The 114,469-nt window shown below is 45.5% G+C and carries 124 protein-coding genes, 2 tRNA genes and 2 pseudogenes (2 of these 128 cut by a window edge); 100 read left to right on the plus strand and 28 right to left on the minus strand.

Features of this window, described 5'->3' with window-relative positions; all coding sequences use genetic code 11:
• On the minus strand, positions 1-2,196 hold the 5' portion of the coding sequence (locus tag NLX78_RS14425; RefSeq protein ID WP_254350761.1) for a ribonucleoside-diphosphate reductase subunit alpha. Its footprint begins 138 nt before the window's first position; 2,196 of the gene's 2,334 nt are visible here — the first part of the coding sequence; it begins with the start codon at positions 2,194-2,196; its stop codon lies off the left edge, out of view.
• A 525-nt stretch (positions 2,197-2,721) separates the two neighbouring features.
• On the opposite strand from NLX78_RS14425, the gene NLX78_RS14430 reads away from it, so the two are divergent.
• Together NLX78_RS14430 and NLX78_RS14435 are read left to right on the plus strand one after the other, a co-directional pair.
• The gene (locus NLX78_RS14430) at positions 2,722-3,069 is read left to right on the plus strand and encodes an MTH1187 family thiamine-binding protein (protein WP_254350762.1); all 348 of its coding nucleotides are present in this window, start codon (positions 2,722-2,724) and stop codon (positions 3,067-3,069) included.
• A 73-nt stretch (positions 3,070-3,142) separates the two neighbouring features.
• Positions 3,143-3,214, plus strand: a tRNA-Thr gene (locus tag NLX78_RS14435).
• 93 nt (positions 3,215-3,307) lie between these two features.
• On the opposite strand, the gene NLX78_RS14440 is transcribed toward NLX78_RS14435, so the two are convergent.
• The 3 genes from NLX78_RS14440 to NLX78_RS14450 form a co-directional block, all read right to left on the minus strand.
• Positions 3,308-4,480 carry a site-specific integrase gene (locus NLX78_RS14440; RefSeq protein WP_254350763.1) on the minus strand — a complete coding sequence of 391 codons (1,173 nt, stop codon included), beginning with the start codon at positions 4,478-4,480 and terminating at the stop codon, positions 3,308-3,310.
• A gap of 136 nt (positions 4,481-4,616) precedes the next feature.
• Positions 4,617-5,126 carry a hypothetical protein gene (locus NLX78_RS14445; protein WP_254350764.1) on the minus strand — a complete coding sequence of 170 codons (510 nt, stop codon included), beginning with the start codon at positions 5,124-5,126 and terminating at the stop codon, positions 4,617-4,619.
• 334 nt (positions 5,127-5,460) lie between these two features.
• Complete coding sequence (locus NLX78_RS14450) at positions 5,461-6,072, minus strand: helix-turn-helix domain-containing protein (protein WP_254350765.1); 612 nt, start codon at positions 6,070-6,072, stop codon at positions 5,461-5,463.
• A 178-nt stretch (positions 6,073-6,250) separates the two neighbouring features.
• Between NLX78_RS14450 and NLX78_RS14455 the strand changes: the two genes are divergently transcribed.
• The 32 genes from NLX78_RS14455 (at position 6,251) to NLX78_RS14605 (ending at position 29,632) form a co-directional block, all read left to right on the plus strand.
• Positions 6,251-6,538, plus strand: a complete 288-nt coding sequence (locus NLX78_RS14455; RefSeq protein WP_110455552.1) for a helix-turn-helix domain-containing protein — start codon at positions 6,251-6,253, stop codon at positions 6,536-6,538.
• A 196-nt stretch (positions 6,539-6,734) separates the two neighbouring features.
• On the plus strand, positions 6,735-6,929 hold the full coding sequence (locus tag NLX78_RS14460) for a hypothetical protein (RefSeq protein WP_064796763.1): 195 nt from the start codon (positions 6,735-6,737) through the stop codon (positions 6,927-6,929).
• Between the two features lie 135 nt (positions 6,930-7,064).
• Complete coding sequence (locus NLX78_RS14465) at positions 7,065-7,580, plus strand: helix-turn-helix domain-containing protein (protein ID WP_254350766.1); 516 nt, start codon at positions 7,065-7,067, stop codon at positions 7,578-7,580.
• A 10-nt stretch (positions 7,581-7,590) separates the two neighbouring features.
• A complete protein-coding gene (locus tag NLX78_RS14470; protein WP_254350767.1) occupies positions 7,591-7,872 on the plus strand; it encodes a hypothetical protein in 282 nt (93 codons plus the stop codon).
• A complete protein-coding gene (locus tag NLX78_RS14475) occupies positions 7,869-8,117 on the plus strand; it encodes a hypothetical protein (RefSeq protein ID WP_254350768.1) in 249 nt (82 codons plus the stop codon). Before NLX78_RS14470 ends, NLX78_RS14475 begins: the two co-directional genes overlap by 4 nt.
• Before the next feature lie 231 nt (positions 8,118-8,348).
• Complete coding sequence (locus NLX78_RS14480) at positions 8,349-8,600, plus strand: hypothetical protein (protein WP_014599866.1); 252 nt, start codon at positions 8,349-8,351, stop codon at positions 8,598-8,600.
• Complete coding sequence (locus NLX78_RS14485; protein ID WP_075153631.1) at positions 8,597-8,842, plus strand: hypothetical protein; 246 nt, start codon at positions 8,597-8,599, stop codon at positions 8,840-8,842. Before NLX78_RS14480 ends, NLX78_RS14485 begins: the two co-directional genes overlap by 4 nt.
• A gap of 101 nt (positions 8,843-8,943) precedes the next feature.
• The gene (locus NLX78_RS14490) at positions 8,944-9,891 is read left to right on the plus strand and encodes a YqaJ viral recombinase family nuclease (RefSeq protein ID WP_254350769.1); all 948 of its coding nucleotides are present in this window, start codon (positions 8,944-8,946) and stop codon (positions 9,889-9,891) included.
• Positions 9,892-9,901: 10 nt separating this feature from the next.
• A complete protein-coding gene (recT, locus tag NLX78_RS14495; protein WP_075153632.1) occupies positions 9,902-10,798 on the plus strand; it encodes a recombination protein RecT in 897 nt (298 codons plus the stop codon).
• Positions 10,795-10,998, plus strand: coding sequence for a hypothetical protein (locus NLX78_RS14500; RefSeq protein ID WP_080658635.1), 204 nt, complete (start codon positions 10,795-10,797; stop codon positions 10,996-10,998). Before recT ends, NLX78_RS14500 begins: the two co-directional genes overlap by 4 nt.
• A gap of 71 nt (positions 10,999-11,069) precedes the next feature.
• Positions 11,070-12,083, plus strand: a complete 1,014-nt coding sequence (locus NLX78_RS14505) for a replication protein (RefSeq protein WP_254350770.1) — start codon at positions 11,070-11,072, stop codon at positions 12,081-12,083.
• Entirely contained in the window at positions 12,049-13,335 is a 1,287-nt protein-coding gene (locus tag NLX78_RS14510) for a replicative DNA helicase (RefSeq protein WP_254350771.1), read from the plus strand. Before NLX78_RS14505 ends, NLX78_RS14510 begins: the two co-directional genes overlap by 35 nt.
• A gap of 13 nt (positions 13,336-13,348) precedes the next feature.
• Positions 13,349-13,516: a DUF6906 family protein gene (locus NLX78_RS14515; protein ID WP_254350772.1), complete on the plus strand. Its 168-nt coding sequence runs from the start codon at positions 13,349-13,351 to the stop codon at positions 13,514-13,516.
• Between the two features lie 41 nt (positions 13,517-13,557).
• Entirely contained in the window at positions 13,558-13,725 is a 168-nt protein-coding gene (locus NLX78_RS14520; RefSeq protein ID WP_254350773.1) for a hypothetical protein, read from the plus strand.
• A gap of 148 nt (positions 13,726-13,873) precedes the next feature.
• On the plus strand, positions 13,874-14,398 hold the full coding sequence (locus NLX78_RS14525) for a crossover junction endodeoxyribonuclease RuvC (protein ID WP_254350858.1): 525 nt from the start codon (positions 13,874-13,876) through the stop codon (positions 14,396-14,398).
• A 2-nt stretch (positions 14,399-14,400) separates the two neighbouring features.
• The gene (locus NLX78_RS14530; protein ID WP_254350774.1) at positions 14,401-15,378 is read left to right on the plus strand and encodes a hypothetical protein; all 978 of its coding nucleotides are present in this window, start codon (positions 14,401-14,403) and stop codon (positions 15,376-15,378) included.
• Positions 15,379-15,406: 28 nt separating this feature from the next.
• Entirely contained in the window at positions 15,407-16,420 is a 1,014-nt protein-coding gene (locus NLX78_RS14535; protein ID WP_254350775.1) for a sigma-70 family RNA polymerase sigma factor, read from the plus strand.
• A gap of 699 nt (positions 16,421-17,119) precedes the next feature.
• A complete protein-coding gene (locus NLX78_RS14540) occupies positions 17,120-17,332 on the plus strand; it encodes a hypothetical protein (RefSeq protein ID WP_254350776.1) in 213 nt (70 codons plus the stop codon).
• A 153-nt stretch (positions 17,333-17,485) separates the two neighbouring features.
• A complete protein-coding gene (locus NLX78_RS14545) occupies positions 17,486-17,785 on the plus strand; it encodes a hypothetical protein (RefSeq protein ID WP_254350777.1) in 300 nt (99 codons plus the stop codon).
• Complete coding sequence (locus tag NLX78_RS26555; protein ID WP_302057386.1) at positions 17,782-17,907, plus strand: hypothetical protein; 126 nt, start codon at positions 17,782-17,784, stop codon at positions 17,905-17,907. The genes NLX78_RS14545 and NLX78_RS26555 overlap by 4 nt, the downstream gene beginning before the upstream one ends.
• A gap of 85 nt (positions 17,908-17,992) precedes the next feature.
• Positions 17,993-18,469 (plus strand): ArpU family phage packaging/lysis transcriptional regulator, encoded by a 477-nt coding sequence (locus NLX78_RS14550; protein WP_254350778.1) that lies wholly within the window; start codon positions 17,993-17,995, stop codon positions 18,467-18,469.
• Between the two features lie 75 nt (positions 18,470-18,544).
• Positions 18,545-19,957: a HEPN domain-containing protein gene (locus tag NLX78_RS14555; protein WP_254350779.1), complete on the plus strand. Its 1,413-nt coding sequence runs from the start codon at positions 18,545-18,547 to the stop codon at positions 19,955-19,957.
• A 203-nt stretch (positions 19,958-20,160) separates the two neighbouring features.
• Positions 20,161-20,421, plus strand: coding sequence for a hypothetical protein (locus NLX78_RS14560; protein ID WP_254350780.1), 261 nt, complete (start codon positions 20,161-20,163; stop codon positions 20,419-20,421).
• 473 nt (positions 20,422-20,894) lie between these two features.
• Entirely contained in the window at positions 20,895-21,308 is a 414-nt protein-coding gene (locus tag NLX78_RS14565; RefSeq protein ID WP_250267708.1) for a nuclear transport factor 2 family protein, read from the plus strand.
• Positions 21,309-21,980: 672 nt separating this feature from the next.
• A complete protein-coding gene (locus NLX78_RS14570; RefSeq protein ID WP_254350781.1) occupies positions 21,981-22,307 on the plus strand; it encodes a YjcQ family protein in 327 nt (108 codons plus the stop codon).
• A 384-nt stretch (positions 22,308-22,691) separates the two neighbouring features.
• Positions 22,692-22,925 (plus strand): hypothetical protein, encoded by a 234-nt coding sequence (locus tag NLX78_RS14575; RefSeq protein WP_254350782.1) that lies wholly within the window; start codon positions 22,692-22,694, stop codon positions 22,923-22,925.
• A 149-nt stretch (positions 22,926-23,074) separates the two neighbouring features.
• Positions 23,075-23,599: a hypothetical protein gene (locus NLX78_RS14580; RefSeq protein WP_254350783.1), complete on the plus strand. Its 525-nt coding sequence runs from the start codon at positions 23,075-23,077 to the stop codon at positions 23,597-23,599.
• Between the two features lie 161 nt (positions 23,600-23,760).
• Positions 23,761-24,603 (plus strand): hypothetical protein, encoded by an 843-nt coding sequence (locus tag NLX78_RS14585; RefSeq protein ID WP_013372021.1) that lies wholly within the window; start codon positions 23,761-23,763, stop codon positions 24,601-24,603.
• 127 nt (positions 24,604-24,730) lie between these two features.
• On the plus strand, positions 24,731-25,633 hold the full coding sequence (locus NLX78_RS14590; protein WP_254350784.1) for a phage terminase small subunit-related protein: 903 nt from the start codon (positions 24,731-24,733) through the stop codon (positions 25,631-25,633).
• Positions 25,627-27,312: a terminase large subunit gene (locus NLX78_RS14595; RefSeq protein ID WP_254350785.1), complete on the plus strand. Its 1,686-nt coding sequence runs from the start codon at positions 25,627-25,629 to the stop codon at positions 27,310-27,312. Before NLX78_RS14590 ends, NLX78_RS14595 begins: the two co-directional genes overlap by 7 nt.
• Positions 27,313-28,809: a phage portal protein gene (locus tag NLX78_RS14600; protein WP_254350786.1), complete on the plus strand. Its 1,497-nt coding sequence runs from the start codon at positions 27,313-27,315 to the stop codon at positions 28,807-28,809.
• The gene (locus NLX78_RS14605; RefSeq protein WP_254350787.1) at positions 28,802-29,632 is read left to right on the plus strand and encodes a phage minor head protein; all 831 of its coding nucleotides are present in this window, start codon (positions 28,802-28,804) and stop codon (positions 29,630-29,632) included. The genes NLX78_RS14600 and NLX78_RS14605 overlap by 8 nt, the downstream gene beginning before the upstream one ends.
• Here NLX78_RS14605 and NLX78_RS14610 read toward each other — a convergent pair.
• Positions 29,629-30,081, minus strand: a complete 453-nt coding sequence (locus NLX78_RS14610; RefSeq protein WP_254350788.1) for a CBO0543 family protein — start codon at positions 30,079-30,081, stop codon at positions 29,629-29,631. The two genes, NLX78_RS14605 and NLX78_RS14610, sit on opposite strands and share 4 nt — an antisense overlap.
• Positions 30,082-30,173: 92 nt before the next feature.
• On the opposite strand from NLX78_RS14610, the gene NLX78_RS14615 reads away from it, so the two are divergent.
• The 27 genes and pseudogenes from NLX78_RS14615 to NLX78_RS14745 all read left to right on the plus strand — a co-directional run bounded on the left by NLX78_RS14615 (position 30,174) and on the right by NLX78_RS14745 (position 50,461).
• Positions 30,174-31,400, plus strand: coding sequence for an XkdF-like putative serine protease domain-containing protein (locus NLX78_RS14615; RefSeq protein WP_254350789.1), 1,227 nt, complete (start codon positions 30,174-30,176; stop codon positions 31,398-31,400).
• Positions 31,401-31,418: 18 nt separating this feature from the next.
• Positions 31,419-32,351, plus strand: a complete 933-nt coding sequence (locus NLX78_RS14620; RefSeq protein WP_110455521.1) for a phage major capsid protein, P2 family — start codon at positions 31,419-31,421, stop codon at positions 32,349-32,351.
• The gene (locus NLX78_RS14625; protein WP_254350068.1) at positions 32,351-32,713 is read left to right on the plus strand and encodes a Rho termination factor N-terminal domain-containing protein; all 363 of its coding nucleotides are present in this window, start codon (positions 32,351-32,353) and stop codon (positions 32,711-32,713) included. The genes NLX78_RS14620 and NLX78_RS14625 overlap by 1 nt, the downstream gene beginning before the upstream one ends.
• On the plus strand, positions 32,682-33,068 hold the full coding sequence (locus NLX78_RS14630; RefSeq protein WP_254350790.1) for a DUF3199 family protein: 387 nt from the start codon (positions 32,682-32,684) through the stop codon (positions 33,066-33,068). Before NLX78_RS14625 ends, NLX78_RS14630 begins: the two co-directional genes overlap by 32 nt.
• Complete coding sequence (locus tag NLX78_RS14635) at positions 33,065-33,391, plus strand: hypothetical protein (RefSeq protein ID WP_254350791.1); 327 nt, start codon at positions 33,065-33,067, stop codon at positions 33,389-33,391. The genes NLX78_RS14630 and NLX78_RS14635 overlap by 4 nt, the downstream gene beginning before the upstream one ends.
• Positions 33,378-33,872, plus strand: coding sequence for an HK97 gp10 family phage protein (locus NLX78_RS14640; protein ID WP_058830639.1), 495 nt, complete (start codon positions 33,378-33,380; stop codon positions 33,870-33,872). The genes NLX78_RS14635 and NLX78_RS14640 overlap by 14 nt, the downstream gene beginning before the upstream one ends.
• Entirely contained in the window at positions 33,872-34,366 is a 495-nt protein-coding gene (locus NLX78_RS14645) for a hypothetical protein (protein WP_254350792.1), read from the plus strand. The genes NLX78_RS14640 and NLX78_RS14645 overlap by 1 nt, the downstream gene beginning before the upstream one ends.
• Positions 34,363-34,623: a hypothetical protein gene (locus NLX78_RS14650; protein WP_075153657.1), complete on the plus strand. Its 261-nt coding sequence runs from the start codon at positions 34,363-34,365 to the stop codon at positions 34,621-34,623. The genes NLX78_RS14645 and NLX78_RS14650 overlap by 4 nt, the downstream gene beginning before the upstream one ends.
• Positions 34,604-35,956, plus strand: coding sequence for a phage tail sheath subtilisin-like domain-containing protein (locus NLX78_RS14655; RefSeq protein ID WP_254350793.1), 1,353 nt, complete (start codon positions 34,604-34,606; stop codon positions 35,954-35,956). The genes NLX78_RS14650 and NLX78_RS14655 overlap by 20 nt, the downstream gene beginning before the upstream one ends.
• A 3-nt stretch (positions 35,957-35,959) precedes the next feature.
• Positions 35,960-36,406 carry a phage tail tube protein gene (locus NLX78_RS14660; protein WP_013372007.1) on the plus strand — a complete coding sequence of 149 codons (447 nt, stop codon included), beginning with the start codon at positions 35,960-35,962 and terminating at the stop codon, positions 36,404-36,406.
• An 88-nt stretch (positions 36,407-36,494) separates the two neighbouring features.
• Entirely contained in the window at positions 36,495-36,896 is a 402-nt protein-coding gene (locus NLX78_RS14665) for a hypothetical protein (protein WP_254350794.1), read from the plus strand.
• Positions 36,897-37,129: 233 nt separating this feature from the next.
• Positions 37,130-40,594 carry a tail tape measure protein gene (locus NLX78_RS14670; protein WP_254350795.1) on the plus strand — a complete coding sequence of 1,155 codons (3,465 nt, stop codon included), beginning with the start codon at positions 37,130-37,132 and terminating at the stop codon, positions 40,592-40,594.
• A 3-nt stretch (positions 40,595-40,597) separates the two neighbouring features.
• Positions 40,598-41,245, plus strand: coding sequence for a hypothetical protein (locus tag NLX78_RS14675; RefSeq protein WP_075153661.1), 648 nt, complete (start codon positions 40,598-40,600; stop codon positions 41,243-41,245).
• Positions 41,246-41,251: 6 nt separating this feature from the next.
• Positions 41,252-42,229 carry a hypothetical protein gene (locus tag NLX78_RS14680; RefSeq protein ID WP_254350796.1) on the plus strand — a complete coding sequence of 326 codons (978 nt, stop codon included), beginning with the start codon at positions 41,252-41,254 and terminating at the stop codon, positions 42,227-42,229.
• A 1-nt stretch (position 42,230) separates the two neighbouring features.
• Positions 42,231-42,656: a hypothetical protein gene (locus NLX78_RS14685; RefSeq protein ID WP_254350797.1), complete on the plus strand. Its 426-nt coding sequence runs from the start codon at positions 42,231-42,233 to the stop codon at positions 42,654-42,656.
• Entirely contained in the window at positions 42,649-43,092 is a 444-nt protein-coding gene (locus tag NLX78_RS14690; RefSeq protein WP_075153664.1) for a DUF2634 domain-containing protein, read from the plus strand. The genes NLX78_RS14685 and NLX78_RS14690 overlap by 8 nt, the downstream gene beginning before the upstream one ends.
• On the plus strand, positions 43,089-43,913 hold the full coding sequence (locus NLX78_RS14695; protein WP_254350798.1) for a baseplate J/gp47 family protein: 825 nt from the start codon (positions 43,089-43,091) through the stop codon (positions 43,911-43,913). Before NLX78_RS14690 ends, NLX78_RS14695 begins: the two co-directional genes overlap by 4 nt.
• Complete coding sequence (locus NLX78_RS14700) at positions 43,910-44,662, plus strand: putative phage tail protein (protein WP_254350799.1); 753 nt, start codon at positions 43,910-43,912, stop codon at positions 44,660-44,662. The genes NLX78_RS14695 and NLX78_RS14700 overlap by 4 nt, the downstream gene beginning before the upstream one ends.
• Before the next feature lie 9 nt (positions 44,663-44,671).
• Positions 44,672-45,061 carry a phage tail-collar fiber domain-containing protein gene (locus tag NLX78_RS14705; RefSeq protein ID WP_241113325.1) on the plus strand — a complete coding sequence of 130 codons (390 nt, stop codon included), beginning with the start codon at positions 44,672-44,674 and terminating at the stop codon, positions 45,059-45,061.
• A 15-nt stretch (positions 45,062-45,076) separates the two neighbouring features.
• A complete protein-coding gene (locus tag NLX78_RS14710) occupies positions 45,077-46,165 on the plus strand; it encodes a hypothetical protein (protein WP_254350800.1) in 1,089 nt (362 codons plus the stop codon).
• The gene (locus NLX78_RS14715) at positions 46,162-46,512 is read left to right on the plus strand and encodes a hypothetical protein (RefSeq protein WP_254350801.1); all 351 of its coding nucleotides are present in this window, start codon (positions 46,162-46,164) and stop codon (positions 46,510-46,512) included. Before NLX78_RS14710 ends, NLX78_RS14715 begins: the two co-directional genes overlap by 4 nt.
• Before the next feature lie 58 nt (positions 46,513-46,570).
• Positions 46,571-46,750 carry a CD1375 family protein gene (locus NLX78_RS14720; RefSeq protein ID WP_241113322.1) on the plus strand — a complete coding sequence of 60 codons (180 nt, stop codon included), beginning with the start codon at positions 46,571-46,573 and terminating at the stop codon, positions 46,748-46,750.
• A gap of 108 nt (positions 46,751-46,858) precedes the next feature.
• Positions 46,859-47,326 carry a phage holin family protein gene (locus NLX78_RS14725; RefSeq protein ID WP_254350802.1) on the plus strand — a complete coding sequence of 156 codons (468 nt, stop codon included), beginning with the start codon at positions 46,859-46,861 and terminating at the stop codon, positions 47,324-47,326.
• A complete protein-coding gene (locus tag NLX78_RS14730; protein WP_254350803.1) occupies positions 47,292-48,068 on the plus strand; it encodes a M15 family metallopeptidase in 777 nt (258 codons plus the stop codon). Before NLX78_RS14725 ends, NLX78_RS14730 begins: the two co-directional genes overlap by 35 nt.
• On the plus strand, positions 48,065-48,283 hold the full coding sequence (locus NLX78_RS14735) for a hypothetical protein (RefSeq protein WP_254350804.1): 219 nt from the start codon (positions 48,065-48,067) through the stop codon (positions 48,281-48,283). The genes NLX78_RS14730 and NLX78_RS14735 overlap by 4 nt, the downstream gene beginning before the upstream one ends.
• Positions 48,284-48,486: 203 nt before the next feature.
• Positions 48,487-49,899: a tetratricopeptide repeat protein gene (locus tag NLX78_RS14740; protein WP_254350805.1), complete on the plus strand. Its 1,413-nt coding sequence runs from the start codon at positions 48,487-48,489 to the stop codon at positions 49,897-49,899.
• A 331-nt stretch (positions 49,900-50,230) separates the two neighbouring features.
• A pseudogene (locus tag NLX78_RS14745) lies at positions 50,231-50,461 on the plus strand (hypothetical protein).
• Between the two features lie 94 nt (positions 50,462-50,555).
• Here the strand turns inward: NLX78_RS14745 and folE are convergent.
• From folE to NLX78_RS14760, 3 genes are all read right to left on the minus strand, one after another.
• Complete coding sequence (gene folE / locus NLX78_RS14750) at positions 50,556-51,191, minus strand: GTP cyclohydrolase I FolE (protein WP_254350806.1); 636 nt, start codon at positions 51,189-51,191, stop codon at positions 50,556-50,558.
• Positions 51,192-51,343: 152 nt separating this feature from the next.
• Positions 51,344-52,792 carry a 6-phospho-beta-glucosidase gene (locus NLX78_RS14755; protein WP_254350807.1) on the minus strand — a complete coding sequence of 483 codons (1,449 nt, stop codon included), beginning with the start codon at positions 52,790-52,792 and terminating at the stop codon, positions 51,344-51,346.
• A 21-nt stretch (positions 52,793-52,813) separates the two neighbouring features.
• Positions 52,814-54,748, minus strand: a complete 1,935-nt coding sequence (locus tag NLX78_RS14760; RefSeq protein ID WP_254350808.1) for a beta-glucoside-specific PTS transporter subunit IIABC — start codon at positions 54,746-54,748, stop codon at positions 52,814-52,816.
• Between the two features lie 669 nt (positions 54,749-55,417).
• Between NLX78_RS14760 and NLX78_RS14765 the strand changes: the two genes are divergently transcribed.
• The 3 genes from NLX78_RS14765 to NLX78_RS14775 all read left to right on the plus strand — a co-directional run bounded on the left by NLX78_RS14765 (position 55,418) and on the right by NLX78_RS14775 (position 57,540).
• Complete coding sequence (locus NLX78_RS14765; RefSeq protein WP_061830035.1) at positions 55,418-56,326, plus strand: EamA family transporter; 909 nt, start codon at positions 55,418-55,420, stop codon at positions 56,324-56,326.
• 87 nt (positions 56,327-56,413) lie between these two features.
• A complete protein-coding gene (locus tag NLX78_RS14770) occupies positions 56,414-56,896 on the plus strand; it encodes a nucleoside deaminase (RefSeq protein WP_254350809.1) in 483 nt (160 codons plus the stop codon).
• A gap of 557 nt (positions 56,897-57,453) precedes the next feature.
• Positions 57,454-57,540, plus strand: a tRNA-Thr gene (locus NLX78_RS14775).
• Positions 57,541-58,076: 536 nt separating this feature from the next.
• Here the strand turns inward: NLX78_RS14775 and NLX78_RS14780 are convergent.
• From NLX78_RS14780 to NLX78_RS14795, 4 genes are all read right to left on the minus strand, one after another.
• On the minus strand, positions 58,077-59,171 hold the full coding sequence (locus NLX78_RS14780; RefSeq protein WP_254350810.1) for a GerAB/ArcD/ProY family transporter: 1,095 nt from the start codon (positions 59,169-59,171) through the stop codon (positions 58,077-58,079).
• 28 nt (positions 59,172-59,199) lie between these two features.
• Complete coding sequence (locus NLX78_RS14785; RefSeq protein WP_254350811.1) at positions 59,200-60,426, minus strand: Ger(x)C family spore germination protein; 1,227 nt, start codon at positions 60,424-60,426, stop codon at positions 59,200-59,202.
• Positions 60,427-60,438: 12 nt separating this feature from the next.
• Positions 60,439-62,055 carry a spore germination protein gene (locus NLX78_RS14790; protein WP_254350812.1) on the minus strand — a complete coding sequence of 539 codons (1,617 nt, stop codon included), beginning with the start codon at positions 62,053-62,055 and terminating at the stop codon, positions 60,439-60,441.
• 389 nt (positions 62,056-62,444) lie between these two features.
• A complete protein-coding gene (locus NLX78_RS14795) occupies positions 62,445-62,939 on the minus strand; it encodes a MerR family transcriptional regulator (protein WP_061830029.1) in 495 nt (164 codons plus the stop codon).
• Between the two features lie 173 nt (positions 62,940-63,112).
• On the opposite strand from NLX78_RS14795, the gene NLX78_RS14800 reads away from it, so the two are divergent.
• Both NLX78_RS14800 and NLX78_RS26560 read left to right on the plus strand, forming a co-directional pair.
• A complete protein-coding gene (locus tag NLX78_RS14800) occupies positions 63,113-63,964 on the plus strand; it encodes an aldo/keto reductase (RefSeq protein WP_254350813.1) in 852 nt (283 codons plus the stop codon).
• Positions 63,965-64,207: 243 nt separating this feature from the next.
• A complete protein-coding gene (locus NLX78_RS26560; RefSeq protein WP_302057388.1) occupies positions 64,208-64,330 on the plus strand; it encodes a hypothetical protein in 123 nt (40 codons plus the stop codon).
• Between the two features lie 90 nt (positions 64,331-64,420).
• Here NLX78_RS26560 and NLX78_RS14805 read toward each other — a convergent pair whose 3' ends face one another.
• Positions 64,421-65,413, minus strand: coding sequence for a YiiG family protein (locus tag NLX78_RS14805; protein ID WP_254350814.1), 993 nt, complete (start codon positions 65,411-65,413; stop codon positions 64,421-64,423).
• A 434-nt stretch (positions 65,414-65,847) separates the two neighbouring features.
• Here NLX78_RS14805 and NLX78_RS14810 point away from each other — a divergent pair.
• Positions 65,848-66,017, plus strand: a pseudogene (locus NLX78_RS14810) (transcriptional regulator); the annotation flags it as partial.
• A gap of 182 nt (positions 66,018-66,199) precedes the next feature.
• Here NLX78_RS14810 and NLX78_RS14815 read toward each other — a convergent pair.
• Entirely contained in the window at positions 66,200-66,718 is a 519-nt protein-coding gene (locus NLX78_RS14815; RefSeq protein WP_069290956.1) for a DUF3231 family protein, read from the minus strand.
• Positions 66,719-66,873: 155 nt separating this feature from the next.
• On the opposite strand from NLX78_RS14815, the gene NLX78_RS14820 reads away from it, so the two are divergent.
• On the plus strand, positions 66,874-67,122 hold the full coding sequence (locus NLX78_RS14820) for a WGxxGxxG family protein (protein ID WP_254350815.1): 249 nt from the start codon (positions 66,874-66,876) through the stop codon (positions 67,120-67,122).
• A 244-nt stretch (positions 67,123-67,366) separates the two neighbouring features.
• Here NLX78_RS14820 and NLX78_RS14825 read toward each other — a convergent pair whose 3' ends face one another.
• Positions 67,367-68,008, minus strand: a complete 642-nt coding sequence (locus NLX78_RS14825; RefSeq protein ID WP_254350816.1) for a hypothetical protein — start codon at positions 68,006-68,008, stop codon at positions 67,367-67,369.
• Positions 68,009-68,286: 278 nt separating this feature from the next.
• Entirely contained in the window at positions 68,287-69,303 is a 1,017-nt protein-coding gene (locus NLX78_RS14830; protein ID WP_254350817.1) for an SPRY domain-containing protein, read from the minus strand.
• A 327-nt stretch (positions 69,304-69,630) separates the two neighbouring features.
• Between NLX78_RS14830 and NLX78_RS14835 the strand changes: the two genes are divergently transcribed.
• Both NLX78_RS14835 and NLX78_RS14840 read left to right on the plus strand, forming a co-directional pair.
• Positions 69,631-69,831, plus strand: a complete 201-nt coding sequence (locus NLX78_RS14835; RefSeq protein ID WP_302057389.1) for a hypothetical protein — start codon at positions 69,631-69,633, stop codon at positions 69,829-69,831.
• Between the two features lie 195 nt (positions 69,832-70,026).
• Positions 70,027-70,842 (plus strand): DUF2935 domain-containing protein, encoded by an 816-nt coding sequence (locus NLX78_RS14840; RefSeq protein ID WP_103046830.1) that lies wholly within the window; start codon positions 70,027-70,029, stop codon positions 70,840-70,842.
• Positions 70,843-71,095: 253 nt separating this feature from the next.
• On the opposite strand, the gene NLX78_RS14845 is transcribed toward NLX78_RS14840, so the two are convergent.
• Positions 71,096-71,461, minus strand: a complete 366-nt coding sequence (locus tag NLX78_RS14845) for a cupin domain-containing protein (protein ID WP_165178846.1) — start codon at positions 71,459-71,461, stop codon at positions 71,096-71,098.
• A 17-nt stretch (positions 71,462-71,478) separates the two neighbouring features.
• Positions 71,479-72,021, minus strand: a complete 543-nt coding sequence (locus NLX78_RS14850; RefSeq protein ID WP_254350819.1) for a GNAT family N-acetyltransferase — start codon at positions 72,019-72,021, stop codon at positions 71,479-71,481.
• A gap of 176 nt (positions 72,022-72,197) precedes the next feature.
• Between NLX78_RS14850 and NLX78_RS14855 the strand changes: the two genes are divergently transcribed.
• Together NLX78_RS14855 and NLX78_RS14860 are read left to right on the plus strand one after the other, a co-directional pair.
• The gene (locus NLX78_RS14855) at positions 72,198-73,052 is read left to right on the plus strand and encodes an aminoglycoside 6-adenylyltransferase (protein ID WP_254350820.1); all 855 of its coding nucleotides are present in this window, start codon (positions 72,198-72,200) and stop codon (positions 73,050-73,052) included.
• On the plus strand, positions 73,036-73,629 hold the full coding sequence (locus NLX78_RS14860) for a dienelactone hydrolase family protein (protein WP_061830015.1): 594 nt from the start codon (positions 73,036-73,038) through the stop codon (positions 73,627-73,629). The genes NLX78_RS14855 and NLX78_RS14860 overlap by 17 nt, the downstream gene beginning before the upstream one ends.
• A 154-nt stretch (positions 73,630-73,783) precedes the next feature.
• On the opposite strand, the gene NLX78_RS14865 is transcribed toward NLX78_RS14860, so the two are convergent.
• On the minus strand, positions 73,784-74,473 hold the full coding sequence (locus NLX78_RS14865; RefSeq protein ID WP_254350821.1) for an ArsR/SmtB family transcription factor: 690 nt from the start codon (positions 74,471-74,473) through the stop codon (positions 73,784-73,786).
• A 116-nt stretch (positions 74,474-74,589) separates the two neighbouring features.
• Between NLX78_RS14865 and NLX78_RS14870 the strand changes: the two genes are divergently transcribed.
• The 3 genes from NLX78_RS14870 (at position 74,590) to NLX78_RS14880 (ending at position 78,510) form a co-directional block, all read left to right on the plus strand.
• Entirely contained in the window at positions 74,590-75,210 is a 621-nt protein-coding gene (locus NLX78_RS14870) for a flavin reductase family protein (RefSeq protein ID WP_483311680.1), read from the plus strand.
• Between the two features lie 151 nt (positions 75,211-75,361).
• Positions 75,362-76,654, plus strand: coding sequence for a homocysteine synthase (locus NLX78_RS14875; RefSeq protein ID WP_023986774.1), 1,293 nt, complete (start codon positions 75,362-75,364; stop codon positions 76,652-76,654).
• A 191-nt stretch (positions 76,655-76,845) separates the two neighbouring features.
• The gene (locus tag NLX78_RS14880) at positions 76,846-78,510 is read left to right on the plus strand and encodes a CoA-disulfide reductase (RefSeq protein WP_254350822.1); all 1,665 of its coding nucleotides are present in this window, start codon (positions 76,846-76,848) and stop codon (positions 78,508-78,510) included.
• Here NLX78_RS14880 and NLX78_RS14885 read toward each other — a convergent pair.
• A complete protein-coding gene (locus tag NLX78_RS14885) occupies positions 78,495-78,863 on the minus strand; it encodes a VOC family protein (RefSeq protein WP_029516003.1) in 369 nt (122 codons plus the stop codon). The genes NLX78_RS14880 and NLX78_RS14885 overlap by 16 nt on opposite strands.
• 141 nt (positions 78,864-79,004) lie before the next feature.
• Between NLX78_RS14885 and NLX78_RS14890 the strand changes: the two genes are divergently transcribed.
• The 7 genes from NLX78_RS14890 (at position 79,005) to NLX78_RS14915 (ending at position 85,470) form a co-directional block, all read left to right on the plus strand.
• Positions 79,005-79,334 carry a hypothetical protein gene (locus tag NLX78_RS14890; RefSeq protein WP_061830011.1) on the plus strand — a complete coding sequence of 110 codons (330 nt, stop codon included), beginning with the start codon at positions 79,005-79,007 and terminating at the stop codon, positions 79,332-79,334.
• 332 nt (positions 79,335-79,666) lie between these two features.
• Positions 79,667-79,789, plus strand: a complete 123-nt coding sequence (locus NLX78_RS26565; protein WP_257785344.1) for a hypothetical protein — start codon at positions 79,667-79,669, stop codon at positions 79,787-79,789.
• A gap of 99 nt (positions 79,790-79,888) precedes the next feature.
• The gene (locus NLX78_RS14895; protein ID WP_254350823.1) at positions 79,889-80,197 is read left to right on the plus strand and encodes a LexA family transcriptional regulator; all 309 of its coding nucleotides are present in this window, start codon (positions 79,889-79,891) and stop codon (positions 80,195-80,197) included.
• A 785-nt stretch (positions 80,198-80,982) separates the two neighbouring features.
• Positions 80,983-82,485 carry an HD-GYP domain-containing protein gene (locus NLX78_RS14900; RefSeq protein ID WP_254350824.1) on the plus strand — a complete coding sequence of 501 codons (1,503 nt, stop codon included), beginning with the start codon at positions 80,983-80,985 and terminating at the stop codon, positions 82,483-82,485.
• 173 nt (positions 82,486-82,658) lie between these two features.
• Entirely contained in the window at positions 82,659-84,104 is a 1,446-nt protein-coding gene (locus NLX78_RS14905; protein ID WP_254350825.1) for an ATP-binding protein, read from the plus strand.
• Between the two features lie 46 nt (positions 84,105-84,150).
• On the plus strand, positions 84,151-84,870 hold the full coding sequence (locus tag NLX78_RS14910; RefSeq protein WP_254350826.1) for an NAD(P)H-binding protein: 720 nt from the start codon (positions 84,151-84,153) through the stop codon (positions 84,868-84,870).
• Between the two features lie 219 nt (positions 84,871-85,089).
• Positions 85,090-85,470 (plus strand): RidA family protein, encoded by a 381-nt coding sequence (locus NLX78_RS14915; RefSeq protein WP_069290971.1) that lies wholly within the window; start codon positions 85,090-85,092, stop codon positions 85,468-85,470.
• A 327-nt stretch (positions 85,471-85,797) separates the two neighbouring features.
• Here the strand turns inward: NLX78_RS14915 and NLX78_RS14920 are convergent, their stop codons facing one another.
• Positions 85,798-86,553 (minus strand): tryptophan-rich sensory protein, encoded by a 756-nt coding sequence (locus NLX78_RS14920; protein ID WP_254350827.1) that lies wholly within the window; start codon positions 86,551-86,553, stop codon positions 85,798-85,800.
• Between the two features lie 242 nt (positions 86,554-86,795).
• Here NLX78_RS14920 and NLX78_RS14925 point away from each other — a divergent pair, with 242 nt between their 5' ends.
• From NLX78_RS14925 to NLX78_RS14935, 3 genes are all read left to right on the plus strand, one after another.
• Positions 86,796-87,746, plus strand: a complete 951-nt coding sequence (locus tag NLX78_RS14925; protein WP_061830004.1) for a bile acid:sodium symporter family protein — start codon at positions 86,796-86,798, stop codon at positions 87,744-87,746.
• Positions 87,747-87,996: 250 nt separating this feature from the next.
• Complete coding sequence (locus tag NLX78_RS14930) at positions 87,997-89,121, plus strand: NADH-dependent flavin oxidoreductase (protein ID WP_235307101.1); 1,125 nt, start codon at positions 87,997-87,999, stop codon at positions 89,119-89,121.
• A gap of 126 nt (positions 89,122-89,247) precedes the next feature.
• Positions 89,248-89,835 (plus strand): GNAT family N-acetyltransferase, encoded by a 588-nt coding sequence (locus NLX78_RS14935; RefSeq protein ID WP_254350860.1) that lies wholly within the window; start codon positions 89,248-89,250, stop codon positions 89,833-89,835.
• Here NLX78_RS14935 and NLX78_RS14940 read toward each other — a convergent pair.
• Together NLX78_RS14940 and NLX78_RS14945 are read right to left on the minus strand one after the other, a co-directional pair.
• Positions 89,801-91,435, minus strand: coding sequence for a response regulator transcription factor (locus NLX78_RS14940; protein WP_254350828.1), 1,635 nt, complete (start codon positions 91,433-91,435; stop codon positions 89,801-89,803). The genes NLX78_RS14935 and NLX78_RS14940 overlap by 35 nt on opposite strands.
• A gap of 7 nt (positions 91,436-91,442) precedes the next feature.
• Entirely contained in the window at positions 91,443-93,257 is a 1,815-nt protein-coding gene (locus NLX78_RS14945; protein WP_235307103.1) for a sensor histidine kinase, read from the minus strand.
• A gap of 208 nt (positions 93,258-93,465) precedes the next feature.
• Between NLX78_RS14945 and NLX78_RS14950 the strand changes: the two genes are divergently transcribed.
• The 3 genes from NLX78_RS14950 (at position 93,466) to NLX78_RS14960 (ending at position 96,567) form a co-directional block, all read left to right on the plus strand.
• Positions 93,466-94,347 (plus strand): carbohydrate ABC transporter permease, encoded by an 882-nt coding sequence (locus NLX78_RS14950; protein ID WP_025721893.1) that lies wholly within the window; start codon positions 93,466-93,468, stop codon positions 94,345-94,347.
• Entirely contained in the window at positions 94,348-95,184 is an 837-nt protein-coding gene (locus NLX78_RS14955) for a carbohydrate ABC transporter permease (protein ID WP_061829999.1), read from the plus strand.
• An 87-nt stretch (positions 95,185-95,271) separates the two neighbouring features.
• Complete coding sequence (locus tag NLX78_RS14960) at positions 95,272-96,567, plus strand: ABC transporter substrate-binding protein (protein ID WP_023986792.1); 1,296 nt, start codon at positions 95,272-95,274, stop codon at positions 96,565-96,567.
• A gap of 82 nt (positions 96,568-96,649) precedes the next feature.
• Here NLX78_RS14960 and NLX78_RS14965 read toward each other — a convergent pair whose 3' ends face one another.
• Complete coding sequence (locus tag NLX78_RS14965) at positions 96,650-97,189, minus strand: dihydrofolate reductase family protein (protein WP_134904854.1); 540 nt, start codon at positions 97,187-97,189, stop codon at positions 96,650-96,652.
• Between the two features lie 108 nt (positions 97,190-97,297).
• Here NLX78_RS14965 and NLX78_RS14970 point away from each other — a divergent pair, with 108 nt between their 5' ends.
• From NLX78_RS14970 to NLX78_RS15010, 9 genes are all read left to right on the plus strand, one after another.
• Positions 97,298-98,230, plus strand: a complete 933-nt coding sequence (locus tag NLX78_RS14970; protein WP_254350829.1) for a helix-turn-helix transcriptional regulator — start codon at positions 97,298-97,300, stop codon at positions 98,228-98,230.
• Positions 98,231-98,412: 182 nt separating this feature from the next.
• Positions 98,413-101,538, plus strand: coding sequence for a DEAD/DEAH box helicase (locus NLX78_RS14975; protein ID WP_254350830.1), 3,126 nt, complete (start codon positions 98,413-98,415; stop codon positions 101,536-101,538).
• Between the two features lie 20 nt (positions 101,539-101,558).
• Positions 101,559-102,284, plus strand: coding sequence for a phosphoribosylglycinamide synthetase (locus NLX78_RS14980; protein WP_254326945.1), 726 nt, complete (start codon positions 101,559-101,561; stop codon positions 102,282-102,284).
• Between the two features lie 151 nt (positions 102,285-102,435).
• On the plus strand, positions 102,436-103,341 hold the full coding sequence (locus NLX78_RS14985; RefSeq protein WP_061829994.1) for a M15 family metallopeptidase: 906 nt from the start codon (positions 102,436-102,438) through the stop codon (positions 103,339-103,341).
• Between the two features lie 130 nt (positions 103,342-103,471).
• Positions 103,472-103,984 carry a hypothetical protein gene (locus tag NLX78_RS14990; protein WP_254350831.1) on the plus strand — a complete coding sequence of 171 codons (513 nt, stop codon included), beginning with the start codon at positions 103,472-103,474 and terminating at the stop codon, positions 103,982-103,984.
• Complete coding sequence (locus tag NLX78_RS14995; RefSeq protein ID WP_023986799.1) at positions 103,984-104,322, plus strand: hypothetical protein; 339 nt, start codon at positions 103,984-103,986, stop codon at positions 104,320-104,322. Before NLX78_RS14990 ends, NLX78_RS14995 begins: the two co-directional genes overlap by 1 nt.
• A 1-nt stretch (position 104,323) precedes the next feature.
• A complete protein-coding gene (locus NLX78_RS15000; RefSeq protein WP_254350832.1) occupies positions 104,324-105,757 on the plus strand; it encodes a glutathionylspermidine synthase family protein in 1,434 nt (477 codons plus the stop codon).
• Positions 105,758-105,852: 95 nt separating this feature from the next.
• Complete coding sequence (locus NLX78_RS15005; RefSeq protein WP_165178869.1) at positions 105,853-106,266, plus strand: DUF350 domain-containing protein; 414 nt, start codon at positions 105,853-105,855, stop codon at positions 106,264-106,266.
• A 227-nt stretch (positions 106,267-106,493) separates the two neighbouring features.
• A complete protein-coding gene (locus NLX78_RS15010) occupies positions 106,494-107,570 on the plus strand; it encodes a Gfo/Idh/MocA family protein (protein ID WP_254326949.1) in 1,077 nt (358 codons plus the stop codon).
• 164 nt (positions 107,571-107,734) lie between these two features.
• On the opposite strand, the gene NLX78_RS15015 is transcribed toward NLX78_RS15010, so the two are convergent.
• Entirely contained in the window at positions 107,735-108,235 is a 501-nt protein-coding gene (locus NLX78_RS15015) for an NAD(+) diphosphatase (protein WP_254350833.1), read from the minus strand.
• A 132-nt stretch (positions 108,236-108,367) separates the two neighbouring features.
• Positions 108,368-109,846: an MFS transporter gene (locus NLX78_RS15020; protein ID WP_254350861.1), complete on the minus strand. Its 1,479-nt coding sequence runs from the start codon at positions 109,844-109,846 to the stop codon at positions 108,368-108,370.
• 164 nt (positions 109,847-110,010) lie between these two features.
• Between NLX78_RS15020 and NLX78_RS15025 the strand changes: the two genes are divergently transcribed.
• On the plus strand, positions 110,011-110,433 hold the full coding sequence (locus NLX78_RS15025; protein WP_061829988.1) for a MarR family winged helix-turn-helix transcriptional regulator: 423 nt from the start codon (positions 110,011-110,013) through the stop codon (positions 110,431-110,433).
• A 93-nt stretch (positions 110,434-110,526) separates the two neighbouring features.
• Here the strand turns inward: NLX78_RS15025 and NLX78_RS15030 are convergent, their stop codons facing one another.
• Positions 110,527-111,105: a TetR/AcrR family transcriptional regulator gene (locus NLX78_RS15030; RefSeq protein WP_250259537.1), complete on the minus strand. Its 579-nt coding sequence runs from the start codon at positions 111,103-111,105 to the stop codon at positions 110,527-110,529.
• Between the two features lie 188 nt (positions 111,106-111,293).
• Here NLX78_RS15030 and NLX78_RS15035 point away from each other — a divergent pair, with 188 nt between their 5' ends.
• A complete protein-coding gene (locus NLX78_RS15035; protein WP_250267334.1) occupies positions 111,294-112,517 on the plus strand; it encodes an MFS transporter in 1,224 nt (407 codons plus the stop codon).
• 17 nt (positions 112,518-112,534) lie between these two features.
• Here the strand turns inward: NLX78_RS15035 and NLX78_RS15040 are convergent, their stop codons facing one another.
• Positions 112,535-112,675, minus strand: coding sequence for a DUF3995 domain-containing protein (locus NLX78_RS15040; RefSeq protein WP_419538107.1), 141 nt, complete (start codon positions 112,673-112,675; stop codon positions 112,535-112,537).
• A gap of 505 nt (positions 112,676-113,180) precedes the next feature.
• Between NLX78_RS15040 and thrS the strand changes: the two genes are divergently transcribed.
• Positions 113,181-114,469, plus strand: partial view of a threonine--tRNA ligase gene (thrS, locus tag NLX78_RS15045; protein ID WP_254350834.1) — the 5' portion only. Its footprint extends 625 nt past the window's final position; 1,289 of the gene's 1,914 nt are visible here — the first part of the coding sequence; it begins with the start codon at positions 113,181-113,183; its stop codon lies off the right edge, out of view.

Here is a 114,469-nt window from a genome sequence, read left to right on the forward strand (position 1 = left end):
GTTAAAGCTTTGGCCCTGGTCAATATGACGCTGACGTGCAGAAGCCATGTTGATCGAAGCGTGTTGATCCAGCAAGAAAGCCGTCTTGTAGTACCAGATGGTTTTTTCGTTCAAGTCCGGTGCAGGGTTAGCAATCTTGTAAGTTGTTTTCTCTTCATAGGAAAGCAGCTCATACAATGGATCAATGCTGGCGGTAGAGCCTGCAATAATAGACGTGGAACCGTTAGGCGCGATGGCGAACAGCCATGCGTTGCGGACACCGTTTTGTTGGACTTCTTCTGCAAGCTCACTCCACTCGGAGGTAGTGACAAATTTGCCTTCGCGTGTACCGTCTGTATAGCCACGGGAAGTGAAATAGTGCCCGGTAGACCAGTCAGAGCCCTCGAATTTGGCATAACGGCCTTTTTCTTTCGCTAGCTCCATGCTGGATTTGACGGCCAGGTAGTTAATTTTTTCATACAAATGATCGTTATAGGTTACCGCTTCATCGGATTCCCAACGGATACCTTCCAGTGCGAGTAGATGATGCAGTCCGAATGTACCCAGACCGACAGCGCGATATTGGCTGTTCGTATATTGTGCTTGCAGTACTTCAATGTTGTTGATATCAATAACATTATCCAGCATACGTACCTGAATCGGTACGAGGCGATCCAGCACACCTGCCGGAACCGCACGAGCCAGATGAATGGAGTTCAGGTTGCACACCACAAAGTCGCCAGGAATTTTGGAAATAACGATGCGTGTTTGTCCGTCCTTGGTGACCAATTCTTCTTTTTCTACTACAGTTGCAGATTGGTTTTGCATAATTTCCGTACACAGGTTGGAGGAATATACCATACCATGGGCGCGGTTCGGGTTCGCCCGGTTTACCGTATCACGGTAGAACATGTACGGTGTACCTGTTTCCAGTTGTGACTTCATCAGGCGCTTCATAATGTCGATGGCAGGCACTGTAATACGAGAGAGAATGGGATGCTGTGACGCCTCCTCATACTTCTCGCGGAAGGTACCTGAACCGAAGGTTTCATCATAGAAATCTTCCAGGCCCAGTGGACGACCGTTGTCATCTTTCCAGCCCATCACCTTCTTCACTTCATGCGGACAGAACAGATTCCATTCACCCCGTGCTTCGACCCGCTCCATGAACAGATCAGGCAGACATACGCCATGGAACACGTCATGTGCACGCATCCGCTCGTCACCGTTGTTCAGCTTCAGGTCAAGAAACGCGAGGATGTCCTTATGGAATACGTCCAGATATACGGCAATTGCACCTTTGCGAGTACCCAATTGGTCGACGCTAACAGCTGTATTGTTCAACTGGCGAATCCACGGAATGACGCCGGAACTTGTATTTTTATGTCCGCGGATATCGGAGCCACGCGCCCGTACTTTACCAAGGTATACGCCGATGCCGCCGCCCATTTTGCTAAGACGGGCTACATCCGTATTGGAGTCGAAAATGCCTTCCAACGAGTCGTCTACGGTGTCAATAAAGCAGCTGGAGAGCTGTCCGGCCACCTTTTTTCCGGCATTGGACATGGTTGGTGTAGCTGCTGTCATGTACATGTTGCTCATCGCCCAGTATGCTTCCTTGACCAAATCCATCCGCTTGTCGGCAGGCTCTTGGTGCATCAGGTACATCGCGATGATCATGTAGCGTTCCTGCGGCAGTTCCATTACGCGTCCGTCAAAATCATTGGCCAAATAGCGCTCAGACAGCGTTAGCAGCCCGATATAATCGAACAACAGATCATTTTTCGGCAATATGGAATCACCCAACTCATCAATCTGCTCCTTGGTATAGTAGTCGAGCAGTTCTTGACGGTAAATTCCTTTTTGGACCAAATCCGTGATCAGTGGATAAAAAGCACCGTAAGGCTCGTCCGCATAGGATTTATAACGGCGGTGAGTGGCCGCTTTTTTATACAAGGAAGTGAGCAAAGCACGCGCAGCGGCAAATTTCCAGTCCGGTTCTTCCTTACTAACCAATTCAAGGGCACCCATCGCAAACGCGTTGCTGATGTCATCCCCCGTGACTTCGTCCCGGCGCAGTTTGCTAGTTACACCACGAATGAGACGATCTTTATCCAGCTTGTCCAGCCCGCTGAGTACACGGTCGGCATATACGGAAATGCGTATTTCATCAAAAGCCAACTGGCGATTGTTTGGTTTGGTTACGAGTTGTGGCATAGGATTAATTCCTCGCTTTCCTGATTTGGAATCATACTTGGGAATAGGCATGAAAATGATCATGATGAGAAGATAATGGCGAAAAAAGCGATGGTCAGACAGCATTTGGGGGCTGTATGTAATCCAATAACATAGAAATAGCGATGCACCTGCCAATGAAGGGGGAAAAGATGGTTCCCGTACGATTTATCGGCTACATCACTATATTTAGACGTGTTATGAATATTTAACCCAACATATTGTGTATATAAACTTAAAATTTCAAATAAGTGCAAGGAGTATTATAGCAACATTCGAAGCCATACGTAAAGGAAAAGGAATGGAAAATCAAAATATGCAGAGAAGTCGCGGGCTGTATTTGAATTGAGGCAGTTTGAACGGTACAATGAATGATAGAGTGTTTCCTACAGAAACAAGCAGCATACATATGAACTATTTTTGTGAAATAAGGTTGCTCGCTCTATCGGACTGAGATGTTAGATTTTTAAAGAAGCGACGATTTTAAATTAAAGGAGGAACTTGGCGATGGCTATTGCAGAAGTGACAGTGATCCCGATTGGAACGGGGAGTACAAGCCTGAGCGACTACGTTGCCCAGATGCAAAAAGTGTTGAAGACGCAAAAAGGAATTACCTATGAGCTTACCTCCATGAGTACGATTATTGAAGGTTCGTTGGACGATGTGTTCACCGCCATTGCTGCGCTGCACGAAGCGCCATTCCTGTCTGGAGCCAAGCGTGTTTCCACCTCGGTTAAAATTGATGATCGCCGTGACAAGCCTTCCTCCAGTCACCAAAAGCTCCGTTCCGTCGCAGAGAAACTATCTGGCACTGCGACAGGAAATGTTACCGAATTAACCCCAAATCCTAGTTGAAAAAGTTGATGTAAGTGATTGATTTTTATGTAACTAAGAGTATAATAGTTTTTGTTGTCAGTTACACTGACCTGCTGGTGTAGCTCAGGGGTAGAGCAACGCACTCGTAATGCGTAGGCCGGGGGTTCAATTCCCTTCACCAGCATTCTATGAAACTCAAGCACAGCGCGGCTTCCAAGCTTTTTGGAGGTCGCGCTTTTTTGTTGAATTGAGCATTCTTCTACCATTTTTCTACCCTTTAATCTAGTAAAGTGGGTTCTTCGGTGCTAATGCTCTCTCCTGTGATTGAATCGCCAATGTTTTTTAACACCGCTTCTTGGAGATTCGGAAGAACATGTGAATAGGTATCCAGAGTTACATTGATAGACGAATGTCCAAGTCGCTCTTGAACGATCTTTGGATGGATACCAGCTTTGAGAAGTAGTGTTGCATGAGTGTGTCGCAGATCGTGGAAACGAATTCGGGGGAAATCGGGATGTTCCTTTACAATTCTGTCCAAAATACGATAGTAATGTCTCATTAGATTGCGGGGGCCAAGAGGCGTTCCTACACTCGTTTGAATTACTAAGCCTGAATCATTGTATAGCTTATTTCTGGCTTGCTCATATTCTTGCTTTCTAAAGTGATTTTCCAAAAAATTAACGGTATTAGCAAACAGTGCGATGGAGCGAACGCTGCTATCATTCTTAGTATCATCAAGATCATGTCCTATTTCAGAAATGGTATAAGCTTGTCGAACCGAAGCCGTTTTCCTCTGTAAATCTACCTCTGCTCGGGGTAGTGCAAGTATTTCACTTTGACGCATGCCAGTAGAGGCAGCGAGCTCGAAGGCCATGAAGTATTGATCTTCAGATGCAGCATCGAGGAACATTTTTAATTGATGTTCATTCCAGACCTCAAATTTTTTCTTTTTTCCTTGGGGTAATTCTACATAAGAAGCAACATTCTGAGTGATAACTCCCCAGGCTACTGCCCGGTTTAAAGCATCTAAAATTAAGACATGAGCCTTCTTGATAGAGCTTACAGATAACTTGGGTAGAAGTATTTCATGATATAAATTATGGAGGTGCTGTGGTTTTAATTTTGTCATCTGCACTTTCCCAAGGTTAGGAATAATGTGTGTGTTTACAAGCCACTCATAAGACTTCCAAGTACCATGTTTAACCGAGGTTTTTTTGTCTTTGAGCCAGGTCTCCATAATTTCACCGAAAGTTTTCTTGGTCGGTTCTACAAAGGTTCCTTTATTAAAAGCACTGAGAATGTCAGGCATCGCACGTTCAGCATCTCTTTTCTTATCGAAGCCTCCATTGGGGCCAGTAAGCCACTTCCTGCGACGCTTTCCTGTTACCTCATCTTTCATATCCACGACGATGTAGTATTTCTTCCCTTTCTGGGCTATATGTCCTCTCATGACGAACCTCCTAAATTGAAATAGGGAATATATGTTCTGTTTTTATTCCGAAAGAAAAGCCCGAAAAGGGCTTTAGGTTATATTGTACCGAAATTTTATGCGTATGGAAATTTTTCCGTACAGCTTCTAATTCAACTTAGGATTGCTTTGTAAGTGAAATACCTGATTCATTTGAGGAAGTAACTTTACGAGCAGGTATGTACTCGCGATTTTCCAACTGAATTTTTCTAAAATAAGGAACCCTTTTCATCAAGGTACTGGAAACCATCGTGACATTTACTTTACTTAGGTCAATGTCTCCATATGGCTTCGCTATCTCAATTAAATTGAAGTCAGATAAAAAAGAAGTCTGAGCTTTTTCACGTGGTTTCACTTCGACACTTTTAACAACATGCCTTGTACCACTTGGTTTTGAGGGAACAGTATCTACAACCTTTGGTGTACGGAATCCCTGTATAAGACCATTGATTATAGGGACAAAAAAAATAAGGGCTAGAATTAAGTCTATAACTTTCCCCCACCAGGCAATTTCCCATAAGAAAATAGTAAATATACCTATGAAAGCAAGTGAGAATAAATTTCTAATTCCCTTCCCAAACAATATGGCTAAAAGAATAACTACGATTATGATAACCACCAAAATCATCCTTATTACTAACCCCATCGGTTGGGGGATTTGCTCATGTTATCTGTAAATATTTGCACGATGACAAAAATTGTCGAATGATTTCCTAAAAATCCTTTTTTTCATGTAAGGAATGGGGATATATAATGTAATTGTCAATAGTGCAAAAAAACGAAGTCTCCTAGATTCTTGAAACAATAGGTTGAGTACTAACGTATACAATTATACTGTGCAAAACATGAAATTAATCCAGATATTGAACGAAAGATTGGAAGTGACCATCATGAGTAGTACAGACAGATCTAAAAATGATGAGAGAGTAGAGCCACAACATATAGAAAGGTTGAAACCGGATTTAATTCTTATTCTTTCCGCGTGCAACCCGAATGATCTCCATACTGTCTTTAATCATTTCAATAAACTCAGGGTCTGAAGGAGATAAGCCCATTTTTTGGGCTTCCTCTTCTAACAAACGAATAGTTTCGTTTGCGTTGTTATAGTTTCTTTTGTCTTGTTGATCTCCATTATCACTTTCTCTGCTATGTTCCTTTCCATCAAGTAAAACAATTTTCAACAACTCCAGTCTTTCCTCCATGTTAATGACAGCGAACAAATCCTTCCACTCGAATGTTTCTGACGGATCATCCCCATTTAATGGCATTTTAACATGCCCCAAAGCAGCATTTAAAAATTGGGTTATATCCTCTCCCACCTGAATCTTTTGTTTTACAAAATCAGGTGCTTTTTCTATATAAGCTGCCATGATTAATTCTTCAGCATCTCCTCCGATTACTTTAGCAATAGCACGGTTAAGTTCGTCTGAGGTAGGTGGAGTTTTTCCGTTTTGCAAACGACTGAGATGTTCACGACTCATTGATAATCCTTCTTTTTCTAATCGACTGCATATCTCCTCTAATGTAAGCCTGGATTTTTTAATATACTCCTTTAATAAATCAGAGTATTTCATCTATATAACAACTCCTTCGCGATTAGGTTCAATTATCTCATAGTTGACAAAAAAGTATCAACATATACATGTTTGATATTTTTTTATCACTTATTGTTGACAAATAAAATCAATGTGATAATATAAATCACATAAAGTTGATTTAAAAAATCACATTCTGTTTGGAGGTGATGTGACAATGCAAAAGTATTCTGAGTTGCTGGCTAATGCCATTAAAAAAAGTGGTTTAAAGTTAGATAAAATATGCTCTTTAGTTGGCGATATCACCGGAAATGTGCTCACTAAACATTATCTCAGTAAGTTGCAAAACGGAAAAACTTCACCAGCTTCAGATAAGCTCAATGATGCATTGGCTACTGTACTAGGAGTTAATCCAATTGAACTAAAAGCTTCAGCATACTACGAAAAAATACCACATGAAATTTTAGATCATCTAAATAGTATTGCTGCAAAGGAAGTGGGTTAGATGAAACCAGAGAAGATGAGTAATGAAGCTTGGAAAAAAACACACATACGCGTTGCCAGCTTGCGAAAGAAATACATTAAAGAACTCAAAACGCTTTTAAACTCAAGAACTAAAGCGTCGTAGGAGGAACTTAGTTATGCGTTTTTACTGGATTCGTTCTATAGAAGTCTGTTGATACGGAAAGGAGGTGCAGTAATTGAATCGGCATTCTGGCGAGATTATCACGGTTCCTGAAATGGCAAGACGAATGAAAATTCGGAAGCAGGCGGCTTATGACATGGTTGAGGAGCCAGGCTTTCCTATATATAACATTGGTGGTGCTCGCGGCAAACGAGTCCTCTGGCCGGAACCCTTGGAATGGCTAAGAGAGAACAAATCAGGGTCCATATGAATAGGAAGAAACCCGCCGGGCTGTACCGGCTCCAGCGGGTTGAGGAGATACGAGGGGAAGAACTTACAACCTAATACTACATCAGCCCTCTGTCCGTAATAAACGTGTCAATCGGACAAAGGAGAGGAAAAAAACATGTCAATTGGACAGTTTGGTCCCAATCTTCAGGAGGTTTTGAAACGACGGGGGGAAACGCGTAACGCAGCGGGGCGAGCTGCTCACGTGGATGCTTCATTAATTGGAAAGATCATCAAAGGCTCCCGCAAACCATCGAAAGAGCTCATGCAACAAGCGGCGGAGCATTATGATGACGGTCAGCTTTACATTGCAGCAGCCGGGGAAGTTACAGGCGGTGCCTTTGCGCCCTGGCTGGACAATGTAGATCTACATAGGGCAAGTGTACTGTTCAAGACGATTGAAGAAATGAGGGAAGTTCTTGTTCTGTCTGCTGAGGTCCCAATTAGCAAAACTGCTGACCAGCTCACAGAATCCGAACGCCAAAATATGAAGCGTCTGCTAATGGAGACGGTTGAAGCTATTACGGCCCTTACCCACTTTGCGGCGGTGCTATGTAAGGAATACTCCTTTAGTTGGCTTGCGACATGGAAAGAACATCGCGCTGACTTGAAGGCTAAAAAATATATGAAATGAGGGAATGTAAATGGAAATCGAGAGATTAGAGGATGAAGCCAAATTTGTCGCAGCAAACGCAGAGCACAATTTAAACATGATGCTGCAAAATCCGGAAATCGTTTCTGAGAGTCACCGACAAAAAAGTATTGCTCAAGCAGCGTTCATGATGAATCTTCACTTATCTTTTCAGGAACAAAAGAAAAACGCTCGGCTGGCGGGCCGAACGCTTGGTTTGAGAACTCGATTAAAGTCTCTTGTGTTGCTTATTCTATCTCCTTCTGCGGCAGAAAGCAAGGGTGACCGCATATGACACAGGCAATTAAGGAACGTCTCATTCAAAACTTTCTTGATAAAAAGGCAGGAACGCAGGCCAACACGGATGCAATAGAAGCTTTTCTACATGCGGGTGGTTCAGCTTTTTCATCTGAATTTCAGGAGCTACTACAGGAGCGGGACGAAGCCTACTTTCAATGGAATAACGCCTTGCTGAGCCTAAATCTTCTGCCAGCAGAAGAACGGTTGGAGTTTTTCGGAAATATGTCGCCAGTGATATAGGACAAGCTGGCAACGGACAGGCCATGTCGGCCTTGTCTTCCGGCGTCGGACGGTAACATAACCTACTCCCGTTCGGCGTCGGAAGATGCGGCTGACGCATCACACAAAGCAGCGACACGATGGTACGTGTACACGCGATGGTGAGAATATCAGGCGGAAAACGACGGAGCGCGCCTGACTGCTGGTTCGAATCCAGTCTGCTTGAAATTACATACGGAAGGAGGAAACTTTGTGCAAGTTATTCAACGTTTGACCGTTGTCTCTAATCCAACAAGGATTTTTGAAATTGGAACGGAGCTAAATGGCAGCGAAGTCATTGAGATTAAGCAAGTCGGTACGGAATATGAAAATAATGTCCATTCTGAATTTCATGTTTTAGATGAAAATGATGAGCTCATTGTCAGCATCGAGAATGCACCAGTGATCGTCGAGTATCAGCAGATTGTAGAACATGATGAAATCATGGAAGGAGAATCGGCATGAACGCAACTCATAAAAAAGTGGTGGAGTTTTTTGCAAAAATTAGCACCGACGAATCTGTGGATGTTAATGAGTTTTTAGAAGCTATCGCGTTAAATGTGGGGCTTTATACTGCGCTGAAAATCAAGACAGTGGGACAAAGAGAAGTCACAGAGCAGTTCAAAAGCATCATTGATACTGGCCTCAAGATAGCGAATAGCGAAGTTGTACCGAAACGAGTTAGCTTTTTCATTATAAAAAAATAGCCCGCGGTAACGGGCTATCACTGATCTTTTGAAAACTAAATATGTGAATACGGCCATCTTATCATGGGTGGCCGTTCCTAACAAGAGGGAGCGATATGTATATGGCTGTGAATGTAGCTGCTATTACAAAAGGTATTGAACGTGACGAATGGTTGAAATTGCGTAAACGCGGCATTGGTGGTTCTGATGCTTCTGCTGTCGCAGGACTGAATCGATACAAGTCACCCGTTGGTGTGTTTCTTGAGAAAACGGATGAGATCGTACCGGACGAACCAGGCGAAGCAGCTTACTGGGGTAACCAGCTAGAGGATTTAGTCGCTCGTGAGTTTATGAACCAAACCGGATTGCGTGTGCAACGCAGCAATAAGATGTATCAGCACCCTACACATAAATTTATGTTGGGTAATGTGGACCGCCTGATTTTAGACAAAGGTGGTCGAGGACTTGGGATCCTGGAATGTAAAACAGCCAGCGCCTATAAGCTGAGCGAATGGGCCGACGATCAGGTTCCTGACGAATACGCCATTCAGCTCCAACATTACATGGCTGTGCTTGGTGTGGATTATGGTTACTTCGCTGTTTTAATAGGTGGTCAGAAATTCCAATACAAGCTGGTCGAGCGAAACGAAGGTATCATTGAGTCCCTTATCCAAATCGAAGACGAGTTTTGGAACAAGCATGTAATTCCACGGGTTCCGCCGATGGTAGACGGTAGCGCTGCTTCAACTGAGCTGCTGAATCGGTTGTATCCTGCTTCTCGGCCAGCGACAGAAATCACGCTGGACAAAGATCAGGCATTACTGGTGGACAAGCTCATTGCTGCTAAAGAAGACGCACAAGTGGCTGCGGAGCAGGTCAAGCGATTGGAGAACGAGCTGAAGGCAGCTATCGGTGAAAATGAGGTTGCCACGTATAACGGGGAACCTTTGGTAACTTGGAAGTCCAGTCAAACAACGCGCTTGGACACTAAGCGCTTGAAGCAGGAGCAGCCACATATCTTTGAAAAATACGCAAACACCACGTCTTCTCGACGGTTCTTGGTGAAGTAAGGAGGCTATTATGGCAGGACAACGCAGTAACGGAGCAACCCTTGAAAAAAAGCTTCAAAATAAGGCGGCTGGGGCAAAAAACGATGCGCCTACACCTTCTCAGACCATTGCCGCTTATATGGACAAAATGAAGTATCAGATTGCGGAGGCTATGCCAAAGCATATGAGCATTGATCGGCTCAGCCGTATTGCCCTGACGACGATCCGCACGAATCCGAAGCTACTGGAATGCTCTATGCCATCTCTCATGGGGGCGGTCATGCAAGCGGCACAGCTTGGTCTGGAACCAGGCCTGATCGGTCATTGCTACATCATCCCATACGGTACAGAAGCCACATTCATCATTGGCTACAAGGGCATGATTGATCTAGCACGACGGTCTGGAAACATCAAGTCTATTGCCGCCCACGAAGTCTATGAAAATGATTTCATTGAGCTGACATATGGGCTGGAGGAAAAATTGCAGCACGTTCCTTGGTTTTTGCGTAAGGACGCTCAACCTGCCGAGTCAGGGAAGATCATTGGGGCTTATATGGTTGCCAAGTTTAATGACGGCGGTCATTTTATCCATTACATGCCGATCAGCGAGATTGAGGAACATAAGAAGCGTTCCAAGGCATCCAGTAAAGGGCCTTGGGTGACTGACTATACCGAAATGTGCAAGAAGACAGTTGTACGTTCCGGGTGGAAGTGGCTACCCATCAGCGTGGAGATTGCTTCTGCGGTTACTCAGGATGAAACGGTGCGTAAAGATATCACTCCAAACGATGAACCTTTTGTCTTTGATATGCCAGCCGAACCTAAAGACGGCGAAACACCTCAGACAGGTGATGCAGCTCAGCCAAATAACACTGATTCGCAGCAGCCTGCTGATGGATCAGGTCAGGACGAAATGGAATTTGAATGAGTTCTATAGATGAGATTACTGGCAAGCCGCTGTTACGCAGCATGATCGGTGAACACATTTGGCGGATTAAAGAGTCCGATCCTGTAGCCTTTAAGCGCGAGGTGCGAGAATACTTCGCGCGGGGCTATCCAGGCTGGACAGTGGTTCGTGCGAAGTATCCCTATATATTTCTCCGGGATGATAGGGAGCAGAGTGTGTAAATGATTCTGGGCAGTGTGAAGAAGCGAACGGTATTTATATAAAAATCGCAAGAGATTAGGTGGTGAAGCCGGTGGACTCCAATGTAAATCCTCAGCCTACGGACGCACATATACGCATATCACATGAAATACATCGAGAGCTGATCCGGCGGAAGTTTACTCAGCGGCAGCGGGATATTATTGATTTTGTCCTCACGCTGAGCTGGGGATGCGGGAAGCCATCGGCCAAAATTCCTATGCTAAAACATTTTGAGCTATGTGGCGTTCGTAAGGAACATATCAAAAAGGAACTAAAAAAGCTGGTTGAAAATCATGTGCTGTTTTGGGACGAGCACATGAATGTGTTCCAGATCAATAAGCACTATGACATGTGGACTGTCGATGTGGTGGAGCGATATGACCCCAAAATGATGAACGATTTAATCAAAATTAACATTGAAACTCATACCCCAAATCTCGGCAAACCAGTTACTAAAAAAGTAACTGAGTTACCAAAAAAGCAACCGATTCGAGTTACTAAAAAGGTAACTCAGTTACACAAAAGGCAACTGTTCAGTTACCAAAAAGGTAACTCGCCAGTTACTAAAAAGGTAACTGTGAAACGTGATTTTTCCTGTCATACCAAGGGATTTCGGCTCTCTAAAACAATATTTAAAGCAATTATTAAAAAAACCACTACTACATCTTTAGATACTGTACAGGAATTAGATACAGAACAAAGGGGTGGGGGAGGAGGGATTCCTTCGGATCATTCCTTTGGCTATATCTACCGCGCTTACGAAAATAATTTTACGGGCTCAGGAAAGGTTAACCAATTTGAAAGCGAGGACCTTGGAACCTTGTTTGACGATTACGGGGGAGAATGGTTGCTAAAAGCCATGCGTGAAGCCGTTCGGCAGAATAAAAAGAGTTTGGCTTATGTACGTGGCACGCTGGAGGGATATCGTAAACGTGGTGGACCGGAAACGGAACGCCGAATGGATCGGGCTTCACCGGCGGAAGCAGAAATTCGGGAAGACGACCCCATTACGATCTTGATGAGAAAGGCAGATGAGCAGCGACTTGCTGAATACGGAGTTACTTGAGGCTGAAATATTAGGTTCCTTTTTTCGAGACCCCTCCCTTGTTGGGGAAGTCGCCGTAACACTAGAACCAAGCTTATTTACACAACCTTGGCATCGCAATCTGCTGAAAATGATACTAGAACTACATCGGACTGAACAGGAACTATCCATGACTATGTTGGTGACGGTATTCGAAAAGCATCTTGAAAAGGTGGGTGGAGTTTCCTACCTGTCTAAACTGGCCAGCTCTGCCGTTGCAGTTTCGATGCTGGAGCAGAATATCAGGCAGCTCATCGAAACCGATGCTCGTCGTAAAGCGCTGGATTTGGTCGGTGAATACCGCGACAAATTTTTGGATTTGTCATCAGGCGGGTTTGAGGAATTACTGGATGAATTTGAACAGCGTTCACTGGATATTCGGCCTAAAGCATTGCTAAAGGATACGGCAGTTGACGACATCATCCAGTGGTACGAGGACTTGGTACTTAAAACGCAAGACCCTTCCCGAGCGCTTGGTATTATGACAGGCTGGTCAGCATTGGACCGACTGACGCTAGGGTTCCAGCGTACTAACCTGGTTGTCATTGGAGCTCGAACTAGCATGGGTAAATCAGCCGTTGCCAATGAAATTAAGATGCGGGCCACCCAGCGGGGACATAAGGTTGCTGATTTTAGCTTGGAAATGTCCAAGGCGCAGATTTATAACCGGATGATCGCTAATCTGTGCAGCATTCCTCTGCAAGCTATACGTTCAGGGCATCTGAAGCCGGAACAGATCGAGCGTATTTCTATGCAGATGGAGTTTCTGCGGAAAATTCATATCGATGATAGCCGTGGCGTGACTGCGGAGTACATTTGTTCCGAAATGCGCCGATTGAAGCGGCAAGAAGGACTTGATTTGGTCATTGTTGATTACTTGCAAGAAGTGGTTGAGCCTGCTGAACGTAACGACAACAGCGGTTCTGGATTGCATCGTGTATGCCAGAAGCTTCGGAAAGCTGCAAAGGACTGTGATTGTGCATTGATCGGTTTATCTCAGGTCAAGCAGGATGTGGAGAGCCGACAGAATAAAAGGCCGTTCGTTTCGGACTTGTCAGGTAGCGCGGCAATCAGCGCAGTTGCTGACGATATCCTTCTGCTATACAGGGACGAATACTACAACCCTGACACACCGGACCCAGGTATTTTGGAAATCAACCTCGCAAAACAACGCAATGGTCCTACTGGAGTAGTGAAACTCAAATTTGAGAAAGAGACACAACAAATCGCGTAGGGGAGGAACGGACATGGGGAAACAGACACGGCCATCGCGGCCGACACGCCGACAGAAAGAGGAAATGAAGGCATGGAAACTCAAGCCTAGCACATGGTTGGTGGTACTAGATACGGACTTGGAGATGGTTCTTATCAGCAAGTCCGGGATAAAAAAACGTACTATCCGGCGAGGTGCGTAATGCAGCCGTCATGTTGGACGCGGTGGAGCGTCTACGAGTACATGAAACATCGTTTTGTCTGCACTGGACAAGTTCCTGACGAGAGGGAATTACTCGAGGAGCTGCGGGACATTGAGCAGAGCGAGTTGACCAAGGGGATGGCTGAGTTTCGTCTGATACTTGGTAACTGGCCCATCGCAGGAAGTGACAAGTCATGCGACGTCAGATAAAAGACCCGCTGTATCAAAATCAGTTAAAGCAAACTGTACGTGACCGAGGCGGCAGAGTGATAGGCGAGGTATTTGTCCTTGAACACAGTATGTTGCTGGTCAAGCAGTCACGTAGGCGTAAAAAGAGGGGGAAGCAGCTTTGAAGATTATGGGGATTGACCACGGCACGAATTTTGCTGGTTGGGCCACAATGCGAAATGGTAAGCCGATAGACTTTGGATTAAGGGACTATTCATCAATTACAATGCCTGGGGTTTTGGATGCCATCTATCAGGACACATTCCGACTGATCGAGCAGGAAGAACCGGAATTGATTGTACTGGAGCGTCCAGTTCACTTTAAAAATGCCAACAGTGTACTAGCACTTGTCGGAGCGTATACTTCTGTTTCCTTGGCTGCCCTGCATTTGGACAAGCCGATTGTGGGCATCCGTCCTTCGGAGCTGAAAATTCAGACTGGTAAAGGGAATGCGGATAAAGAGACAGTCGCCATGGAAATGCAGATGCTGTTCGACCTCGATTATGACGAAATTGCGGTTCCTGTCCTATACAAGAAAAACGACCCACGGGGCAAATACAAAATCGGGGACATAAGGGAACGTCTTTTTGATCCTTCGGACGCTATCGCACTTTGCTGGGCCTATCATCAAAATTTCATTAAGGGAGTGGCTTAAAGATGAGCTATATCAATTTCAAAGGTACGGTTAAAAAGATCAATCTCAAATCATCAGAAGAAACGGAAATTACCATTAGCATCCCAGCTTCTGAACTGGACGGTCAATATAATACGCTTCAAAGCATGTTGGAGCTTAAAGTTATCGGAGGTCTGGATTCACAGATTGTCACGTACAAAGTTTTGAAGAATGCCAGAACGGGCAAGCCAATCACGAAATACACCGTGGATGATGGTGGTGTGGTATCTGTAGCGAAGCCGGAAGGAGAACAGCTCTCCATGGATCTTGGGCTTCCTCCTGAGAAAGTGGAGGTTAAAGCCGATCCAGAACAAATTGACCTTGAAGTTATTCAGGACTTTATACTCAGCGGCCTAGCGCCGCGCTTTGACGATATGCAGTATGACTTTGTGGAAATTACAGAGCGTTTGGCTGATGGGGATACCTATCTGAAAATAGCTGCTGACATTGGTATGGGCGTGGGCGTGTTTGTGGTTATGGTGGATGAGTACCGGAAGCGGGTCGCGCCAATGGCTGCCAAGTGGGATGAATGGCGCAAAGGCCAAGTCGATACGGTACCACCGAAAGATGAGGAGCCAGTAAACGGTCAGCAAGAAGAACAACAAAATGACGATCAGCAAGAAGAGCAAGAAGGTGCTAATACTGATCCGTCCGAGCAGACTGGAGAAAATGAATCTAAGGACGACAACAAGCCAGAGGATGATCAAAATCCAGCTACTGACACAGATTCTGAACCGGTAGTCGATAAAGAGGAGCTGGAGGAATACATTCTAAAAGTTCGTCCTAACTTCGACGATATCCCTGTTGATTTCCCTACATTGCTTCAACAGCGTCGTGAAGAAGGCAAGACATGGATGCAGATTGCTAAAAGCATCGGCTTGACCAGTGGCCAGATCACTACCAAATGGACAGCTTACAAGAAGATGGTTGCCAAGCAAATGAAAAACGGGGGAGCGGCGTAAGCCGCTCTTTCTTCCAGAGTGACCACTAATGAGCACATTAAAAATCCGTGACTTTAATCCGCATCTTGGGGCAAAAGAAGACTTTATAAGGGATGGCTTGCGGCAGGTAAAGAAGATCGCGCAGAGATACAAACCGCTCTGTATTGCTAAGGGAATCGATCTGGAGGACCTCATAAGTGAGGGAACTATTGGCTTAACGTTGGCTTTTGAAAGATTCGATCCGGGTGACAGGGAGGTCAAATTCGAAGCCTACGCCTTCCCGTATATAAAAGGTCATATGCTTCAATTCGTACAGAAGTCAGGCATAATCCGACTTCCTGATAAGCCAGGGCGGTTAGTTTACCAGCTTTTCGATAAGGGCTTAGAAAACGCAGATTCAGCGAAAGTTGCCGAAGCACTTCATATTAGCCAGCCAAAGGCACATAACATTTTACAGTACTCGAAGTTCAACCGGGTTCATTCTTTAAGCCAGCCTGTAGGGTTAGAGGAAGACACTGAACTCATTGATTTTATACCGTCTAATGACGATGACACTGTTCTTCTCGTTGAACAGTTTGTATCCCGGTTAGATTTCACGGAGAAAAGGATCATTGAACTGTTGATTGGTGGATTCAAAATATACGAGATTTCCAGACGTTTATCGATTCCGCAGGAGAAGCTTCATGAAAAGATTGATATATTGCAAGACAAGGCAAGGAGGTATTTTGGAGGTGGGGTAGCGGTGCAAAATGACCGATTCAACGTAACAAAACAACAATACATGAACCTGAGAAGCAAAGGCTTTACAGATGCCAGCATTGCCAAAAAGTTTGGTATGGGGGATAGTGCGCTGTATAAACGGAAGAAAAAATGGGACCTGGTTGAGAGCAGGCCCGGAAAAACTTCAAGCCCTAACAATATATCTAACCCGGACAGCATTGTTCAAGAGGATGATTCGAGTAAAGACGATCAAATCCATTTTTTAAATGGCCGCATATCCAAGTTGGAGGCAGAAAACAAGTTGCTCTGGGAAATGGTCAATTTGTACAGGGAGACGGTTTAATGGGCGATATGGGAGACGAGTTCCGCGCTTTCCGAGAGTTTCAGAAGGAGCACAAATGGACGCAATAAATCTAAATAAGCTAAGGGAGGAATGCTAAAAAAGGAACCCCTTAGGAGTCCCCTTTAATAAATTTACTTAACACCCAGAAGCCCAAGGATACATGGTACACAGTGCATCTGAACTGTTAAGTGTCAAAATAGGGCCAATTGGAGACCAGCCAGTCAAGTCATTGGCACTTATTACTACTAACTGAAGTCCGTGCAATGTAAGTTCGACCAATGTCACCATATTTGCGGCTGGGTTGTAGCCAACAAATAAAACAACAGACCAGACTCCTGTGTTACCTATCATGGTTCGATAGTAGTGACCTATAGTGCTATTTGCTGGAGTGAAAACAGATGGTGGCAGAGCATACGAACTACCTGGATTTGGAATTTGTCGACCATGTTGTTGATAGAAGTTATACACTTTCATTCCCCATTTCATTGAATTACACTACAAAATATGTATATTCGCCTATAGCCATTTTGGTTCTTCAAATAGCATAAATGGTATCTGCTTCAGTTGGGGATTATTCAAAGCGTAACAGGAAAATGAAAGTGAGTTGTTTGTTATCTGAGCACAATTATTTAATGGGATATGATGAAGAATGAAAGCCATTACGATTTTACAGCCCTAGGCTGACGCTGACCGCCATTGGTGAGAAACAATTTTAAAACAAGAGGCCAGACTACAAAGCACTGCGGTGAATTTGAGATTTACGCCGAGAAACGAGTGGATCATGAAGCGTGCGAACTGGAGCCTATCAAGCCTATACTGGCGAAATACGGTTACACGGTGGACAGTTTGACGACGGGGTGTAGTGGCTTTGTCCCCTTTGTCAGAGTGCTACAAAGTAGAATATATGCCTAACAGCAGTATTATCAGCCTTAAAGCTGAAAATGGGGAATTTAAATTGTGGGCTAGTGCTCGTAAAAATGATTATAACGACGGTAAGTATGATAGAGGGGTGGCGAACGTGCAGGCCTTTGCAGAGCTAATCCCCCGCAAAAGGGATGCACCAGTTTGAGAAAACATCAATATCGCTCAGGTGATTCTATAAAAGAAGAAAAACAGCCTAATCCTAAAAATGAAGTTAAGAGAGGGCCTGATACATTAATCGATGTATTGTACAAACCGCTGCCGGACGAGGTGCGTCAGACGATCATTAATCTGGACAATAAAGGTGTTTCAAGGTCGCAGATCGCCCGACAGCTTGGCATTCCGAAAACTCGCGTGATTCACGAGCTCATGAAATTGGATTTGAAGGACACGACAACAAGCAAGTATGCACCAAAGAGCTACGAAAGGAGTAGTACCCTATGAGTAAGGACTATCGTCAATTATTATTGGAATATGGTTACCCTGAGGATTTAGTAGACGGATGGAGTCTGGAAGACTGCCAAGCTGAAAGGCAGGAGTTTTGTGGGACATGCATCCCGGAGTAATACAAACAACCCCCGCATTCCTTGGCCGGGCTCGCGGGGGTCATCACTCTTAAACCTCATCAAATTATACCACGGGTGAGGGAACATGATGGGGAAAAGAAGAAAAAACAACTTACAGCTTACTTTTAACATTCTTCCGGTCGACGAGAAAGCTACCCGCCTTGCGGTGGAGAAATATCTGGAGATAGTTCGGCAGTACCGTCAGATCGGTGTAGTGCGGCGTGAAGCGGTCATGACGCCCGGATACACGCCGCGTTACCATGGTTCAACGAATGCGATCAGTATGCCGACTGAGAATATAGCGATATGGAATGTGGACAGGGAAGCGGAACTGCAGGCAAAGGACAGACTGCTTGAGCGGGCAATGAGCAGGCTTTCAAGCGTTCAGAGGGAAGTGATTCAGCGAAGTTACTTGGATGATGAGGGGGAGTTTGATTACATCAGTTGTGGGGAGATGGGGATAAGTGAGAGCACATTCAGGAGAATCAAGATTGAAGCGATGAATATTTTAGCTACAGCATTGGGGCTGGAAATTATAGAGGAAATGAGGAATAGTGTTTGATATAACTGGCTTCGGCCAGTTATTCTTGTTATATAATAAAACTAAAAAACTTTATTCTAAGGTAGGAGTGAGCCAATGGTAAACAAGGATCAGTTAAAATCATACATCCAAAAGCTAGTTTTTTCCGGTATTTCACAGGTCCAGTCCCTTTTAAGAGAACAATCACCCTATATATATTCACATATGGATTTCCCTTACATAAGAAAGAAAGAGAATGGATTTGACGAAATAAGTAAACATTACATTGTTGGAGGACCTAAAAATTATTCAAGTTTATTTGAGAAGAACTCGAATTTATTGGATATTAATACAATTGAAGGTTTTGAAGAATATTTGGTTTTACTAAATAGTGATGATTACTTTAAAAAAATCTTTTCATACAGAGGATTCTTGGATGATGATCTTTTCATGTTAGGTGCTCGGAAATTGGTTATCAATTTGATTGAAGCATATTTACATATTTATGGTACAGATTCTGAACTAAAAGCCGAAAATTTTTATGAATTATATGAACCTATCGAAAAATTCTTTTTTTTAGATAGACTCTATTATGACATCTATATTCCTATTTTATTCACTAAATTTGAATTTGAGGAGTATATAGTTTCAGAAGATGAAGGTATAGAGATTGTTAAAATGGATGAGAATATTCAACTCTCACGAACTTTGATACAACAATACGGATCTCCAATATCATCATCAGTTCTTAATGGAGCGTCACATGCATTAAAGTTAAAAGGCTTCTTTATTGAAGGAGATAGATCCTATTTCGACACTAATCAACAATTCTTAGATTCAACTGGGTATCCACTTGATAAAATTAATGCATTTTTTAATTCTATGAGAATTAGAACGTTTGTAAATGAATTAGGTTATGCTCAATTGCTCGCTATTCCTGTCGGATGGACTAACCAATACAAGGCTTTTCTTAGTTCAATATTTGGAACAACAATAAGGGCATACCCCAAAGAGTTTGAAAATTATTATTGGCTAAGAGATGAATTCACAACAATTGATAAACCCCAAGCTGAGGAAGTATCTAATCTATTTAATGGATTTGATTTAGGAAACAATAAAAAACTAATGCTTGCCAATCGAAGATTAAATATGTGCATACTACGTGAAGAAGAAGACGACTCTATATTAGATGCAACTATTGCTATGGAGGCATTATTGAGTGATGGAGAGAGAGGAGAGCTTACTCATAAACTTGCAATGAGAATGGCTGCCATTTTTAAAATATCTGAATATGCATACACACCAGATATGGTATTTAATAGCGTGAAAAAAATATATAGTTATCGTTCTTCTATTGTACATGGAGGAAGTAAACCAAAGAATCAAGAAATCGTAATTGATGAACTGAATTTAAGAATTCCAACCCCGAAGTTAGCAGTTGTTTTTTTGAAAATAGCTATTAGAGTATTGGTCGAAAATCCAAAATATTTTGATCCAAAGTACCTAGATCAAGAGTTACTCAGAGGTTAGTTGAAATTTAGAGATATAATTGATCGCTTTTTGACCGAATTTTGGCCTAAAGTTGGCCGTTCGTTAGACATTCAGCGTGATATATTTGTATCATGGAAAATCAAATAAGGAACGCACCGCAGCTTTCGAGCCTCGGTGAATCAGGTCGGCCAATGTGCCGGCCTTTTTGATTTTTCTACAAAACATATTAGGAGGACATGATCATGTCTACTACACAACCACGTTTCGCATTTTTGAGTTCAGATGGCATCCTGCATTTACACGACGAGGAGCACGCCGCACAGCACGGCAAGCATGTACAAACATCGCTAACCGACGACGAGAACGGCTATCCAGTCGTTGAGGGTCAGGGCGTTGTGTATTATGCCGATGAGGACAAAGCTTACGTCAAGGGCAACAAAGGCGACGGCCAACTCATCCCAACGCCGTTGGTGCTCAAGCAGCTCGCAGCAGAGCTTCTGTAATTGAGCGGTTTCTAGAATCACTCCTCGGGTTAATCCGGGGTTTTATGGCACGCGCAGGCGGCAAGGAACCAGTTAACCAGCGGAAACATGAACAGTCTGGTCGGACCCCTTGCGCGGTTCAATTCCGCAGCGTGTCTTTTATTATTTTCGATGGGAGCGTTACTATGAAAAAGAGTCCGAAAAAAGGAAAATGTATGCTTTGCAATGACCCCAACCCGAATCCAGAGAATACAACAATGGGTGCATCCTTTTGTGATACGTGCTGGGAAACCATGAAGTCTGGTGATGAGGATAAACTGGGTGAGAGAATTGTCTGGGACGAGTGTTTGATGGAAATAAAGTGTTAGACCGTGAAAATATAGTTCTAGACTGGCAGCGGCGGCGTTAAGCCAACGGGCAGGATGGTAGATAAAATATGTTATTATTGGATTGTGCAAAGCTTATTCCGCCTATTCGAAGGGAGATTAGTAGAAATGCAAAGTGCTCAACAGGTGCTAACAAATTATTTTCAAGCATTAGGAAGCAAACAGATTGATAAAGTGATCGAATTGGTTCATGATGAAGCGAAATTTATTATTCTTAAAAAAGAGCCTTCTAATAAAATTCCTTTATACGGCACATTTCATGGAAAAGAAGGTGTTAGAAATTATTTAAACTTATTAGAAGAAGCAGAACAAATAGAGAGTTTTGTCCTTCACAAACTCATCGGTAATCAGGAAGCAGCGTGTGCATGGGGGAATTTCCGCATCAAGGTCAATGTAACCGGGAAAGTGTTCGAGAGTGATTGGGCAATTATTTGCGAAGTAGAACAGGAGAAGATAAGGTTTTTTCAAATCTTCGAAGATACTGCCGCACTAGAAGAAGCTTTTGATTTAAGAGACTGTTGATATGTTAGTGCACCTACACATCACTATGCTGAGTAATCATACGAAAACGTAGGTTATTGGCCGGCAACATATCGAATTTGGTCAAGTAATGCGCTACGCTAACGAAGAACGTTAGTTGAATGATAACAGCGGCAGTCTAAGACTTTATTTTTACTTAATAGCGAGTAATATCGAGAAAGTGAGTAAAAGCCAGCTTATAATGGTTTAATTGCCCATTTTCCGGTATTGTCCGGTTTTTGTTCTTTGACGGCCATTTTTAGCAATTTGTAAAATGGTCTTATCTCTCCTCTCTAGTTACTAAGTACAAATGCTTTTATGCAACAGCGCAGCGTTTTGCATCCCGCTTGCGGGAGTAGAACCTATCGCTGTTTATTTTTTCTGGTTTTAAATAAGCGCCTGTGTTGCTTTGGTGCTGTAAATACATAGGCAGATACAAGTCACTCATTTGGGTGGCTTTTTTTATTGCCTTTTGAAAGGATTTTAGTCTTGAAGAAGAAGCAGAAGAAAGGAACTTTGCTATACATGAAAGGCCCACCAAAACAGCCGAAGAAATGCAAAGGTTGTGTATGGGGAAATTGGACCGGTACAAAGCAGTTTTGCAGCAGGCCGGTATGCCAGAAGGAAAAACCTTCCTAATCGTCGAAATATGATGTCGAAGGGAGTTGAGATCGTTTGTCAAAAAAAGCAACGGATATAATTTTTACTATTCTCAATCGACTTGAAGAAGCGATGGATGAAGGGAGCTTTGATCTGCGGGAGTTATCTAGCGATGTATTGGGTATCAGCGAAGCAAAGAGAATTGCAATTCTAGAAATTATGCTCGACGAGGACCTTATGACAGGAATTTCGATAAAAAGAGGCCTGCAAGGAGACATAATCATCAATGGAAATTCTCCACGCATAACTATGGCGGGTCTTAAATATCTTTCTGATAATTCAGCTACTTCTAAAGTGATTAATGCAGCGAAATTTTTAAAAGATGTGATACCGGGGTTGTAGTATGGACAAACAATTTACCTTTCACCACAACAATTCCGCCACGCTGTTGAGACTCCGCCAAATATCAAAGGATACGTTCGCATGCCATAAGTGTGGTTCTGAGGTTATTCAGAACATTCCGAACCCAGATGGCTGGAGTTGTACATCATCATGTACAACAGGTTATTATTTAGGACTGCTGTTTGAAAAGTAGGCACCTTCGGGTGCTTTTTTCATGCTCAAAAACGCCTTCTGTGAGCCGTTCTAAGGGCTTGTATACGAGGATGTTCCTGTTTGTTTGCAAGGAAAAGGGAGCAGAAGGTCAGGGCGGGGCTGTTCCGTCGCTCTGTATCGCAATCTGCGCCAGCCCCAAGATGAAAAACCAACTCAACTCAAATAGGGGGTATGAATCGTGGAATTCAGAGTCCTACCAATCGAACAATACAACACAGCGTACAACGCGAGATTGAAATCATAGAAGGTATCCTCGAATCCAAGGCGCAGTACCGCAAGATTGTTAAAGCTGGTATAGCTCAGTGGGTCAAAGACCTGCAAGCTGGAAATATAAAAATGCAGACGGTTCAGGACTTGGACCGTCTCATTGAGTTGGATATTAAGTTGCAAAAGGATGAGCTGTAAAAGCACATAATAATCTTTCTAGTTGATTCATAAATATGGATTTATTAAACAATAATATGATCCTATTGTAAGAAAAATTAAAAACATGGAATCTTTTAGTAGACTGAGGTGGTAGTTAAATATACAAATATAGGAGGAGTAGAAGTATCATGAAGAAGAAACATTTAGTTGCATCGGCCTTGGCCTTAGGTATTATTGGAGGGGCTGTTGCCGTACCCAATGCGATTTTTGCAGATTCAGATGCTGTAACTAGTTCTGCAAATACGTCGACTTACGGGACCAAAGATGAGTTGAAAACACCTGGTAATCATGATGTGAAAACACCTGGTAATCATGATGTGGGTCTTTTTAAAACAAAAGACCTTTTTAATGTGGTCCTTGACGGCAAGTCGCCATTAACAGAGTTCTCCATATCTCCTGGATATGGTCATGTTAAGCTGCGTGTAAAAAACAACACCAAGGCGACGCTTACTTTTACCTTAAGGCATGTCAATAGTGGGGATTATTTACTTACCAAGTATGTAGGTGCTGGTGAACCATTTACTTGGTATAGCACGGATAGCTTTTCAAACGGAATGCGCGCAGGAGACTATGAAATACAATGGCGTGCTGGCGGAGCTTATGTAGACGCCACAGCTTGGGGTATATCAGCCACTAGCTCAGATGAACTTTAATTAAACCAAGTTATAAAGTTTTGTATAAAAAAAGCTAACTGGTATCTCGCTTGATTGGAGAACTTTTTTACTTATACTGGAACGAGGTGAGAAAAGCTTCAGGCCATTCGGTTTGAAGCTTTTCTTGCTTCGTTTATAACTCAAAGGAGAAATGATATTTATTGAAAAAGAAAACATTTTTTTCATCAGCCTTATCTTTTTGTTTGTTAGGGGCTGTTGTTGTGCCGAGTGTGATCTGTGCAAGTTCAGATGCGTCTGATTCTGCAAATACATCCAGTATTGCGATCAAAAATGCTGGTAAAACAACTACTGGTGACCATGTAATCACTCCGCAAAGAGCAAGAGATGTTTTTAATGACACGTTCGAAAATGAGAAGAACCCAGTATCACGCTTTGTGTTAGATCCTGGATACGGGCATCTTAAAATTATGGTAAAAAATACAGGTGATTCAACAATGACTTTTAGCCTGGTGCATACAGACAGTAATAAACAATATATTGTTAAGACTGTTGGCGCTCATAAAAGTTTGACCTGGGATAGTGTAAATTCTTTTTCACAAGGGCTGCGCTCTGGAAATTATGAAATACAGTGGAGAGCTGGCGGCGATATTGTGCATGTCACAGCATGGGGTGTGTCAGGAACTGATTCTGCCAAAGTAACGCCTCAAAGGGGTATAGGTGTTATTGATGTCAGATTAACCGGAGGTGCTACCGCAGCAACTGGCTTTGTTATCCCTAAGGGGCATGGACATGTCAAACTCAGTATAAAGAACTATTCGGACCATCCTGTCAAAGTTAGTTTGACACATGAAGGTTCAAACAAAGAATACATCAGTGCTTTACCAATCGCTCCTCATGACACAGTTATTTGGAGAAGCACAGATGAAGGCTACTCATCTGGTATGCGTTCTGGATATTATACATTTCAATGGCGGGGTGCCGATTATAAAGTAGATGGACATGTTTGGGGAGTCGTTGGTTCACAACCTGGGGATGTCCAATAGCTTCTGAATTAATTTTTATACTGTAAACGAAGCAAGGGGAGCTTCAGACCTTCATATGGTCTGGAGCTTTTCTTCTTTTTTTTCAAGGTCACATCATTTACATTCGTGGGGGTGGTGATTGTGTAGCATGGCGAGAGAACGGAGCCCTGAACGGGACAAAGCAAAACAGATGTGGCTGGAGAGCGGCGGAGCGATGAAGCTAAAAGACATCGCCGCTGCTCTTTCTATTCCTGAGGGAAGGGTACGCAAATGGAAGTCTATGGACCGCTGGCAGGATCAATTGAAAGGGAACGTTTTTGATTCCTCCAATGGGAACGTTCCAAATGGAACGAAAGGGAACGCTCCTAATCCAAGGGGAGCGCCAAAGGGAAACAAAAATGCTGTTGGCAATCGCGGCGGTGCTCCCCCAGGTAACCAAAACGCCAAGGGGAATAGTGGTGGGCCGGGCGGTCCCTATCGTAACAAGAAGGCCCTCAAGACAGGGATGTATGAAACTATCTTTCTGGATGCCTTAGAGGAGGACGAACAAGAGCTGTTTGATCAGATTGATACTTCTCCTTTGGCACAGCTCAACGAACAGCTTATTATGCTGTCTATCCAAGAGCGACGGCACATGCGCCGGGTTAAGCAGCTTGAGGCTGGTCTGACCGACGAGGAAAAGAAGATCAAGCAGGAGCTGCACCAGCGTAAGGATAAGGTTCCCTATACTAGCCCGAAGACAGGTAAGCAAATAAATCTGTCTGTTGAAACCGAAGGGATGAAGGTCACGGAAATTACGACCGTCACTACCTCCAAGCTGGACAAGATTTTGAAACAGGAAGAGGCGTTGGTCAAAACCCGTGATAAAAAGCTTCGGGTTATTAACCTTATAGCCAGCTTGCAGCAGGAGGAAGAAAAGCTGGAGATAGCCCGCGAACGGCTGGAGCTTGAGAAACGTAAGTTGTTAGGCTATGGCGGCGCGGAAGGGGATGAAGGGGATGAAGGGGATGAAGGCGATGAAGACGATGAGGAAGATGACGACGAATGGTAATTACTCTTGCTAAAGAGCATCGAAAAAGAGCCAAGCGGCGGTTAAGGGATCGGCCTGAAAAGTTAGACGAGCTAAAAGGAATTCTAGCCGACTTTGGACAATTCTGCTGGCGTATGCTCAAGATCAAGACGAAGAGCGGGCGCATTATGCCGCTGACACTCAATGATGCTCAACGGACATTTGTCCGTGAAGTATTTAGGCAGATCGAAGCTGGTAAGCCTGTCCGGATTATCATCCTTAAAGCCCGGCAGATGGGTTTTTCCACTGTCACGGAAGCACTTATCTATTATTTCACCTCACTCCAAGAGGCTAAGAACGCATTTATCGTTGCTCAGTCTTCTGATGCTTCTAGCAACTTGTACGATATGTTCCAGTTCTATTATGAAAAGGTGCCGGCAATCATCAAGCCAATGAGCCGAAAGAACAATGCTAAGAAACTCACCTTCGAGAATCCAACGATTCGGACAGCGGACCGCCGTAAGAATCCGGGGCTCAAATCGAAGATCACTGTACAGACTGCGGAAAGCCGGGTGCTTGCCCGTTCGGACACCATCCACTACCTGCATGCTTCAGAAGTGGCGTTCTGGCCAGCCAAGAAGAAAAAGAAGCATCTACTGTCCCTGCTGGCAGCTCTGTCCAAGGAACCCGGTAGTTTGGGCGTGATCGAATCTACCGCCAACGGCATGGAAGAGTTCAAAAAAATGTGGGATGCAGCCGTTAAGGGCGAGAGTGATTTTACTCCGCTCTTTTTTGCGTGGTTTGAAATGCCTGATTATCGAAAGCCGGTGCCTCCAGGTTTTGAACTGACGGAAGAGGAACGAGAGCTGAAATCAAAATATGGTCTGGACGACGAACAATTGCAGTGGCGGCGGTATACCATTCGGAACGATTGCGGTGGCGATCCGCGGCAGTTTGACCAGGAGTATCCTTCTGAGCCAGACGATGCTTTCTTACTGTCCGGTGAGGGTATCTTTGACAACAAATTTATCAAGCAATTACGGGATGGAATCAGTATCATCGGCAATCACTACGAGATTGATTTTGTTAAAAACAGGATTATCACGACGCATGCTGGCGAGCTGGTTATGTATCGACAGCCAGAACAAGGTAAACGGTACGTGCTGGCTGCCGATACAGCCAAGGGTAAGGAAGACGGGGACTATGATGCTGCTTACGTCATTGAGGAGCGCACAGGGGAAATGTGCGCGGCTCTGCATGGCAAATGGGACACCGACTTGTATGGTAAAAAGCTGAACACGCTTGGTTTGTATTACAACACGGCACTATTGGCCGTGGAGAACAACAACACAGGGGAATCCGTCCTGAATACGTTGTTCAATACTTGCCACTATCCGCTGTTGTTCATGCACAAGAAGAGTTTGGGCTGGAACACCAACCAAGCAACGCGCCCAGTGATGATCAGCGACTTCAAGGAAGCGATCCGGGACCAGCTCTATGATATCTACTGTCCCGAACTGTACGGCGAGTGCATGACGTTAATAGACAAGAATGGCAGAGCTGAAGCAGACAGCGGCTGCAATGATGACCGGGTAATGGCATATTCCATTGCGTTGCAAGTGCGGCAGGTGGCTAGTAAGTGGTTCGATTGGTACGCAAAGAAACAGAAAAAGCGGGAGGAATCCCGTGACGACTACAACGAGGGAGTGGGGTGGATTTAGATGAGTGAGGGACATGCACAATGGTTTCAGATCAGCAAGGCGGAGAGCGAACGACATATCCCATCCAGCGCTCAATTGCCGGATTTATTTGACGATCTGTACGATCTTCACGGCCTGTTACCCTTCGCACTCGGGAATGATCCTGCTTCCTGCAAGTTGCTAGTGAAGAACAGCAATATCATTCCACAGTGCATTGAGGCGTATAAGCGCAACATTGCGGGTTATGGTATCGCCTTGGAGTATTTGCCGGGCGAGAGCGATGAAACTGCACTGGACGAATGGAACAAGGCTGAGAAGTTCCTTGAAACCTGCAATCTGGAGGATACCCCGGACGAAATCATCAGCCAGTTGATTGACGATTTGGAAAGTACGGGGATGGCTCATGTCGAGGTAGCTTGGCCTGTAGGTTCGGAGTTCCCGACTATCTTCCGGATGAACCCGAAATATATCCGCTGTACGAAGGAAAGTACGAAGGCGATTATCAAGCGCAAACGTCGAATCAGCTCTACGAAACAAGTGGAAGAATTTTCACAGGAGCTTTACACCCGGCGATATGCGATGAAACGTAATACTTCCGTCGTATGGTTTCGCTTATTTGGTACGGAGGCAGAGGAAGGTAGGGAGGAAAATCAAATTATCCCACTTCGTATCGGTCATGACGGTCCCTATGGGGAGCCTCGCTGGTTTGGCAATGCGCCTGGTGTGGTCGGCAGCCGGGAAGCTGAGGAATTGAATGTGAATTACTTTAGCAACGGACGGATGCTGTCCATGCTCTTGACTGTTACCAACGGTAAGCTGACACAGCAGTCAATGGAGTTGCTTAAAAAGGTGAAAGGTTCTGATTCTCAGGGCGGGATTTTGTATCTTGAAGCCAAAGGGGAAGAGACAGGCGGCCCGATGGACGAAAAGGTTGAAAAAGTGCAGATCAAGTTGGACAAGCTCAATGACCTGTTACAACAAGACGCGCTCTTTCTGGAGTATGGAAAGGAAAAGAAATCCGATATTCTGTCTGCCTTCCGGCTGCCACCAATCTTGGTCGGTCAAAGCTCAGATTACAACAGAGCGACCGCCGATGCAGCTCTACGCTTTGCAGAAGAACAGGTTTTTGAGCCATACCGCAAATGGATTATGGCAGAGATATTTAATAAACGCCTGTTCCCGGCTATGGATATATTCCGAGTACGGGCTGTTTTGCGGGGACCGAAGATCATAGACCCTGCGGATCGCAAGGCTATGTTGGACTTTATCGCTGACCGGGGCATTATGCTGGTGCGGGATCTGATTCCGATTGCTGAGGATGTACTCGGCACAACGATTGATGAGACCAAGTTCAGCGAGGAATATCTGGATACGCCGATTGCGCAGCTCGCAGCCAGTCAGCCAGCACTGCTTGAGCCAGAGCCTGACACAGACACAGACGACATGCAGAATCGTATCGCTACAATTGCCAAACGCTTGTTAAAACAGGCTGACAAGGAGGCCGCTTTGCATGTGTGAGTCCTGTTGGGCGCTGATCGCCAAAGCTGACGACGATGAATTTCTGGATAGCCTTGAGCTGAGCTATGTTGATCGTAAGGTGCTAGAAGAACTGTACAAGCAGGGCGAAGATCGCATAACCGAGATTCTGGAGCTTCAAGGTCAAGCCCTTCATGATGCCATTTCAGAACTAAGTGAAGAAGCCCTGGGTGATATCGGGGAACTGGGTAAGGTGCTTATTGCATTGCACACTACGGATGTGTTCGCGGAGCTATTCGAGCAGGCGGTGCAGGAAGCATTTGAACCATTGTTTCACTTGGCCGGTGAAACGGAGCTGTCCGCGTTGGACAAGGAAAAGGTCTGGAGCACCAGCAATAAGGCTGCTGGCCGTTTCACGAAGAAGCTCAAGAAGCTGGTTCCCGACATGAACAAAGCTTCTACGGATGTGTTGTTGCGTAGCTTCGGCAAAGCCATTGAGGAAGGAGTTACACCTTCGGAGCGGGCTTTGCTTGTGCAGGAAGTCAGTGCGCAAGCTGCCAGCGGGGACGATGGCCCATTTAGTATGAAGCGTGCGCAGCGGGTATCACGTACCATGAGCACCGCAGCGGCCAACGGCGGCAAGCTGGAGGGCTGGAAGAAATCCGAAATTGCTAAGGGCAAGAAATGGCGTTCTGCTGGCGGTACCCGTACCCGGAAGACTCATAGCAAGGCAAACGGTCAGGTTGTTGCGCTAGACAAGCCCTTTAAGGTTGGCAAAAGCAAGTTGATGTACCCCGGAGATCCTGCTGGTACCCCCGAGGAAATAGTGAACTGCCGCTGCACCATGCAGTTAATTCTAGATTAGTTATAAGACTTGAATACTCTGAAGAAAATCGTACTGTAACCATACGCTATAACCATGGGGAGTAGATAAGATATGTAAGTCCAACCAATGTTCCAACCATTAAAGTACAGCACTCTTCCCGATTCTTTTGCTATCCATTCTACAATGGTCAGTACGAAAGCTGTTACAAATACGGCAATCCATGGATGTGCTCGATGCTTCTTAATGTAGTAAATCATGAGACATCCAGCCATAGGGAAAAGACCTAAGTCAAAAGGAAGTGCTGAAAAAGAATGGTTATTAAATTCCGGAAGAAGGCGCCAAAAGTAATTGAAACCGATATTGTTTGCAACGGAAGAAGTCGCGACGCCAAGTGGGAAAAAAATTAGAATTAATTTTAGGTTTTTTCTTAATATCCAGCATCCCAAAACAATAGGGATTACTAAACCTAACACAACATTCAATAACATGAGATCTCTCCTTTGCAGGTTATCCTTATTGTTAACTGAAATAAATCTTGTAAACGTGTTGAAAGGAGGTGAAAGAGAATATGACCTTTAAATTGAAAGATGCAAAGATTACACATATTTCGCTGGTTGATAAAGGAGCCAACGGCGTTCCGTTTGCAATCATCAAAGTTGCCGGGAAAAATGCCATCCAGAAGCAAGTACAGATTACGAAGGTTGACGATGCCAAAAGGGTTGTAATCGGCGTGGTATACCAGCCGGACGTGGCTGACGCTCATGGGGATCAGATGGATGCGGAGGAAATTGAGAAGGCCGCCCATCTCTTCATGGAGAAACAGCATACTTACAACATCGACAAGCAACATGACTTAGACACGGACAAAGGCTATGTAGTCGAATCCTATATTGCTCCTTGTGACATGGAGATCGGTGAACAAACTATTATTAAAGGCTCCTGGGTGGCCGGGGTAAAGGTAACGGATGAGGATACTTGGGATGATATTCAGAAAGGCGAGATTACTGGCTTCTCGATGTGGGGTGTCGGTAAGCGGGAAGAGATCGAGGAAGACGGGGAGGTATCTAAAGGGCTCTTGAGTAAAATCGTTAAGGCGCTTGGTGCAATGGGATTGATTGAGAAAGGCGCAGTCGCTGACAAATACAATAAGAACCGTAAGAATCGCGAATTTTGGGCTGCTCAGGATGCCTTGAATGCGGTTCTTTTTCGTTGGGATAGTTGGGAGAGTGGCATGGAGAGCGACCCTGAAGTAATTCGGGAAGCCCTTCAGGACTTTGTGGACATCGCTCAGGAAGTGCTCGTTCAAGAGGATATTGTAAAGGCAATCGGTAGCCCACCTGAACAGATTGCTAAAGCAGGGAAAAAGATTTCTGCCGGCAACCTGAAGCACATTGATGATGCTATTGCTGCACTGGTCGAATTAAAAACAAAAACCGACCCTGAAAAAGATGAGGGGTCCGAGGAGGAAGACGATTTGAACGCTGAAGATATTGCAAAGGCTGTACAGGCTGCCGTGGCTCCAATCGCCAAGCAAGTAGAAACCCTGTCGACGCAAGTTACTGAATTGAAGAAACAAGAAGGGGCAGAGCCTGAACAGCCAGCGGGAACACAACCACCTGCTGAACCTCAAGCAAACGCGCTGACTGATGCGATTACTAAGGCACTGGCGCCGTTGACCGAGCAAGTTCAAGCGTTGGCTACTGATGTACAAGTTGTAAAGAACAGCCGTGGTGGTTCCGCTCAAGGTGGCTCTGGAGAAGACGAAATTCAAAAATCTGGCGGCGTAAGCTTCGGCGGCCTTCTGTAATCGAAAGGGGAGATAAACATGAGAACAAACGGACAAATCATCAAATCCACTATTACGAGCACGTTGGATCAAACCGCTCTGAATTACCAACAGGTAGATAAATTTACCGAAATGGCTTACGAATCGACTGAGTTTCTAAAGGGAATTCGTACGATCACACGTATCGCTTCTAAGGGGACAATCGACAAAATTGGTGTTACTGGCCGTAACTTGCGCAGCAAAAAGGAAAATATTATGGCTGACAATACGCCTACTCCAACATTACCGCAAGTTCCGTATGCCGTAGAGCCAGTTGTTTTGCCATTCGAAATCACCGAGGAATTTATCCGTCAAACTGCTCGTGTACGTGGTCAGAACGGTGAGGATATTATTATGGCAGCCATGACCAAAAACTATGGTGAAAATATGCAGGATATTGGGTTTAACGGGGATACTGCTACGCCGAATACTGACCCGGATTATGCTTTCCTAAGTATGAATAACGGTTGGTTGAAGCATGCGAAGACCAAAGGCAATTACATTGATTGGACCACGTTGAAGGACCCTCAGAAAAAGGGTGTACTGTTTGAACTGGAACGTGCGATTCCAACTCGTCTGCGTACTGGTGGTGTATTTAAGTATTTCATGCATCCGAATACCTTTTCTAAGCGGCTTCAGGCTTTGGCTGAGAAGGACACCAGTGCATCCATCCAATTGCAGATTACGGGCGGCGTGAAGAAGGTGAACAGCTATGAGGTTGAGGAAGTAGCCCATATGCCAGAGGGAGCTATCATCTTTACGTACCAACAGAACTTTGTCTTGGTCAATACGTACGATATGCAGATTCGTAAGACGACCGAGGGCAGAGAAGCCATTCTCGCGGACAAGCGTTTCTACGCTATCCATTCCGATTACGATTCTATCTTCGAAGAGCCAGGAGCGGTGGCATACGTCGAAGGGGTGGAATTTTAATGGCCTATATCACATATCGAGGAGAAAACACTTCTTTGATGCTTTATGGTATCCGCTTTGTACCAAAGGTGCCGGTACTGGTTGATAATGAATCTGTCATTAAAAATTTTCGTGAACGCTCGGATTTTGATATCAAGGAAGAAAAGGTTATTCCGCTGGAAGACCTTACGTTGATCCAGCTTAAAGATAAGGCTAAGGCTGCCGGGATTAAGGGATTTAGCAACATGAATACACAGGATCTGATCACTGCGCTACGCGGTGGAGGTAAACCTACCGACAATACGCCACCTGCAGGTGATCCGGCGAAACCTGAAGGGGCTGACGGTAAAAATGCTGACGCCAACAATACTCCAACAGCGTAGTCGAGTAACCCCTATCCAAGAGGCACCGGCAGAGCTACTACAACAATACATTGACGACGCGCAAGTGCGTATTGAACTTTATCTGCCCATTCCCTTCCCCGATCCGGTAGACAAGCAGATTATGCTTGCCTGGGTCAAGTTGGCTGAGGGACTAGCCCTACAAGACAGTGAGGAATATCTTGCATCTGTGGCGCGTAATTACGCGTCCGAGAGTGATGGAGCTTGGACGTACACCCGGCAGGCTGTAGAAGGCAAGACAACGGGTAATCCCGATGTGGACGCTATCCTGTTTCTGTGGGTGAAAAAGCAACAGGCGGGACCGGACGATGGAAACATCACGGCATATTTGTTATGAACCATCGTTTTCACACGCCACTGTCTGTGTATCGGACAGAGAGCAAAAGGGATGATGACGACCTGTTCGATGATCGGAAATCCGGTAAAGTTGCTGATCTGAAATGCGTTGTCGTGAAAACACAGACGGAAGCGAAAGCAGATTCTAAGCCGGTAATGTACATCGTCAAAAAGACGATAGGTATTCCGAAACAGGCTGACGTTAAACTCAGCGACGAAGTGGTGCTGCTAGGCCGCCGATACCTGGTGATCGACTCCATTCCGCGTCGTTACTGGCGCGAGCTGCTTGTAACATGTGAGGTGAAGGGAAATGACCGTGCATGATTTTGATGGGCTGGCCCGACGTTTTAGGCGCATTGCAGATGAGGGGATGGAACGCATTTTACGTAACATCGCAGAGGCAGCCGGGGAAACGCTGCTCAACCTGATCATTGATGAAATCGACCGACAGGATCTGATCGACACCGGGGCCATGTGGCAGTCCTTTTCCCGTGGCGACGATAACAACGTATGGGAATGGGATGTAGACCGCAACGCGATCACGCTGGAGCTTGGTTCCAACCTGCCTTATGCACAATTGGTCAATGATGGTTACACCATTGAGAAAAAACATTTTGTGCCGGGTTACTGGAATGGTGGTGGCTCTTTCGTGTATGATCCATCTGCCAAAACCGGGTTTATGGCAAAGCCCCGCAGTTTCATCGGTCGGCACTATTTCGATATTGCCGTGGAGCACCTTGAGGGCGGGATGAACCAACTCATTATGCGCCGCCTGGAAATTGAACTGGAAAGGATGTTGCGCTGATGATGGATGTGGGAGTAAAAGCCTGGGCTGAGATTGTGCGGCGGGTGTATCCTGATCTGTCTATTCTGCGAGATCGTTCTAAATGGCTGGCTGGTGACTTTAAGCTGCCAGCAGTTTTTATTGAGACCGATATAGTTTCGGATAAGGTTCACACGCCGAGGGCTGACAGGATAATTGAGGATGTGGGCCTAGTATTCCACTATGACAAGGAACGAGTTACTGAAGAGGACGAGGGGGAGCCTATACCGCTTGATCTTGACCCGTTGTTCCTCTACTTGCGGCAGCAACGGTTTAACGTAGCATCCAAGCGTTTTGGGGTTGTGCTGGTCATTGAGCCGCCACGAACCCGAAAAAAGGCCGATCAAGTAGAGGTTACCTTTAGGTACTCGTATTTACTCAGTGTACCGAAGTCACTGGTCAATGACGATGGCAGCCCAATTCAGAAGATTAACAATTTTTATATTGAGCACGAGGGAAAGGAGCTTGATGCATGACTGACGATTTAAACAAACGGAATAAGCGAGAATGGATAGAGAGCGCAGCGGTCTTGAAGGCAGAGCCTTACGAGATTGCGGGCGCTCTTTTTGATTGCTCTACTGATGCCTTACTTTCGCGTGCCGAAGTAGCGCAGAGACTGGATGCTTATTTGCATCCGGTCAGGGAAGCTCCCGCTGCTGTACCTGTTAAACCACAAGTACCACAAGTGAAAAAAGCAAAGGAGGAAACGCTAAATGACAATTCAGAGGGATAGGGCCAGCGCGTACATCTCACTGCTAGTAAAGGCGCGTTCTCGGGTTGTTCCCACAACAGGCCGCGTTTTGATACCATATCAGGCCGAATGGGGCGCACCGAACCAGGCTGTTGATATGGCCGATGATTCGGAGCGCCTGAAGGAGTCCGGCAAGCTAGTTGATGTACTGGAGCTTGCTGCCGAAAGCGGGGCGACTGTTATCGGCTACCGGGTTACAAACGGCGAAGAAAAGGCTGCATCGGTAGCTGTTGCTGACAGTTACACCTTAGAAGCGCGTTATCCAGGCACACGAGGCAACGATTTTGAATATATGGTGCGTCCCGCACTTATAGATGAAACCAAAAAGGAAATTGTTATACGCGACACCAAAGGCGTGTATGACACAGAAACGTATCTGGTTGCAGACAAGGCCGCTGCTGTGGAAGCTCTTAAAAAATCGGCTATGGTTCGTTTTAAAGATATTGGAGCTACTGCCCTTGCAGACGTGGCTTACACCAAACTGGATGGCGGCACAACCGGTATGGCCACACTGGCGGCAGCCGACTGGAATCGCATCTTCAACCGGGTGTACGGCCTGACGTTTGATACTATTTACCTTTCCGCAACTGATCCGGCTGTACAAGCTTCCGCCAAACAATGGCTGTTGGATCGCCGTGATAAGGGCCACAAGCTGGCGACGTTGGTTATTGCTGGCCTTGCGTCTACGGACGGCGATATCGAGGCCCACAACGCTCGTAGTCGCGCCATGAATGCCCGTTATGTAATTAACTGCTCTCTTGCTGGCGATCACACCAACGGCAAGACCTACACATCCGTCGAATGGGCGGCATGGGTGGCTGGGTTGGTTGCGGGTACACCTGCCAATAAGTCATTTACAGGTGTCAAAGTTCCGATGACGCAGGCAAAAGTGGACTGGAGTCATAGTGAAGTGTTGAAAGGACTCGCAGAAGGAACGCTGATGGCCACGCGAGATGGGTACGACTACGTTATCGAGCAGGCCATCAACACACTGACCACGCTCGGACCAAATGAGCGTGAGGACTTTGGTAAAATTCGTGTTTCGGCCACAATTGACCAAGTAATGAATGATATCTATGATGCGGGCAAGCGTTGGAAGGCCAAGCTGGATAACGACAAAGAAGGTCGTGGCATGTTTGTTGCTGCGGTCTTGGAGTACCTCAAAATCCGTGCCCAGCAAAAGGCCATTGCGGACAAATTTAGCTTTGCTGAAAACCCTAACAAGACAAGCGAGAATGATTACGCCTATTTTGTACTTGCCGCTAAACCATTGGATGCTATCGAGATTTTCTATATTGATTGGGAGGTGGAATAATAGATGGAACGCGAACTTATTGGACGTAATTTGTCCTTACAGGATGACAACGGTGAGGATATTCACACTGTCAAAGAGGTTGAGGTCAAGCTCACTACGGAAACATTGGATATTGTCAGAGCACGCCGTATGACTAAAACAAAGCAATTGACGGGTTATGAAATCCCAGTCAAAATCGTCATGTCAAAACTGGAATCCAGGCTGCGTTACCGTTTGCTGGAGGATTTTAAAGCGGGTAAGACCATGTTTTTGGCACGCATTACAGGCGGTCTTGAAGACCGAATCACTGGCAACACGGAGAAAGTGTTGATTACTGGTGTCCACATCCACGGAGAAATGGACATCCTGATTGCCAAAATCGACGATAACAACGGGATCGATATTACTTTGGAGGGCACGGCGACGGACTTCGATTTTGTCGAAAAGTTCCCGGATTATATGTGGGAGTAAGGGCGATTATTCGCTCTCTTTTTGTTTCTTAAAAAATACAACCAATTTGGAGGAAATAACAATGAGCAACCAACAAAACCACGATAGATTGCAGAAATACCTAGCTAAAGCTAAGGAAGACAGTAAGGACGATACTATCCCAGTACTGGCTGATGGTGAGAGTTGGTCTGTAAAGCGTCTTACCACGCTGGATACACGTCGGTCATATGAATTGGCATTTGATGACGATGGTAAACCGAAGTCGCCTTATTTTAACGAAATCGACGTGATGATCGTCAAGGCCACAGAGCACGAATTTGACTGGAATAACAAAGACTTGCTGAAAGCATATGGTGCGACCAGCAAGTTTGAACTGCCACCGCGCATGTTGGATGACGTGGACGATTATGCTGCACTCAGCAAGGCTGTGCGTAATTTCAAAGAGACTCAGGATTCTCTTCTCAATGATGCAAAAAACTCATCCGGCGAGACGGAGAAGCGAGCTGGATAGCTCATTTTTGGGTTAACCAAAAAAAATTGCCCGCCGAAGTCTTGCCGTATGAAGTAGATGAACAGCGTCAGTATTATTTTTGCCTCGCTGCCAGCATGATTGCAGAGGAAGAAATGGCACGCTTGAATCGGAAGTAGTCACGTCAGAACAGGAAGGGGGTGGGAACAATAGCAACTACATCAGTTACGGTACCGTTTGAGGCAAGGGATATGATAACCGGCGCTGTCCGAAATATGCGGCGTATGCTCCAGGGCGCTCACGATGATCTGATGAATTTTCGCCGGGCATCGGGCAACATGTTTGATGATTTTGTATCCGGTAGCCGCCGGGCGAGGGAATCTGCGGACGATCTAGGTAGACGGATTAATGGCGCGTCCGATGAAGTACGGCGTATGAATCAGATCCAACTCGATGATATTTTTCGTCGTGCGCGTGCTGGAGCTGATGATCTTCGGCATTCCGCTGACAGGGCAGATTCGGAAATACGCAGTATCCGGGACGCTCATGTGAAATTGCGTGCTGAGGATGCCATAAGTCCAGTTGTCGACAATATCTCTGACAAGATTTCTGCTTTGGCAGCATTAGCGGGGGGAATCATGCTCGGTAGCGGCGTGGGTGACTCTATGTTTGGGGGCGTGTCCGACTACAGCCGTGAGGCGGCGCGAAGTGCGGCTTACATGCCAGAAAACTTTCGTCAGCAGAGCCTTAGTACGGTAGATGACTTGGTTAGAAAGGCCATTATTCCAGATCGAGTAGAAGGCACCCGACAACTTGCTGATGCAGCTCCTTTAGTACAGGACAAATCCAAGATGAGTGACTTCGTAAGTGCGTCTGCTAAAATCCAGTACATCCGCCCAGATGCCGGAGCTGAGGAAGTACAGCGGGCGCTGTCTCAAGCGTCGAATAGCTTTAAAGAATCCTACAGTCAAGTGGCAGATTCAATGATGTACGCCTATAAGGAAGTGGGCGACAAACAACAAGATCTGTTCGATACGTTCTGGGAATACAGCCCGTATTTCTCCAGCAGCGGCACCGACTCAGAGCAAATGAGTAATTTTCTAACACAGACGGTGAAGGGTGGAGCCTTCAACTTCGACAAGCCAGCCGATTTTTTCAAAGAGACGTTTGGCGTCAAAGCGCTGAATACAGGTGATATGGCGAATTACTTTATCAGTCGTGGGGCAGGGAAGGATGAGGCCCAACGTCAGGCGTCATCTTTTACGGATGATATCAATTCAGGTGACAAACAGCGTGCGCAGGGAGCCATTGCGGCATTGGTTGGGGATTTGGCTAGTCAAACGCGGAGCCAGCTAAAACAATCCCTTGTCACTTTGGGTTCCGGTGCTGGTGAGGACAATGCTGATTCTATCCTGAAGACGTTCGGCACGGCTTTTCAAAAGGCTCCAGACATGAAGGGAACGACTGATAATTTGCTTCGTAAGCAACAGGCAGCGGACCCAATGACGGAAATGAAGCAAACTCGTGCTGAAATGAGCTTGCAAATGCAAGAGATTGGAAGCAATATTGCTCAAGCAGCTCTTCCAGCTATGAAGGAATTTAACGCCTTACTGGTGCAGAATAAGGACAACATTCAGGCACTTGGTACGGGGATAACCAGTGCGATAACCGGAGCGACCAGCTTCTATAAAGATCATTTTAGAGCCATAAACACTGCCTTAATGGGGTTGGCAGCTGTACTGGTAGCTAAGAAATTATGGGCCTTTGCACAAGGTGTAAAGAAGTTCAATGATGATCTTTCTACTGCTGCTAAATGGGTAGGAGAGAAGGGGAGAGCGGGGGCAAATGCCACAGGCAGGGGAGTCAAAGCTGGTTGGAATTGGATTCGACGGAAACCTCCAGAACCTCCAACTCCACCGCCTGAAGAAACCCCGGCCCAACGTGCTGCCCGAATACGGGAGCGAATGGGCGGTCGCGGTGTCAGACGACAATTGTCTGGGAACCGTAACCCTGCTGATGATCGTATTGGCGGTTTACGCTCTGTCGCTTCCATGACTGTTAACGCCACAAAAGTCTATATAAATGGCTCTGTGTCCGATGGTGGAGATGGCGGGGCAGGTGATGGCGGTGGCGATGGTGGCGACCGTGACAGAGATCGCAACCGTAGACGGAACCGACGTGGAGGGCGTAGGGGAGCAGGAGGCGGTAGACGTCGCATACGTATTAATGGACCTCGTCCTACTCCACCAAATCCACCAAACCCGAACCCAAGCCCAAGGGGATCGCGTGACAATCCTTATCGTATTCGTCGTCCTGCTCCACCAAATCCACCGCCACCACCGAGTCCTCCTTCTGGCGGTGGCCGCTTGAGAGGCTTCCTAAAAGGAGCAAGTAAAGCTGCAAAAGTTGGGGGCGTTGTTGGAACAGTGGCGAGCGTAGCGGCCGGCGCATATGACCTCTACCAAGCCTCTAAGGAAAAGGGGGTACGCGAGGCTGTATCTACTCAGGGCGGTGCTATGGTTGGCGGTGTAGCTGGCGGTGCTATTGGCGGGGCTTTTGGGTCTGTTCTTGGGCCGCTCGGTACGATGGCAGGTGCATACATCGGGAATATCGTGGGGGAGAAGATCGGTAGATTTGCTGACGAAAGTGGACTGACTCGTAAAGTGGTGGACGGTGCAGTAGGTATTTTCAATTCTGCTAAGGATACCTGGAGCGGTGTTAAAAACTGGTTTACTGGAGACAAGAAGGAAGAGAAGCCCGGCCCCCCTCCTGAAGCAAAAATTACGATCAACAATCTGACTGAGCAGAAGCAGAAGCGTCTTCAGCAGATTGGCGACGATGTGCGCAAAAGCATAGTCGATAAAGGTCTTAAAGAGGGACTGAAAACTGTTGCTGAACAGCCAGAAGTCAAGCAACGCCTTAATGCGCTTAAAAATACATTCGGCGCTGTTTGGAAAATGGGTGACAGCAGCAAAGCCCAGAAGAGTATTAAAGATGTAGGAACCGCTTCTAAGAGCAGCGCGGATGAGGTGGCAAAAGGGGTAGCAAAAAATAAACAAAGTTTTAATAGTGTCAGCGCTGCGGCGAAATCGGCTGTTGATAAGACGAGGCAGTATCTGTTCTCACTTAAAAACGTATCGAGCCAGGGCAATAGCTGGGGAAGTGATCTTATATCCCATTTTATTGCTGGTATGCGCGGCCAGTTCCCCACGTTATCTTCCGTTGTCAGCAGCGTTGCTGTAACCTTGAAAAAATTAAAGGATGCGAAAGATGCCAATTCTGGAGGTGGTGGAGGCGGTGGTACTACACCGAAACCCAAGCCACGTCCATATGCTCAAGGTGGTTATATTACCCGTCCGCATGTTGGATTAGTTGGTGAAGCTGGACCGGAGATGATTATTCCGTTATCGGCCAGCCGACGAGATCGTGGCCGCGAGCTGTGGGAACGTGCTGGAATAATCATGGGTGTACGTCCATATGCCAACGGAGGACAAGTCGGCCGGCCAAGCTTGATTGGTACGGCTAGCATGATGCCAATGGCTCAGACGCTTGCTCAGCCTGCCCCTGCCGCGCCGATGTCTGTTTCAATAGGTAACATCAATATTGATTTCGGAGAGATGGCAAAGGGCATTAGTAATTTTGCCGAGTTCGCACAGATGCTCACCAGCCCTCAAGGTCGTGCGTTGATCCGTAAAGTGTTTGGTGAAGAAATGATGAAAGTATTGGAGACTGGAGGGTAAGCCATGTTGGCACTATCGCAAGGCAAAATCCGCCTTACTTTTCCCATCACACCGGCAGAGATTCAAATAACCGGAGGCAATGAAGTTGAAACCTTCACTGTCATAACTGGTCAGGAACGCACAGGGAAACCCGTCTCGAAGGTGAAACGGGTTTCTTTTTCTGCTATCCTTCCACGCTATTGGGAAGAAATTTGGGAAACGGATAGCAAGCAGACGGTCACGTATAAAACACCAGAAGTAACGTGGAAGCTGTTGGAGCAATGGAAAGGTAAACCCGTTGTACTTAACTTTGAGAATTTGTTTAGCCAAACGATGCTCCTGGAGGGGATGGATCAGACGTACAAGGACGGACAGGGAAATCTTCACGGTAACTATTCATTTGTGGAGTACAAGCCTGTTAAAATCGTCTCTTACTCCAACTCTAAGCAGGTTCTCAAGCCAGGTACGGTTATTACCAAATCGTCCAAAAGCCGCCCTAATACTACGGGCAAAAAGGACAAAAAAAATGATAAGAAAAAAGATGATAAAAAAAAGAAGGCAAAGGATAAAAGCAAAAAGGCCAAGGAGGACCCGAACGCTAGGGGCGCTTTTGACTATACCGGTTCCAAAAAGCGAATATCAGACAAGGTTTCCAAGGCGAAAGGGAAGTGATGCATTATGGACGGCTTTGCTGTTGTATATGGCAAGGAGAACGCCCGGCAGATGCTAACGGATGGCATAGAGGAAGTGTCCTGGTCCTCTGGCCGCGATGAGATTGCCCGCAGCGCTACGGTGCGGCTTCGCAATGCAAGCAATATTAAGGTAGCTGGTATGCTGATGTGCTTTTCGCAAAAGGTTGGTGGTGCATTATATCATCACAAAAACCAATTTTTTCACGGACCTATTATTAAATATGAGCAGGACGAATTTACAAACGCTTGGGAAATTGAGGTGCGGGAGATCGGCTGGTATTTGAGCAAGAACAAGGGTACGAGGCCATACCTTAAAGGCGAGGCCGGAGCGGAGCTGCAACGATACATCAAGAGCACGGGCATTGACTTCCGCTGCCCAGCTTTGGGCTTCAGCTTGGACGAGCGATATGGGACGATGGCCCATTCGGAAATTATCCTCGACGTATTGCAAAAGGCATATGAGCGTAGCGGCTACCGTTATTATGTAGACCTTGTAAGGACGGAAAAGAGCTTTTATCTGCAGGTGATGCGCGAAGGGACCAATACCAAGGTCCCTATTTTTGTTCCCGAGCAAATGACCTCCAGCACAGCAGGATACAGCATCGAGGAAACCTATACAGTCGTAACCGCGCAGAAATGGAAGGATGATAAGATCGCTTCCGCTGTTACCAAAACGGCAGCAGGTGCGGTGAAGGCGATGGGCCGAATGGAAGAAATCATTGAAGTCGGTGAGGACGAAAAGCCGGAGACCATCGCCACGCAGCGGCTGAAAGTTTTGTCTGCTGCTAAACAGATCAAGAAGATTACAGTTCGGCACACGGACCATACGTTATCCGGCTTGCGCTCTGGCTGGCTCGTACTCACCAAGACGGATCATACCTCTAAATGGATTGTCGTTACTGCGGATAGTAGTTATAAAAAAGGAACGTACACAGTTACGTTGGAGCTGGAAAGGAGGGAATAGTATGCTTCAAGATGCAGTCAGGAAGCTGCGGGAAATGACCAAAGACCACATCGACGCGCGAGACACAGAGAGAGCTACTCTGCTGAGTTGGCCCGGAAGCCCGTCAATAGAGGTGGATGGTGACCCGGCTCCCTATCCAGCGGACAAGCTAGTCTTTGCTGACTATCTGTTAGACCGGGAAGTCAAAGCCGATTTCATAGCTAATGAATATCTGGAGGGTGATGAAGTCAAAGGCAGTGTCACAGGCGTATTGGCTAACGGGGTGGTATACGAGACAGGGGAGCCTTACAAACAGGCCCCACGCAGCTCATTACGTGGCAAGTTGGTTATTCCCAGCCCTTTGCAGGTCGGTGATCGGCTGATTGTCTCCAGGCTGAGCGGACAGCGGTACTACGTCCACGGGAAGGATGTGGGCGTTGGTGGCTGACGATGAAACGTTATTTCCGGATATAGACTTTTCCACATTGGACGAGGTGGAGCTGACCGAAACCGTAGCATCTGAAACCAAATGGACGTACGTGATCGACTATCGCACGCGGCAGATGGCAACCACCGACGACGGGCGTCCCAAAAAAACGGCTACGTATGGTGAATACCTTGTGCAGACGGCGCTAAAAATCCTGAACACCGAGCGATTTCAATATGTGGTGTATGACGCTGATATCGGTGTCGAACGATCTGAATGGGCCAATTGGGAGGACGTTGAAATAAAACGCGACATTGAGGAAGCTTTGGCAGCTCATACGGAAATCTCTCAAGCTGAGGTATTGTCGATGGAGCGGAACGGCCAGAACATGTATTTGCGAATTAAATTAACCGGGCTGGCCGGAGAAGTAGAATTGGAGGAGGCGATTGAATTGTGAATGTGAAATTAACAGACCTTCCTGCACTGCCACCGATGGCAATTTTGGAGGAAACCCCAGAGGAAGTTTACCGCCGATGGGTCAACCGGGCGATTACATTGGCACAAGAACGCGGTCTACCTCCACCCCCGACGGATCCGGGAGAGTTATTTTATGATCTGTGGTATCCCATCGCTATGGAATACGCTGAACAGCAGGAGTTGTTAACATATGCCTTTCTCCAAGCCTTCCCCATTTGGGCAGACAGTGAGTATTTAGATGGTCACGGATGGTCGGATGGTATGCCTCGGAAGGTGGGGGAGGACGACGACACGTACCGATTGCGAATGCTTGAGCGTGCGTTTACTGAGGAAGGCAGCGGGCGTCGAAAGGACTATGAGACATGGGCAAAGGAGCTGGAGGGCGTTGGCGGTGCTGTTGCCATTGAAAAGGAGCGGCACGATAACAGCATCGATTTGTATCTCACTGACCTTCAAGGACAGCCGATCACGGAAGAGTTCGCCGCTAAAGTTAAGACGGATATGTGGGAAACCAAGCGGATTGCCGGGCATGATCTGGCTGTACATCCTGCCCCAGTATTCACGTTGCAAGTAGCTGCGAAACTAAATACGGTTCTTCCGCTTCCAGAATTGGTGGAGCCCATTAGGAAGCGAATAGCCGACTACGCCATTGGTAGAACAAAGCTGGTATTTAATTACGTTGGTGCTGCTTTGCTGGTCAAGGGAGTGGAGGATTACGAAAGCCTTACGCTTAATGGAGCCATCGAAGACATTGAGGTTCCGACCACGTCTGTTTTGAAAATTGAGGTGACCCTGACATGATACCTCTGCGCTATCGGGAAATGCTGCCGCCGTACATGTATGAGATCGACATGGCCGAGCGGCATTTTGACGTTATGGAGTTGGAAATAAACGATCGGGAAAAGTCGATTGACGATCTGGGAAATCAGTTCGTTTTAAAGACTGCTACTTGGGCATTGCCTATTTGGGAGTGGATATATTTCCACCAGGAGCAGATTGGGAACTTAGAACAGCGCCGTGACGCGATACGTCGTAAGCGTTGGGCCAAGCGACCTTTTACACTGCCGGTACTGCGACTGATTGGTGGGAAGTACGGTAATCTGTTGGACATACAAGAGGATTTTCTAAAGAAGACGATCTTGTTTGTGTATGGTATCGACACACAGTTAAACGTTAAAGGCCTGATGGAAGACTTTGAGTACATTCGGCCTGTTCATATTAACAAAGCGCAGCCTACTTTTCGTATTGACGTTCACCACAAATTCGGAATTAAAACACGTATTAGGTTCCATTCCCGCGTAGGTTTTTTCGGTGGCAAACCGTGGTATCTAGATGGAACAAAATTACTGGATGGGTCCGCTTCGCTTTCCGGTTGGACTGGCGAACGGCAGCGCAAACGAAACCGATTGGAGCTGAAGGTCAGCAATCCAATTACGAACCGACAAGAGGGAATTTTAAAAGTCCGCAAAAATTATTGGGTGCTTGATGGTCAGAACTTGCTTGATGGTAGCCACTCACTGAGCTCAACAGAGACGATTTTACATGTATAGGAGGACATTATGGCAGAACAAGTATTAACGGTGACAACGGTCTATGCGAGAGAACAGATGGCCCAAGCGCGAGCCGAAGGCGGCACGTTGACTAAAGTGGTCAAAATGGCATTTGGCAGCGGTGGGGTTGATACAGAGGGCAAGCCTTTGCCTTTGGATGGCACAGAGCAAGTATTAAAAGCGGAACTGATTCAAAAGGATATCTCGGGCCACGAATTTATCGCCCCAGCAACGATCCGTTATGTCTGTTCTCTTGCAGAAACAGAGCTTGCCGGAAAAACGATCAATGAGCTTGCCCTGGTAGATTCGGCGGGGAAATTCACGGCGGTTCGCACCATGACCAATAAAATCAAAGACGGCGACATAGAGTTTGTCTTCGAGATTGATGATATCTATTAAGGAAGGTGAGAGAACATGGCTATTCAGCAACCCCGCCGCTTTGTTACAACTGATCAGGGTCATGCAGATGTTTTTAACAAACCAATTGATACGCTTTATGAGAATGACCAAGAGTTATCTAAGCAAATTTCCGATGTCAAAACGTATGTTAACGAGGCTATAAAAGAGGCAAAAGTACCGGACGCCAGCACTACAGAAAAAGGCGTTGTTCGGATGAGTGAAGACTATAAATCACAGTCTCGTTTAACAGTACCGGCCTCTAAGGCGCTTTTTGACCTGTACAGTATTTTGTTGGTGGATAGGGGGAATATATTTCAAGCCGACTTTAACTTGGCTTTGGGGATAGGGATTTGGCGGGTCGATAAGCCTTCCCTTGATCCTGCAACTGACCATAGCCCACCGGGAGCATTCCCAAAGGGGAACCTATACGTTACGGGATCGGTTACTGGTGCTTCGGCGGCACACAAACACGAGTATGTGGACGATAATGGCGGAATATTCACACGCGTTAGAAGGCCTGATGGTTCTTGGTCGAACTGGAGCGCGAAAAACGGAGGTAGCAATATGGCTTTAGTAGCGAGTAACAACGTCAAATTTTCACAGACCGAGACGTATGCACAGCAAGTCGCTTCTGGTGGAGGTTCCGCTAATATTACGGGTAGAATGCTTGTATTTAAGTTCATTCCTAAGGCATTAGGTGAACTTCGCATATACTGGGAAGGCCTAGTTGAACTTGTATCAGGCACTATCCCTACTGATAACAACAGCAACTGGGGAATTACGGTAGGTGCATTAGGTTCTAACACTTGGAGTGCAGGAGATAACAGTGATTATGTAGAATACGCCGTACAGCGTACTGTGTTTAATTATCGAGATGCAATAGGGACTGTCAGGGATTATAATACGTCTTCAAATGTGGTTTCTACTGCAGCAAAGCCCGGATTTAATTCTTGGTTTGGAAGTGAAGGTGTGGTGCGTGTAACTACTCCTGGCCCTGTGTATCTCGCCTTTTATATCTATGCCGCGAATTATCAGTCTCCTGCTTTCACTATGAAGGGCAGCATTCGTAATATTCAAGTATGCTACGACGAGGTGACCCCATGATCAGAGTCGTATATTTGCATGACGACGGTGTTGTATGGGGCTGGAATGAGTATGTTGAATCTGTTGAGGATATTCCATATAAGTACGTACAGGTAGACGAGTTGCCTGAGGTTGTGTGGAATACTCCAGCGGGTAAACGAGTCCGTTACACTGACGACAAGAAGTTTGCCCTTGAGGACATGCCCGTATCTCAAGAAGTTGAAACGCCAAGCGAATTGGACAAGCTTAAAACTCGGCTAGAGAAGGCCGAAGCCGAGAATGCTGCATTGAAACAGGCTGATCTGGACAATAAAGAAGCCATAGCCGGGCTTATCCAGCTCGTTATGGAACAAAGCAATGTTACGTAGAATCCGGGAGCGGGTTCTATTTTTTATTCTCATGCAGCTCATGAGGGGAGGTGATAGCATGAATGAACAGATTAAAAAAGCTTTTGCGACGACACTTGTACATCTTATCCTTGCTGGCCGACGTGAAATTGAGGACGTGCCAGTAGCATTGCGAGACTTGGTTAAAGCTGACTTGGGCATTACTGAGCCTACGCAAGTGGCTCCAGCAGTTGAACAAACAACAGAACAAGAAGCGTAAGCGGCGTATCCAATCGGATGCGCTATTTTTTTGCCCCCGGTAAGTGGTCGGGGGCTTTATTTTTACAGGTTAGGCAGAGAGTCCTGACCACGGAGACGGGGGAAGCAAGTGGACAAGTCGGAGGTTTATAAATTAATTGCCGCCTTTGGGGGGAGCGCGATAACGTATTTTTTTGGAGGGTGGTCATTTGCTTTAGCTGCGCTCCTTACATTTACAATATTTGATTATGCTACGGGGCTGCTTGCAGCGTGGACGGAGGGCAAAAAAGGAACGGGTCCAGGTCTAAAGAGCAAGATTGGTCTTATCGGTATTTCACGTAAGGTTTTTATCTTTGCAATGGTAGCCGTGGGTCATATTGTAGACGGTATTATGGGGGATAGCCATTTGTTTCGAGACACGGTGGCTTACTTCTATTTGGCTAACGAACTACTTTCAATCATCGAAAACGGTGGTAGGATGGGTGCCCCAATTCCACCAGTGATCCGGCAGGCGGTTGAAGTGCTAAAGAGTAAAGGCGGCAACCAAGGAGGGGGTAGTAAGCATGCTGACGTTGGAACAACTAAAGAAAAAATCTGATAAACGCTTGATCGGACTAGATTCGGTTTTCAAGCTTGTTATAGAAAAATTAATTGAGCGATGTTATGCCCGTGGTGTTTGGATTGTGATAACTCAAGGCTTACGAACTTATGCGGAGCAGGATGATTTGTATGCTCAAGGCCGTACGAAGCCGGGGAAAGTGGTCACAGATGCCCGGGGCGGATACAGCAATCATAATTTCGGATTCGCTGCTGATTTTGCATTGTTGCTTCGGGATGGCCGTACGGTGTCCTGGGACACATTGAAAGATGATGATAAGGACTCGCTGCCTGATTGGAGTGAAGTGGTTGAGGAAGCAAAAAAACTCGGGCTTGAGTGGGGTGGCGATTGGCGCAGCTTTAAGGACATGCCTCACCTGCAAATGGTCTTCGGAATCACGACTGCTCAATTCCGGGCAGGTAAGCGTCCGAGCCAGACGCAACTCAACACAACGTTGGCGAAGATTAATTCACTTAAAATGGAGGATGGACCTATGACAGCAGAAGAAAAAGCAGCGTTTAAGGCATTGCAAAACACTGTACAGAAGCAAGCTGACCGTATCAAGACATTGGAGAGAGCAGCTAAACAGCCTAAAGTACCCGCGTGGGCTGAGCAAGCCTGCATCAACGCCAAGGCTGTAGGGGCAATGGACACAGCAAATGACGGTAGCTTTGACTTTTACCGTATGGTCACGATGCTTGACCGAGCCGGAGTATTCAAAAGGGGAGTTGTCGCACAATGACAGATTGGAAACGTAAATTATCCAGTCGTAAGTTTTGGGCGTTGCTGGCCGCACTTATAACGAGCTTGCTTACTGCGATTGGGGCAAACAATGACACTGTTATTCAAGTAACTGGCGTTATCGGTGCATTCGGTGCAGTGATTGCTTACATTCTGGCCGAGGCTTATGTGGATGGTAAGTCGGCTGACAGTCCAACTACAGATAATGAGGAATAATCACAAGCGTTTGGAAATACGAAACACCCTGCTGGCTTATGCCGGTGGGGTGCTTTTTTTTTTGTTTACAGGAGTACCCTTATGACAAACGTAGCCTTTCCACACGATTTGCAAAAAAAGATATTGACAATTGGTTAATTGCTGGGCAAAAATAGTAAATGATTATAAAATACTGGAATTTTTATGCGAGGGGTGGCTATGGCATGGAACATACACCTACGATTCGAGCAGAATTAGACAGATTCCTACAACAAGAGGGTTTGAGCTTTTCACAATTTGGTCATATTGCGGATATGAATAGGGGAGCAGTAAGTGCTATTGTAACAGGAAATAAGCCTTTGTCTATTAAACAACTGGATCGAATTACTGAGGCTATGGGTTTGCCAGAAGGCCATTTTTACGACTTGTTCGTAGAAAACTACATCATCGACCACCCTCCAAATATGAGGCGAATTGAGCCATTTTTGTTTCGATGTGCGGAGTTGGACAAGATGGATGCGATCCGTCGAGTTGTTGGAGCTATCATGGACAATCTACTGTATTCGCCCAAGCTATTTGAAATTGCAGAAGGGTTGTTGGCGCAGGGACGACATGAGGCTGCGTTGGTGCTCTATGAGGGGGTAGCTGAAGCGGAAAAATATCAACATTCTGAGCGTTTGGCAGTCTGTCAATATCGTATATTTACGATTCAGATTGGAGACGATCAAAGCCAGAATCTCAAGGCTGCAACACTATTTGAACCCTTCGTGGAACGTCTGGATGAAATAGACCAGCTTGACGCATTGAAGGATTTGGCAAACGTGTACAGGTCTTTGCGTAAATGGGACAAGGTAGACGAAATGGCAAGGCAAATGAGAACTAAAGCGGAAATCCAGTATAGTTTAAAACACCAAGAAAAACGTGAGTTACGAGATATTGAAAAGAGAACAAGAGGGCCGCTATTTGGATACATTGCTTATGCTGACTTATTGTGTGCAGGTGTCTACGAAACCCAAGGCGATTACCACCAAGCTCTACAATATACATACGCCTATGCTAATTTAGATTGGGTTAAAGAGACAGACGAAGATACCCAACACTGGATTGGCTTGTTTAAGCATTGGGCAAAAGCTAATATTATTGTCAATAAGCTTTTATCCGGAGATATAAAGGTGCTGCAAGAATATATTGAATACATCGATGCAGCGGAGGATACAACGCAAGAAGATAAGGTCATCCAACTGCTGAATATTATGATAGCGGCTAACCGATATGATATTGATGTTAGTAACATAATTAAACGTTTTGAAGCGGACATTGTATCATTGTCGCAACACTCACCAAGTGATATATATACTCAACAAGTGGTGCCAGATTATTTTGCTTGGTGTGGTTACGAGTTGGCTCATTATTATTTACATAGAAATTCTTACGATGATGGCTTTAAACATTTGATGTATTCAATGGTAAGTTATCATACACTAAATAATGAGACTTATTTCATAAATTGTATGGGGCTGTTTTTACATTTTCGAGAACATGCGACTCCTGAAACCAAAGCAAATTTTTTAAATTTTATTGAAAAGGTGTGGATGAACAATGTTAAAAAAAATGGCACTGTTGATCGTCGCAGCTAGCTTTTTGTTAATTGTTACTGTACCTATTCACTCGCATGGTATAGAGCCTCAAGTACAGCATGGAGGATTTTAAACGTAAGTAAAGCAAATCCCCGCTAACCTTAATTGGTTGGCGGGGATTTTTGTTGAACGATCTGAGGAAACAGTGTGTTTAACGAATCTAAGGACAGTGTATTGAACAGTACCCCTGTCAAAACCTCTCCTTGATAAATTATCATCCCCAAAACTGAAGAATTAATGTGTAGTTAAAAAGCAATTCAGTAAGAGCCTTTTTTTGTCGTTGAAGGAATCAACATACCATTCACCGAATACCTATCCTGAGGTGAACAGCATGAACCATACATATAAGGTGTTAAAGTCGGATATCGAATTATTTGCTGCTGCATTAAGCTAGGTAAAAGTATATGTTGTACAGCGGTTGGGAGAGAATTTGATAGATATTGTGGATTATGGCGGTACAGTGGAGAAGATTATACCGGAATGGCTAGATACATACCTAATCGGTAATCGGACTATGTTCTTGTCCATTTTCGGCAATCGGGACAAGAACTTGTACCGATAAAATAAAAAAGCCGCTAAACAGCGACTTTCAATGGGACCATGTTCCCGGCAACGTGTCATCACGGTTTGAAAATTCATTTTTCACAAATGCTCGCTCAACATTTAATCATTGCCAATAGTTCAGACCGAGCAACCGCATCGTCTTTATACACACCACGGAATGATGAAGTTTTCGTTACAGTTCCACGTTTTCTAATGCCCCTTCCACACATACAGTAATGCTCAGCTTCGATGTATACGGCTACTCCTAGTGGTTTAAGAACTTTATCCAAGGTATCTGCAATTTGTGTTGTCATTCTCTCTTGTAATTGAAATCTGTGTGCATAGGCGTCTACCACTCTGGCTAGCTTGGATAATCCCGTGATGATATTTCCTTGTGGTAGATAGGCAATATGCGCCTTTCCATAAAACGGAGCAAAGTGATGCTCACAAAGAGAATGAAAAGATATATCTTTCACAAGAACTAATTCATCATAAGATACATCGAAAGACTTCTCCAGAAGGGTTTCAGGATTTTCATTATATCCTTCGGTATATTCCATAAACGCTTTAACAACACGATAAGGAGTCTCTTTCAATTCATTTCTACCTGGATTATCACCACATAACCGAATGAGGTCAGTGATGCCAGCCAACGCACTATTAACTTGCTTGACTTCAATGTCGCTAAAACTATGCCCCAGACCAATTGATTTTTTCAGTTCAAGCAAAGATTCCGAATCAAGATTCATCTGGGTTTTCTCCCTCACTAATATCTAGAAAATTCACTCGAAAAATCCCCTGTAAGTGCCATGTGTTTTTTACATCATAGTCTTCTTAAAGGGGATAATTTATATTTTATTTATTAGTCAACATAGAAAGTTAACCTGTATTAAATCAGCGATTATTTCTGAAAGTACTTCGCTCCATTATTAGCGATAATTTCTTTGTACCAATGAAAACTTTTCTTTCTGATTCTACGAAGCGTGCCAGAACCATCATTGTTTTTGTCCACATAGATGTATCCATACCGTTTTTTCATTTCGCCAGTACCGTTACTCACAAGGTCAATCGGTCCCCAACTTGTATAACCAATAATATTAACTCCGTCTTTTATTGCTTCAGCAATCTCTGCAAAGTGAAGGTCCAAATACTCAATGCGGTAATCATCTTCAATGGTATCGTTGTCCAAAAGAGTATCTTGGGCACCAAGTCCGTTTTCAACGATAAACAATGGTTTGTTGTACCTTTCATGTAACTGGTTGCAGGTAATACGCATGCCCTTTGGATCAATTGTCCATCCCCACTCGGAGGTTTCCAAGTAAGGATTAATTACGGAACCAAACACATTTCCATCCGTACAATTCTTCAAAATTTCAGGATCAGCACTGGTACAACGGCTCGAATAATAGCTGAAACCGATGTAATCCACAGTATATGTCTTCAAAATCTCCAAATCTTCAGGCTCAAGCTGTAGCTGAATTCCATTCTCAATGAAAAAGCGTTTGGCATAACCTGGATACTCCCCTTTGGACTGTACATCAATCAAGAAGTATGAATCATGCTCCATTTTCATTACTTCCCAGTAATCTTCCGGATTGCTACTGTATGGATACACATTTCCAGCCGCCAACATACATCCCATCATGGCATTAGGAATGATTTCATGACAAGCCTTGACTGCCAGTGCACTTGCTACAAGTTCATGATGCGCTGCTTGATACAGAACTTGTTGTTTGTCCTCGCCTTCTTCAAAAATAATGCCCGCTCCTGTATAAGGAAGATGCAATAACATATTAATTTCATTGAATGTCATCCAGTATTTCACTTTATTTTTATAGCGTTCAAACAGTGTTTTGGAGTATTTTTCAAATAGTTCAATGATGATTCGGTTTTTCCAGCCGCCATACGTTTTCGCCAAGTTCACGGGTAAATCAAAATGACAAATCGTAACGACAGGCTCAATATTGTACTTCAGAAGTTCATCAAACACGTCATCATAAAATTGCAATCCTGCTTCATTCGGAGTTACATCGTCACCATTGGGAAAGATACGGGCCCAGGAGATCGACATTCGAAATGATTTGAAACCCATTTCAGCAAAAAGCGCGATATCCTCTTTATAACGATGATAAAAATCGATAGCTTCATGCGAAGGATAAAACTCGCCATCCTCGGGTACAAATGAATTTAAGTTGCCAGTCGAAACCTGATTACGTTTGGGCCCCGTCGGCATCAAATCAATGGTCGTCAGTCCCTTACCATCAGCCAGGTAAGCTCCCTCAATTTGATTCGCAGCTGTAGCTCCACCCCACAGAAAATTATCCGGGAATTTAGTGATTTCATTAAACATTTCCACGTACCTCCCTATTTTTTATACATATACTTTGATTAAATGTTCTTTTTCATTAACCATGTCATTTTTGATCCCTACAATGTCGCGATACGTAGACGTATTCGTGACTATAATGGGGGTTACCGTTTCATAGCCGGCATCCAGGATCGCCTGCAAGTCGAACTCTACAATGATATCACCGACCTGAACACGATCACCATCCTTAACAAATGCATTGAAATGCTGACCTTTCAACTGAACCGTATCTTGTCCGATATGAATGAGTATTTCTACCCCGTCATCACTAATGAGACCAATGGCATGTTTAGTACGGTAAATCGTTTGTACAATGCCGTTCACTGGGGATACGACCCGTCCGTTCGTGGGGCGGATGGCTATCCCTTTACCCATATGCTCTCCTGCAAAAGTCTCGTCTTTAATATCTTGGAGTCTAACAACAGTACCGGTCATCGGACTAACAATTTCAAATGGTTGGTCATTCAATTGACTTGTGTTGGGAATCGGTTCTTGTTTGTCACCCATATTTGTTGACATTGTTTCTATTGGATCTTTAAAACCAACAAAATAGGTCAAGACAAACCCAAAAATAAAGGCAGCTGCAGTTGCGATAAGCGACATATAAAAACTAAAATCAATGCCGGCTGCCTTATTTACGAAATTGGGATAGCCAAACACACCGAGGCCCCCAAGAATATAGAATTTTGACCCGGCATATCCCAATAGGCCTCCACCGATCCCTCCGGCAATACAACTCATAATGAATGGTCTTTTTAAAGGCAGGGTCAGGCCATATATAGCAGGCTCCGTGACGCCAAAAATCCCTGAAATGAATGCCGGTACACTCAAAGCTTTTGTTTTTTGATTTTTGGTTTTGATCAGAACCGCTAGAACCGCACCGATTTGCGCAAATGAAGCTCCAAAAGAAAGCGCCATAATCGGATCTGATCCTAGTGTGCCAATATTCAGCAACGCAATGGGAATAATCCCCCAATGAAGTCCAAAAAGAACCAAGACTTGCCACATTGAGCCTATGATTAATCCCGTTAAAATGGGGCTAAATCCGTAAATTTCGGTAGCACCCGCGCCAATTAAATTCCCTGCCCATGTAGAGATCGGACCTATAACCAAAAAAGTGGATGGGACGATAATAAGCATCGTAAAAAAGGGAACCAAGAAAGTTCTTACCACTTGTGGAATAACTCTTTTTAGATACTTTTCTAATTTTGAGGCAGAGAATGAAGCCAGAATTATAGGTATGACAGAGGAGGAATAACTCATCAAAATTACAGGAATACCCAAAAACGTGATATGAATTGGAGATTCAAAAATGGTTCCTCCAAACAAAACGTATTGTAGATTTCCTTCACTTAAACCCGACAACGTCGGATATACGAGAGATGCTCCTATAGCCATTCCAATAAAGGAAGACCCACCGAATTTTTTCATTGCAGTGTACCCTAGAAATACGGGGAAAAAGTAAAACAGACAGTCGCCAGTTGCTTTTAGCAATTGATACGTCCCAGATGTTTCAGTAATCCAACCGAAAGACAAGAACAGTTCATTGAATCCTTTAATCATTCCTGTTGCAGCCAATAGGCCAAGTAATGGCTGAAAAACACCTGAAATCATATCAATAAAACGATTGAAGATGTTTCCTTTGGATGTTTTTTCGTCATTTGAATTTAATGTCTCTTCATCATCTGAAGACCATTTTCCAATTTTAGTTATGGCTTTATGCACATCCGGAACTTCGTTCCCAATAACAACTTGGTATTGCCCCCCACTTTGCATAACCGTAATGACCCCAGACAAACTTTTTAATTCTTCCGTTTTGGCCAATCCTTCGTCCTTCAATTGAAAGCGCAATCGTGTTACACAATGAACAACGCTGGTAACGTTTTCAACACCGCCAACTCCAGACAAAATCTCCTTGGCCAACTGGTCATAATTCATGAGTGCTCTTCCTCTCTGGCTGTGACTTTGCATCAAAAAAAACTGAATAGCTGTCCGGTGCATAGATCTTAGACAACATCACCATGCTGGAAGTTTAGCGATCCAGATATTGCCCTTCGACGGTTTACAATCCTGTAAGGCTGTGTTAGCAATTTTCTATTTGTCACAGGCCTCAAATTTTGTGAAAGTTAGCTGAAGGTACGTCTTTTCTGGCCAGAAATGGTATTGCCTGATTGAACAGTCACAATCCAGTTGATGTACAAGCTCCCTTTGCGGACAATAATAAAACAATCTTTTTTGAAAATGCAAGGTTTTTTTCTCTGGAATTTAACTTGTAGAGAGAAATTCACATGAACATTCTTACATTTCATATATGTAGTAATTTTGGCCCAAATAATTAAAAAATAATTTGGACTTGATTGCTATTTAATCACATTACTTTGTATTTAACTGTTACTGTCGCTTTGACCTACTTTAGATTTCATCCTGATTCTCTCCGAATCAGATTATTGACAAGAACAAACCTTTGCTTTTATACTGATACCGAAAGAACGAAATACTAAAACCCGATGGATGTGGATTTTTCTAGAGAGTCATCTCTATTTTCGCCACACGAATGCCTTTACGCATTTGTGTGGCTTTTTTGTATTCAAAAAAGGAGGATTGTTTATGAAGTTGTGGCATTATGCAGTTATTGTTTTCTTGGGAGGTTGTTGTTACGGCATACTTTCCACATTTGTTAAACTGGCATATAGCGCTGGTTTTTCAACACCAGAGGTAACTGGTGCGCAGTATTTCTTTGGTGCAGTTTTGAGTTGGATATTTGTAATTTTTGCAAAAAATAAAAACCTTACGTACAAGCAGGTTACAAAACTCCTTCTATCCGGAATTCCATTTGGACTGACAGGCATGTTTTATTATCAATCGCTACAGACCATAAATGCTTCTCTAGCTATCGTCCTTTTATTTCAGTTTGTTTGGATTGGGACACTATACGAATGGATTCTCCAGAAGAAAAAACCAACCAGAAGTAAACTTATCTCGATTGGAATACTGCTCATCGGTTCGGTTTTGGCGGCAAACATTTTTTCTGAGGGTGATCTCTCGCTCTCGTGGCAAGGAACGATATGGGGGCTATTGGCTGCTTCAACATTTGCTTTATTTGTTTTTCTTAGTGGTGCTGTTGCGAAAGAAACTTCGCCCATACTGAAAAGCGCCCTTCTTTCAACCGGGGCTGTTATTACTGTTTTTGTAGTATTTCCGCCAACCTTCTTATTTAACCCCGATGTGCTGGCAGGATTGAGTCCTTTTGGATTAGTCCTCGGAGTGTTCGGAGTAGTGTTGCCTCCGCTTTTGTACTCCATAGGTATGCCACATATTGGTTCAGGAATGGGTACAATTATGACTGCATCTGAATTACCCATGGCCGTTATTATGTCTTCTCTTGTATTAGGAGAATTTGTCGGCTGGTCTCAGTGGATTGGCGTTATCATTATTTTATGCGGCATCGCATATAGCAACATACGACAAAGAACATCCAGCCCGGAATCTTCAATGAAGGAACATACTGCACTTTAATCTAAACGATACACGAGGATAAAGGGGCATGCTATCTTATCCTTATACAATATCAAAAAACTCATCATATTAGGAGGTTAGATAATCATGATTTCAGAACAAGACTCGAAGCTTTTGCAACGCTGTGTGGAACTTGCACGAATTGCGCTGGAGCATGGAGATGAACCTTTTGGTTCTCTACTTGTGGACCAACAAGGGAACGTACTGGAAGAAGATTATAATCATATTTCTGGGGGGGATCATACTCAACATCCGGAATTTGCTTTGGCACGATGGGCTGCTAACCATATGACACCAGAGGAACGAGCAAAAGCAACGGTATACACATCTGGCGAACATTGCCCAATGTGTGCAGCTGCTCATGCATGGGTTGGATTGGGCCGCATCGTATATGCGAGTTCTTCTGCTCAACTGGTTCAATGGATGGAGGAATTGAACGTTGTGCCAACGCCGATCTACAATTTATCCATTCAGGAAATCATTCGCGATGCGAAAGTGGATGGCCCTGTACCTGAGTTAGCTAACCAAATTAAAGCACTGCATGTGGAGATGCATCAACGAACTAAATGAGCATGCTATTATAATAGTAGAAAAACATTCTAAGTTAGTCCTAATAATATGTCAATAAATACCGGTGACTTCCATATCTAATAAAAACGAACATTGAATTGTTTTTTTTAGTTGGATAAGTTCAAATCCTTACTTAGAATAAGAGCTTTTTTACATATAAAAAGATGCTTTAAGAGTAGGTATAAATGGCGCGATTATATTTAGATCATTTAGAAAAGAAACATTGTTCTTTTCCTTTTCAGCAGGCCGCTGTGATATGTTAGATCTGGAGATAAAGACGTGGAGGCGCACAGAGAACATAAAAGTTATTAGCTTGTTTTAGAGTAAGATACCTAACTCTATGGGGGCGGAAAATTCTATACTACGGGATATTGTCATCTGGAGGGCCGGGATCAAAATCTAAAGATCATCATGCTCGTAGGAGACGAGAAGGAGACTTAAGAGAGCATTAAGGTATCAGTCTCGTCTTATTGCCTTAATTACTTTCTTCTACCAAATCTTCTACCGAAATATGGATATCTAGACTACCAGTAGGAACCTTATTCTTGATAGTGCAGGCTATAGGAGTCTTGTAAAACCCACCAAAACTCTATTTCGACGCACTCGTAATGCGTAGGCCGGGGGTTCAATTCCCTTCACCAGCATTCTATGAAACTCAAGCACAGCGTGGCTTCCAAGCTTTTTGGAGGGCGCGCTTTTTTATGATTCTGGACAAATTGTGACAGGGAATAAGTCTATGTCTGTTAACCAGATAGATCGCATTACTGAGGCTCAGATAAATAGTTGTAAAATAACAAGAAATGCTGATTTGTGTGCCAACCTTTGGCAGCATGTCGTGGTAAGTGTGAGACGTGTACTGAAAGCCCTAGTCGCTGTGAACGACCAGTCCGGTCACGTCTTTTTGTGCTTGGCAAAGGCTTTGGCGAACGTCTATACAATCAATTCGTTGTCGTTATGTTCGCTGAGGGGTGGGCTACAATTTCATTGTTGAATAATCTTTAATCGCAGATAGATATACCCAGCAACCCCCTACACGATATTGCGTGATATCTGTGACCCATTTTTGATTAGGTTTGTGCGCCTTGAAATCCTGTTTTAGCAGGTTTTTCGCCACACGACATTCCGTAGAAGAAGTTTCAACCGGTGCGTAACATCAACATGCTCATGACTACAGTAGCTGCTAACTATAAGCCCTTCTCTTCTTCCGAATTAGCATGGTCAGGAAAAGGAGGACAGGTAGAGCAATCTGAAAGATAGGCCAGATTTGAATCAAAGCAACATTAAGACCGAACCACAAAAATTCGGTTAACCTTGGGGAGAGAAACGTAAGGCCGTATATGATAATGCTCAGCAACAGTAACGCAGGCTTATATCTAAAAGGGGTTATTGTTTGAAGTCCAATAACGGCACCAAACATAAAACCAGCTGTTTTGACTCCGATTCCAATAAATAGAATCATCGAAAACAGAACATCAGCTCTCTCGAATGTTTTTGGTAGCTGAATAAGTTGTGTAACCTCAAATAAGGGATAGGTGCTTGATGCTGCCCATTTCGGACCTAGAACTAGGATTGTTAGCTCATTCATTACAATAAGGAACACAGCAGTGATCCAGTAAACAATGACGATCGACCGCTGTAATTTACGTTTATCCGTGACAAGCTTGAACAGCACAAGAAAAAGAATCGTCTGACCGAAGGGAAAAGATATGATCTCGGGAATGGCAGCCTTCACTACGGGAGTTAAACCGTTCTCCAATACAGGAAACAAAAACTCAAAGTGAATGAGTCCCGTAAAAGGAGTAAGCAAGAGTAAAGTGCTGTAACCAAAAAAAAGCAGAAGAAAAAATATATGACATAGAAGGAACCAGACTCTCGGCCCAAACCATACCACATCGGCACAGACAATTAATGCTATAAACGTAATAACTTCGGTAGGGGTTCTGTTCAGCAATGTCAATGCGCCGAGCTCACCCATGTCTCTGACATTCCTGGAAGCTTCATAAGCAAAGTAACTGATGAACAGAAGACCACCCAGACTACCAACCCATTTTCCCCAATAATGGCATAGGAGTTCATACAAATCCCGGTGTGGGTCAAGCTTATGCATGTATAAATACATGATTAGCAGGACGAAGCCTGCAAGTGCACCGATCAGCATGGCTAGCCATGCATCCTGCTTGGCTTTAGCTCCCAATAGGAATAATGTTGTACTGCCAACCTGAAACAAGGAGAAAGCGATAACTAACCCGGATACCCTGGTGACGGTTTTATTCATACTGTTTAGGCCCCTTTTTACAAATGGGTTAGGTTTGACTTCCGATATGCTTCTGCAGGAGTCCAGGACGCTTAATCCGTGCATCCACTCGAATGTCCAGTTCTATCCTCTTGAATTCCTGTTCCCAGTCTTTTTTCACTGTGTTCCACTCTTTTGGGAACCTCCGGTGAATCCGGTCAGCGAAACCAGTTGCATCTACCCCAAGTTCCTGGAGTTTATCCCAGCCCTCATTTATCGTACTGGTCACTTCTTTTGCAATCTCTTTTTCCATATCATGTATGGTTTTCATCTTGGAAATATCCTTAGTGCATGTTGTTTCACTTAAAGTCCCGTTAATTTTCACTCCAACCTGCATAGTGTAATGAGAACTCGTTTTTTGTGGTGTGATCTTCACATTAGTTGAGTTTACTAGCAGGGAAGAGTACATTTCCCTACTGGGTTGTTCGTCGCATGGGAACGAAACTTCAGTATTACTAACCTTTTGAGACAGATAAGATACTCCCAGACTCTCTTTCTTGTTGAGAAATCCTTTAAGCTTTCCGTTTTGGAATATCGCCAATTTAGTCAATGCCAGTTTGAGCGGGGCCGAGGTTTTTTTGAAGACATCTAGACTCTCTGCTTCCTGCTCGTTCTGGTAGTCTCTTTCTCCGATCAACTCGGCGACAGGTACCCCGATGGATTTGGAATCCGAGTTCATGCTTAATACAAAATCATATACCCTGACTTTTGGAAACATCGATAACATATTACTCTCTTTGTCGACTAATTCAGCCATAGCGGCGCCTTGAAGTTTTTCAGGCGGCAACAATTTCTTTATTAGATCGGATGCTAATCCGTCCGTTACAATCATATTGACCATCTCTCTCGCTTCCGTATTACGAAGATAAAAATCGATTAAACGGTCCATTCCCTTCTCAGCCGCTCTTTTGCCGATAAATACAACACGATTATGTGCTACGTAAATTCGTCTTGATGTTTTTAAATTGCTGTACGATAACGCCTGGCTATAGGTTTTGGACTTTACAGAGAATACATGGAATGCTGGTTGAGAAGACCCTCCGGTTCCTCCTCCGGTACCACTTGCAAGGGCGGAGGGAACAATAAGCTGATAGGACACCATCCACTGTCCATCGTCCATCATATCTACTCCTGTAGCTGCAGTTACCCACAGCTCATTCAGTTCGACTCGGTTCCAGCAACCCGGCAAAATGAATAATATGACCAAGACCCAAATCAACCTGCCTAATTGAGACATATCGATTCCTCCTTACGCCATGGGATCTCGGCCGTGTTCCCCCGCCTGTTCTGCAAATGATTCCTGTTCCGTTGCCTGCTTTACTGGATTGGAATCCCCAATCATTACAGGCCGCTTCTTCATCTTCCACCTAGGTACACGCACAAACAGGTCTTTCATATTGCTCTTATAGAAAGGTGCGAGCGGCATCATATAAGGAACGCCAAACGAATTCACAGATACTAATCGAACGAGGATGGGAACCAAGACTGACAAAACGCCGTATAACCCCAATAAACCTGCCATTAGCATAAGTCCAAATCTGAGCAAACGAACAGACCCAGCCATACTGAATGCAGGTAACACAAAGTTGCAGATGGCTGTGAATGATACCACAATGACCATAGCTGCGGAAACCAATCCCGCCTGAACGGCAGCTTGTCCAAGAACCAAAGCCCCAACGATAGAGATTGCAGGCCCTACGGCACGAGGCATTCGTACTCCTGCTTCGCGGATGACTTCGAAGGTGAGCTCCATTATCATTGCCTCAAGTAGGGCTGGCAATGGTGTATTTTCTCTCTGTGCAGCTAAAGTGATGAGCATTGTTGTAGGTAGCATTTCCTGGTGAAACGTAGTTGTTGCAATAAAGAATGAGGGTAATAGCAATGCCAAGAAAAAGGATGCCATCCGAACGATCCGAAGAAAAGATGCTAGATCATAACGTTGGTAGTAGTCCTCACTGGAAGAGATGAACCGAAAAAAGGTTACGGGGGCAATCAGGGCAAATGGGGTCCCATCAACCAATATCGCTACTTGCCCTTCAAGCAAGCTGCCTGCTACAGTATCCGGCCGCTCGGTGTTAACCATGGTTGGAAAGGGTGTCCATACCCCATCTTGAATAAATTCCTCGATATATCCACTTTCGAGAATACTATCAGTGTTAATGGAATCTAACCGTCTGGAGATTTCCTTAACCACCTCTGGATCTGCAATGCCTCGAACATAAGCTACCGATACCTTCGTCTGCGTGTATGATCCAATAATTCGAGAATCAAAGTGGAGTTCAGTTGATTTGATCCTTCTCCGGAGGAGTGCGATATTGGTGGAAATATCCTCGGTAAACCCTTCTTTAGGACCGCGAATTACTGTCTGCGATGTTGGCTCCTCAACAGCTCTTTTAGCCCCGCCGCTGATAGAAGCTGCAAAGGCCTTGGATCTGCCTTCGACGAGGAGAACTGCCTGTCCATAAAGAACGGCATCGATAAGTGATTGCTCATTTTCAAGGCAAGTGATACCCCCAATAGGGATAAGACTCATCAACCAACTTTCAGCATTACGATTAGAGACATCTCCATTTCGAATACCTGCAGTGAGTTCCTCCAACAGTGTCGTTAAAATTTGTTGATCAATCAAACCTTGAAGAAAACCTACAGCGAGAACCGGATTGCCCTGTTCATCGTTCAAACAACGAAGGTTGAAATCCGTGCTATGTCCTATTTTCTGCTTCAGTAGGGTCATGTTGTCCTTAAGCGTGATACTCAGCTCTTCGGATAGCTCAGTCGATTTTTCGTCATTAACTGGCTCAAGGCTCGTGCCACTATTAGATCGTGAAGGCTGCTTAAATAGCCATTTTTTTAACTTGTCAACCATAGCAATACAGTTCCCTTCTAGTTAGCGGTCAATTGTAATATGCTGCTATTCCACGATTTATATGTACTGTTCTTGTAAAAGATGGTTGCAACCCAATCCATTGCAACTATGATTACAATTGTGGAGACCCCTGTTGCCTAACGACGTATTGTAGTCTACAGGCTTATTCATACTGAAATATATTTTAAAATCCGCAGTATTAGAGCAACAGAAGTAATTTAAGATATAAGTTTAGAAAAAAGCAGACTGACTCTAGAAATTGAAACAGCGACAGCAAAGGACGGAGAAAATAAAGTCCTAGACTGTCGCTGTTTTCATTGAACTCACGCTTCTGTGTTTAGTGCAATCTAGACTGATGTAAATCTTGTTCATCCTAAGCCAACAGGAGTTTAAAAAAGAGTATTTTCTTCGAGCAGTTGTGTTTCACGTAGATCTCTAGCCTTCCGAACAGAGGGCGAGTAAAAAACGTCACTATGCATATGCTGAATTTTATCCCAGTTGCCAGGATTGGTCGTGTCTGGAGAACGGTGCTCCAGAATGGCCTGATATAGGGCCGTTTTTTGTTCCAAATGGGCAACGTGCTGTTTGGCTTCTTCGAGCTTAACGAGCGCCGCTTTCTTATGCTCCATCATGAGTGTGTAGCGTTGCGGAATGGTCGAATCCCCTTCGAGACAGAAATCGACGTACATTTTAATGACTCCAATCGGCATCCCGGATTGCTTGAGACATTTGACGCCATGTAACCAGTTGATCGATTCTTCGTCGAACATTCGAATGTTGTTTTGATTGCGCTGTACGCTTGGTACTAGGCCTTTATCCGTGTAAAAGCGTACAGCGTGCTCGGTGAGTCCCGTTATTTGGGCGGCTTCTTTGACTGTATACATGTGGAATCCTCCTTGGAAAAGTAAATTTTTTTGAAGACGGCTTGACTTCGTGTAACACGAAGGCGATAGGTTTATTGTAATGCAAGTCGACCGTAAGCGGAATCCCACTGAGGTGCCCGATTTCCCAGTTCCGCGGCCGTTTGCTTTACATTTGAACAATGGGAGGAAATAGAATGCAAACCGTGACATTAAACAATGGTGTGAAAATGCCGATTATCGGCTTTGGTGTCTACCAAGTTCCAGATGTTGAAGAATGCGAGAACACCGTATATGAAGCGTTGATGGCTGGTTACCGCCTGATCGACACCGCCGCCGGTTATCTGAATGAGGAAGCGGTCGGTCGTGCGATCAAGCGCAGCGGCGTACCGCGTGAGCAGCTGTTCATCACGACCAAGCTATGGGTTCAGGATGCCGGCTACGAGAGAGCCAAGCTCGCGTTTGCCAAATCCTTGAAGAAGCTGCAACTCGACTATCTCGATCTGTACCTTATTCACCAGCCGTTCGGCGATTACTACGGTGCTTGGCGTGCGATGGAAGACCTGTACCGCGAAGGCAAGATTAAGGCGATCGGTGTCAGCAACTTCCTACCCGACCGCCTTATGGACCTCATCGTTCATAACGAAATCGTGCCCGCCGTCAACCAGATCGAAACGCACCCGTTCTACCAGCAGACAGAGAGCGCAGCTTTTATGAAAGAGCAGAGAGTTCAACATCAGTCGTGGGCCCCGTTCGCTGAGGGACTTAACAACATGTTCAGAAACGAAGTGCTGGTCTCGATCGCAGAAAAACACAAAAAGTCCGTCGCTCAGGTCGTATTGCGCTGGCTTGTTCAGCGTGAAGTCGTTGTAATCCCAAAATCGGTGAGAAAAGAGCGGATCGTCGAAAACTTTGACATTTTTAATTTTGAGTTGAGCGCGGACGATATCGAACAAATTTCGACCCTCGATACGCGGGAAAGTCTTTTCTTATCGTACCGCGACCCGGAAGTCGCCAAGATGATGGGCAACTGGAGAGTCGATATGTAAACCTTGAATCGAACCGTAAACTGATCACGCGTTTATCCTCATCTATAAAGAAAGGACAGGGCGGTCACCCCTGTCCTTTCTTTACTTGAATTGACCCTTGGATTCGCTTTTCTGCTTTATAACATCTTTCGCTTAATCATAATAAAACCTCCTATTAGAGCAATTATTTAGTGTTCTCTCCTGTAATTGAATCGCCAATGTTTTTTAACACTTTTAAATCTTATTGAAAAGGTGTGGATAAAAATGTTGGAAAAATCGGTACTGCTGCTTATTGTGGCTAGCTTTTTGTTTATTGTTAATGTGCCGGATCAAGCTTTTAACCACCATCATAGCATTCACCCTCAAGTTACCATTGGAGGAATTTAAAGCAAAAGCCCTGCTAACCTTATGGTTGGCAGAGCTTTTTCGTTACCGGAACTCCGTATTTGTTTTGGCAGCCCCTATCGTTAGATACGCTTAATTTATTTCATTATATCGTTCGACTGCCTTGCTTAGCTTATAATTGAAATTCTCAGGTGTGCCATCCGTAGTGTTCAGGAACTGGCCGTTCAGGTCAGAATCAGATACAGGTTCCTTATTATTGATACGTTCAATGATTTTCGAAGCAGCCGCTTTTGCCTCAGTGGCTGAATCAACATAGTTCCTGATACTGAAGCTGTTAATCCCTTCTTTTTGAACTCGATTCTTGTCTTTTGAGATTGTCATGAGCGCACTCAGATCTGCGGTCATAATGTCGTATTTGGCTTTAAACTTCGTCATATCAAGCTGCAGCACATTGTCGGCGGTGATACCCTGCTCATCCATTTCAATGGCCGTAGCCTCGGCATCTATCATGAACTTCAAGGCATTATACCTGATCTGCTGGTCTGAATCCTTGAGTTTTTGCAGTTCAGCCAGACGCTGCTCGTTACCCAACTTTTGCATAGCCGTGAAGTATTGTTTGGAGACAGTCTCGTAAGCGAGATTGGCACTTACCAGCTTGGTATGCAGCTGTTTTCCTTTTGCGAAATCATCATCCACGTAGCCTTTTGTATCATAGTAGGTTTTCATCTCGTCCAGGACGGACAACAGATCATTGATGACCGGTGTCAGTTTGATCACTACGGGGTCTGCGTTCGCAAAAGCAGGTTGGCTTGCGGTATAGCCGTTCGCTTTATCAATAACTTCCCGCTCAGTTTCAGCAACGCCGAGCATGATGAAGCTGAAGTTCTTCTCGATTACAGGCTGTGTATCAACTCCGAACTTCTCGAAATAATGAACCAGAACCTCATTGATTCTGCCTGTCATCAAGTTATTCAGCCTCACATACGCATTGTATTTTTCGATTTCTTTGCTCTCGCCGGACGTAACACCTGCAGACGCTTGATCCACGGTGGATGTAATGGCAGAACAAGCGGACAACATTGCACCTAACATGATAATGGCAATAAAGAATGATAGCTTTCTCAAAATAGTGATTCCTCCGACTGAGTAATTTAACGTGCTTTTCTTTTGTAAGATATTAGGGAGAGAACAACTGACATCTTCTGGTCGATTAAATTCCCTCTTCGCCGCATATCAATGTTGATTGTGAACAATCTATTCAATTTTAAAATTATTTGGTGAATAGGTCTTGAGACTTGAGTAGCATAATTTTATAAATTTCTTAGTTGTTGACGATTGTTCTGCCAACTTCCTAAATGCTTGTATTCCTCTGGAACTGTCCCGCTCGTTAGCTTAACGTCGCCGTTCAGTCTACTAGCTTTCAGCAGGCCGCGTAAGATGCCAGCTATTAAGGATCTGGAGATAAAGACGGGGAGGCGCACAGAGGACATAAAAATTAGGCTGCTTGCTTTAGAACAAGATAACTATATTTATGGGGCGGATAATTCTACACTACGGGACTAGGTTATCATACACTAAATAATGAGACTTATTTTATAAACTGTATGGGTTTATTTTTACATTTTCGGGATTATGCAGTTCCTGAAACCAAAGCAGCATTTTTAAATTTTATTGAAAAGGTGTTGATGACCAATGTTGGAAAAATGGTACTGCTGATCATCGCGGCTAGCTTTTTGTTTATTGTTACTGTGCCGGATCAAGCCCTTAACCACCACAATAGTATTCAACCTTACGTTACCATCGGAGGCGCTTAAAAGTAAGTAAAGCAAATCCCCGCAAACCTTAACTGGTCGGCGGGGATTTTTGTTGAACGATCTAAGGAACAGTGTGTTGAAGAATTATGCTGGAATTTTAGGCTTTAACTGGTTCAGGTCTTTTTAATTGAAGAGGGGGAGGTATTAGCCAACCCTTTTCTTTGTTCATTTTTAGAATACGGACTCCCAAAGCAGTCTTAGTTAGATGATATTTCGCAAATAAAGCACCGATGTCTTCTCTAATGGATTGACCCATAGCTTGGCTACAAGACGTCAATCCCACAGAGGTATCTAATGCGATTTTAGCTGCAATTTCGGGATCAGTAAACCTTGCACCAACCGGGATATCCTCAAGTTTCACAGGGGGTCTTTCAGGCAAAATAGGAGCTGGGGCAATCCCATTATCAGTTAGCATTGCGTCGCATTCTTGGATTTCTAGTTTAGCTTGATCAATAAGATCATCCAGTACTTTTTTGAGCTCTTTGTCTCCTGCGTGGTTTAAGCATGCTTGGTAAAATGAAACGCTGCCTTTCGCTAACGCTGAAAACTGCCACACACTATAAACTTCTCCGTAATGCATGGGCTCGTCTTTTGGATTCCCGCTTAGGATACCCATTATAAAAACCACTCCTTTTTTAATTTTAATGATGTACAAATTTATGATTCCCAGTAGTTAAGATTTAATGTGTGTATAAGAAATAAGTTCTACTGGGCATGCTAAATACATTAAAAAATTGATTGTAAACACAAATTTAAAGGAGTGGTTTAGGTATGTTGAAAAAAATGAAGATAATGGTTGTTGTTGCATTAATGATTTCAAGCTTTGGAGCGGCAGTAGCATTTGCTGAAAACAGTCAAAACAATATGGGCACAAACGACAATGGTAGAACACAAATGCTGACTACTAATAATAATGATGACGATAATGATAATGATAATTGGGGATGGCTTGGTCTTTTGGGGTTAGTTGGATTGGCAGGTTTAAAACGTCGCGAGCCTGAAAACCACAAGAAAAGATAATCGTAAATACAACTCAAAAACAACTTAACAATCCCCGCTAACCATACTTGGCCGGAGGGGATTGTTTTTATTCGAACTATGTCTTTAGACGGAAAATAAAGATTAAGACACCACTTTTGATCTCTGCAATGATGGCTAGTTTCTCTTTCGCGTTCAAAATATCGGCAACCTTTTGGTTTTGACACTACCAGTTTCCTGAAAAATTTTAAGTGAGCGCTATAGACGCTGCCAAGCACACTAAAATTTATTGATTTTCCTTACTGAGAAAAGAAGCTGCTAACAATGTAGTATTCGTATAGCCACCTGAAACATTTTCATATGAAAAATTAGCGATAGGAACTCCAATAACTGTAGCAACGTCTCCTTCAAAAATTTCTCCACTTGCTCCCGGATAAACTGCCATTACTGTATTATCATTTTCATCACTAATATAAACGATAGCCGTTGTCCCTATAGGAATGTTATCTTCTTCTATATCTATTACATCCCCGCTTATTTTTACAAATTTGTTTAAGTATAAGTTCAGATTTTTATTTAAGTGTTTTGTTGTTACGGATTTATCTACTAGATTAATGACTTTGCTTTTATCTGTGGAAGGAAATAAGTCACTGTTTTTAGCAATGAAGTCATAAGAGGTTTGTTCCATAGAAGCTTGATCTTCTGTTAACACGGGTGTTCCATCTTTCAAGAATTCAGCAAATAAATATTCTTTATCTGTGACCTCATTTGTAGAAGCTTGCTGAGCAGTATTTTCATTGCTTACTGTTTGTTCAGTAGCAAAGGATGTACTTGAAGACCCAGACCTTGTCGTTGTTTCCTTAAAATTGCTTCCACAAGCTGTTAGAGCTACAGAAAGTAGAGCAATGGATAGAATTTTTTTTAACATGACGAATTCTCCTGTGAGTATCCTCATCGGTTGAGGTAGTTGCTCATTTTATCTTGTTACCTTTATTATCGAATATTAGTGTTGAATACATAAGCAAAGCACAGCTTCCAGGCTTTTTGGAAGCTGTGCTTTTTTGTTGAAATAAAACGATTTGCAAACCTTTAGTCTAGAAAAAATGTATCGTCCAGTACAGCAGTTTAGGCGTGATTTCAAGATTAGAGTTAATGTAAAGAAGGACCTCACTGGCATGTTAGCCGATATGAAGTCCTTCATCATGTTTATTTAGTTGAATATTCGCTTACTTCAAATGTGAGAATTTTGTTAAAGATTACGTAGTCTTTGCGATTGCTGAATGGACCTTTGTTGTTATTGTGCTTGTCAATAGCAAAGAATGAAGTACCTCTACCAGCATCTTTAGCGTCATACCACGCGATGAAGGCATTGAGTTCTTTTTTACTCAAATCGAATTCTTTATCAAACCCATTGTCCATCGTTACAGTCAGAATGGCGCGGTCACCAGTTGGTTGGGAGGCCCCATCGGTATCTGACGGGTCTGGTGTTGTAGACGGATCAGGCTTTGTAGACGGGTCAGGCTTTGTAGACGGATCAGGTGTTGTAGACGGATCAGGCTTTGTAGACGGATCAGGCTTTGTAGATGGATCAGGTGTTGTAGACGGATCAGGCTTTGTAGATGGGTCTGGTGTTGTAGATGTACCTGAATCTTGGTAAGGCAAAAATCCTTCAGGAACTGGATATTTAAAATCGCTTGCTCCGAAATTAGCTTCGTAAGTCATTTTTCCACCAGTTCCATTCGCGACCATCGGGAAAACCTGTGTTCCTTCTAGTTCAGATGGTTTAACGGTGTTGGCTCCCAGGGAAACGCCATTCTTGTACCAAACAATTTTATCGTTATCTAAGTCCAGTGCAACACCGATAACATCATTAAGTCCAAACATAGGACCATAAGCTGTTCGTACGTCTGATGTAATTTTATTTATAATTTCACCACTATAACCGTAGTATGCTTGATATTTCGGACCAGATTCACCTGTTATTCCTACTAATGAAATACTGTGGCTAACCTTTACTTCCCAATACCATTTTCCTTTTGTTTTTCCCACTGTTGCTTTGTCGCTTGCTCCTACTTCCCCAAGAGAAGTTACTACAGATCCGTTTTTCCAAGTCACATTTGCAGTCTCTGCTTTTGTAACGGTAGGGAACAATGAGAACACTGAAGCTCCAATGAGAAGGGCTAACACTATTGTTCCTAGTTTTTTGAATATAATATTGTTCATGACTTCCTCCTAAATATATGTAATAACAAGTGAATTATAGAATTAGATTGGGAGAATTGTCCAAATATTAAATGATATATATTCAAATATGAGTATTATTATGGAATTTAATTTTTTCCAGAGGAACGTAGGTCGTCGAAAGTATAAAGGCACTAGTCATTAGATTGGAGGTTTCGAAGAAACATCCGGTTAAACCTCGTAACAAACAATGGATATATGATACATACACAGAAATGTTTAAAGCAGAAGGAGTCTACATGTGGTTCACCGAATGGAATATTTGAGGTGATCATCGTGAAACGCACATATAAATTAATGAGGACAGACATGGAGTTGTTTGGAGCTGCTTTGGTCCAGGCACATGTATACGTTGTATCCGTTGATGAGGAATTGCGTGTGACATTTGAGGAATATGGGGGAGTAGTAGAGGAGGTTAAGCCAGAATCAGTTAAGATAGCGGGTAAAATTTTTATGCGAGACCAGCTTGAATTTCGAATAGACCTAGTATCAGGAGAGGACCCAGAATGACTAATAACTCCGACGGTCAATAGCCAGTATAGAGAAATATTTCACGTACATAAATAAGGCAACAGAGTTACGAGTCACAATAGCTCAACTTCGGAATTAGATTGTATGAGGCGTGGGATTCGATATTCATAATGACGAGGCATATCCCATATGACTAAGTAAGTGCTTTTTTGCTCACATAGAGGAGGGATATGATTGGATGCATTCGTTTCACGCTCATTAGATGAAATACGATTTTGGTCCAGAATTATGAAGGAGCATTCCTTTTTTCTGGGGTTAGGTTTTCGAGCGGAAGATACTCAACTTAAAACAGAAGCCAATCGGTTCTACGCCATTTTTGAGGATATTGAGAAAAGGTCGCATGAATTTAATACCGAGACAGATCCTTATACAATCAAAGAGTTTAATACGGAAGTTCAGAATGCGGCGACGAATATTTGGGCATTTAAGAGAATGGTATTGGGCCTTATATTACAATGCAAGCTTCCTGGGCAAACCAATTTTCCCTTACTGGTAGATCACGTAAGCCGGGAAGCCAATTATTTCAGAAACCGTTTAGGAGAACTCAATTCAGGGAAGCTTGAACCATTACCCGATGCAATTATTGATGAAAATGTATTTTTCTTAAAAATCATGGCTGATCACGCAAAATTTATAGGACATTTGCTTGATCCATCCGAGCGTAAACTGGTTGAACAAGCTAGGGAGTTTAGTAATGATTTTGATATGCTGATGTTTCAAGCGATTGATTTAAGTCATATGCGGCCACAGTCACAAACCGTTCCACTCCTGAGTCAATTTGTTGATGAGAACCGTGTCTCTGTGAAGTCCTTGCGAGATTTTAAGAAAACAGCGCGTGATTTAATCGACGAGTGCCGAATAAAAAGCATTATCCATCCTTTATTGGCCGATCATGTATTTCGTGAAGCGGAGAGGTTCCTTTTTATTCTCGATATGTTTGATCAATCCTTATCAGGTGTTAAGGTGAACAAGAGAGAAATCATGCACTGAGAGAGCCCAGTAAAAAGAGTACAGTTTCTGTAAAATATCCAGTGGAAATAAAGCTTTAGACTGAACCAAAAAATCAAAACAGCGGCAGACCAAGACTTAAAAAATAAAGTCTTAGACAGCCGCTGTTGCCATCCAACTAACGTGTATGAGTACATAGAAAATCCAATATGTCACAGCTGCCGAGTGTATACGGCTCCATTTTCGAGCAGCCTCAATTTCTCTTGTTCACTATCTTCTAATTATTGTTATATATTTAAATCCAAATATCATTGACTGCCGTTAATTCTGACTCCGCTCCTCCAGTATTTACTACACCTCTCGGCTCTACTAGCATGATATGGCACTCTTCATGTGCGAAAGGCTTGTGTTCGACTCCCTTAGGTACAATAAACATTTCTCCCTGAGAAACCTGTACCCGTCCATCTCTAAAATCAATGAACATCTCGCCTTCAAGTACAAAAAAGACCTCGTCGGTATCTTGATGATCGTGCCATACAAAATCCCCAACTATTTTCACCAATTTAAATTGATAGTCATTCATTTCACCAATAACTTTCGGAGACCAATGATCACTAAATTTAGATAACTTTTCATGCAGTTTGATTGATTGATACTTCATAATACCCTCCTTTTAAACTAGATATCCTCAGACGGATTTATAATCGCCAGTACCTGGTGATCCTCCCACTTTCCGTTGATCTTTACGTTGCTTCGAGAGATGCCTTCTTTGTGAAAGCCAGCCTTCTCAAGCACACGGATGGATCCTGGATTCCGAGGAGAGGCTTCCCCGAAGATCCGGTGAAACTTTAGCTCATCGAAAGCATAGCGAACCACCTGCTTCACCGCCTCCGTCGTATAACCCTTGCCGTTATATGCTTGGTCTAGGCTGTATCCGATCATACAGCTCTGAAGCGGTCCTCTCACCACAAAAGATAGACCTATGCTGCCTATAATCCGGTCGTCCTCCTTGTGGCATACCACAAAGGAATATTTCCGATCCTCCATCATGTCGGTCTTGCTCTTAATAATCGTCTGGAGCTGGTGCTCCTCCGTATAGTACTTCTCTTGGTTGCTTGGCGAAAACTTTTCAAAGAATTCCCGATTGCGCTTGTACATTGCTGTCAATTCTGCGGCGTCCGTCTCCTCAGAGAACCGGATATATACTTGCTGCTCCGACATCTGCACCATCCTTCCAAACTGTAATATTGAAAGAATTATATCACAGGCTGAAGATTGGGAAATTGATTTGATGATTGGTGTATATCAGGCAGCATTCCTTTGAATGTTAACTAAAAATATATACCGTAATTATTGGATTGGATATAATGTTTTCTAAAAAAGGAGGATATATTGTAATGAATAATGCTTACGAAGTGCTTGAGGAGCGTATATCCGAATGGGGAATCTCTAATGAGGAAATTATTGCGGTTTATATCGTTGGGTCCCGGGCAAGAGAGGACAAACCTTTTGATGAGTTTTCTGACTTGGATGTAGTGGTCTTTTCAACGAATCCAGATTACTATCTTCAAAATGATCAATGGTTGTTAAGCATCGGCAAGGTTTGGACCAGCTTTATGTTTCGAACGGCAAAAGGAGATCCGGAAAAACTCGTTCTCTTTGACCAAGGGGCTGAGGTTGATTTTCTATTCCGTCATACCTCTGATCTGGATCATATAATCAAAAATGGACGTATTCCTGAAGGATTTCAGCGGGGGGTCAGGATGCTGCTCGATAAGACGGGAAATGGAAACCACATCATCCCTCAATCCACAACGATCCCGTATACTCCTCCGATATCTGAAGGTGCTTATCTACAGGTTGTTAACATGTATTGCTTCGCCTCTCTCTATGTGGCTAAACAAATTTTGCGCAATGATCTGTGGGTAGCTAAGCAAAGAGATATGGACTGTAAACAATTATTGCTGCAAATGATAGAGTGGCATGCAAAAGCTGTACATGGATCGGAATATGATACTTGGCATGCAGGGAAATTCATAAATGAATGGGCTGATCAAGATGTCGTTGCTGATTTGAAAAAATCTTTTGGGGAATATGATCCCAATCATAGTTGGGAAGCACTGGTCGTATCCTTTGAGTTGTTCAAACGATTATCCTCGGAAGTGGCAGCTAAGTATAAATACGCGTATCCGGATGAATTATTTTCCCATATCCAATCCTGGTTAAGGGGACAACATGATAAGCATAGATAAAAAGTCGGACACCCTAATTGTTGTGCTGCATGAGATTTATGGGATTAACCAGCATATACAAAATTTTTGTAGCCTATTATCAGATCAGGGTTATGACGTCATTTGTCCAAATTTACTAGGCAAGGAAACGCCTTATGACTATTCGCAAGAGGAAACTGCCTACACCAATTTTATGGATAATATAGGATTTGACCGCGCTTTCTATCATATCGAAAGTTTATTATTAAGTATTCGAGCTCGTTATAAAAAGGTATTTATCGTCGGATTTAGCATAGGGGCAACGATTGCCTGGCTGTGTAGTAAAGAAAAGTATGTTGATGGAATCGTAGGATACTATGGCTCTCGTATTAGAAATTATTTAGAAGTAACTCCACATGGTCCAGTACTGCTTTTTTTCCCACAGGAAGAACCATCATTTAATGTGGATGAGCTCATTTCAACTTTAGACAACCGTAATATCCGGGTACATCAATTCAGTGGACAGCACGGATTCAGTGACCCGTACTCTCCCCGATATAACGTACACTCAGCTCAGCAATCATTTAAAGAAATGGTAGAGTTCTTCAAGGAAGGTTGATCAATGAACAGCTTCACTTGGTTAGATGATAGTAATGATCAATGATCGGTTGAACAATTATGCCTATGTCCGTCCAACGACGAGAAAACAACTGGCCTTGTCTCCAGTCATAAAATCCAATGCGGAATAAGAGAAGGACTAGAACTATGATGATCTAGTCGACTTCTATCGAAAATATCTCTTTAAAACCTCTTTTACCATCGGCTGTAATACGTATCGCTCGGGTTGTGGGCAGACGCTCGATCCAATGTAATTCGAATAATCTGTCTAGAACAGCACTTCCTAAAGCACCTGCAAGGTGATGGCGTCGTTCACTCCAATCCAGGCATTTATGTGAGAAGGAGCGGCGCTTTTGTCTTGTTTTTTTTAGATCAATCTTAAAGTCAGTGAAGAAAGCCTCTCCTGGTTCCGTGATATGAAGCCCGTCCTGATCTTCGAAAAGAATCCCCTTTTGAATGAAAAAACTCATGAGCTGCACGCCTAATTGACCGGCAACATGGTCGTAGCAAGTTCTTGCCAACCGTAGGGCCTCGTTTTCGGAGGCATGTGTGAATGACTTGATTGGGACAGGTGGAGCTATGGATAAAAGTGACTCCATCACCTGGGCAACTTCGGGGTCTTGAATGCCAAAGTAACGGTGCCGCCCCTGTTTTTCCGCGGTAACGACTTGTGCCTCGGTCATTTTAGCCAGATGGAAGCTGGCTGTTTGCGGTTTGATGCCTGCCATATGGGCCAATTCACTTGCCGTGTGGAACCTGCCGTCTAATAAAGCGGTGAGTATAGCTGCACGGGAAGGCTCGCTAACAAGAGAAGCAATCATGGCTACATTTGACTTGGTACTCATGGCACGATTATCCCCCTTTGTAATCCATACTTCGATGAAGGTTGAAATATTTATATTTTACAATAGGGAGGTAGATTTGAATAGAAGGAGAAGAGATGATGAACCCAATACATCAGATGAATGAGATGAATCATAGCCCAGACGTTATAACGATTAACCCTAGCATTTTATATTACGGAACCCCTGTAATTTTACTCAATACGCTGAATGAGGATGGAACGACCAATATTAGCCCCATTTCCTCCTCGTGGGCATTAGGAGATTGTGTGGTACTAGGTATTGGAATTGGTGGGAAAGCATTTGAAAATATGAAGCGGCATCCTGAATGTGTAATCAACGTCCCGGGGCCTTCGATGTGGGAAAATGTAGAACGTTTGGCTCCTTATACAGGCAAGAATCCTGTTCCAGCGGAAAAAAAGGAAAATGGATTTATGCACCATAAAGATAAGTATGAGATCAGCGGACTAACTTCGATTGACTCGAATAGGGTCAAGCCCGCCCGAATCAGGGAGTGCCCTATTCAAATTGAAGCCAAGGTGAAGGATGTAAGAATTCCTGACCATTCTCCTTATTTTGCGATCGTCGAAACTCAAGCCATCCAGGTGCATGTTCATCAGGATATCATCCTCGGTGAGAACCATATTGATCCGACAAAGTGGAGCCCACTCATCTATAATTTCCGTCATTACTTTGGTCTGGGTGAGCATTTGGGCAAAACATTCCGATCTGAAACCTGATATTTCAATAAAATTATAATATCCTACCTGAATAATGAGAATTATCTTCCCAAATCGCTCTTTTTGTGCGAGAATGATTGAAAAATCATCCATGAGTACGCATACAGGAAGAGACGATTCATACAGCACGTATAACAAGGGAGGAATAATCATGTCAGAAGAACGCAAGCTGTCATTCGAAACTCTCGCTGTCCATGCCGGACAACAAATTGATCCTACTACCTTTGCCCGCGCCGTTCCGTTGTATCAAACCACTTCATATGGATTTCGGGATGCGGAGCATGCGGCTGATTTGTTCTCGCTGAAAGAATTCGGCAACATTTATACGCGTCTGATGAATCCGACCACGGATGTATTCGAGCAACGGATCGCCGCGTTGGAAGGCGGGGCTGGCGCGTTGGCAACGGCTTCGGGAGCGGCGGCCATTTCCTTCTCCATCCTGAATATTGCGGGAGCTGGGGATGAAATTGTGTCGGCCTCCAGTCTGTATGGCGGTACATATAATCTATTTTCTACAACACTGCCGAAATTGGGCATTAAAGTACATTTTGTCGATTCGGATGACCCAGAGAACTTCCGCAAAGCCATTACAGATAAGACGAAGGCATTATTTGCCGAAACGATTGGCAACCCACAGGGCAATGTGCTGGATGTGGAAGCTGTAGCGGCGATTGCGCACGAATATGGTATTCCGCTGATTGTGGATAATACGTTCCCAAGTCCTTACTTGTTGCGTCCTATCGAATACGGAGCGGACATTGTTGTGCATTCTGCAACGAAGTTTATTGGCGGGCACGGCACGTCTATTGGTGGGGTGATCGTGGACAGCGGCAAGTTTGACTGGAAAGCGAGTGGTCGTTTCCCAGGACTGACTGAGCCGGACCCGAGCTACCACGGAGTTGTTTACACCGAGGCGGTGGGGCCTATCGCATATATTATCAAGGCACGGGTCCAATTGCTGCGGGACTTGGGAGCGGCGATTTCTCCGTTTAATTCATGGCTGCTGCTTCAGGGCTTGGAGACACTTCATTTGCGGCTGGAAAGACATAGTCAAAATGCGTTGAAGGTAGCGCAATATCTCGAAGGCCACAAGGATGTGGAGTGGGTCAGCTACACCGGGCTGCCAAGCCACCCGTCCTACGAATTAGCTCAGAAATACTTGCCAAAGGGACAGGGAGCGATTCTGACCTTCGGTATTAAAGGTGGAAGCCAAGCGGGAAGCAAGCTAATTGCGAATGTAAAGCTATTTTCTCATTTGGCGAATGTGGGTGATTCCAAGTCTTTAATTATTCACCCGGCAAGCACAACACACCAGCAGTTGAATGTGGAAGAACAGGTCGCTGCCGGAGTCAAACCAGAGCTGTTACGCCTATCTGTCGGGACAGAAGCGATAGACGATATTTTGTACGATCTGGAGCAGGCGATCGCGGCCAGCCAGCAGTAGTAGCAGTAGACCCTTCTTAGACTAAGTGTGACAGAGCAATCGTGTAGCATCGCAAGTGATTTTCCGACCCAGATCAGTATTCGTCCAGAGTTTGATCAGGCGGGGGGCAACCTCCGTCTTTTTTTGCGTGTTGACATCATACCCCCATAGGTATATATTATACCCCGTAGGGTATATGAGGAGGGGAAGAAATGGGTAGGAAAATAGTTATTATTGGCGGGGTAGCAGGTGGAGCTTCTGCTGCTGCGAGATTGCGTAGATGGAATGAGGAAGACGAGATTATTCTGTTTGAACGCGGAGAGCATGTTTCTTTTGCGAACTGTGGCCTTCCCTACTATATTGGCGGGACAATCCATGCGCGGGAGAAGCTGTTTCTCCAGACGCCTCAAGGGATAAGAGACCGTTTTAATATAGATGTGAGGGTACTGAAAGAAGTGATACAAATAGACCGCGAGCAGAAGCTCGTCCGCTTCCGCGATATGATTACAGGGGAAACAGATGAGCAGCCGTACGATATTGTGGTATTGTCGCCGGGAGCCAAACCGATGATACCGGACATTCCCGGATTACATGAAGCTGTGAATGTATTTACATTAAGAAACATTCATGACACGGACGTTATTAAGGCATATGTAGATGAAAGACATCCCCAGCATGTCACGGTGATCGGGGCCGGATTTATTGGGCTGGAGATGGCCGAGAATTTGCGGGAGCGTGGACTTGCAGTAACTATTATTGATATGGGTCAACAATTATTGAATCCGCTGGACCCTGAAATGGCCAAATGGGTAGAACAGCATATGAGGCTGAACGGGGTGGAGGTGCGTTTAGAGGAAGGAGTCACGGCTTTGGAAGAGCAGGGTACACGGCTTCGTTTGACCTCCGGGGGTGTGCTTCAGACGGACATGGTTATTCTGGCGATCGGTGTTGTTCCTGAAAATGAGTTGGCCAAGCAAAGCGGATTGGAACTTGGTTTTCGCGGCGCCATTCAGGTCAACGCCCAACTGCAAACCAGCGATCCGGCCATTTATGCGGTGGGGGATGCCATCCAGGTCAAAGACCGCAATCATGGGTTTGCAACGATGGTATCACTAGCTTGGGGAGCCAATCGTCAGGGGCGTTTGGTAGCGGATCATATTAACGGTCAAGCCATTTCTTATGATGGGGCGCTTGGAACATCCGTAATTAAGACCTTTGCATTGACTTCAGCTTCTACAGGTAATAATGAAAAAACATTACAGCGGCTGGGCGTTCCTTATCAGGCTGTTCATATTCATCCTGGTTCGCATGCCGGCTATTACCCTGGCGCATCACCCATTGCTATGAAGCTGCTCTTTAATCCTGAGAACGGGATGATCTATGGGGCGCAGGCTGTTGGAGCTGATGGAGCAGACAAAAGGATTGATGTGATTGCGACGGCTATTCGTGGTCATTTGAACGTCCGTGAGCTGGCTGATATTGAACTTGCTTACGCACCTCCCTATTCTTCAGCAAAAGACCCTGTGAATATGGCGGGTTACGTGGCTTCGAATATCATGGATGGGCTGGTCCAAACGATACAGTGGCATGAAGTTGATGATTTTCACCGCAAGGGTGGTCTTATTATTGATGTTAGGGATGCGATAGAGCTTCAGGCAGGAGCCATCCCTGGTTCAATTCATATTCCTCTGGCCGAGATTAGAGAGCGGATGGCAGAAATCCCTAGTAATCTGGAGATCGCGGTATCCTGCCAAGTCGGTCTGCGAGGCTATATTGCGGCCAGAATTTTGACTCAATACGGTTATCGGGTGAGGAACGTTGATGGTGGCTATAAGACGTATTCGATTATGGCTGAACGTGATCATCTCTTAAAATAGTTCATCACCCATCCAATCTGGTTGAGGTGATCCGTTACTTCGCCGTGCAGCGCACCAAAGAAAGTATCTTGTAGCTCCACGGTAACGGTACCCTTTTCTGCTAGTGCGTGGTAAGCTTGCTTAAGCTCGTCCTCACTTTCACAGTCGAGAATGATTTGGACATGCTGCGCTTTGAGCGGTTTACCGTAGGAATCTGAAAAATGGATATGACTGCTACCCAGGTGAAGTTCCGCGTGCAAGAGTCTGCCTTCCTGCTTGTTTAGCACTTTGATTTTCCCACCTAACACCGATTGGTAATAATCAATGGACTGCTGCACATCGTTTACAATGACAAAAGGACTTGCACTTCTCATGGGATCATTTCCTTTCATGTCTTTGGTGTAGGATCGCTACTGTACATTATTTACGTTATCCGCAGGGTTTACCCCTCTTCTGATCAAATTATGGCTTGGTTCACTGTGTGACGTCTGTTACAATAGAAGAGGTATATACGAATGGATAGAAATGAGGTTGAACAGGTGGGCACTTCAGTGATTTGGGAAGCAGTTATATATTGGGTGATATTGGTGATTTCCGCTCTGTGCGTGATCGCAGTATCTGGTACTCGGAAGACAGCAAGCACGATTATTTTAGCGCCCGTTGTTTTGTTCTGTACCATATTTATGATGCAGGGATCAGTGTTTACTGCCATGAATCACCCAACGATGGGGTCTAATGTCGGTTTGGGTATGGCATTTCTGACAACATGGGTGGTCAGCGGAATATTGTTTGCTGTAGCGCTTGTAATTGCTTTTATTAAATATAACAAGAAGAACAAGGCGTAATTTAGCCTTAACCTCAGATGGATAAAGGCTTTCGGTGATGTGCCGAAAGCCTTTTTTTGTATAACGATGGAGGATGTCTCTGCTTATCTGCGTCTTCTCATAAGCAACACAACGATCAGCACGACGATGATCACGATCAATAGGAATTTCATATTCAATAACCTCCTTGGTCTGTCTCATATTTGGTATTAACCACTTTGAGTTAGTATGTACCGATGGATCTCAAGCAAGTATCTATTGTCGAGTGCTTGGGGAAAATTAGAATGTGGGACTAAAAAGAGGTTTACAGGCTTAGCTGGAAAGTGTATACATAAAGTAAGGAGGCGATTGCCATGAGTGATCGTGCATTTCATTTGTTCTATATTATTTTCTTAACGGTTCTGGCACTTGGAAGTGTGGGTGGAATCGCCTGGTGGTTGCGCTCTATTGGTCGTCAGGAGAAGGAAAAAAACTAAATTCAACATGGGCATACAAGCCCGAATGCATCTTCCAGTAGGAGGGTGCATTTTTATATGTTATAATGGGAACGCATGTTCTTTGTAGGAGGGAAGACGATGTTGCCAGATTTGGAACGAAAGCTGCTACGTATTTTGTATAATTATTTCGCCCAGCATCGCCACATGCCCACAATGGCGGAATTGACCGTAAAAACAGGCAAGCGAGACGCTGAAATTACAGCCGCCTTGCGACATATGGAGCAGGAGCGATACATTACTTGGGATAACAATTCGGGTACCCAGCATGTTGTTTTACTGGAAGGGTGGGAACGTCCCTCGACCCAAAGGCGCACCCAAGCGGAAACAAGACGTTCCACTACGCAAACGATGCCGCCCGATGGTACAGAATATTGGACGAATTATTAGAAGGTATATAAAACTGGAAAATTAATGAGTTTTTAAGGTGCATATCATTTAGTTTTAAGAAAGCGAAACTATAATGACCCTATTAACCCCTTTTTGATCAAGCTATAGGCCCTGCCGATGTATCGGCAGGGCCACTTTTTTGTTCATAGAAATGCTTTCCGTATATGAAAAATCCCCCGGGGATCATCCGGAGGATGGTGCAGTTTGCATATACTGCACGGCCTGCTCAAACTTCATCGTTTGATGGCATAATATATATTCAACCCCTGCTACCTTGCATTATATGGTCAGCATGTTCATAAGGGGCAGTGTGATTCCACTGTTCATTTTCCAAACGACAAAAGCCCTACCTCTCTTTCGTCCTTGCGGCTCCGATGACCGCGCCAGTGTGAATGTGAAAATCTTCGGCAAAAGCTCAAAATTCTACATTAGGGTTATACATAAAATTTGGAGAAGCTCCATACGGTGATTAGGAGTAATAGCTTGTTGCGTGGAATCTTATGGGGTTAATACATATTCTAATAGTATAGCAAGAATGATTATAAAACACAAGTCATTTTTGAATTTTTGATGATAGACTGGAAAAAATGTTGGCTAAAATGTCCTTCCCTCGCGAGTTTCTTAATTAAGAATAAGATGATTTTCCATCTATAAATTGCAGATTAAAAGCCGTCCTCGTATTTATGTAAAATGCTCGAGCAAGAAGGTAAACTTTTGATGGTTGGACTCCGATATTGAATACACAAGATATTTTAGAGTGTACGGATGAAAAGAGGGGTAGCAATTTGCCGACCTATAAGCGCTTTATTCAGCATGTTATCCTGAACTATATTATAGGTTCGTTTATCGCTGTATTGTTGGTAGGTATGATTTTTGTATTTTCCACGTTAAATGTAGCCCACTATGAAATTCTGGGTCTTGTTAAAATTATTGCATTTTCCAGCGTTATTATGATTGCTTGTGAAACCATAGTGTTTCGAATGCATTTGAGACCCGTTCATCGTTTTTTTCTAGGTAACCAGGAAACGCTCAAGGATGTAGAAGCGGTGTATATCCGGGTTCATCATCTGCCTAATTTGTCAGTTTTACGTATTGTTGGACCGCATTTGTTAGGCTTCTCTATCCCGGCTACCGTTATTTCGTTATGGATGATACATACTGGACAACTTACTTTTCCCTTTTATTATGTAGGAATCGCCTGTATAGGAGCTTGTTTGGTCGCTTCCATGCACGCACTGGTTGAATTTTTCCTGACCATGAGAGCAATCAAACCGCTTCTGGAGGAAATTCGTGATCGAACCTACCAGCAATATGGATTAAACCTGTCCCTGCGAGGACGAGTCCTGCTATCGCTTCGGCATAAATTTCAGTTAAGCGCGACGCTCATTGGTGCTTTTCCTTTATTTTTATTTTGTTTAGCTACACAGATTCGCCTGGAACGTTTGGAGGCGACGGATTCTACCTCCTATTGGGCTTGGGCGGGTACGATTTTAATTTTTGGTGTAGCCTTTGCTTATCTGGGCGGCAGGTTGCTGACCCGTGAGATCGAACAGCCGATCCACCATCTGCTGGAAAAAATGAATGAAGTGAAGGAAGGCCGTCTGAACAGTAATGCCAGCGATTTGTATTCAGACGAATTTGCGGAGCTGGTCGAAGGATTTAACATGATGATCGAGGGCCTGAAGGAACGGGAAGAAAAGAACGGTCAGCTATTGGACAGTTACTTCGCCACCTTGGCGGCAGCACTGGATGCGCGAGATGCCTATACCGCAGGACATTCTTTGCGTGTAGCTGAATATTCCGTACTTATTGGGCGCAAGGGAGGTTTGAATGAGTCGGACCTCGACTTGCTGCGCAAAACAGCCTTGCTGCATGATATCGGTAAAATCGGCGTGGCTGACGCTGTGCTGCTCAAGGACGGCAAGCTGACGGACGAGGAGTTTGATCAGATTAAAATGCACCCGGTTATGGGAGAAAGCATTCTCCGGCAAGTTGAGCCGGCTTATGCTATGGCCCCTTATTTGCCCGGCGTGCGCTCGCACCATGAGCGTTATGATGGCAAGGGATACCCTGACCAGCTCGCTGGGGAAGATATCCCCTTATTTGGGCGAATCATTGCTGTAGCGGATGCTTATGATGCGATGACGTCTGATCGTCCCTATCGGCAAGGTATGAAGGAAGAGAAGGCGGTTATGATATTGGAAGAGGGAAAGGGAACCCAATGGGACCCTTATTTTGCCGAATTATTTGTCAAAGAGTGGCGCCGGAACAAAGGCATCACAAGCTGACTCTATAGGTATCAGCACTAGGGCGAGCCATTGAGGTTCGCTTTTTTTATATACGGATATAAGATCTTTTGACATGTCGAAAGATGGGGCTTCATGTTATGATGTACAAGAAAGGCAAACGCGGTTAACATAGGCCTGGCATCCAATTTTTTGCGCTATGGGAGTGTGAGTCCATGCAATTTTCAATGATGTTTTTAATGAATTTAGGGATGCTGATTGCCGTTGCCTATGTGGCGAACGTGATTTATAAATATGGTCTGAGTCGTACCTCTTCGCGGTTCAAATATGTCAGCTCGGTGCTGCTAGTGATATTTGGCGGATGGGTCAGCTCTTGCTTTGGTTTTAACTTTAGTGAAACAGTTATTTTTGATCTGCGTTTCGTACCGCTGATTATCGCGGCGTTGGTGTATCCCCGCTCTTATACGCTTATTATTATTGGGGTCGCAATCGGACTTACGAGATTTACCTTCGGCCTGCATATGGCGGCGTGGGTCGGCTTTTTGAATATGAGCATTCTGGGCGTCCTGTGCGCTGGATTGAATTACTGGATGCGCCGTTCCACCTGGCGTTTGATTATTAAGGCATCGGTAACCATTTTAGCGGTTAATATCGTAAATACGTTAAATATTGCCTGTCTAGGCGTCATTCCCTGGCGCTATTATGTAGCGGAGGTTGTTCCTCTTACACTGCCTATCGGCATCGTTCTCAGTTTTTTATTTGCTCTGATTTTACGTGACTTTCAGATGGAGCAGCAGCGGAATCATCAGATTAAGCAGGCGAATGAGTTGTTATCAGAGCAGCGAGATGAGTTGCAGAAGGCAAAGGTCATTCTAGAGGAACGTGCCAAGCAACTGATGATGGCTTCCCAATATAAATCGGATTTTATGGCAACGATGTCGCATGAGTTACGTACACCTCTTAACAGCATCATTAATCTGGCGCAAATTATCAACGAGCAGGGAAAAGAGCTGGATGAGGACGAGCTAGACCAGTACAGTGATCTAATTTATGCCTCCGGGCATGATTTGCTCCAATTGATCAACGACATTCTGGACCTATCCAAGGTTGAGGCTGGGCACATGGAAATCGTAAGTGAGCCAGTCAGTGTACGTGAGATTGCGCAGGTGATGATGATGCATTTTGAAGTCACAGCGAAGGATAAAAATCTGGAATTCAGCTTGAAGGAGCATGAGCCTATACCGAATGAAATTCGATCTGATTCCAAACGCGTACAGCAAATTTTGCGTAATCTATTGTCCAATGCCTTTAAGTTCACTCATGAAGGACGTGTATTGCTGGAAATAAGCACACAACATCTAGATCGAAAGGGACAAGAGGGAGATTGGGTTGTATTTGCTGTAAAAGATACGGGCATCGGCATTTCCAATCTTCAGCAGCATGTTATTTTTGAGGCATTCCAGCAGGCGAACGGTTCCATTAATCGTAAATATGGAGGAACTGGGTTGGGATTGTCCATCAGCCGTGATTTTTCCCGCTTGTTGGGCGGGTTTATCCGTCTGGAGAGTGAGGAGGGCAAGGGAAGTACATTTTCCCTGTACCTACCGATGTGTCCGTCCAAAAGCAAGGAGGCGGACGAACAACCCTTTAAATTAACCTAATCGCAATTGTAGGAGCAGGAGCGCTATGGCACAAAGGAGGTCTATCATGGAACGCAAAGCGGTCGTTGTGGGTGCAACAGGGCTTGTCGGGGGTTATGTTGTACGAGAGCTGCTGGTGCAAAAGGAATACAACCGCGTCATGGTTATGGGCAGACGTCCATTGGACATCAAGCATCCCAAGCTGGAGCAGACGCTCATCGATTGGGGACAGCCACAGAAAGCGGCGTTCGCCTTCGAAGGGGTGAATGATGTTTTTTGCTGCCTTGGGACAACGATGAAAAAGGCGGGCTCCAAGGAGCAGTTCCGTCAGGTGGATCTAGACTACCCGGTGCTGACAGCCCAGTTGGGCAAAGAAGCTGGAGCGGTACAGATGCTTGCGGTCTCTGCGATGGGCGCCGATCCAGACTCACGCGTGTTTTATAATCGCACCAAAGGTGAGGCTGAAGAGGCGCTTGCTGCTGTCGCATTGCCTGCGCTGCATTTGTTCCGTCCGTCGCTGATTTTGGGCGCGAGACCTGAACGACGTTTGGGCGAAGCCGCTGCCGCTGTTGTCATGAAGGCACTGGACGGCCTGATGACGGGCAAGCTCGCTTCCTACCGCGCCATCCCGGCCCCGGTCATCGCACGCGCCATGGTACGAATTGCTCTCGCACAGGCGAGCGGCGTACATATTTATCCGAACGACATCATTCGAGTCATCGGAGCAGAACTAACATCCGATGATGAGGAACCCGGTACAGGAACGGCTCCTGATAAGAATGTGTAAAACCACAGCTAGAGTTAAAAATGACAATAACGCCGCTGTTGCCCGATGATTCGGACAACAGCGGCGTTATTTGTGTTTTATTGGCGGTTTGTATGTTGCGGCACATCCACCGTAATCTCTAATTCATCAAGTGCGTTAACCCGTCGCACGGAATAGTGGCTTTGGACTGCACATGCTATAATACGGTGAACCAGTATCAGGAAGGAGAATCCAACCCATATGAAAAAAACAATTGCTACTGAAAAAGCACCCGGTGCTATCGGCCCTTATAGCCAAGCGGTAGAGGCAGGCGGGTTTATTTACACTTCGGGACAGCTTGGACTGAATCCGACAACAGGTGAGTTTGGTAAGGATGTACAGGAGCAGGCACGCCTGTCCTTGAGCAATGTACAAGCCATTCTGGAAGAGGCAGGCAGCAACATGAACCAGGTTGTGAAAGCGACTGTATTCCTGAAGGACATGAACGATTTTGTCAGCGTCAATGAGGTGTACAGTTCTTTCTTTGAACAACCCTACCCAGCACGCAGTGCGGTGGAGGTAGCTCGTCTGCCTAAGGATGCACTGGTAGAGATTGAAGTCATTGCATTGAAGGGCGAATAATCTGAAAGATCCGTTCATAAAATAAAAGTTTGCATGGCAAACGGGTGTCCCTATTAAATAGAGACACCCGTTTGCTCAAATTTAATGTGTTTTGTTTGGAATCTGAACGATTTGTCGACATAATACTTCGTTTGTATGAAAAAAGGTCGGATTATATTATCAATATGAAGAAAATCAATGCAGATCACTCGACAAGCAAGCTTATAGATTTGTTTAAAGTCCATACCTAATCACATGGTTAAAATGAATAAACAAAGCAAGCGAGCTTGGGCTAGATGATTCAGACCCAAACTCGCTTGTTCTTGCTAGAGATCATATTCGTTTTCTTTAATCCCGGTCTCGATTACGGGCAAAGAATAGCCATAGCGCGTACACCAGAATGATTGCCGCCAAGATCAATGCGGCTAGCCGTACATTTTCATTGTTCGGATGCTCGACGGCGATGGCGACATAGGCCCATACAAATACGAGAGGATAAATGCTGTCGCGATAAGGGAAGCTGACCATGATCGCCAATGCGGTGCCGATGAGCAGGAAAATGATCGCCCATGTCGTATCGCTGAGTCCCCAGCCACTCCATTCATTCTTTTCCAGTGCCACTGCAATGTTGATAATAGTAGCAACGGATACCCAACCGAGGTTGAGGCTGAATGGTAGCTTGACGAACCACATTTCTCCAAGGGTTGGCTGCGGCGTGCGGGTACGTACATATACGACGCTCAGGGAAAGCAAGTATAGAATAATGACGATGACGCACAGCTCTACGTATACATACTGCCAGAGGAAAATCCAGATGATATTGAAGAGACAGCTTAGAATAAAAAAAATACCGATGGACTGAACGCTTGTCTTGGATTGCCCTGTAAGTGTAGCTTGGTACACGACAAAGCAGGCGAGCAGTACGTAGATGACCGACCAGATGGAAAAAGCGTAACCCGCTGGTGTGATCAAGGTAGGGTACATGTTGGATACAGCAGCAGTGCTTCTGCCGCCGATAGGAAGTGTAGAAGCCAGAATGTTAACGAGAACGACAGCGATAAATGCAATAATATTCCACCATTTATACGGATGGCTTCGTGACATAGGGATATCTCCTCCTCATCGAATGATGATCCAAAATGACCGACTGGTCACAACTTCTATTATAAATATACCCACTTTGCTTTCGAATATGTCCTAACGGGAAAAAGTTTCTTGATCCCAGTATAATCATAAAAAGTTGTATGTATATGCAGTCATATGTAGTACGATGGTGAAAATTTTAAGCACTATATAAGCTGAAATTTCTCGGATTCAACTTATATGGAAGTAAGGAGATAAGTAGAATGAATGGCTTGGAGAAAGTAGGGAAATTTGTAGGAGGAACCTTTTCCATCTGGGTACTTTTATTTGCATGCTTGGGATTTTTCTTTCCTGCGGCGTTTACAGGGTTGAAAGGATACATACAGTTATTTCTGGGCATTGTCATGTTTGGGATGGGATTAACTTTATCTGCGGCTGACTTTCGTGAAGTATTCCGGCGCCCAGTGGATGTGGCTATTGGTGTGGTCGGGCATTATCTGATTATGCCGTTTCTGGCCTTTGGATTGGCATTAGTATTGCAGCTGCCACCGGATATTGCGGTAGGTGTCATTTTGGTAGGCTGTTGTCCGAGTGGAACTGCCTCCAACGTAATGACGCTCTTATCCAAAGGCGACGTGGCATTGGGCGTGTCGATTGCTTCGGTGTCGACGCTGATTGCTCCACTGGCTACTCCGGCGATGATTAACCTGCTTGCTGGACGTTGGATGAATATTGATGCGAAGTCGCTGATCATGGATATTCTCATCGTAGTTATTGTCCCCATAGTGCTGGGTGTTATCGTTAAGTCGCTATTTCGCAAACAGGCAGAAGCCAGTGTTCAGGCGCTGCCGCTCATATCAACACTGGCGATTGTACTCATCGTGGCTATTGTGGTTGCAGGCAGCAAAGGAAAGATTTTGGAGACAGGTCCGATTATTTTTGGTGTGGTTATTTTGCATAATGGTATCGGGTTCCTGCTTGGATATTGGTTTGCCAAGCTATTCGGTATGAATCTTTCCAAGCGTAAAGCTGTTACGCTGGAAACGGGAATGCAGAATTCCGGACTGGGCGCTGCGCTTGCAGCAGCTCACTTTAACCCGATTGCTGCTGTACCGAGTGCGATTTTTAGCGTGTGGCATAATATTTCCGGCTCGTTGCTCGCGACTTGGTTTTCCCGCCGGGAGGAGAAGAACAGCACAGCCGGAAACCATTAAGCTTTGTCAGTGGCTTGTGATAAGTAGCTGCGGTTCAGTTTTTTCGAACAGTTTAGAGAAGGTCAGAAAGGATAGATTTGACTTTATAGTTGCGGATCTTTATACTGTGGTTATTACAACCACTGTATTTAAGTAAGCAACAGTAGTTTAAGTTCGTTATGGAAGGAAAACTGCATCGAATTCGTATTCGGCTTCATGCTCAACAGCCTTATATTATCTGATCTGATTTAAACTGAAGGAGAGAGAACGAATGAACCCAAAATATAAGTCTCTATTTGAAACTTTTACCCTGCCATCCGGTGTTACGTTGAAGAACCGTATTACCATGGCACCTATGACTAACTTTGCTTCCCACGAAAATGGTGAAGTCAGTGATGAGGAGCTGGCATACTACCGTGAACGTTCCGGTGGTGTAGGCGCGGTTATTACCGCTTGTGTGTATGTAACTCCAGATGGCAAAGGCTTTGTCAATGAGTTCGGTGCGGACAAGGATGAAATGATTCCGAGCCTGCGTCGTCTGGCGGATACGATTCATCAAGAAGGCGCAAAAGCGATCCTGCAAATTTATCATGGTGGCCGCCTGTGTCCACCAGATCAAATTCCAGATGGACAGCCGATCAGTGCAAGCGCAGTAGCCGAGGAAAAAGAAGGTGCGCCTGTGCCGCGTGAAATGACATCCGATGATATCCACCGCGTCATCCGTGCCTATGGCGAAGCAACTCGCCGAGCGATTGAAGCAGGCTATGATGGTGTGGAGCTTCACGGAGCGAACGGTTACCTGGTCCAGCAGTTCTTCTCCCCGCACTCCAATCTTCGTACCGATGAATGGGGAGGAAGTCTTGAAAAACGATTGACCTTTCCGCTGGCGGTTGTTCACGAAGTGAAGAAAGTGATCGCAGAACATGCAAAGCGGCCATTCATCTTTGGATACCGCTTGTCTCCTGAGGAAGGACACACACCAGGCATTACGCTGGAGGATACGATGGTGCTTGTAGACCGTCTGGCGGATCAAGGGCTGGATTACCTGCACATTTCCGTAAATCATTTCTTCGGTGGTTCGTTCCGTGACCGCAGTGACGAACGGTCACGTACCGTTCTCATCCATGAGAAGGTAGGTAACCGTGTGCCGATTATGGGAGTTGGGTCGCTGAATACACCGGACGAGGCGCTTGCAGCACTGGAGACAGGTGTACCGCTTGTATCGCTGGGACGTCCGCTTTTGATGGAGCCGCAATGGGTTCAGAAGGTGCAAAACGGCACAGAAGATACCATTCGCACGACATTATCCAAGCAAGCCCAGCAGGAGCTAGTCATTCCTGACTACTTGTGGGGTGCGTTGACGACCCTTCCAGGCTGGATGCCTGTTACGGACTAAATTTTGAACGATGGAGATACCCTAGGCTGCTCTCATGCACCTGGGGTATTTTCCTGTCTCGTGACCGTGAACAATAATAACCGTGAACAATAATATAGGAATAACTGAGAAAGAAGGAAAATGACAATGTTACATAAAGCTAATGGCGCCATTTTGATAAAGTCCACCCATCCGGGGCTACAGATTCGATTGTTACAAGTAAGTGATGCAGAACGTTTATTAGAGATCAGATGTGAAAATTTTGATTTTTTCAAACCGTTCGAGCCAGAACGACCTGAAATTTACTTTACGCTGGAAGAACAGGCGCGTCTGATTTCTAACGGTTTGGAAGCGGCACAAGCCGGACAAGGATATACGTTTGGACTTTTTTTGCCGGAAAATGATAAGCTGATCGGCAGAATGGAGCTGTCGGGTATCGCTAGAGGTCCCTTTCAAAACGCCAATCTGGGCTACTTTGTAGATCCTGCATACCACGGACAAGGCTATGCCACTTCCGCAGTGAAGGATATTGTACGCTACGCCTTAAATGAGTTGGAATTACACCGTATTCAAGCTGGAGTGATGCCAAGAAATACGCCTTCCAATCGAGTGATGGAAAAGGCAGGATTTCGCCGCGAAGGGCTGGCTCTCAACTATTTGAAGATTAATGGTGTGTGGGAAGATCACGTGTTGTATGCGGTCACGGCTGAGGATTTGCAGAATGGCGTTTTCTGAATTCGCCGGGCGTGACCCCCTCCAGTTTTTTGAACACCTTGCCAAAATATTTTTCATCCTGATACCCGACCATACCGGCAATATGATGAAGGCGCAGCTTGTCATTCAGCAGCAATAGCTTTGCCTTGCTCATCCTGATCTGACACAAATAGTCCGACAGATTAACCCCGTACTCCTGCTTGAATTTACGAGAAATATATTCGCGACTGAGATAAAAGCGACTCGCCATATCCTGTAGAGAAATGTCCTCGTCATAGTGTGCATCCAGATAGCGGGCAATATCACGGATGGTCGGGTTGTTTGGGCTATGGCTTGGTGTAAGTGCCTGACCGGCTGCCAGCAGTCGGTTTTCAACCTGTCTTTGCCATAAGGGCAGGGAAAGCATACCACGGTTGTCGACCGGCAAGGCATGAATGGAGCCGGACTCATCTGCCAGTTCCTCGCCATCGGTATCTCCGGGTCTGTCATTCAGCCAGCGGGCCAGCATCCAGTCCAACTCCTGATTCCAACTGGCTAGCTGCTCTGCTGTCACCGAAGGCAGCTCGGCTACGGCTGCTATCCAGTGGCCTACCGCTATCGACACACGATTGGCATTACAGCTGAGTGCACTAAGCCGCAGTTCCTCTTCCATCTCAGGCAACTGGGGAAGACGAATGCTTTGCCGTGTCTGGGAACTCTGGTGCATCCAGTCGACGGTTTGCAACACATCCCGTTTCCACAACGCTTGCCGTGCCTCTTGGTAGGCAGTGGCTGCCGCTATGGGAAAAGCGCCAAAAGAGCCAAAAGAGCCAACCCCGATGTGCATGTAACACCGTAAAGCCGTTTTGATCCCTGTGTGAATATCCTGCAAGAGCAGCGGCCAACGAGATGGCTCGCCCCAAAATAGCAGAATAATTTCGTCCATACGCTCCAGATGACGGAATGCAATTCCGGTTTGAGAAGTTCCAAGAAATTCGTTGCAGATGTTAATCAGGGAAAAGCTCAAAAGCGCACGACGCGTTTTATATTTGTCCAGTATATCGGCATCCAGCTGCGTGGTACTCATCACAGCTGCATTACATATCTGAATAGCTGCAGGAAGACGTAACTCCTCACGTAAGGGCGTAATGGAAAGAGGGGTACTTGCTATACCGGAAACGATCTCAGTCAGGAGCTTATCGGCATAGTGCGGCCTCATCCGGTTGACCTCCATGGCCTGCATCGTCTGCCTGTTCCGGTCTTGCTCCGCTGTCCGCCAGGCTTGAGTGGCTTTATTTAGAGCCTCGTTAATCTCCACTGGATCTACGGGCTTAAGAATATAGTCCATGCCTCCCCGGCGGATGACCTGTCGAACCAAGTCAAAATCATCATAACCACTGACCACCACAACTCGGGTTGCTGGGGAATTCACTTGAATCCACTCCATCAGTGCTACTCCATCCTTGCCGGGCATCCGCATATCCGTAAGTACAACGGGTGGGGAAAGGGCGGTAATGATCTCAATCGCCTGATCGCCCGACTCAGCTTCAAGTACCTCGCTCACACCGCACGCTTCCCAATGTACGAGCATCCGAATGGCATGGCGTACATGCTTCTCATCATCCACAATCAGGACTTTCATTGACAGATCACTCTCCCTTAATATGAATTTCTGCAGGGGCTTCAGTGCGAATTTCGAGTGTATAACGGACACCATGAGGCAGGATGTTGTCTACGCACAGGGTGTTGGAACCATCCTCCGAGTGAAGCTGAATACGCAATAGAACATTACGAAGGCCAATGGAATCCTGCTCGCTAGTGTCCGGCTCTTCGTAGGCTTTCAGCGGACGTTTTAACATATGCTGGAGCTGCTCCAATTCGGCCTGTGGAATGGAAGTTCCGTTGTTTTCCACGGTTATTTTCACAATGCCTTCCCGGATTCGGCTGCCTGTAATGCGAACTTCACCGGGCCCCAGCCGGGGATCGGCACCGTGTTTAAAGTAGTTTTCTACCAACGGTTGGAGAATCATTTTAGGCACCCGATCATTCAGGACCTCATCTTCCCACTGGTAAGTGACCTCTAATTGCTCACCGAAGCGTTCCTTTTGTAAATCAAGATATTGTTTTACATGTTCGGCTTCTTCCTTGAGTGTAACGACCGTATGGTCCCGCATGTTATAGCGCAGCATTTTGGCAAGGGAAGAGAGCAGAGAATAAATCCGCGGTACCTCATGCTGTAGAGCCAGGGTTCCAATCGATTGTAGCGTATTATATAAAAAATGAGGATTAATCTGTGCTTGAAGCGCTTTCAACTGATGTGTCTTATTAGCCAGCTCCAGCTTGTATTCCCGCAAAATGAGGTTATTGATGGTATCCATCATCTGCCTGAAACGGCGCGACAGTACTCCGATCTCATCGTTACTCATGGCCCGAATGTCTACATCCAGTTGACCGGACTGAATCTGGTTTATGTAGCGAGTCAGTCGCTTAATAGGTTCCGTGATTTTTATCGAAATCCATAACGTGGCAACAATGACAAGTAGCAACGCTGCGCCTGTAATGACCGCATTAATCTGAGTCAGGCGGGTAGCCCGTAGATACAGCGTACGATGTGGAATTTTCTTGACGAGTGTCCAGCCTGATAGGTTGGCATCCAGCTTGCCATATACGTGCAGTGCCGTATCATCCTCAATCACTCCGTGCTCGCCTTCTTTAGAAATTCGATTGAGCAGGTCAGATTCCTTCCAGTGTGTTCCAATCGCTGCTTCTTTTCCGCTATATATGATTGTTCCGTTCCGATCGATCAAAAACAGCTCCTCTGTATCTGCATCATACAATTGACGGCAAATACTGCGCAGCGGCTCCAGATCAACATCTATAGCTAGTACCCCAAGCGTCTCTGAGGCAGGAATGTTCCGAATCGCCCGATGAAGTGTAAATACCTGCCGCTTTGTGCTGTGCTCCGTATAGGAAACCGCCGAAAAGCCGTACAAATGCTTCATGTGCGAAGGCTGTATGAATAGTCCAGAAGGGCCGTAATGAATAGAACCAGTAAAGGGCTCCAGTCGGAATTCCCGTAGCGGGACTGTACTGGTAATCAACGTGGATTGCCCAGCCTCAAAAGAATGCAAATACACTTGGTCAATGCCTGACGAAGCATTCATCATCGTTTGCAGTGTGGTGTAAATTTCAGCGACGGCCCGGTAATCATCCGGAATTTTGGCCAGATTACGCAGAAAATGGGGGTCATTATAGACTCCGATGGACGCCCGATTCAGTCCCTGTAAATAGTTATCCAGATTCGTAATTCCCTGAAAAATAAGCCGTTCATTTTCTTGTGTGGCCTGCTCCCGCAAGGATTGCTTGGTGAGAACGAAGGTCATAGTCATCGACAGCAGCAGCGGCAGAGTGACCGCAATGAGCAAAAACCAGATCAGGCGGGAACGAATACTGTGAAATTTCATGCAGTGAGCTCCTTTCACAATTCAAGGCAAGCCAGAGGTCAATATTTTCCCCCCTAATGGTTCACGATCCTACGTGTTCTCCAGAGCGCTTATTCGACATAATGAACATGTGAATCGCATATCCGTACGGCCCAAGCATCATGCTGCTGAAAGAAAGCCGTAAGGGAGCGTTCCAGACACCAACAGACAACAAAAGGGGGGGATCGGATTGAATCGCGCCAAGTCGTCGCAATGGCTCCAGCAATGCATTTTTGTAGGGCCGTCGACGTTATTTTTCGTTATCATTATTGTAATCCCTTTTATGCTCGGAATGTACTATTCTTTTACAGAGTGGAATGGGGTAGCCAATGAGGCAAAGTGGGTCGGGCTGGATAATTTCAGTCACATTTTATGGAATGATGACAAATTTGGGACAGCGTTCTGGTTTACGGTCCGTTTTACGGTGGTAGGAGTGGTGGCTGCGAATATTTTTGGCTTTCTGCTGGCGTATTTTCTAACCAAACCGCTGAAAACAAAAAATGTACTCAGGACCATCTTTTTTATGCCTAATGTGATTGGAGGTCTGTTGCTGGGCTTTATCTGGCAGTTTATTTTCGTCAAGGGATTTGCAGCAATCGGAGAGAGCACGAACTTGTCCTTCTTCAATCTGTCCTGGTTGGGAGATGAGATCACGGCCTTCTGGGGTATTGTAATCGTGTTTATCTGGCAAACTGCCGGGTATTTGATGGTTATTTACATCTCTTCCCTAACCAATGTGCCCCGCGATATGCTGGAAGCAGCCGAAATTGACGGAGCAAGCCGGATGCAAATTTTGCGGTCGATTATACTTCCTTTGATCATGCCTGCCGTTACGGTATGTCTTTTCCTGGCGATATCATGGTCATTCAAAATGTTCGATCTCAATTTGTCACTGACCAAAGGCGGTCCCTTCGGGTCCACAGAGTCGGTTGCACTCAATATTTACAATGAAGCGTTTGTGAATAATCGTTATGGGCTGGGAACAGCTAAAGCGCTCATTTTCTTTATCATTGTTGCTCTGGTTACGAGCCTTCAGGTACGACTGACGAAAAGTCGGGAGGTAGAAGCGTAAATGGAAACAAGCAAGCGCTACCGCTTTGGAACATGGGCGACCGAGATGGTGATGATCCTCGTCGCATTGTTATTCCTCGTCCCGTTTTACTTTTTATTCGTGAATTCGGTCAAAAGCTTTGGTGACCTGCTCACCGATTCTGCGGCCTGGCCACAAACCTTTGTATGGAGCAACTATGCTAGAGCGTGGAGCATCACGCGTTTTCCCGAAGCTTTATGGAATTCACTTATAGTTACGGTAGTTAGTAATCTACTGCTCGTACTGATCAGCTCAATGGCTGCTTACCGAATGGTCCGGCGTCCGACGCGTTATAATCGAGTGTTGTTCAGCCTGTTCGTAGCTGCCATGGTCATTCCCTTTCAATCGGTGATGATCCCTTTGGTCAAGGTTGTAAGTACACTGGATTTAATGAACAGTATAAGTGGTCTGGTAATCTGTTATCTGGGATTCGGAGCCCCTATGTCGATCTTTCTCTTTCATGGATTCGTCAAAGGTGTGCCAGTCGAGGTGGAAGAGGCAGCTACGGTGGACGGCTGTACGCCTTACGGAGTGTTTTTCCGAATTGTGTATCCGTTGATGCTACCGATGATGGTAACTGTTATTATTTTAAATACGCTCTGGATTTGGAATGATTATCTCCTGCCTTCTCTGGTATTGCAAAAGGCTGAACTGCGCACGATTCCGATTGCGACCTATGCCTTTTTTGGACAATACACGAAGCAGTGGGATTTGGCTTTGCCTGCTCTGGTGCTGGGCATCTTGCCAGTCATCGTATTCTTTCTGGCCATGCAAAAATATATTATACAAGGTATTATGGCTGGTTCGGTCAAAGGTTGAGTGTGGCGATGAGCTGAAAATGTACACGGTGTGCCACTCCGCAAACGGAGGACACTTTGAAATTTAGAATAGAAAGGAACATAAAAAATGAAAACGCATACTTTTAAAAAGAAAGCTCAAGCACTGATCTTGCTTCTCGCGGCCTTTGCCCTGGTTTTGGCAGGTTGTAACAGCAGTGGCGGACAAAACGCAGGCAAAGAGGAAGTGAAGGAAAAAACAATTCACATTTTTCAGTTTAAGGTAGAGATTGCAGAAGCACTAAATCGCATGAAAGCGGAATACGAAGCGTCTCATCCAGGGATCAAGCTCGATATTCAGACCGTCGGCGGGGGCAGTGACTATGGAGCGGCGTTAAAGGCGAAGTTCGCCTCCGGGGAGCAGCCGGATATTTTTAACGTAGGAGGTTACCGCGAGCTGGATACGTGGCTGGAATATTTGGAGGATCTGTCTGACCAGCCTTGGGTTGGCGATGTGGTCGATGTCGCCAAAGAACCGATGACCAAAGACGGCAAGCTGTATGGCCAGCCGATGAATCTGGAGGGGTACGGCTTTATTTATAACAAGGATTTGTTCAAGAAGGCGGGGATTACGGAGACCCCTAAAACATTGTCCGAACTGGAGGGAGCTGCGCAAAAGCTCCAAGCCGCAGGGATAACTCCATTTTCTAATGGATATCAGGAGTTTTGGGTGCTGGGCAATCATTTGCTGAACGTGGCATTTGCCAATCAGCCGGACCCTTCGGCCTTCGTCAAAGGACTAAATGATGGAACAGCAAAGATTCCGGGCAACGCTGTATTCGCCGAGTGGGTTAAGCTGTTCGATCTGACCATGAAGTATGGCAATTCGAAGCCGCTCACGACCGATTACAACACGCAGGTAACGAACTTCGCTACTGGAAAGGCTGCCATGATGCAGCAAGGGAACTGGACTCAGGTCCAAATTGACGGAATTAATCCGAAGCTGAATTTGGGTATTTTGCCTATGCCGATTGGTGAAGATGCAACAGCCGGAGATAAGCTGTTTGTAGGTGTCGCTAACAACTGGGTGGTTAATAAAAATTCGACTGTCAAACCCGAGGCGAAGGAGTTCTTAAACTGGATGGTGACATCCGAGCAGGGTAAAAAGTATATCACCAAGGAATTCAAGTTTATTCCAGCGTTCAAGAGCATCGAAGGGGCAGAGGCTGATATGGGCCAACTGGGTGCGGAAGTGGTGAAATACAGTAAGGAAAACAAACTGTTGGGCTGGTTCTTTAGCCGCTATCCTGAAGGAGCACAGCAAGAATTCGGAAGTCAGATGCAAGCTTATGTGGCAGGTAAATCGGATGCCGGGAAGCTATTCGAGGATTTCCAGAGAACATGGGATAATTTGAAGACCAAATAATGAACAAAAGCACGCGATAAAGCCTTCATATTTCAGGGAGATTGCATGATCCTGAAATATGAAGGCTTTTCTGTAAACAAAATTATAAATGGTAATGGAGCAGAGCGATATCCCCACGGCGTTCTATTTCTTTGAGCTTAAATGTACTTGGTAGCGTTCCTTCTGGAAATAACGGTATTCCTTGTCCAAGCACCTTGGGAATGATCGCAATGATAGCCTTCTCCAGCAGTCCAGCTTGTAAGAAGGCCTGAACTAACTGGCCTCCACCGACTAGCCATACCGCACCTTCCGATTGTTCTTGTAGACGTGGAACCAGTTCAGTCAGAGCTTCGTCCGTAAATGTAACATGTGGCGCTTGCTGTTGTTCCGTTAATGCTCGTGTGAGCACATAGCATGGCTTGCCAGCATAAGGGAAATCATCGGAGAGCTTCAACACTTCCTCATACGTCAGCCTGCCCATCAGCACTGTACCTACGGTGTCGTAAAAGTCGGCATATCCATTGTCCCCGCCATCCCCTTTAACATCATACAGCCAGTCCACCGAACCGTCCGGCAAAGCTATATACCCATCGAGACTCATGGCAATATACAGCACAACTGCGTTTGATTTCAAATCTTCCATAGTTCATTCACTCCTTTTCTATTTCCTAATGTTACAATGTATTTATGACATAGTATGTCGTAGTTAAAACGGTCATTTAAAATTAATTTTGGATTCGAGGGGTACCTTATGAACGAACGCAGAATTGCTCTTATGAGGATACTGGATTCCCGAAAAAAATATACGGCGCGTGAGCTGGCTGAACGTTTTGGTGTCTCTGTCAGGACAATACAAAGAGATCTCGACTATTTGCAGCAGACCGGGTTACCCCTTTATACCGAAATGGGTCCTCATGGCGGGTATCGGGCACTCCCCAATCGGCTTCTTCCTCCCCTTCATCTTGCTCGCGACGAGGCTCTGGGTCTTTTCCTCATGCTGCAACTGTTGGAGAACATTCCAGATATCCCTTTTGGCTCGGTTCGTGGACATTTATCCGAGCACTATTATGCCGAGCTTCCACAGGATGTGCAGGACAGTATTGATCAATTAAAGGAGTACATTTCTTTTCGTATGCTACCCACTCACGCAGAGTCACCCTACACCTCAATCATTTTGGAGGCTGCGTTGAATAAGCGCCGGGTGAACATGTTTTACCGCTCCGCTTCCGGTGAAAAGTGGACTGAAGTATATCCGATTGGACTGTATTTTGATCACGGATATTGGTACATGCCAGCGCATAGCAGAGACCGCATCATTCTGTACCGTTCAGATCGGGTGATTACAATAACGATGCTGGACGAAACCTCAGACAGCCTTCCCACACTTCAGGAATGGTTGGCTTCGGAGGATTCCCGTATAGGAATTCCGTCCAAAATAAAATTTACCGCATTGGGTGCCAGGCTGGCTGGATCAGATGCCCTCTTCCAAAATGTTTCCCATCAAGAAGGGCAGGATCAGGAATGGCAGGGATATATTCCGGTCGAAGAGTTTAGATATGTGTCCCGACTTTTGCTAGAATACGGGCCAGAGGCCGAGGTCATATATCCGAAAGAGCTGCGGATGAGGGTCAAGGAATTGCTGCAAGACAGCCTGCATCCTTATCTGAAGGAGGATGACGAATAGGAGAGAGTATCCATAGCCATTTCCATGGCTTTTCGGACTCCCCTTTTTTATAGTTAATCACATGAATATTTAAGGTTATTAACTTATGACTTTCCATTTATTTTTGTGATAAAGTTTTGAAAAGAGCCCGTTTTCGTATATGATGAAGAGTAATAATTCAAAAGGCTGGACGGGAGACAGATATGAATCAACCGCTTTATGGAATATGGCTCGGAGATGTGTTTTTTTGCTTTTCTGGTGAGACGTCGGAACCACGTATCGATGCGTGGAGCAGTGTAATCCGCAGGCTGACGCTAAAGGGAGACCTTCGGCCGTTTCGGCAGGCTGCGTTGCGTCTTGCTGAGGTACGGATACCGAACACTGCTCGTGTGGAAACCGCGGGCAGAGGTGGCAAAAGACGTTCCATGTTGGGGCGTACATTGGAGGGTTTGGCGCTGGAACCGCGCGAGACGATGGCACTGCTGACCCGCATGGACGAGAAGGGCTGTGCGGCATCGGGCATTACGCTGGGCGAGGAAATGCAATATTGGCAAAAAGCCGCTTATTTTGCGCTAGAGCTGATGCAGCGGGGCGAAATTGCGCCATCGCTTACAGAGGCGCGTCCATCGGGACCGCGTCGTCGTGGTCCGGAAGCGGCTGTCGGGGTGTGGATTCCTCGACTGTGTCAAGAGGAGGACATACGCCGCTTTCATGAGCTGGCTGCTGCGATGCCAGCTGTTTGTATGGCGGCTCCGGCCGTTTTTGCGGGTAAGGAGCCTGAAACACGCGAGGATGCAGCCGGAATCGTGCTGTACTCCTTCTTGTGTGCGGTCATCCATGCGGAAACGACCGCGGTGCTGGCAGCATCAGACCGTGAGCTGGGTCGATATCGCGCAGAGTATCGGCGCGGAGGATCGCCGCTGGCAGAGCTGTGGTGGAACAGTCTGCTGACAGGTTCCCGCCCGGTGGCGATTCAGGGAACGCCAGCGGAGATGGAGGAGCTGGTGCTTCAAGCGTCCTCTGTTGAGGGAAGCGCAATGCCTGTCACGGAACGGGAAGACAAGGAGCCGATAGAAGGGCAACTGCGGTTGTGCCTTCGTTTGGAGCCTTCCCTGGAAGAGAGTGTCAAGGATTGGCGCATTACCTTTTGGGCAGAAAGCGATGCTGAGCCGGGGTTGCGACTGCCTGCTCTGGCACTGTGGGCGCATCCTGAACGTGATCTGGTTCGAGGCGGAATTGTATATCGTCAAGTGCAGGTGCAACTGCTAATGAGGCTCGGACAGGCGGCTGAAGCGGCACCTATATTGCAAGAAGCGTTGAATCGTCCTTATCCCGAGGGCCTGACACTGGAGCCAGAGTTGTTCTTCCGCTTCCTGACGGAAGCCGTTCCTGCACTACAAAAGAACGGTATCACCGTGCAAATGCCTTCACGCTGGAGCCGGGAGGGCCGAAGACGTGCAGGCTTGCGGCTCAAAATGCGTTCGACAGAGCAGGGTGCCAAGCCAGATGGTGTGATTGCCGATACATCGTCTGTCGGCATTAACCGCATGATTTCGTTTGATGCCGAGGCTGTGCTGGGTGATACGACTTTGACGATGGAGGAACTGGAAAGCATCGTCGCGGCCAATTTGCCGTATGTACGTCTCGGAGGGGAATGGATCGAGGTCGATCCCAAGGAAATCCGTCAGGTGCTGCGCTTTATCAAGCGCGGGGAAAACGGTGAGATGAGCTTGTCCGAATGGATGCATCTGGCTGCTGAAAATGAAAGTGCAGGCGAGGCCTCATGGAAAGGCTTGTCCATCTTTGGCGCGGAATCCGCCGGATTGCTTGCGTCTTTGGCTGAGGGCGGCGTACTCCGTTCGGTAGAGCTGCGGCCTGTGCCGGAGACACTGCACGGCGCATTACGGCCCTATCAAGAGCGCGGCTTTCAATGGCTGGCTGCGATGCGTGGATTGGGCTTTGGCGTCTGTCTTGCGGACGACATGGGGCTTGGTAAAACGATTCAGGTCATCACCTGCCTGCTCGACGGTGGCATCGGCGCAGATGATCAACGTCCGGCGTTGATCATCTGTCCGACGTCCTTGCTCGGCAACTGGCAGCGCGAGTTGAAGCGTTTTTCACCGGATTTGTCGCTGTATATTCACCATGGCAACCAGCGACTCCACGGTGAGCTGTTTCAGGAAAGTGTACGTGAGTATGATATCGTCCTCACTACCTATCATTTGGCGGGCCGGGACGGCAGCGATTTATCTGCGGTATACTGGTCCTCCATCGTGTTGGATGAGGCGCAATATATAAAAAATGCACGAACAAAGCAAGCGCAAAGCGTCATGAAGCTGTCTGCTCCACACCGGATTGCCATGACAGGTACTCCGGTAGAAAATCGGCTGAGCGAGCTGTGGTCTATTTTTCAATTCCTGAATCCAGGTTACCTCGGTACGGCGTCTTCGTTCCGCCAGCGTTACAGTTTGGCGGGAGAAGAGCGGGGGTCCGCGTTGCGCGAGCTTCATCGGCTCGTCTCCCCGTTCATGCTGCGTCGACTCAAAAGCGACCCAGATATACGCAAGGATTTGCCAGAGAAGCTGGAGTTGAAATCCTACTGTGTACTGACACCAGAGCAGGCCGGATTGTATCGGGGCGTGGTGGATCAATTATTGGGAACACTGGATGGGCAGATCGGTATGGCTCGCAAAGGACTTGTTCTGTCTTCACTGACCAAGTTGAAGCAGATTTGTGACCATCCGGGTCTGATCATTCCGGGTCGGGCTGATAGTGGTAAAACGGAAAACTCGGGCAAAATGGAGCGACTGCTGGAATTGGTAGAGACGATTCGCGAGAACGGCGAATCGGCGCTGATATTCACCCAATATGTGTCGATGGGAGAATTGCTGGTCTCTCGTTTGGCCAAAATCTTCGGGGAAGAGCCGTATTTTCTGCATGGAGGACTAGCGAAAACCAGACGAGATGAAATTGTTCACAACTTCCAGCAGGGAGAAGGCCCGAATATATTCGTACTTTCCCTGCGTGCAGGTGGTGTGGGTCTGAACCTGACACGTGCCAGCCATGTCATTCACTATGACCGCTGGTGGAATCCAGCAGTGGAAAATCAGGCGACGGACCGTGTATTCCGTATTGGTCAAAGCCGCAATGTACAAGTGCACAAGCTGATTTGCCAAGGTACACTGGAGGAGCGGATCGACGAGCTGATCGAGAGCAAAAAGGCACTTTCCGAGCAGGTTGTCGGCTCCGGTGAGCATTGGCTCACCGAAATGTCTGATGATGAATTGCGCGGTCTGATTGCGTTGCAAAATGATGTATGGATTGAGTGAGCAGAGAAAGGATGAAGGCGATGACGAGGCCGCGAGTGAAGCTAAAAGTAACTGACGGTCAATGGATAGCGGAATTAGACGGACATGGATTGGAAGGCGAATCAACGGGGGTACCTTCCACACATGCTGTCCAATGGACTGGCCCAGCGCCTGTACTGAACCCCGAACAGCGAAAAGCATGGCTGGAGCAGCTAAAAGCAGATCCTTTGGACATCTACCGTTTTTTGCAAGGGAAAAACTGTCTATCGCTGGATGAGATCGTTCAGCTAGCAGCTGAGACAGCCACTTCTAGCACGGAGGATGGCGTGGGTGTAGTCGACGAGGTGAAGAAAGCTCTTCAAACCGGTCTGGAAAGCGAGCCGCAGACCTGTCTAGAACTGATTGGAATGACACGGGAAGAGCTATTGGAGTACGTATTCAGTGCTTGGGCCGGGGAGTTATCCCATGTGCAGGGGACATCCCCTGCGCTTGAGTCTACCTCGCGGCCAGAGGGCGGACGCAGCGGATCGGCAGCGATTAGCGAATGGATTGCGGAGTCTGCCGCAGAAGGAGCATTGCATCGTCCCGGTGCGGGCTTTCATGCAATTGAGATTCGTCTGCCGCAGAAGCTTGCTCCTAAGAAGGAAGCGGATATTACAGCTTTGCTGCCGGGTTTACCCCGTGCGGAAGAGGCATTGAAACTCATACGTGAACGGGTAGCCGAGCGGGCCCGAGCTGCAATCCCGCAAAAACGTCATACTCCGTAACAATTCGGGTATATACTTCCTTTTTCGAGTCTATTCGCCTTCATCGAACGGGATAATGGCTTCGAAGAGTGCCAAAAGTTCAGTTACAATGGGGTAACGAAAAAGTCACAGCAAGTCATGCATCAAATGCAATATTGGAGGAGATACCAGCATGAAACGACATATACAACAGACGCGAGCATCTAAGAGATGGACCAAAGCGCTCATTCCGGGGCTGATCCTGCCAGGGCTATTACTGGCAGCCTGCCAGCAGGGAGGATCAGGTGGACAGGAAAGCGAGCCGTTGAAGTCATCTACAGCGGTACAGGAGAATGTACAGCCTTCCGCCCAGCCGGATGCGGGCAATGGCAGCACTAGCGCTGGACAAGCCTCTGCGGGTACAGGAAGTGGACAGGCCGAGCCTGTGATGGCGTTGCGAAGCCAGAGTGCGCTGCAAGCCACGGTTAAGGAAGAGGATGGAACTGCGATTGTCACCAATGCGACTTCTGATACAGTCGTTGTGAACAAAAAGCGCAGCTTGCCTGTAGGCTATGTCCCCGATGACTTGGTGGAGCCGCAGGTGCCTTTTTCCTTCGAGGGACCGCATGAAAAGCGGCATTTGCGTAAGGAAGCGGCAGAGGCACTGGAGAAGCTGTTCGACGGTGCGGAAAAAGACGGCATTGAGCTGCGTGCGGTATCGGGATACCGTTCCTATAAGCGTCAGGTATCTATTTTCAACAACAATGTAAAGACAAAGGGGCAGGAATATGCCTCTAAAGTTAGCGCTGTACCGGGTACGAGTGAGCATCAGACAGGTTTGTCCATTGATGTATCCAGCCCAAGCGTGGGTAATGTGCTGGAGCAATCCTTCGGAGCTTCCAAGGAAGGCGAATGGCTGGAAAAACATGCACCGGAATACGGATTTATTATTCGTTATATGAAGGGTAAGGAAGATGTGACCGGTTATGTGTACGAGCCTTGGCATATCCGTTATGTGGGAATAGACATTGCGGAGGATGTAGCCAAGCAGGGGATGACGCTGGAGGAATATTTCGACGAGAACAATATCAAGCTGTAGCAGTGAAAACCAAGCCGTAATCCTAGGGATTGCGGCTTTTTGTCGTATTTTTCTTCCAAATTGAACCTTTTCAAGGTAGAATCTCGTATAGTGAGCGACGACATAAGCGCTTTGATTTGTTGCAAACCTCATGACAGAAGCGTACAGGAAGGGAATCATCATTTATTATTCATTAACGTATCGCGAATGGTCGGAAGACACTCAAAAGGAACTGCGCAGCCTGACACGGGAATCCGTATCGGGAGATGAGTTGTTTCTACGCAAGCTTGTAGACGCTACGCGTCTCCATGACAAACTATGGTCGCATATATCGAATGAAAGTGAGGAACATACGGATCATTCCGTCTATGTGACTGAATTTACAGGGGAACGTGCAAAGCCTTACGGTGCGTCCATCACAGACCTCGTGCTTGCCAGTGAGGGAGGTTACACTTCCACATACAGTGCAATGTACTGGATATGGCATGAACCTGCATTCCGTAGTATGGACCAGCGGGAAGGTTCGGTATTTACTTTGGAGTTGGCCCAACGGCTATTAGATCACTATACAGTACTGGGTGGCAAAACATATGAATTTATATATTCGGTACTGGACCCTCAGCTGAAAAAGGTACATCTGTTTGTGAAGGAGGTCGATCTGTGATGGAGCATTCCTGGGAAAAGATGAAATCCAAGCCCGGCTCTCGTACACGGATGGCGGCTTTTGCCCTGATGTTGGCTGTCCCAGCTGCTCTGACGGGGTGCGGTGACGACGAGTATTATGACTGCGATGAGCTTCCTGTATCGGAACAAACGGCGTGTCGGGATTCAGGCAGCAGCGGGTATTACTATGGCGGATCGACTTATTATAGTGGAGGATCCTCATACCATAGCAGTCGTTCATCTTCCAGCTCATACCGCAAAAGCTCATCCTCATCTTCCAGCTCACACAGCGGTTTTGGCAGCAGCGGCTCACGCAGCGGCTTTTTCTCTGGGGGTTAAGATGAGCATGCGTACGATTCGGCAATTGCCTTATGAACATGATGAGCTTTTTAAGGGTGAAATCAGCCGTACCATCCCGTATCACCGCATGTATGGCAAATCCTATTGTGTGCCGGCCTTAACGGTATATCGGGAAAGCGAGCTGGCAGAGCTTCAGGTTGCTTCTGAGGCGGTACATCGTATTTATCGCAAGGTTCAGCAATTCGTTCAGCGCTATATGCCGGATGAATACCTGGTGGAACGGTTGGGGATTCATCCGGGCTTGCTGCGTGCTGCACGTATGGAGGCCGAGCCGGATGGGATAACCCGCCAGGATTGGATTGTGGGGGAAGCGGGTATCAAGTGCATTGAGAATAACACCGATACCCCAACCGGGATTCCCGAGGTGGCTTATCTCGAAGGAAAGCTGCTGGAGGTGCTGAGTAGGGATGGAATGTCGGAAGATGACAATGCACTACATGGACCCTCATCTGGAATGGACGAGGCGATTCAGTCTGCCTTGACGGAGCTTATTCATTTTTATAGTCGCAAGGGATTAGGGACAAAGGTGTATTTTGCTTGCTATGACTGGCACATCGAGGATCAGACCAACACCAAATATATTATGCATTTATGTGAACAAGCCGGATTCGAAGTCGTTTATGCTCCTTTGGAAGAACTGGAGATTATCCCGAATGAAGGATTGTATCACCGGGGAGGGCAGATCCACATTCTCTATCGCCTGTATCCGCTGGAATATCTAATTGATGACCGGGAAGAGAATACGGGGCTTGAGGTGGGGCAGGCGCTAATGGATATGGTGGCAGACGGGAAAATAGGATTAATCAACCCGCCGCAGCATATCATTACCCAGAGCAAAGGGTTCACCGCAACCGTGTGGTCACTGTATGAGCGAAATGAGCAAACACCAGAGTTCTGTGGCTTTCGTTTGTTTGACGATCGCGAGCTGGAGGTGATACGAACCTACCTGCTGCCTACGTATTTTGAGCCCTCGGTGTTTATGCAAAATAAAGAGCCTTATGTGGCCAAAGGTATATGGGGACGGGAGGGTAAAGGGACGCACTTGATTGAACATCCTCAATCCGAGGAGATGCTGAAAGGCGCCTTGGGAGAGGTTGAACCTGCGGAGATTGACAACCCTGATCAGCTTCACCAAGCTGACGCTCCACGAACGCCTGACCAGGAGGAAGCCGCACATATTGCCGCTTATTACGAGGGACAGCCTAAGATTTATCAGCGGCTGTGGCCGATGCAGAGCGCAGAGGTACAGACCGACGAAGGATTATTTCATGGCTATGTACTAACAGGTATATTCGTGATTGGGGGGCGTTTTGCGGGTGTCCTGCCGCGAATCGGTGAAAAGGTAACAGGTGATATGGCCTACTATTGCGCCGCCGCCGTTGCCACCGCACCTCCTAATCCGCACGTTATATAAGCTGAATTAAAAAATGTATAATATTCGAACATATCTGTTCATTTTCACAAGTGAGGATTTTGCAAAATCCTGAAGTATCATAAGGAGGAAGAAAATTGGACTCTTATATCAGTTTGGGGAACGCATTGGGCAATGTAGGTATCGGCCTGCTTATCCTATTTGCTATCTTAATCGTAGGTTATTTTGTGTTCAGTTTGCTGACACGTTATAACGATAATCAAGAAATCGCACGCGGCAATGAGGCGGCAGGCATCTATATGGGTGCAAAGCTGCTAGGTCTGTGTATCATCGTGGGGATGGTGTCGTACAGCAGTCATTCATGGCTCGAAATGCTGACATGGTCGGCCGTAGGCATTGTAGTATTGTGTTTGGTCTATGTGATTTTTGATCTGGTGACGCCGCGTACCAAGGTGTGCGAGGAAATTGCCAAAGGCAATGTGGCTCTGGCACAGCTGCTGCGCTCGATCATCGTCGGGGTGTCTTTTGTCGTAGGTACATTTTTGATGTAGTCGACATAGAGAAGGAATACCAAGGATCTGCAATACCGGACAACGGAGCTGCAGATCCTTTTTTTATGGAACATTGCATTCACTGCCCGGCATCAGACTGTTGAATTAAAGGTTGCAACGATCACTTCCTGCGGGGACTATTCTATAAAGCAACGGGTGATACTGCATAGCAAAAGGAATTTGCCACAGAGTTCAAACCAAATAGAAGAGAAGGGAATTCTGAACATATGAGTACCTCCACCTCACCAACCAAACAAATTCGGATGGGTATCATTGGCCTGGGTCTTATCGCTGAATATCACATAAGATCACTGCACACCATCTCGGGGGTATCTATTGTGGCCGTTAGTGATGTGAATCCCAATCGCCTTCAAGCTATCGGAGAACAATTGCAACTGCCTGCTTCCAAGCGGTACGCCCATTATGAAGCATTAATCCGTGACCCAGAGGTAGATGCGATTCTGTCGCTGACACCCAATGATGTGCATTTTGACATTATTCGTATTGCGCTGGAAGAACACAAAGCTGTACTGGCAGAAAAACCATTGACTCTCACATGGGAGGAAGCGGATCAGTTGAAAAAGCTATATACAGCGAATCCGGTGCCTTTGCTGGTTCACTATAAGCATCGCTACGGCGCGGCCTTCCAATATACCAAGCAACTGCTGGATGAGCAAAAGCTGGGCAAAATCTATAACATTCAATTTCGTTATCTAATGGATGCATTTGCGCCGTATCGTCAGCATCCGTATACATGGCGTCACAATTTGGCCAAGGCTGGTTCTGGGGTAGTGGGGGATACAGCCTCACATATCATTGATCTGGCCCGTTTTCTGGTGGGTGAATTTAAAAGTGTCGCAGCGCTGCTACATACCATTACACCCGAGCGGTTCGATCCGATCACGGGTCTGCCTGTAAAAGTGGATGTGGAAGATCTCGCTGCCTTTCATGGCATCGTAGGCGACAATACCGTGGGAACCTTTATCACTCATAAAAATGCCATCGGCATACGGCACGATATCGAAGTCGATATCTATGGGGAACTTGGTACGCTGCACGCCAGCCTCAATAACCCGGAAAGTATCCGCATTGTGCTGCGTGACCTGGAACACCCGGGTGCCGAATACGAGAGTTGGGCTGTCCCTGCAATCTATAATCATACGGCCTATGAAGATTTTGTTGAGCTGGCAAGGGGAAAGTCTGTGGATCGTGCTCCCTTATTCGAGGACGGCTACAAAAACCAGTGGGTACTTGAGAAAATACTGCAATCCTGGAAAGAGAATGGACGTTTAGTAGAAATGTAGGGATGTGAGGGGAGTCGCTGAAATTCCAGCAATGACAAAGAGTATAAACATGCTGTGACCCGCAAGAGGGTTCCTTGGAAAGAGCAGCCATCTTGCGGTTTAGCAATTCAATATCTGTAAAGACATCTTTTTCATCATTTTCACATCGCCACGCTTATATCACTTCAAATCAATCCTGCCTCAATCTTTTCAATAATGGTCAGCAAGAAGGATTCAGCTAAGCTGTTTTTCAAAATAGCTTGCTTGGCTTCCTCCAGTGTAAACCAACGTGCTTGATCTACCTCCGTACTAAGAACATCCAACTGATCGTCATTCACAATGGATACAAAATTCAGCATCAGTGTATTGCTTCGTTCAAAATACTCGCTGCGCATATATTGATACTCATCGACTTGTAATCCTACTTCTTCCTTAACTTCACGCACCAATGTCTGCTCGGCGGATTCACCCTTGTTCACATAACCTGCCAATAAAATGAAGCCTTGAATATTGTACTGCTGTATGAGCAGCACCTTATCTCTCTGACTATTCAATACAGCGGTACTGATCGCAGTGCTGAATATCGGGAAACGAAAGACCTGGCATGTATGACAAAAGGGGATAGTTCCTTCGCCTTCACACTCCTTCACCATCAATTTTGTTCCGCATTCATAGCAATATTTCATGTAAGCTCCACCCTTGTATCCCATTTTTAAAATTGTAAATGTTGCTTTTAATGCCGTGTTTGTACTGCAATACTCATCATCTTAATTCTACGATCACTGTTCCTACGGACGCTTTATTTCTTCGCTTGGTCTTTATCCCTTTTCTTGCTGCGTTCTTGCCCGTCTAGCCCCGATCAGCCGCCAGCCTGTTAACAATGCCGCCACAAGACAGATGGACGCGGACGTCATAAAGACTACATGCATGCCTGCCAGAAAAATTTCTGGATGACCCGAGACCAAGCCGGTGACCCGATAACCAGCCTCTTTACTCATAATATAAAAGAGGATCGATGTGGCCAAAGTGATCCCCACAACCATACCGACGTTGCGAACCAGCGAATTGACACTCCCGGCTGAGCCAAGCTGTGTGCGGGGTACCGTGGACATAATCAGCGAGTTGTTCGGCGATTGGAATAAACCACTGCCAATGCCCAACATGGCAATCCACAGACCCACGAGCGGGATAGAGCTGCCTGCATGCAATTGGGCCAATCCAATTTGGGCAATAACCATAACGACCAGCCCGGCGAATGTAAGCAGTTCAGATCCGATTTTATCGGAAAGCGCACCGCTGAGAGGGGCCACAATAACCATCGAGATGGGGAGCAGCATCAGCAGGAACCCGGCATGAAAAGGCGACAAGTTCAGCATATTCTGCGCATAAAAGGGCGAAATGATGTTAAAGCAAAAGTTAGCGACGAACACCAGAAAAGCACACAAAATACTGAGCGAAAATAACGGATTTTTGAATAGCGCGAGCTGTAAGAGCGGCCCAGGACGACGAAGTTCCAACCTAATGAACATGGCAAAAGCAACTACAGCCACCACCAGCGAAGTAACGATACGTTTGTCGCCATACCCGACCTGCTGTCCCAGCAACAATCCGACGAACAAAGTGAGAATAAAAATAGCAAATACCAAGCTACCGGGAACGTCAATTTTATCTTTCACCTTGATCAAATCCTTCGGCAGAAGCTTCCAGCCAAGAAAGACAGCGACCAGCCCTACCGGTACATTGACCCAGAAAATGTACTGCCAGCCCAGCGACGAGACAATAATACCGCCCAAGCTTGGCCCGGCGATACTGCCCAGAGAAACGAAGGTTCCAATGAGGCCAAGTGCTTTGCCCCGTTCATTGGACGGGAAGATATCTGTCACGATCCCCTGGCTGTTCGCCATGGTCATGGACGCTCCAAATGCTTGAATAATACGGGAAATCAGCAGCATAGAAAGCGAAGAGCTAAGACCGCACATTAGGGAGCCAAGAATGAATACGATTGTGCCGATTTTGAATATTTTGATTTTACCGACGATATCTCCAAGCTTGCCAAAAAATAAGATAGCGGTACATATCGCCATTAAATAGGCGGTTGTCACCCATTCAATCTGTGCCACGGGTAAATGTAACGTGCGAGACAACACAGGAAGAGCGATATTGACGATGCTTCCATCCAATGTGGACATAAATGTAAACAGATTCAAAACAATTAAAATCAGCCAACGTTTCTTCTGGACTTCGATATTCTCTTGATAGGTTGTAGCCGTTGTAGCTGTTGTAGCAGTTGAACTCATCATTACACCTCGTTATCGTTAACAATTTCTATTTAGTTGCACGCGCAACTAAATGAACGGTTCTAGTGTACAGCAAATTAGTTGCGTGCGCAACAATATTGTTGTAAACTTTGCTTTGGTCCCAACTGGGGATTTGTCATTTTCAAGCCAATGAGGTGTATTTGATGAGAAAAAAACCGATTGGAAAGCTAATTTCCCACTTGTACCGTCGAAATCAAAAAATACTGTCCAAAAAACTGGGCCCTTACGGAATCGGCAGTGGAGGACAACACAGCTTTTTAAAGCTCATTTTGCAGCGACCGGGCATTACACAAGAGCAGTTGACGAATGAACTTAAATTTGACAAGGCAACCACGGCACGCTCTGTGAAACAATTGGAGGAATCAGGCTATATTGAACGAAAAACGGACCCAAATGACCGCCGTTCCTATCTTGTATCTCCCACGGCCAAGGCGTTAGAGTTTGCCCCTGTCTTACAAGGAATATTGGACGAGCTCAATGTCAGCCTTGTCCATAAACTATCCGAAGAGGAAGAGGATCTTCTTATCGACTTACTGCAAAAGATTAGTATAGACCCTGACGAATAAACAAATAAAGAGTTAGCCAGAGGATCGTGGCAGGTAAAAGAAAAAGCAGCCCTCACAGAGGATACTCTGTGAGGGCTGCTTGATACCACTCATTCAGTCCATGCCAATTCCTTTGAACGCATTCATGACTAATTGTCGCACATAGGAATCGTCTAATGGATAACCAGTTACCAGCAATCGATAAAAAACGGGCCCATAAATGAGATCGATACATAATTCAATATCGAGATTATCCTTCAATTCTCCGCGCTCTATTCCGCGCTCAATAAGAAGCCTGGCCTCAAGTCGCCGAGGGTGGAAATATCGGGTCCGGTATGCCTCTGACAATCCTGAATCAAGTTGCCCTTCGCCTATTAACTCCGTAATGATTTTACCCTCTCGGCTTATTAAGAACCGCACTAAATTTGTGGCATGAATGAGAATGTCATCTAATACACAACCCGTGTCGGGCACGGGCAATCTTGCTATGGTGGCTGACAGGAAACCATCCATTACTACTGCAGCTTTGTTAGGCCACCATTTATAAATGGTGGCTTTGCTCACTTTTGCTCGCTCAGCAATTTTTTCTACCGTAACCGCCCCAAAGCCTTGCTCCAACAGTAGATCATAGGAAGCGTTAAGGATAGATTTTTGCGTCTCGACATTACGTGGACGTCCTCTTTTGCTCTGCACTGGAATGCTCACCTTCTTAATAGATATAAGTAAACGCGAAAAATAAACTATACGTTCAGTATATCAAATATTATGTGAAATAAAAAAGTTGATTTTGCCTATTTACAAAACGAAACGTTCAGTATATTATTTGATTATCGAATTAGTGAACTATACGTTTAGTATTTAAATTAATGAGGAGGATTATTATGCAAAGAGAACAACAAGCCTTAAAAAGTAACCGTATCTCAAATTGGATGATGTTTTTGTTGGCAGCCGCATGCGGCCTTATTGTTGCCAACCTGTACTATGCTCAAACCCTTGTAGGACCTATTCACGTTGCTATGGGTCTTTCTTCTACAGCAGCGGGCTTCATTGTCACCTTAACTCAAATCGGTTATGTGGTGGGTTTGCTATTTATCGTACCGCTCAGCGACATTATTGAAAATCGACGGCTCATGGTCATATCGCTAATTATCACAGTCTGTGCATTGGTTGTTGCCGCTTTTGCCACCAATGCCCCGTTGTTCCTGACCGCATCCTTATTCATTGGAATTGGATCTGTGGTAGCCCAGATACTGGTGCCGTACGCCACCTATTTAGCATCCGAAGAGCAGCGCGGCCGCGTTGTTGGGAATGTCATGAGCGGACTCCTGCTAGGCATTATGTTCGCACGGCCAGTAGCAAGCTTTATCACCAGCATCTGGGGATGGCAAGCCGTATTTATTTTGTCAGCCATTGTCTTGACGCTGTTGACGATTCTGCTCTCACGAGCTCTTCCAGAGCGCAAGCCTGTGCCTACGGTATCTTACAGTAAATTAATTTTCTCGCTAGGCACTCTTTTAAAACAAACGCCTGCACTGCGCCGTCGTGCCCTGTATCAAGCCTGCCTATTTGGTGCCTTCAGCCTATTTTGGACTGTTGTTCCTCTACGTTTGGCGGATGATTTCGGAATGTCTCAACAAGGGATTGCATTGTTTGCTTTAGTAGGCGTAGGCGGTGCAGTAGCTGCCCCGATTGCCGGGAGATTGGCTGATAAAGGCTGGAGCAAAGGTTTAACCGGGTTAGCTATGATCATTGCAGCCTTGTCTTTTTTGCTCATTTATCTTTTTCAAAGTCATTCGACGGTTGCACTCGTACTTCTCTTTATTTCAGCGATTACACTGGATATGGCTGTATCGGGAAATCTTGTACTTGGACAGCGTGTGATTTACTCCTTGGGAAGTGAGGCGAGGGGGCGTCTGAACGGATTATTCATGTCTATTTTTTTCATAGGCGGAGCGATTGGATCATCATTAGGTGGTTGGTCGTATGCGTTAGGAGGTTGGAATTTTAGTTCTCTGATTGGAGTCGTCCTGCCTGTGCTGGCTTTGCTGTACTTTTTCACTGAGAAAGAAACGAGTGGAGACGTGCGAAAGAAACAAACCACCTGATAGAGGTCGGCTTTAAGCTATGCCGTACGCAAAAACATAATCATTAAAATGGCTGTTCCCAAGAGAAAACAAAGGGGCGAGTAGAGCACAGTGTCCCACTTTGCAAAAACAGTTCCTTTTTTTCTCTTAAAGAACCCTACCCATTTGAAATCTCCTATATAACAGTGTTTTTAGAGCTGTGTAAATATGGGCACATGAGCTCCCTTAGCTAGCTGATGCATAGGAGGCATGAAATTACATAAACGCCCACTTGAAATACCTGCGAATTTGATCTATAATGCTGTAGCATATAGTGATATTCAAGGCATTGACCAAAGACATGATTTCCTTGAAGGGCCGTTCAGAGAGAAAAGACGAGGCTGAGAGCTTTTCCGGCAACCGCATGTGAAGTTACCCCTTTGTAGCCGTGACGTTGAACATGTAGCTGTGCAATATGGCAGTAACATCAGTAAGCGCCTACCGCTTTATCCCCGTTAACGGATACCAATGGAGGGTCACGCATGTCGTGCATGAGCATGTTCCGATGAACATAAATGTACGCACAGGAGCGGGCCGAACTAGGGTGGAACCACGAGCTGAACGCACTCGTCCCTTGAGGGAGAGAGGCGTTTTTTTTGCGTTCAATTTTGATATAGAACACAATTTGAAATGGAGGCTTTAATCGTGAGTATTCAAGTGAAATTGCCAGATGGAGCCGTACGCGAGTACGAGCAGGGCGTAACAATTGCCGACGTGGCGGGTTCGATCAGCTCCGGGCTGAAAAAGAACGCCGTAGCAGGTAAAGTGAACGGGAAGGCTGTAGATCTGAACACCGTTTTGGATCAGAACGTTGACCTTGAAATCATTACGCTGGACGGTGCAGACGGTCTGGAAATTTATCGTCATAGTACAGCGCATTTGCTCGCTCAGGCGCTCAAACGCATTTACGGTGAGAAAAACGTGAAACTGGGTATCGGTCCGGTCATCGACAGCGGCTTCTACTATGACATTGATATCGAAAACCCATTGTCTGTTGACGACTTGGCCAAAATCGAGAAGGAAATGACGAAGATCGCACAGGAAAATCTGCCGATTACACGTCGTGTGGTCAGCCGTGAGGAAGCCACTCGTATTTTTGGAGAGTTGGAAGATCCACTGAAGCTGGAACTGATTCGTGATTTGCCGGAAGAAGCGGAAATTACAATCTATGATCAAGGCGAATTTTTTGACCTGTGTCGTGGCCCGCATTTGCCATCAACTGGCCGCATCAAAGCTTTTAAACTGTTGAGTGTAGCGGGCGCATACTGGAGAGGCGATTCCAACAATAAGATGCTGCAACGTATCTACGGAACAGCATTCCCGAAAAAAGCACAACTAGATGAGCACCTGCATTTGCTGGAGGAAGCGAAAAAACGCGACCATCGCAAGCTGGGTAAAGAGCTGGAACTGTTCATGTTCTCCGAAGAAGCACCGGGCATGCCGTTCTACCTGCCTAAAGGTATGGTTGTCCGCACTGCATTGGAAGATTACTCCCGTGACATTCAACGTCTGCATGGCTATGAGGAAGTACGTACACCGCTGATGATGAACAACCGTCTGTGGGAACAATCGGGACACTATGAGCATTACAAGGAAAACATGTACTTCTCCGAAGTGGATGAAACTACATTTGCTCTGAAACCGATGAACTGCCCAGGGCATATGCTTGTGTTTAAAAATGAGCTTCACTCTTACCGCGATCTGCCAATTCGTATAGCCGAATTTGGACAAGTGCATCGCCATGAGCTGTCCGGCGCGTTGAACGGTATGATGCGTGTTCGTACATTCTGTCAGGATGATGCGCATATTTTCGTCACACCAGGTCAGATTGAACAAGAAATTACAGACGTAATTAAGCTGATTAACGAAATGTATAGTGTGTTTGGCTTTGACTTCACAGTGGAATTGTCCACACGTCCAGATGACTTTATGGG

The organism is Paenibacillus sp. Lou8.1 (genome assembly GCF_024213565.1).
In the GTDB taxonomy this organism is placed as follows: domain Bacteria; phylum Bacillota; class Bacilli; order Paenibacillales; family Paenibacillaceae; genus Paenibacillus; species Paenibacillus polymyxa_B.

Bases quoted from the DNA above. Each gene is read 5' to 3' on its own strand.
- NLX78_RS14525 (WP_254350858.1), top strand. From the start codon at position 13,874: ATGGGGATTGACCACGGCACGAATTTTGCTGGTTGGGCCACAATGCGA.
- NLX78_RS15015 (WP_254350833.1), bottom strand. From the start codon at position 108,235: ATGAAATATTGCTATGAATGCGGAACAAAATTGATGGTGAAGGAGTGT.
- NLX78_RS14650 (WP_075153657.1), top strand. From the start codon at position 34,363: ATGACTGACGATTTAAACAAACGGAATAAGCGAGAATGGATAGAGAGC.
- NLX78_RS14885 (WP_029516003.1), bottom strand. From the start codon at position 78,863: ATGAGAAGTGCAAGTCCTTTTGTCATTGTAAACGATGTGCAGCAGTCC.
- NLX78_RS14490 (WP_254350769.1), top strand. From the start codon at position 8,944: ATGGCTGTGAATGTAGCTGCTATTACAAAAGGTATTGAACGTGACGAA.
- NLX78_RS14680 (WP_254350796.1), top strand. From the start codon at position 41,252: ATGGACGGCTTTGCTGTTGTATATGGCAAGGAGAACGCCCGGCAGATG.
- NLX78_RS14520 (WP_254350773.1), top strand. From the start codon at position 13,558: ATGAAACATCGTTTTGTCTGCACTGGACAAGTTCCTGACGAGAGGGAA.
- NLX78_RS14760 (WP_254350808.1), bottom strand. From the start codon at position 54,748: ATGAATTATGACCAGTTGGCCAAGGAGATTTTGTCTGGAGTTGGCGGT.
- NLX78_RS14710 (WP_254350800.1), top strand. From the start codon at position 45,077: ATGGCTATTCAGCAACCCCGCCGCTTTGTTACAACTGATCAGGGTCAT.
- NLX78_RS14500 (WP_080658635.1), top strand. From the start codon at position 10,795: ATGAGTTCTATAGATGAGATTACTGGCAAGCCGCTGTTACGCAGCATG.
- NLX78_RS14440 (WP_254350763.1), bottom strand. From the start codon at position 4,480: ATGAGAGGACATATAGCCCAGAAAGGGAAGAAATACTACATCGTCGTG.
- NLX78_RS14925 (WP_061830004.1), top strand. From the start codon at position 86,796: ATGAATGGCTTGGAGAAAGTAGGGAAATTTGTAGGAGGAACCTTTTCC.
- NLX78_RS26555 (WP_302057386.1), top strand. From the start codon at position 17,782: ATGAGTAAGGACTATCGTCAATTATTATTGGAATATGGTTACCCTGAG.
- NLX78_RS14635 (WP_254350791.1), top strand. From the start codon at position 33,065: ATGAACCATCGTTTTCACACGCCACTGTCTGTGTATCGGACAGAGAGC.
- NLX78_RS14475 (WP_254350768.1), top strand. From the start codon at position 7,869: ATGACACAGGCAATTAAGGAACGTCTCATTCAAAACTTTCTTGATAAA.
- NLX78_RS14970 (WP_254350829.1), top strand. From the start codon at position 97,298: ATGAACGAACGCAGAATTGCTCTTATGAGGATACTGGATTCCCGAAAA.
- NLX78_RS14730 (WP_254350803.1), top strand. From the start codon at position 47,292: ATGCTGACGTTGGAACAACTAAAGAAAAAATCTGATAAACGCTTGATC.
- NLX78_RS14880 (WP_254350822.1), top strand. From the start codon at position 76,846: ATGGGTAGGAAAATAGTTATTATTGGCGGGGTAGCAGGTGGAGCTTCT.
- NLX78_RS14770 (WP_254350809.1), top strand. From the start codon at position 56,414: ATGATTTCAGAACAAGACTCGAAGCTTTTGCAACGCTGTGTGGAACTT.
- NLX78_RS14785 (WP_254350811.1), bottom strand. From the start codon at position 60,426: ATGTCTCAATTAGGCAGGTTGATTTGGGTCTTGGTCATATTATTCATT.
- NLX78_RS14630 (WP_254350790.1), top strand. From the start codon at position 32,682: ATGCTGACGCCAACAATACTCCAACAGCGTAGTCGAGTAACCCCTATC.
- NLX78_RS14610 (WP_254350788.1), bottom strand. From the start codon at position 30,081: ATGTTATTGAATGTTGTGTTAGGTTTAGTAATCCCTATTGTTTTGGGA.
- NLX78_RS14735 (WP_254350804.1), top strand. From the start codon at position 48,065: ATGACAGATTGGAAACGTAAATTATCCAGTCGTAAGTTTTGGGCGTTG.
- NLX78_RS14510 (WP_254350771.1), top strand. From the start codon at position 12,049: ATGAGCAGCGACTTGCTGAATACGGAGTTACTTGAGGCTGAAATATTA.
- NLX78_RS14535 (WP_254350775.1), top strand. From the start codon at position 15,407: ATGAGCACATTAAAAATCCGTGACTTTAATCCGCATCTTGGGGCAAAA.
- folE (WP_254350806.1), bottom strand. From the start codon at position 51,191: ATGAATCTTGATTCGGAATCTTTGCTTGAACTGAAAAAATCAATTGGT.
- NLX78_RS15025 (WP_061829988.1), top strand. From the start codon at position 110,011: ATGAGAAAAAAACCGATTGGAAAGCTAATTTCCCACTTGTACCGTCGA.
- NLX78_RS14870 (WP_483311680.1), top strand. From the start codon at position 74,590: ATGAATGAGATGAATCATAGCCCAGACGTTATAACGATTAACCCTAGC.
- NLX78_RS14975 (WP_254350830.1), top strand. From the start codon at position 98,413: ATGAATCAACCGCTTTATGGAATATGGCTCGGAGATGTGTTTTTTTGC.
- NLX78_RS14715 (WP_254350801.1), top strand. From the start codon at position 46,162: ATGATCAGAGTCGTATATTTGCATGACGACGGTGTTGTATGGGGCTGG.
- NLX78_RS15035 (WP_250267334.1), top strand. From the start codon at position 111,294: ATGCAAAGAGAACAACAAGCCTTAAAAAGTAACCGTATCTCAAATTGG.
- NLX78_RS14645 (WP_254350792.1), top strand. From the start codon at position 33,872: ATGATGGATGTGGGAGTAAAAGCCTGGGCTGAGATTGTGCGGCGGGTG.
- NLX78_RS14825 (WP_254350816.1), bottom strand. From the start codon at position 68,008: ATGTTAAAAAAAATTCTATCCATTGCTCTACTTTCTGTAGCTCTAACA.
- NLX78_RS14430 (WP_254350762.1), top strand. From the start codon at position 2,722: ATGGCTATTGCAGAAGTGACAGTGATCCCGATTGGAACGGGGAGTACA.
- NLX78_RS14940 (WP_254350828.1), bottom strand. From the start codon at position 91,435: ATGAAAGTCCTGATTGTGGATGATGAGAAGCATGTACGCCATGCCATT.
- NLX78_RS14955 (WP_061829999.1), top strand. From the start codon at position 94,348: ATGGAAACAAGCAAGCGCTACCGCTTTGGAACATGGGCGACCGAGATG.
- NLX78_RS14705 (WP_241113325.1), top strand. From the start codon at position 44,672: ATGGCAGAACAAGTATTAACGGTGACAACGGTCTATGCGAGAGAACAG.
- NLX78_RS14675 (WP_075153661.1), top strand. From the start codon at position 40,598: ATGTTGGCACTATCGCAAGGCAAAATCCGCCTTACTTTTCCCATCACA.
- NLX78_RS14600 (WP_254350786.1), top strand. From the start codon at position 27,313: ATGAGTGAGGGACATGCACAATGGTTTCAGATCAGCAAGGCGGAGAGC.
- NLX78_RS14890 (WP_061830011.1), top strand. From the start codon at position 79,005: ATGGATAGAAATGAGGTTGAACAGGTGGGCACTTCAGTGATTTGGGAA.
- NLX78_RS15000 (WP_254350832.1), top strand. From the start codon at position 104,324: ATGAGCATGCGTACGATTCGGCAATTGCCTTATGAACATGATGAGCTT.
- NLX78_RS14550 (WP_254350778.1), top strand. From the start codon at position 17,993: ATGATGGGGAAAAGAAGAAAAAACAACTTACAGCTTACTTTTAACATT.
- NLX78_RS14965 (WP_134904854.1), bottom strand. From the start codon at position 97,189: ATGGAAGATTTGAAATCAAACGCAGTTGTGCTGTATATTGCCATGAGT.
- NLX78_RS14915 (WP_069290971.1), top strand. From the start codon at position 85,090: ATGAAAAAAACAATTGCTACTGAAAAAGCACCCGGTGCTATCGGCCCT.
- NLX78_RS14990 (WP_254350831.1), top strand. From the start codon at position 103,472: ATGACAGAAGCGTACAGGAAGGGAATCATCATTTATTATTCATTAACG.
- NLX78_RS14800 (WP_254350813.1), top strand. From the start codon at position 63,113: ATGCAAACCGTGACATTAAACAATGGTGTGAAAATGCCGATTATCGGC.
- NLX78_RS14755 (WP_254350807.1), bottom strand. From the start codon at position 52,792: ATGTTTAATGAAATCACTAAATTCCCGGATAATTTTCTGTGGGGTGGA.
- NLX78_RS26565 (WP_257785344.1), top strand. From the start codon at position 79,667: ATGAGTGATCGTGCATTTCATTTGTTCTATATTATTTTCTTAACGGTT.
- NLX78_RS14555 (WP_254350779.1), top strand. From the start codon at position 18,545: ATGGTAAACAAGGATCAGTTAAAATCATACATCCAAAAGCTAGTTTTT.
- NLX78_RS14790 (WP_254350812.1), bottom strand. From the start codon at position 62,055: ATGGTTGACAAGTTAAAAAAATGGCTATTTAAGCAGCCTTCACGATCT.
- recT (WP_075153632.1), top strand. From the start codon at position 9,902: ATGGCAGGACAACGCAGTAACGGAGCAACCCTTGAAAAAAAGCTTCAA.
- NLX78_RS14530 (WP_254350774.1), top strand. From the start codon at position 14,401: ATGAGCTATATCAATTTCAAAGGTACGGTTAAAAAGATCAATCTCAAA.
- NLX78_RS14920 (WP_254350827.1), bottom strand. From the start codon at position 86,553: ATGTCACGAAGCCATCCGTATAAATGGTGGAATATTATTGCATTTATC.
- NLX78_RS14590 (WP_254350784.1), top strand. From the start codon at position 24,731: ATGGCGAGAGAACGGAGCCCTGAACGGGACAAAGCAAAACAGATGTGG.
- NLX78_RS14450 (WP_254350765.1), bottom strand. From the start codon at position 6,072: ATGAAATACTCTGATTTATTAAAGGAGTATATTAAAAAATCCAGGCTT.
- NLX78_RS14830 (WP_254350817.1), bottom strand. From the start codon at position 69,303: ATGAACAATATTATATTCAAAAAACTAGGAACAATAGTGTTAGCCCTT.
- NLX78_RS14515 (WP_254350772.1), top strand. From the start codon at position 13,349: ATGGGGAAACAGACACGGCCATCGCGGCCGACACGCCGACAGAAAGAG.
- NLX78_RS14845 (WP_165178846.1), bottom strand. From the start codon at position 71,461: ATGAAGTATCAATCAATCAAACTGCATGAAAAGTTATCTAAATTTAGT.
- NLX78_RS14985 (WP_061829994.1), top strand. From the start codon at position 102,436: ATGAAACGACATATACAACAGACGCGAGCATCTAAGAGATGGACCAAA.
- NLX78_RS14895 (WP_254350823.1), top strand. From the start codon at position 79,889: ATGTTGCCAGATTTGGAACGAAAGCTGCTACGTATTTTGTATAATTAT.
- NLX78_RS14930 (WP_235307101.1), top strand. From the start codon at position 87,997: ATGAACCCAAAATATAAGTCTCTATTTGAAACTTTTACCCTGCCATCC.
- NLX78_RS14445 (WP_254350764.1), bottom strand. From the start codon at position 5,126: ATGATTTTGGTGGTTATCATAATCGTAGTTATTCTTTTAGCCATATTG.
- NLX78_RS14620 (WP_110455521.1), top strand. From the start codon at position 31,419: ATGAGAACAAACGGACAAATCATCAAATCCACTATTACGAGCACGTTG.
- NLX78_RS14565 (WP_250267708.1), top strand. From the start codon at position 20,895: ATGCAAAGTGCTCAACAGGTGCTAACAAATTATTTTCAAGCATTAGGA.
- NLX78_RS14850 (WP_254350819.1), bottom strand. From the start codon at position 72,021: ATGTCGGAGCAGCAAGTATATATCCGGTTCTCTGAGGAGACGGACGCC.
- NLX78_RS15020 (WP_254350861.1), bottom strand. From the start codon at position 109,846: ATGAGTTCAACTGCTACAACAGCTACAACGGCTACAACCTATCAAGAG.
- NLX78_RS15010 (WP_254326949.1), top strand. From the start codon at position 106,494: ATGAGTACCTCCACCTCACCAACCAAACAAATTCGGATGGGTATCATT.
- NLX78_RS14865 (WP_254350821.1), bottom strand. From the start codon at position 74,473: ATGAGTACCAAGTCAAATGTAGCCATGATTGCTTCTCTTGTTAGCGAG.
- NLX78_RS14765 (WP_061830035.1), top strand. From the start codon at position 55,418: ATGAAGTTGTGGCATTATGCAGTTATTGTTTTCTTGGGAGGTTGTTGT.
- NLX78_RS14980 (WP_254326945.1), top strand. From the start codon at position 101,559: ATGACGAGGCCGCGAGTGAAGCTAAAAGTAACTGACGGTCAATGGATA.
- NLX78_RS14780 (WP_254350810.1), bottom strand. From the start codon at position 59,171: ATGAATAAAACCGTCACCAGGGTATCCGGGTTAGTTATCGCTTTCTCC.
- NLX78_RS14575 (WP_254350782.1), top strand. From the start codon at position 22,692: ATGAATCGTGGAATTCAGAGTCCTACCAATCGAACAATACAACACAGC.
- NLX78_RS14595 (WP_254350785.1), top strand. From the start codon at position 25,627: ATGGTAATTACTCTTGCTAAAGAGCATCGAAAAAGAGCCAAGCGGCGG.
- NLX78_RS14855 (WP_254350820.1), top strand. From the start codon at position 72,198: ATGAATAATGCTTACGAAGTGCTTGAGGAGCGTATATCCGAATGGGGA.
- NLX78_RS14700 (WP_254350799.1), top strand. From the start codon at position 43,910: ATGATACCTCTGCGCTATCGGGAAATGCTGCCGCCGTACATGTATGAG.
- NLX78_RS14660 (WP_013372007.1), top strand. From the start codon at position 35,960: ATGGAACGCGAACTTATTGGACGTAATTTGTCCTTACAGGATGACAAC.
- NLX78_RS14720 (WP_241113322.1), top strand. From the start codon at position 46,571: ATGAATGAACAGATTAAAAAAGCTTTTGCGACGACACTTGTACATCTT.
- NLX78_RS14945 (WP_235307103.1), bottom strand. From the start codon at position 93,257: ATGAAATTTCACAGTATTCGTTCCCGCCTGATCTGGTTTTTGCTCATT.
- NLX78_RS14935 (WP_254350860.1), top strand. From the start codon at position 89,248: ATGTTACATAAAGCTAATGGCGCCATTTTGATAAAGTCCACCCATCCG.
- NLX78_RS14860 (WP_061830015.1), top strand. From the start codon at position 73,036: ATGATAAGCATAGATAAAAAGTCGGACACCCTAATTGTTGTGCTGCAT.
- NLX78_RS14960 (WP_023986792.1), top strand. From the start codon at position 95,272: ATGAAAACGCATACTTTTAAAAAGAAAGCTCAAGCACTGATCTTGCTT.
- NLX78_RS14560 (WP_254350780.1), top strand. From the start codon at position 20,161: ATGTCTACTACACAACCACGTTTCGCATTTTTGAGTTCAGATGGCATC.
- NLX78_RS14995 (WP_023986799.1), top strand. From the start codon at position 103,984: ATGGAGCATTCCTGGGAAAAGATGAAATCCAAGCCCGGCTCTCGTACA.
- NLX78_RS14470 (WP_254350767.1), top strand. From the start codon at position 7,591: ATGGAAATCGAGAGATTAGAGGATGAAGCCAAATTTGTCGCAGCAAAC.
- NLX78_RS14485 (WP_075153631.1), top strand. From the start codon at position 8,597: ATGAACGCAACTCATAAAAAAGTGGTGGAGTTTTTTGCAAAAATTAGC.
- NLX78_RS14640 (WP_058830639.1), top strand. From the start codon at position 33,378: ATGACCGTGCATGATTTTGATGGGCTGGCCCGACGTTTTAGGCGCATT.
- NLX78_RS14455 (WP_110455552.1), top strand. From the start codon at position 6,251: ATGCAAAAGTATTCTGAGTTGCTGGCTAATGCCATTAAAAAAAGTGGT.
- NLX78_RS14625 (WP_254350068.1), top strand. From the start codon at position 32,351: ATGGCCTATATCACATATCGAGGAGAAAACACTTCTTTGATGCTTTAT.
- NLX78_RS14580 (WP_254350783.1), top strand. From the start codon at position 23,075: ATGAAGAAGAAACATTTAGTTGCATCGGCCTTGGCCTTAGGTATTATT.
- NLX78_RS14815 (WP_069290956.1), bottom strand. From the start codon at position 66,718: ATGGGTATCCTAAGCGGGAATCCAAAAGACGAGCCCATGCATTACGGA.
- NLX78_RS14835 (WP_302057389.1), top strand. From the start codon at position 69,631: ATGGAGTTGTTTGGAGCTGCTTTGGTCCAGGCACATGTATACGTTGTA.
- NLX78_RS14875 (WP_023986774.1), top strand. From the start codon at position 75,362: ATGTCAGAAGAACGCAAGCTGTCATTCGAAACTCTCGCTGTCCATGCC.
- NLX78_RS14905 (WP_254350825.1), top strand. From the start codon at position 82,659: ATGCAATTTTCAATGATGTTTTTAATGAATTTAGGGATGCTGATTGCC.
- NLX78_RS14685 (WP_254350797.1), top strand. From the start codon at position 42,231: ATGCTTCAAGATGCAGTCAGGAAGCTGCGGGAAATGACCAAAGACCAC.
- NLX78_RS14795 (WP_061830029.1), bottom strand. From the start codon at position 62,939: ATGTATACAGTCAAAGAAGCCGCCCAAATAACGGGACTCACCGAGCAC.
- NLX78_RS14670 (WP_254350795.1), top strand. From the start codon at position 37,130: ATGCGGCGTATGCTCCAGGGCGCTCACGATGATCTGATGAATTTTCGC.
- NLX78_RS14910 (WP_254350826.1), top strand. From the start codon at position 84,151: ATGGAACGCAAAGCGGTCGTTGTGGGTGCAACAGGGCTTGTCGGGGGT.
- NLX78_RS14820 (WP_254350815.1), top strand. From the start codon at position 66,874: ATGTTGAAAAAAATGAAGATAATGGTTGTTGTTGCATTAATGATTTCA.
- NLX78_RS14655 (WP_254350793.1), top strand. From the start codon at position 34,604: ATGACAATTCAGAGGGATAGGGCCAGCGCGTACATCTCACTGCTAGTA.
- NLX78_RS26560 (WP_302057388.1), top strand. From the start codon at position 64,208: ATGTTGGAAAAATCGGTACTGCTGCTTATTGTGGCTAGCTTTTTGTTT.
- NLX78_RS14740 (WP_254350805.1), top strand. From the start codon at position 48,487: ATGGAACATACACCTACGATTCGAGCAGAATTAGACAGATTCCTACAA.
- NLX78_RS14465 (WP_254350766.1), top strand. From the start codon at position 7,065: ATGTCAATTGGACAGTTTGGTCCCAATCTTCAGGAGGTTTTGAAACGA.
- NLX78_RS14605 (WP_254350787.1), top strand. From the start codon at position 28,802: ATGTGTGAGTCCTGTTGGGCGCTGATCGCCAAAGCTGACGACGATGAA.